The sequence below is a fragment of the Ureaplasma canigenitalium ATCC 51252 genome (assembly GCF_000712165.1).
In the GTDB taxonomy this organism is placed as follows: Bacteria; Bacillota_I; Bacilli_A; order Mycoplasmatales; family Mycoplasmoidaceae; genus Ureaplasma; species Ureaplasma canigenitalium.
This window is the reverse complement of the sequence record NZ_KL544010.1, coordinates 282787-384590: the sequence shown is the minus strand read 5'-3', so window position 1 is coordinate 384590 and position 101804 is coordinate 282787. Positions and strand designations below refer to the sequence as shown.

The following is a 101804-nucleotide window of genomic DNA, read 5'->3' as shown; positions in this document are numbered from 1 at the left end:
TCTTGTGATCCTGTTGTCGCGCCAGCGGCACTGCAGGGTAGCAACGTGTGGAATAGAGAAACGCTGAAAGCATCTAAGTGTGAAACTAACTTCAAGATTAATCTTCCCTGCCTTAAATGGCGTAAGAATCGTTATAGACCATAACGTTGATAGGTCGGATGTGTACGCACGGTGACGTGTTTAGCTAACCGATACTAATTATTCGAGGACTTATGTAAATCCTTGTTTAAATTTATAAGAATGATAATATTCAGTTTTCAGAGAATGATCATAGTGTGGTAATCATATCAGAGTGGAAATACCTGTTTACATCCCGAACACAGAAGTCAAGCACTCTAGAGCCGACGATAGTCAAAAACAAAATAGGTCATTGCCACGCACTTTGATGAAACTAGCCTAACGGCTAGTTTTTTTGTTACGGAGCTATGTTATGAACATCGTAGATTTAATTGTAATTGGTCTTGGTCCTTCAGCTGTTTATTTACTTCTTAATAAGAATAAGAAGCTAAAAACAATTGCTTTTGATAAAAACAAAGAAATTATGATGAAGTTTCTCCTTACCGGTGGTGGTGAACACGGGGGTGGATGCTGTAATGTAACAAACAATGTTGATGTTAAAACATTAAATGAAAATATGCTATATAGTAACAAATTTATGTATTCAGCATTTACTAAATACGGTCCATCCCAAATTCGTGAATTCCTTCTTCGATATAAGATTTTAACCGAAGTAAGTGAGGGTTCTACAAAGGTTCGATTAAAATGCAAGAATCCATCAATGCGAAAAAAGTTTTTCGACCAACTTGCTAATGATGATAGTATCGAGTTATGTCTTGGTTGCTCCATTAAAACTGTTAGGTATCTGGAAGACAAAAAAATTTATTTAGTGATTGACCAAGATAAAAAAGAATATTATTCAAAAAGAGTTGTTATTGCCACAGGTGGTTTATCATTTTCTAATCTTGGTTCGACAGGTGATGGTTATAAGTTTTGTCAGCAACTTGGGATTAAAACAACAAGAACCTTTCCGATGGGTACCGGAATCGTTATTGATGACTTTCTAGGTTTAACTCAACAACTTCAAGGTGTTTCATTGAAAAATGTTACTGGTACAATCATTTCTTCTAATAAGGTTTTAGTTCAGGAAAAGAATGATTTAATGATTACCCATTATGGTTTTGGTGGACCATTAATGCGCCGATTAAGCGGTTATGTTTCGTATCATAGCGATCTTAATCTCCAACTTAAATTATCGTTTTTAACTACGGAAGAAATCTTAAAAGAGTTAACCACAAAAGATCAACTGAACCAATGTTTTAAGATGCTTCCTGAAAAATTTGTACATTTTATGTTTGATAATTTAAAACTGAATGCTAAGCAAAAGTTAGCAGAACAAAGAAAGGAAGACCGTCTTAAAATTATTAACTACTTAACCAACTTAACTTTTAATATCAAAGCATTAAACAAACCGATGTATGCGATTTCAACCGGAGGAGGAGTTGACGTTACTTGTCTTAATTCTTCGACAATGGAAAGTAAGAAATATAAAGGTCTTTACTTCATCGGCGAAGTACTAGGTGTGTCACCGAAGACCGGTGGTTTTAATATGACCGTTTGCTTTGCATCTGCATTGCAAGCTATTAATCATATTAATAATGATTCATTATAAATGTTATAATTAAAGTTAATTACTAAGGAAAGAATATGAAACATACTATTTCACGACAAGCTTTAGCTGATCTTAAAAAGGAATTACGTGAAATTCTTGAAGTTAAATGACCTGAAATTACAAAACAACTTCAAGAAGCACGTGAACAAGGTGACCTTTCTGAAAATGCTGACTATGATGCAGCAAAAAACGAACAAGCTGCTCTTTCGAAGAGAAAAGAAGAAATTGATGCAATCCTTGAAAACTACGAGTTAATTGAAGATATCAAACGAGTAGATGGGGAAATTTCAATAGGTTCAACAGTTGAAATCCATAACCTAAGAAATAATAAAATAGAAACGGTTTCCATCGTTGGATCAATGGATATAAATCCTTTTGAAAATAAAATTTCTAATGAAACTCCATTTGCGAAAGCACTTCTTGGTCGTCGTGTTGGAGAAGAAGTTACTGTTCATGTTGATAATCCGTACAAGATCAAAATCCTTAAAATTATCGAAGAATAGAAAAAAATATTGATTTATTCGCCTGTTTATAGTAAACTATAATAGTGTTTTTAACACTCTTGGACAGATAGCGAAGTGGTCAAACGCATCCGGCTGTAACCCGGCTCCTTTACGGTTCGTAGGTTCGAATCCTACTCTGTCCACCATAGTTGGCCTGTAGCCAAGCGGTAAGGCAGAAGATTTTGATTCTTCCACGCGCAGGTTCGATCCCTGCCAGGCCAGCCATTAATAAAAAAACTTTAGGTCTACCTAAAGTTAGATGCCTCATTAGCTCAGTGGTAGAGCATTTCACTTTTAATGAAGGGGTCGTAGGTTCGAACCCTACATGGGGCACCATTAATACATATGTTTTATTTAGAACTAATTGTTAAAATTAGTTCTTTTGCTGGAGTGGCGGAATGGTAGACGCACTGGACTTAAGATCTAGTGATCTCACGATCGTGAGGGTTCAAGTCCCTCTTCCAGCACCAGTATTGCGGGTGTAGTTCAGTGGTAGAACTATAGCCTTCCAAGCTATTAACGTGGGTTCGATTCCCATCACCCGCTCCATTAATTGATATTTGCCTTGATTAATTAAATTATTCAAGGCTTTTTTATTACTCATTATGATTAAAAAGAATTATTTAGGTTTTAATAGCACCCTTTTTATCAAACAAGATAAAACGATGTTTAATTATACAATTGACACAGTTCTTCTTGCGAACTTCATAACCTTAAATTCACGTGTAAAAAGGGTAATCGAAGTCGGCACGAATAATGCGGCTCTCTCCATTCTTCTTGCTAAGCGAAAAAGCGAATTAAACATTCTCGCTCTTGAAATTCAGGAAAGAGCCTACGACCTTGCTATTGACAATGTCTCTAAGAATAACCTAAATAATATAATTACCTTACTTCTTATTGACTTTAATGACTATGTCGCGAAGAAGTTTAAAGAGGAAGACAAATTTGATGCTTTGGTTTGTAATCCACCATACTTTGAGACAAAAACGAAGATTATTGGTAATATTTCATATGAGAAGCAAGTAGCATTTTATGATATAAAATTAACATTAATGCAACTTGCTTCAGGTGCACGTAAAATACTGAAGCAGAAAGGTTACTTAACGGTAATATTACCCCCAGATCGTCTTTTTGATTGGTATCATGCCTTACATACGAATAATTTTCAACCGAAGCGTGTACAGTTTGTTTATCCACGAATTTACGATCAACCAATTCTTGTCCTGGTTGAAGCAACATATATGAGTAAACCAGGATGTATTTATCTCAATAATCAATATCTCCATAATGAAGATAAAGATGACCATTCATACAACGAAATAACACAAAATCTATATAAAGTGGGAAATTAAGATGAAATTAGTAATTAATAAAGGTGGTTCGTCACTGAAATTTGCTTTATTTAACACCCGGGGTCAAAAAATTTTTTACGGTAAGATTCGCTGTGAGCATAATATTTATACAATTACCTATATTTATCAAAACAAAGAAGAGTCAAAGAGTCAGAAGTTACCAATGAAGAACCAAATTGCTTTTTTACTTCGTCTTATGACTCGGACACGTGTTATCAGAAAAATCGATGAAATCGATTAATTTATTATTCGTGTTGTAATGGTTAGTGGAAATTATGGACCATATAGTTTAATAACAGACGAGATTATAGAAGACATTAAAAATAATGTTGAAATTTCATGTATCCACAACAAACAAACACTACACCTTATCAACGAACTCCTTATGATGAATGTTGATCGTAGCAAAATTATGCTTACCTTTGATGATTACTTTCATCGTGCTATTCCGAAACACTTTAAAGTTAATGGTCTTGCTAAATGATTTAATGATAAATACGACATTCGCAAGCACGGTTTCCATGGAATTGCTTGTGCAAATATTAAGAGTCAGTTAAGACACTATATTGATCGTGAATCATTTAATGCTATTTTTGTTCATCTTGGTTCTGGATGTACCATTAGTTTGATTAAGGATGGAGAGTCGGTTAATAACACTGCAACTTACACTCCTACTTCTGGAATTATGATGGGACATCGTTCTGGTAATCTTGATCCATCAATTTTTACTCATCTTATGACTGAGTTTAAAACAATCAAACGAATTAACCAATTTTTAAATAAGGAATGTGGTTTGTTTGGAATGACGAACCACACTTCAATCGAACACATTCTTGAAGATGATAGTGAGGAAGCTAAAACTAATTTAATTGCTTTTACGAACCAAATCATCAAGGAAATTATTTACTATTTCAATATTCTTCCTACTGTTGATAACATCATCTTCTCAGGGGGGATTAGTGAATATAACCCGAAACTAATTAAGATGATTATTGATGGAATTAAATTGGTAAAAGTTTATTTAAATAAAGATTTTGAACAAAAACAAGGGGTAAACCGTATTAGTGATGTTTCCTCTGAGATCGACGTTTATTTAATATATGTTGATGAAGAGAAAGAAATGTATGATATGGTCAATAACATTAACGAGAACGAACCTTACTAGTTAAGGTTTTTTTATTATCAATGATTATCAACGATTATCTTATAATTAGTAAAAAGGTAGGAACGAGAAATGAACAAAGACAGACTACTTATTGGTTCTCATGTAAGTGCTAATGCTCCAGATTATTTGCTTGATGCTGTTAAAACGTCAATAGGTTACGGTGCTTCAACTTTCATGTTTTATACAGGAGCACCACAAAACACAAAAAGAGTTCCTATTGACCTTTTTAAAATGAATGAAGCTAAGGAACTTATGGAAACCCACCAGATCAACTTAAATGATCTTGTCGTTCATGCTCCATACATCATTAATCCTTGTTCAAGTAAACCAAGTGTTCGTCAACTTGCTAATGAATTTCTCCTTTCTGAAATTAAACGAGTTCATTACCTTGGAATAAAATACATCGTGCTTCATCCAGGTAGTCGACTTAATCAGGAAGTCGATGTTGCGATTAATCAAATAGCAACAGCGATTAATGATATTTTTGATTCGTATCCTTGTGATGTTGTAGTTTGCCTTGAAACAATGTCAGGTAAAGGGACGGAAGTGGGTAGTCGTCTTGAAGAACTAGCGATGATTATTGATCAGGTTAAGCACAAAAATAATATCGGAGTTTGTCTTGATACATGTCATATCCATGATGCTGGTTACGACATATCGGTTGATAACTTTGATCAATTTTTAACTAATTTTGACCGTATTATTGGTCTTTCTTATCTGAAGGTTATTCACATCAATGATTCGAAAAATGTAATCAATGCTCATAAAGATCGCCACGAAAACATCGGTTATGGTCATATTGGTTTTGATGCTCTTAACTACATTGTTCACCATCCAAAACTAGTATCCATCCCAAAAATTCTTGAAACTCCTTGATATACAAACCAAAATAATAAAGAATTACCTCTTTACTTTGATGAAATTAATATGTTTAAAAACCAAGCTTGATTTGATTCAAAAAAGAAAAACGATCAATAACTAATTTGATTAGTAAGAAAAAAACACGGCGAACCGTGTTTTTTAAAACCTTTTAACATATAAGGGTTTGTAGCGCTAATTTAACACATTAAAGTCTTCCTTAATGTGACCTTTCGGTTTTAGTATGACTACCTAGCAAAACTAGAATTATTACTTAACGAATTAAATAATTGGAGCTACTATAATTAGTCTACAAAATTATTATAGCATAAAATTAAATTGGTAACACTTTTAATTTTAAAGACATTGAAACTGACTTGCTTATTATTCTTAATCATTTATTAATTTCATCTATCAATGCTTGGTTAGCTTTCCCCTTTTTATTAATCATTTGGTCAAGGTAAATATTTCCGATGGAATTAAGAGTATATCTAGATATAAAGATATTAACTTTATTTTGCTTATTTCGGACATCTAGTATACGTTTAAAAAATTCAGTCTGAATGTCAAAATTAAAACTTTCTTGTCCAACATTATCAAGAACAAGAATATCGACTTTTTTTAAAATGTCTTCATGCATTTTCTCAATTTCTTCATATACCATCCGTTCGTTATTAATTTTTAAATCAACCATCATTAACACAAAAGATTTCATATCGACAAAAGCAAAGGTATGATCGCCAAAATCTTCAAGACTCATTGTATTAACGATTGATTGAACAAAATAAGACTTACCTGAATCAACACTGCCACTCAAATAAAAAGAGGGTAGTTCATTGTTGTAAATTAGTGAATCAAGTTTATCAAAAATTGGTTTGAAATGTTCTACTAAATTGTTAAAACATTGACTTTTTAAATGGTAAAAAATATCAAAACGGTAGTCCTTTGAATAACTAAAAGGCATATGTTCTTTAACTCTTACAAAGTTCGATTCACTTCTTTTGCAGTCAACTATTTTAAAAACATTTCCTTCATCTCTTACAAGACGTTCGGAATAAGTGTCGCTTGCATCTGGGTGCTCTTTGAAGAATAGATAGTCATCATAGGCTCTTTTGATTAATCGATAAATGTTTTGATTATTGAACTCTTCTTCAGTAATCTTTAACATTCTAATGTAATCAACTTCGTTATTAACTTGTTCCAGTGTGAGTTTTGGAGTTTCATCACTATTTTTTGATTTTAAAATATGCATAAGTTTTACTCTTAGTTACTAATCTCAGTTAGTTCACGGACAGTGAAGAAGGATTCTTCATTTTTTTCGTGTTTAAATTCATTAATATCAAGAGAAATATCTTGTTTCACATTATTTTCTCTTCTTAAAAATTGTAACAATTTTATTGGAGAATCAAGGTTTTGCGCTTTAATTGTCGCAATCAATTTTTCAGTATACTTAATCGACGGAATACCCATTGATTTAAAGAACAGGTAATCAATAATGGTATTAATTAAAGCATAAGAGAAACCGTTATTGTCAATGATTACATCAATAATTTGCTTTAACTGGTGGTCAACTGGACCCTTTACGATACTACTAAGAAAGACATATGGGTCACAATTGTGATATTGTTCAATGATATCATTGAAGTTTTTAAGGTCATTTTGCTTATTAAAAATTGCACTATCCCTTCTTAGTTTAAGATAAAGGTGCTTTTCGTTAAAGAAATCATTAAGAATTGATGTTGCTAAATTGTAATCAAACTTAATTAATCCCTTTTTGAAATCAACACGGAAAGCATTTTTTACGACTGTAAAAAAAGTATTTAACGACAGATTATATTGCTCAGTCATTGCTTTTATTTTTTGTTCAAGAACGGATGTTTTTTCAATAGGAAGTCCAAATTCGTTAAGAAGAATCCCGTTTAGAATTTCAAGTTGATTATCAACTTTGCAGCGATTTAAAAACAAATGATTTGCATTGACAAAGTTTGATAAATCATCCGATTTTAATTCCAGCTTAATAAGATCAAATTGATCTTGACCGATCTTATTAACTAGACGTGATGCTAATTTATCATTATGAAAGAACAAAGCGGTGTCTTTAATATTATTTATATTAATAATATACTCGTCGTTTTCAAGGAAGAAAATGTCAATTAATTCGTTATCAATTAGTTCAGAAAGACAAACATTGAAATCACTCAAACTTTTTTTAAGGAAGTTGTTAATTAGTCTTTCGTTTAGTTTATTGTATTTTTTCATCTTATTAGTTCTAAAGTAGGTGTTTAAAAACTGGTAGACGATTAAAGCTTCATTAGATAATAAAGGAGAATACAAAAGCATTAAATTTGCAAGATTAAGTTCAAAATTTTCGTTTTTTTGACAATAAAAAACCATCGAAGCCTCCCCTATTTATCTTCTTTTTGTTTGATTTTAAAGACGCCCTATTAAATGCGTTAACAATATTTTAAGCACTTTTAAGATAGAAATAAAATAAAGATTTAATGAAATCTCAACAAAAAAAATTTGATTAAGTTTATCGACAATTTTAAGGTTTAAGAGCCTTAAAAAAAGTAGGAAAATACGATTATTTTGGGCTTATCTACAATTTTGTTAATAACTTATTAACATCAATAAAATTTTTAAATATATTTTTTTAAATTCTACTGATTTTTTCGAACATTCTATAAAAGAAAAAAACATTGAAAAAAAATAGTAAATCGTGTTAAAAGGAGCAATTTTTCCAAAGAAAACGGGAAATTTTTTAGAAACCTATGAAAACATTTTGTAGATAATGATTGACTTTATAAAATTTTTTGACCATACAAGATATGGCAATTTAAATAAGGATGTTTATGAATTTAAAAATTAATTATGACCAAAATAAAACATTAAGATTTTATGAAAAATACCAGGCGATCTTTTATAAGTATTTATACGATCTCCTTCAATTTAAATTTTTTGATCTGCAGAATGATGTAGATGATTATAAAGACCAAATTTATTTTATTTTAGACAAAATAATGAAAAGCAATGAAACTTTAAATATTGCACAAATTATTGGTTATACCAAGAGAAAAATCTATTTTTTATTAATTCAGGATTTCCGTCGAATGATCAATAATAAGAACATTATTATGTCGAAGTGTTTACCATATGAAGAAGCTCTTTTAAAAAAAAGTATGCATTTTGTTGAAGGTGAGGAAAGTAAAAAAGTACTTGTTTCTCAAATACTTGATTACCTAAAAGAAAATCATCTTAATCTTCATACATATGCAACTCTATTAATGGAAGGATATAACCACAAAGAAATCGCAGACCGAATGCAGATTGATGTTTCAAAAGCATATTATATGCAGAAAAAAATGCGCGAAATTATTCTAAAAGTCTTTGAAGAGTAAAAAAAAAGAAAAAAAGCCACAACTGGCTTTTTTCTTATAATGATGCGGCTGCTTTTTTGTTTAAAGCTCGTGCTGTTCTAGATTTTAATCGATTTGCTTTATTTTTGTGGATTACACCTTTTTGACAAGTTGTATCAATTGTCTTGTAAGCTAGACTTAACTGGCTTGCATCATCACCGTTACGAACTTTTTTTACTATAGTTCGAAGTTTAGACATTTCAGCATGATTTTGTTTACGAACTTTTTCTGAATGACGGTGATATTTTTCATTTGCGATGATATTAGCCATAATCCACCTCCTTTACATCGACTAACTATTTTATAATTATAGCAAAAAACATTAAAATGATTTTTTTATTTTAAAAAGTACTAGTAATGATAAAATAAGAAGTATGCAAATAGCTAATTGCTACATTTTGTAGAGGAAAGTCCGTGCTCACACAAGCTGCGATGCTTGTAGTGTTTGTGTGTAATTTTTACAGCATAAATCTTATTATGACGGCAGAAACAAATCCTAAGTTGAATAATATGGAAGCGATTCTATAACGTGCCACAGAGACGAGCATAGTGGAAACACTAGATATGAAACGACGGTAAACCCCACAAGTGAGAAACCTAAATTTTGGTAAGGGAACCATCTTCAGTAAGAATTGAATGAACAAGGTGGATAGTATATAAATACTATAGATAAATAATTAGCGGTAGCGATACCACAGAACACGGCTTATTTTTGCATTAAGAAACTAAAAAACCACTGTTTGGTGGTTTTTTTAGTTTCTACTATACCAACGATAGTTGATTGCATCTGACCCATCACTATAGTAATTCTTCCGTGTTCCGTTTTTAATAAAACCTAATTTTTGATAAAAATTATTAGCCTTCTCATTATTCACAGAAACTTCAAGTACGATGTCCATTCCTTCATTCATAAGGTGGTGAATCATTAATGAACCAAAACCAATTTTCTGAAATTGTGGAACTACATTAATTCTTAATACTTCATTAAACTCAGAAGTTTTTGTAACAATCATATATGAGACAAGAAAAATATCCTGGTAGATTCCGACAATGATGTTTGAGTGATCAGAAGTAAGAATTTCAATGAGAGTTTCTTTTGAATAAGCTTCAATACCGAAAGTTTCTTTTTCAAAAGTCGCTATTAATCCTAAATCGTTAAGTGTAGCATTCCTTAGATATTTTTCTTTAACACTAGAGTTCGTCTTTGATGTAGTTTCCATATAAATCATCAATTTCCTTTGCTTCCTTAAATGAACTAAAAGGTAGTTTAGTTAGGGATTTTCTTCGATCATACTGATCAAGATCTTGATATTGGTCGTTTGATTTTAGTTTGTCTAAATCTATCTTGGAGACAAGTTGATAACGATTATCGTTTTGAGTCATAACGAAGTAGCGCCCACCTCTTGCATCCATAAAAATTAAGACTGAGGGGTCTTCTCGGTAAATATTAAATGTATCAAGAAAATAAACTTTAATCCCTTTATTTGAAACAAGCAGAAGTTTTGCGATGGTAAGAACAATTCGAATTCCAGTAAAGGAACCAGGCCCGTGATTAATATATAGATATTGTAATTCTTTCAAGTGGATATTTTTGGTATCAAGTAGAGTTTTTAATTCGTATATAACTAAATCAGTCATATTTTTTTTAGTTGGAATGATTCTACTTTTTATTAGTTTTTCTTTTAAATAAAGAGCGATGATAATGTCGTTAGTTGTACAGTCGATAAAAACCCTAAACTGATCGTTCATTTTTTAGTTCCTTAATTTTGTCTGTAAATTCAACAGGAAGTTCGGTTTTGATTTCAATATATTCATTAGTAACTGGATGTTTAAAACCAAGAAGGTAAGCGTGGAGGTATTGACCGTATGGTGTTGTATGTTTTTTTGATCCATAAAGAGGATCATTAACAATCGGATGGTTAATATGTTTCATATGCACTCGAATCTGGTGGGTACGTCCAGTTAGGATTTGAACATCTACGAGAGCATGATGCGGATACATTTCAAGCACCTTGACAATAGAAATAGCATCTTTCTTGTTTTTAGCCGTCCCTGTTTTCATTAATAATTGTTCATTGTTCGCAAAACCAATTGGTTCGTTGATTTTAAAATGAAGTAAATCATCCCCGAACCGATTCTCAACAATAGCATAATAATGTTTTTTAATTTCTTGCTTAAAAAACTGATCTTGTAAAATGCTATGTGATTCATCGTTCTTGGCAATGAGAAGAATACCTGAAGTATCTTTGTCAATACGGTGAGTTAAGTAAAAGTGATTGTGGCCGAAGTAATGAAGAAGAGCGTTCGCAATGGTATTTTGCTCATTGAATGATGTTGGATGTACCAGCATTCCGCTTGGTTTATTTAGGAGCAGTATATATTCATCTTCATACAAAACTTCAAGCGGAAATTGGTAAGGAGTAATGTCTTTGTAGTTTTCAAGTACATTTAGATTTTCATCATTCACTTGAATTACATCTTTGTCAACAACAAGGTGATTTTGTTTATTAATAACAGCATCATTAACCGTTATCAAATCTCCTTTAATTAGCTTGTGGACATAAGTTCGCGATTTGTGAAGAATTTTAACAAGATAAATATCAAGTCGTAAAGGTTGTTCTAGCTGAACATTAATTTTTCTCATTTACAACTCTTTCTTTTCATCAGATGAATCGATATTAGGTTCATCTTTTTTCTTGTGTTGGTTTTTATCTATTTCATTTTTTTTATCAATTTCGGTGATGTATTTTTCTCAGTCAAATTGGTCATTATTAACTTCAATAATCTTTGTGTCAGTTTCTTCAGCTAACTGTTCTAGGTTATCATGACCATTTTTCATTTTTTCTTTTTTTGCTTCTTTTGTTCACTTAAGAATTAGAGAAAGCACCATATTAAAAATAATGAAACCGACACCTGAAACTATATAAACATCGAAGAGGTTAATAATGCTATTACCCATTTTTCAATAATCAACAACACCGTGGTGGATATTATTTGGAACTCGTTCAAACTGACTATCCATAATTCCTTCTACATCCTTAATGATATATTCAGGAATTGCACGATCTATGATATTTCCAAGACCACCAAAAAGAATAAATAGTAACGGAATATAAAGATAGGATCGATTAAGGAAAAAGAAGGAAACAATCCCAACTACAATTGGGATTGACTGGACGAAATATACAACACCAACAGGGGCATTACTCAAGTTACCAAGACCAATCCCATTGTTTAAGGTGAGAGTATAAATTCCACCAAAAGGATTTAAACTTCCTGTTTTTGCGACAAGGTTGAGTACATGGTCTCGAACTAGGAAACCTGAGACACAAACAAGAAGGGAAATCCACACCAGGTTAATTAATTTATAGAACACACTTTCCATTGATGTGATGCTTAAAAAATAGTCACGAGTTGACTTATTTTTAATTTTATTAATTACTTTTTTTAATGGATTAATCGCTCTTAATCGTTCATTAAACATTGTAATTGCCTGGTAAAATTTACTATTTTTAAAAGTAGAAAATGACACGTACTAACCTATATCGTATATTTAGAAGGATGTTCTTTTTTCATTAATGCAACAAATTCATCTTTGTCCATATTCCCATACTTCTGCATTAGAATCTTACACTCTTCAAGCTCGTTGATTGCTCATTCTTGATTTTTGAAATTTCGCACTTCAACTTTTTTCTTTTGTAGATTTTTGTAGTTTTCAAAGAAGTCCTTGATTTCAAGTAATAAATGTGGTGGCACATCTTCAAGATCCTTAATGAAATCAAATCGCGGATCTACATCAATAACGGCCAACAATTTTGTATCAGTTTCGTTGTTATCAATCATTTCAAGAGCTCCAACAAGTCGAGCCTTTACTCTGCTACCTGGGATTAAACTATGGTTTGAGATGACAAGAACATCAAGTTCATCTCCATCATAGTCAAGTGCATCTTTAATGAAACCATAGTTTTGGGGATAGACCATTGATCCATAAAGCACCCGGTCTACAATGATGTCACCAGTCTTCCGGTCGTATTCGTATTTAATAGCGGAATGTTTTGGTATTTCAATAGTTACATTAATTTTCATACAATCTCCTAAAAAACATTAATTTAAATTATAAATGATATAGATAAATGTTTTATGATAGTTTCAATTAAAATAATAATGATTAAAAATTATGAATGAAAAAGAAAATAAAATAAAAGACAAAACGAATAAACAAAATCCGGTTGACTTTAAAGTTGTATACGGAGTTATTGACCGATTAACACCTGAGTATGCCTATATTGATCTTGGTAACAAAATTAAGGGGGTTTGCCAAATTAATAATTTATCGGAATATTCTTATGAATATATTAAGAGTAAATTTCATATTGGTTCTGAATACTTGTTCGCAATTAAGGAATATGATGAACGATTAGGGATTTTTTTTCTTAATCACAAGGTAACAGACCCGATTGAAATTAAGCAGAAAAGAAGATCTTATCCGACACTGTCTCATGCTCGTAATTTAAAAAAGTTTGTTTATTCATTAATTAATACAGAAGAGAAGGTTTAACCTTCATATTAACTTAAATTTATATATAATCTACTATTATTTACCGAAAAGAGTATATGTTTAGAAAACTACTAAAAAGCATATACCGTTATCTAATGAAAAACAAAGGGAGCTTCATCGCTTTATCCATCCTTTTGTTTGTAAGTATATTTAGCTTTAGTGGTTTAACTAATTTATCACGAACACTAACAAGTAGTTTCGAAAAATTAGTGACAGAACAAAAGTTACATCACATTACGGTTAACGAGTCATATGCTGATGATAAAAGAGCAATTAATCAAAAGAAATTTTACAATTATCTTGATCAACTTAAGACTTTTTACTTAAAGCAAAACAAGATTCTTGATTATTCAAATGATACTTCTTTGCTTGTTAACTCCTCAACTAGTAACTTTACCTATAAGGTAATTGATTATGATGTTACGAGAAAAATTAATACGCTTGAAAGCACTCTTAATGGTAAGTTAAAAGATGTTGGTTGAGCTGATTATGATATTCCTTCTTTAATTAAGTTATCCAAAAACAATCTTGAATCTGATTTAGTTACTCATTTAAACGATCCTTTTAATAGTAATAAAGTTATTTATGACTTAATAGGTAATAATGAAAAAAAGGACAATGAGAGTGTAAATTCCGAACGGATTAATGCACGACGAGTGCTCCTAGAGCACATTTTCCTTGGTCGTTGGGATAATACCGAAGATCCTTATTATCTAAATTTTAAGACAGCATACGGTCATCTAAAAGCAAATCCCGACTATGATCCGTTATTCCCGAATATTCAAGGACTTGAAGCAAGAACCGCGACCGATTTAATTGATGTTAGTCGTCAAATGCTGCTGATACTCTACCCGAACAAGGATTTAATAAAAATTAATGGTGAGACAAGTCTTGTCATTAAGGATCATCGAATGACGATTAGTTTTAACCGATCAGGTGTTATTATTCCTGTTTACTTTGACATCTACTCAAGTTATACGGCGGTTGTTCCACCGGAATTTCTTCTTACGAACAATAAGAAGGTTTATGACATTAATGAATACCAAACATTTCTTTCAAGAAAAACTGATCAGAAACAATATGAGAACTGATTTAACGATATTGATGATCAATATAAGGTTTATATTGATAGCACTCCTTTTCTTATTTTAGGGTCAAGTATTACCCCTGATTATATGTATCCTATTATTAGTTTTGAATCGGTTATTCCAAATCCGAAGCGCGAAACTCTTGTTTATGTCAACCACAACGGTTTTTCAAGAATCTTCGATGGATTTAGATCAAATCCGATTGAAAAGAATTTGCAGCTCCGTTTATCTAATATTGATGGTTCAGGTGTTAGTGCTAAGGAGATTAAAGAATTAATTAATAATATTAATAATGAAGTTAAAAGCAAATCGCTAATGAATTGACCACTTAATTTTGATGTTGCTTTTGAGAAGGAAGATACTAATAACCGAATTACTCCGAGTCCACTACGGATTATTTTTGTTAAGAAAATTACAATTTCTATAAGTACCTTTACTTATATCATTATTACCTTTATTTCAATCCTTTCTGTTTTCGTTGTTTTTATTATTGTAAGACGATTCATTAATCAAAACAAAGCGAAGATTGGTACACTAATCGCAAATGGTGTTAATAAATACAAAATAATTTTAAGTTTCTCGCTAATTGGCCTTGTCCCAAGTGTCATCGGTGGTGTTTTAGGATCAATTGCTTCTTTTTATTCGCAAAGTGCATTGCTTGATTTAATCAAGGACTACTGACAAATTCCAACGAACTTTGCTCCATTTAATTTTGGTTATTTAATATCGAGCATCATTGTCCCGTTTAGTATTCTTTTCATCATAATTTTTGTGATGGGTTACTTCGCTCTCCGAAATTCTCCGCTTGCTCTTATGAGTGGATTTAAAGAACATAAACCATCAAAGGTCGCAATCTTCTTTAAGAAGTTTTTCCCATATGCTTCAGGGATTAATAAGTATATGATTACATCTGCATTTGGCAGTCTAACGAAGATAGCGATTCTTGGATCAATGACCGCTCTCTCACTTGGTTTAATTGTTTTTCTAACCACTACCCGAAATAAGATTGATGAGTCAACGAACCTTACTCTCCTTAGTAAAAAATATAAGTATGCGATTGAATTAACAACTCCAAGCAATGCTGGTGGACAATATTATGCAATCACTCCTGAAACAATAGGGCATACGATTAACTATAAGGATAAACAAGGTAAAGAATTTAATATTGATCAGGATTACCGAAATACTGATTATATGCATCTGGTAACTAAGTCGCTTTTTAGTCAGTATGCCAATGTTAAATTTACCGGTGCGAAGGACAACGACATTAAGAACAATAACCTAAGATACATAGCGAATGCATTTCAGGTAAAACAGTTTCTTGATTTTAGTTTCGGAATTAAAGATAGTCTTTCATCCTCAACTAATCCATGATCAATTACTAAAGCACTAATTCCTGAAAATACCCTTCAAAACATTAATACTTTCTATCGTAAATGAGCGACAAGAATCGTTAACGACCACACCATCTTTACCGACCGTCCAAAGGAGAATAATCCAAAAAAGGATATCGCTAGAAAAGCATATGAAATTTTAGCAATTAATAACATTCGTGATGATTCTCAATTTAAAACAAAAAATGAATTAGAACAGCTCCTAGAGCGAAGAATCAAAAATATAAACGATAAAGAACTTGATCGAAACAGAGCTTTTTATAAGCTTTATATACGTGTTTTTGATGAAGAATATAATGTCAATGAATTTACTGTCTTATATAGTTTTGATAAGCAAGAAAATCGCTGAAAAACTAGCGATATTCCTCTTGATTTTCTAAATACACTGGATGGCAATTCACACTATATGGGAAACATCTATATTGAAAAAAACGATCTTGAAATTCTTCAATATGGTCAAGATCGTCTTATTGACACCATCTTTAAAAAAGAAAATTCCAATGACCAAAACGTCATCACTTTCAGTAGTTATCTTCGTCATATGTTTTTAACTCCAAAGAAGGATGGAGACTTCGTTCTTAAAGAACCTAGCAATATCTTTAATGTTCGTTTATTTATTGCTCATCATGCTCTTAATAACGAACTAACATTTATCGACGATAATCAAATCAAGCACCAGTTACCATATGATGATTTAACTGACCTTTTTGTAACTAGTATTGCTAATAATATATTTACCGTTACCAACAAAAAGGAAAAGAAGACGATTACCTTTAGAAAAGACTTTGTTCAAGAGTCATATGCGATTGATTCGAATCGAGCGACAAATGCGAAGTCATCTGCCTTCGCTACCCGAATTAGTGATCAATTTATTAATCTACTTCTTCTAAGTTTTCCATCAAGTAGTCGTGACTACATTGATGTTTGGAGTGGAGTTCTCTTTAACGCAGTTCCGCTTGATTATGGAAACGAGAAAGATGCGAATAAAAATATTGGTTTCGATGAACCATATATTTGAATTGATTCTGATTTAATTAGTGTTAATAACACTCCGTTGGTTAATCCTACATCGCTTAAACTTACTGGAATCATTGAAAATAGTCGTCTTATTGACCTTTATAGTCATAGCAAAAAAATCAATAGTCTTTTATTTGATAATGAAAATGGTATTATTATCAACCAAAATGCAGCAAAGAAATATCATCTTGTTATTGGTGATCAAATTGAAATTATTGCGAAGAACACCAAAAATCGTTATGAAACCAAAAACAACCGAGTTACAAAGTTAAAAGTTATCGCAATTTCAGATACATATCAGACTCCTGAAATCTACATTAGCATCGAAGATGCACGAAAAATTCTTGATTTAAACGAAAATACAAGCACGACCAACACTAAATATCGTCAATTTAAGGGAGCTTTTAATGGTATTCTTACAAGTAAGAAGAACCCTGAAATTCTAACAAGATTAACAACTATTTATAGTCCATCCGGTCTCTATCCCGTATCTGAATCTTGAAAGAAGGATGAGGCGACACTTAATTTAATTTCGAATGTACTTATCTATGACGAACAAATTGATGGCAAAATTGATCCAAAAGATGTTCGATTTGGTCTTAAATCATCCCAAGATCATCTTGCTTTTGCCCTTGGTTTTACTTCGTTTAATGCCCTACGTGCCTCCTTGAAATATGATCGGTTAAATATTGAACAGGTAAAAAAAGCTGCAAGTCAAGTCATTGACAGACTTGTTATGAAATACGGCAAAGACACTTACCTTTCTGTATTAAAAAATGTTGAAGCTGTTGATATTCTATTTGCTATCCTTGATACTGCGAACCGTACCATTACGAAGGTTGAGACAACGGTTATCATCATCATTCTCGCAATTACTTTAATGGTAGTTATCCTTCTTACAACAAACTCACTATTTGACATTCTAAAAGTAATGGCTCTCCTTAAGAATTTAGGTTATAAGGATGGAAAAACTGCTTGACTCCTTATTACTCAGTTAATCCCTCCGTTCATCATCGGGTTCCTTCTTTCCATCCCGATTGTTTATGGAGTTTCAAATGCTTTTATTGAAGTTATTTTTAACTCCCTAGGTGTGCTTGTGACATCGGGAATTGCTTTCTGGCACTTCCTGATTATTATCGGTGCCATTTTCATTCTCCTTCTTATGATTTATTTATATTCATTATATTTAATGAAGAAAATGGATATCGCAAACGCTTCAAAGAGGTATTAATATGAGAACCTTGATTGGAAACATCCTTAAAGCTAATAAGCTTTTTCATCTAATTGAAAACAACGATAAAATTGCTGTCGGTGTTTCTGGTGGAAAAGATAGTATGTCGCTCCTTTTTTGTCTTTCAAAAGTCAGAGACATTGTTAAAAAATACTTAAATTGGGACATTGAAGTGATTGGGATTCACTTAAAGATGAATCTTTGTCACATTGATTACGACCCTATTATTAATTTTTTTAAGGAACACAATATTACCTTTATTCTAAGGGATACTGAGATGGGTGATATTCTCCGTAACCAAATGAAGAAGGGGAAAATCCAATGTTCCCTTTGTTCGAAAATGAAGAAAGCCATCTTAATTGAAGAGGCTAAAAAATATGGATGTAATAAAGTTGCGATGGGTCATCATGCAGATGATGCTATTGAGACTCTTTTTATGAACATGGTAAACGAAGGAAGAATCGCGACTTTTAAACCAAAAATGTACCTAGATCGTATGGGAATTACCTTTATTCGTCCGCTTATCCTGGTACGTGAAAAAGACATCATATCCGCTTCTAGACAACTTCCGGATATGCCAATTGTTCCATGCGGATGTCCTATGGAGGGATTTACAACACGAGATTACATGAAGGATTTTCTAGATAGTAATTTTTATCATAATCCAAAGTTTAAAAATAGTTATCATAATTTCCTTACTTCACTCTTAAATAGCAAGGAATTTGACCTTTGATTTAAGAGCGAAGATGATTCTATTCTTGATTTTAATATAAAGGAAATTAACAATACGAAAATTAAATATATGGAAAAAGAAAAGAAGAGTGATGAAGAAAAAATGATGCTCGATGACATTTCTGATTTTGAATAATCAACATGTTTAATAATGATATGTGATAAAATTTAAAGATAGTACTGCATATAAATACGAAAGGAACATAAATGTCCATATTTAATCCAGCTGATTTAGTTGAATTAATTAATACTGTTGCCGCTACGAACGACCTTCCGATTGAAAGTGTCAAGAGTATTATTAGTGAAGCTTTTACTAAAGCATATTTAAAACACCGTCCTGACACTAACTTTACAACTATTGTTGATGAGAAAAAAGGTACGATTAGTTGTTACCAAATTTACAAAGTGGTCGAAGATGAAAGAAAGAACGACGACTCACTTGAAACAGGATACGACGACTTCGTTGAAAAAACAATCTCTGAAGCAAAGATGATTAATAAGGATGTAAAAATAGGGGATGAGCTACTTGTCCCTTATGACATTAGCAACTTCGAACGCTCACAAGTTAATCAAATTATTCAGTATTTTAAGCAAAAAATTGCCGAATTAAAGAATAGTAAAATCCTTATTCAATGAGCTGATAAACTAAATACCATCGTGTATGGTAAAGTAATTGAAGTAATGGAACGAAACAACCATGTTTCTGGTGTTAAGGTTGAGTTTGATGATGATTTAAAATCAATTGGTTTTTTACCATCAAAGGAAATGATTGGTACTGAAAAATTAAAGGTTAACCAAACTTATCCTTTTTATCTTAAAGAATTAAAAGAAGGTAGTAAAAGCTTCCCCATTGTTCTTTCAAGAACCGATAAAGCAGTAGTTATTGAAATTATTAAAAAAGAAGTCATTGATGTACGTGATGGTATCGTACAGATTAAATTAATTGAGCGAATCCCGGGTGTAAGAACAAAAATCGCTGTCGATTCGATTAATCCAGCAATTGACCCTGTTTCTTCAATCATTGGATTCCATGGTGCTATCATTAATAATATTTCTAGTCAATTAAATAACGAACGAATTGATATTGTTAAATACTCAAGTGATGAAAAAGTCCTAATTGCGAACTGCATTGGGATTGATCGTATTAAGGGTTTTATTTTTAATAATAATGAGGAAAAGGGTTACAAGAATGTTACTGTCATTGTTGGTCAACACGATTTACCAGCAATCATTGGTCGCGGTGGTTCAGGGATTAAGTTAACGGCTAAAATGACCGGATATAACATTGATGTTAAAACGGAAAAAGAAGCTCGTATGGAAGGTCTTCAATACCGACCGTTTGATATGAAAGTGTTAAAAAATATGCAGATGGAATCGATTAACAAGAAAAACTTGACAAACGATGAAATGCTTGCTGTTATTTCGGAACTTAAGAATGAAGTTAAAGATCTTGAAGGTGAGATTGATAAGACTTTTAGTTTCTCAAAAAAAGAAAGTGATGATTCGAATAATAATACATCAACTTCTACTAATACTCTTGATGATACGAAAGAAGAATTTGAAGTGATCGAAGGATTTGAGCACTTCATTACGAAGAAGGAAGATTAATTTTGAATCAAAAACAACCTGTCTACCGGACTTGTTTTTTTAGTCGACAACGACACCAGAAGAACGAGTTGGTAAGGTTTATCATTGTAGATCACACTTTCATTCTTAATAATCAAAAAGGTCGTGGATACTACCTAAAAATTAATGATGAGATAAATATCATGAAAGTCTACCGGAAGATTTGTAGTATCTTTAAAATAGTGAACACTGATGAATGTCAACGAATCTTAACAGAATTAGTTAAAACAAAGGAGTAAGCATGGCAAAAAAAGTAAATAATAAGATTAAAAACGATAATCGTAAGGGAATTGATCTCAAGAAGCAACTAAAAAAAGTGGATGTCGGAGTATTTAATGATACCTTTATTTTCACAAGTCCACTAACCATCGCAGAACTTGCTCCTAAACTGAACAAGAATCCTAATGAAATCATTATGCGTTTCTTTAAAAAAGGGATTGCATATAACTTAAACACTATTTTAAACGAAGAACAAATTGGGGAACTTTGTCTTGAATACGATCTTGATTTTAAGATTGAAAAAAACATTACTCAAGAAAACCTTCTTGAAAATATCAGTTTTGATGATAAGGAAGAAGACCTTTCTCCGAGAGCACCTATCGTAACAATTATGGGACACGTTGATCATGGGAAGACTACCCTGCTAGATACCATTCGAAAAACAAGTGTAACGAGCGGCGAAGCTGGTGGTATTACTCAACATATCGGAGCTTACCAAGTTGTTAAAAATGATAAACCAATTACCTTTATTGACACACCAGGACACGAAGCATTCACAGAAATGCGAGCACGTGGTGCGAATTTAACTGACATTGTTGTCCTTGTTGTAGCAGCTGACGATGGTATTAAAATGCAGACCGAAGAAGCAATTGATCATGCGAAAGCAGCTGGAGTTCCCATCATTGTCTTTATTAATAAAATGGATAAATATGAAGCTGACCCAATGCGTGTGATGACTCAACTTTCTGGTAAAAATATTAATGCTGAAGAGCTTGGTGGGGACACGATGTTTATCAAAGGTAGTGCTTTAAAGAATGAAGGAATTGACGAACTACTTGATGGTATCCTTCTTGTCGCTGAATTAAATAACTACAAAGCGAACCCGAACCGTCTTGCTTTTGGAACAACAATTGAGGCTAATCTAGACAAAGGTCTTGGTCCTATTGCTACCTTACTTGTGCAAAATGGTACTCTAAAAAAAGGTGACTACCTAGTTGTTGGTAAAACATACGGAAAAATAAGAAATATGTTTGACGAGCAAAACAAGGAAGTCGATATCGCTCCACCTTCAAAACCAGTAAAAATTACTGGTCTTCTTGAAGTTGCGGCGGCCGGGGATAAGTTCCTTGCTCTTAGTGATGAAAAACAAGCTAAGATGATTGCGAACGAAGTGAAACAAAAACACCTTAGACTTGAACGTGCTGCAATCGTCTCTAACGACCTAAAACAAAAGATTTTAGACGGTGAACTAAAGAATATTAACATCATTATTAAAGCAGATGTTCAAGGTTCACTCGAAGCACTGAAAGCAATTGCTTCCCAAGTTGAAGTTGATGGTGCTAACTGTACTATCGTAAGATCTGCTGTCGGTGGTATATCTGAGAGTGATGTGCTTTTAGCTCAAACATCAAATGCCATCATCATTGGTTTTAATGTTCGACCAAGTCGAACAATCAAGGACTTTTCAGAAAGTTCTAATGTTGACATTATGACATATGATGTTATTTACCACTTTAAAGAAGATCTGCTTAAATGATTGAAAGGTAGTCTTGATCCAATCATTGTTGAAGAAGTAATTGGTGAGGCAACCGTTCTTAAAATTTGAAAACACTCACAAATAGGTACCATTTGTGGATGTAAGGTTAATAGCGGAAAAATTAAACGGAATGCCCTTGCTCGGATTATCCGTGATGGGGTTGTTATTTATTCAAGTAAAATAAATACACTACAACAACAAAAAAATCCAACAACCGAAGTGCAACACGGAAATGAATGCGGATTGACGATTTTTAACTTTAACGACATAAAAGAAAATGACGTTATTGAATGTTATGTTAAAAAAGAGCAAAAAATAGATGAGGTAAATTAAAGCTATGGCTTCTGATGTAAAAATAGGTAGGATGGAATCATTAATCATGGATGTGATTAATGAGACTTTGACTTTCCATGTCAATGACAAAATCGCAAAACAAGCTCGTATCACAACCGTTCGACTTTCAAACGATCTTTCTGTCGCTAAAGTTTTTTTCGATACAACAGACCGGAAAAAGACCAATCTTACTCTTGAAGCTCTAAATAAGATCCAAGGTCTTCTTAGATCTAATGTCGCAAGTAAATGAAAAGGATATAAAGTGCCTGAACTTCGATTCGTCATTGATGAAACGATTGACTATGCGATTAATATCGAAAATTTATTTAAAGAAATTAAAAAGAAAGAAAACCAAGACAAATAGCTATGGTTAGTGAAATGAAGAAGAAAGTGAAGCATAAAGACTATTATAGTCTTGAACGTCATTTAAGAAGTCGAAGAGGAGTTCTTGTCTCGTGGTTGATTATTGGTCATCTTATTTTCCTTTTCTCATTAGGACTTGGATTGTCTTTTCATTTTCTCCAATCAAAAAATCTCGACCAAATTGGAACTTATATCGTTAGTACAAAAAGCGATTTAGTAAAAGCAACACAGATTGTTATATATGTCGGACTAGGTGTATCCTTCTTTCCACTCGCTTTCCTAATTAGTTGTTGGATTACTGGAATTAACGGAGTTTATACCAGTACTTCGTTTCACATTATGACGTGGTTTCTCCTTTCTCTTTCTTTTATCTTAATGATGATTTCAATCTCCTTAGTAGTTAGTATCCATATCTTTATTTAGCAAAGTCATCTAGGAATGACTTTTTTCTTTATCTTGTAGAGAAGTTCTTAGGTCTACAAAGAAAAAAAAGTCCGTTTGGGACTTTTTTATTTTTAGATTCGTTGAAACAAGACATTAATTGCTTCTTCTAATTGATCCATTAACTCGATGACTCGCTCACAATGACTTCGGTCTTTTGCATGTAGAATTCCATTTCTAATTGTTTTAAAAGAAGGTTTATATTGTTTAATAATTTTTTCCTTCTCAGGTTCAGGAATTTTAGTTGAAGCTCGTATTCTTTTGTTTAAGCTTGATTCTAAATCATCTAGACGTTCTAAAGAATTTCTTGGAACACAAGAAACAGTGACAATTGCGATTGGTATGGAAACAAGAGCAATTGAAAGCATCGTAATTAATATCTTTTTGCTTTTCTTCATCATTTACTTCTATATTACTTAACTACGAAGTAAATTATATTAGAAATAAGATGAGAAACTAATTTGATATTTTAGATAATCACATTAATTATCTTTTTTCTCACTAGCTTTTGTTGAGTATTTACCGTCTTTAATCTTTTCAAGATCTAAATCGGTTCCATTAAGTTTAATGTACTCAATTTCGTATTCTGTACCTGGGTTAAGGTTGCTGAAGACGAAGTAACCACCTTTGACTAAAGCGTCTTCGCTCTTACCTTCTTGATTAAATTCAATAACTTCGTCATGGTTTTTCAATTTAACTGTCACTTTATCAGTGTGTTTTAAAATTTTGTCGAAGAGAATTGAAAGACCAAAAGATTTCGAATCAATATTAACTAGTTTTACATCGTTGGGAACAGGTGGAGTTTCAACTGGTTTTTCAAGAATAAACTTTCAATAACCATTAATGACACTTTCGTCATATTTATCAATGGTAAAAATTGAATCAGCTGCTGTTGCTACATCCTTCATTTTGTAAAGAAGGGTACCATCTAAATCAACCTTTTTGTCATTGATTGTTAAGTTAGATACGGTATATTCTTTTTTAGCTGTTAGAGAGCTATCATCTAGTTCAACTCATAGAATACGTCGATTATCAAACCCATCACCTTGGGTTTGAATGGTTTTAGTATATTCTTTATTGTTTACAGTAAATTTAACTTTACTACCGACACTTAATAGTGAATTAAAAGTAAAACCAACGAATTTACTTTTTTTACCATTGAATTCCTCGCTATATTTAACTTTTTCGACAAGTGTTGGAGTAATGGTTGCTGTTTCATCTTTCGCTGTGTGGAAACTTAGTAAGCTTTCATTTACTTTTAGGTTTAACTTTTTATCGTTTCAATAAATTTCCTTAATTTTATAATCGGTATTTTCTTTTAATCGATTAATAATAAAGGTATAACCACCAAAAGGTGATGGGAATGAAATTCCTTCTTTTTCTGTCTTATCTTCAAAGACAACTTTTATTGAAACACTGTAATTATTTGGATTGTTCTTGATTTGGTCTATGTCTTCATTTGTGTGATATTCCTTAGGAATAGCAATTAAACCTGAATATGTGGTACTTGAGACATTAGGATAAATAGTTGTAACAGGTGTTGTGATCTTCTTAATTCCAGGAGTTAATTTAAGTCCTGGAATAATTTCTTTTTTCTTTTCAGGACTATCTTTAGGACTGGTTTCAGGTTTCTTCTCTTTTCCAACTTCTGGATTCTTTTCATCTTTACCTTTTTCAGGTGTCTTAGCATCCCCTCCAGGTGTCTTATCCTTGTCTGGACTTTCAGGATTCTTTTTACCATCTTCCGGTTTTTTAGGAGTTTCGGGTACCTTTGGACTTTCAGGAGTCTTAGGTTTTTCTGGTGACTCTGGATTTTTAGGAACCTTAGGTTTTCCAAGATTATTACCAGTATCAGTTCCTCCGGTATTGCCCCCTTTGTTATCCGATTCAGGTCGGCAAGCGACCGCGACTGCAGCAATCGATGCTGAGACAGCAAGTGTTCCTAGAAAACTAAATAATATCTTTTGTTTTTTCTTTGTCGTCATAAAGATTTATCCTTATCTAAATATCGTTTATATACTTATTGTTTTTTTAAATTGAAGATGTTTCTATAATTAACTTTCTTTTTTGAACTAAAGTTCATATACAGAAACGGAATGTAGAGAGTTAGAACAAGAATTTTTATTTACTGATTAAACCATTTTCTATTGTCCTTTAACTAGTACTTTTAAGTACTTTTTGATTTCAAAATATAGTAGTATAGAACTTAAAAATTAGGAAGAGATTTGTTATGATACGACAGTTTTTCGTCTTTTTTTAGTTAATTTTTTCAATAAAAACTAATTGATTTGATAGATGAGTTAACTGAATTTGAAAATTTTTAAATTTTTTAACAAAATTTTCTTCAGGATTTTTGGTCATCTTTTAACTCTGATAAATGAAAGTATGAGAATTAAGGAGTGTATCTCCTTTTTTTCTTTCAATATGAAACAAGAGATTGAATACGGAATTCTTAAAAGGTGAAAAGAGTGTTAAATAGCATCCTTTTAAACACTAGATTCAATAATTTTTACCCTTTTTGTAATTTTGCGATCATTTTTTTTCTTTTTCTTTCAGTTAAAGACAAAAGAAGGGAGCATAGTAAATGAATAATCTATATATTAATAATATAAATAGTATGATAGGTACTGAAAATGCTTTTAGTATATAATTTTCAATATATTATTTTTACAACAAAGGAACCTTAATTATGCATAAAAATAGTAAAAAGAAATTATTAATTGGAATTGGTACATTTCTTGGTCTATCAATTCCCCTTGTTACTATTTTAAGCTGTTGTAAAAATAATGATCGAGATGAAAAAGGAACGCATACTAACTCTGAAACAAAAACGAATCCAACTGTTGGCGATGTAGAAACAAAGAACGATTCAAAAGGTCAAACCAAAGATGTTGCTCCTTCACCTGATTCAACAGGTCATACCAATGAAGTTACTCCTTCACCCGATTCAAAAGGTCAAACGAATGATGCTAAACCTTCACCTGATTCAAAAAAAGAGATGACACCAAAAGAACCGGAAGTTTTAATAAATAAGAGTGATGATAAGACGAAAGAGACTGAAGAAGAAAAAACTATACATCCAGTTACTCTAGTATCCATTGTTCCATCAAATAGAAAAACGAACGAAGTTCAATTCGATCTTCTTTTTAAGGAACAACTCTTACCAGGAACACAGATAAAGTTTACTGTTAATGAAAAAGAGGTAACGAAAGATATTGATGTTATGTCAAATAATGTTTCCATCACATTAGAAAATATCAATGGTCTATCTTCATTGAAGTTATCTGATTTAGCCGTTAACGGTATAACTATTAATCTCGATAGTACAAAAAATCAATTTCCACCAATTAAAACTGATGTCGTTTTAAACAGTACTTACCACGAGAACCTAAAGGTCGACTATAAGTTGACTCTTGATCCGTCTGTAATTAACTACACAAAAGACTCGAAGATTTATTTTGTTATTAAAGATTACCGGAATAATGAAGAAAAAAGCGAAGAACACCTTATAGCTGATGTTATGAAGGATGAACATCATTTAACTCTTCTTTACACTTCTAGTAAGGATTATTTTAATTATGGAAATGATGTTGATTTAGTTGCAAGAATAGTGGTTAAGGATGGGGATAAAGAAGTTGCTCTTGACCATTTTTCGTTGACCCCTTCTAAGAACCTTAGCAATTTTCCGGTCAAACACAAAGCAATCTTTAACATTTACAAAGATTTATCGTATTTTCGGGATGAAGATTTAACAAGTGCGAAGGATATCTACGATAAGATTATTAATTTTCTACGAACTAAAATTGAAAAAAGTTTTAATCGAGCTGAAGGTAAGGTTAAACGTACAAAGAGTGATAATCCTGCTTGGACTCTAATTAAAAAAAGTTTTGATGAAACAAGAAAAAAGATTAATCAATTAAAAGAGACTTTAAACAATTTTATCGATTTTTATCGACTTGTTAGTGACATCGAGGAAATGAAAAATAAACCGCAACTTTCTCCAGAAGAAAATATTGTATTAAAGAACTTTGAAGAAGAATTAAAAACAAAAGGAATTAAGAACCTTTATGTTTACTTTATGAATGTTTGACCTATCCTAGTTGAAATTAACGAAAACTCGAGCAAAAACATTGATGACTTCCGTCAACAAGAATTAATGGACAAGAAAAACGATAAAACCAAACCGAAGAAAAAGAAAACTAAGAAAAAGACGACAAGTGAGGGTAAAGCCTAAACAACAAGTCTCTAAATTACTAAGAGAACAAAAAAAGACTAATGAATGGTTAGTCTTTTTAGTTCCGCATAGTTTAATTTAACTTACACTTTTATTGAATTTAAAGCATCAGCTAATGTTGGTCTACAACTTGTAGCTACCACAGCGGTAACAGCACCAATTGCTACAACAGAACCAATACCAATAAGTAATTTCTTTACTTTTTTTGACATTTTATTTCTCCCTTATGTTTAAAGCACTAAGAAAAATAGAAAAGGAGCTATTTCTTAGTGCTTTATTTATAAACCAGGCTAACCGTTTTTTTTTTTTTTTTTTTTTTTTTGATTGAAAAAAAGTGAAATATTTAGAAAAAGTAGAATCTAAGGTACATTTATTAATAGAAATATTGAAGATTTTAATATTTACTTATTTTTTCTAATAATTGTCGTAAACTACTAAATTCATTTGATCGTATTTGGTCATGGAGAATTGAAACCTCATTTAATTTATTTTGCAGTAAATTATGTAAATTTTAATTGTTGAGCCGCCCGTGAAATAGATGTTCCTAGCTTTATTTGCATTACTGTCTTTAAGTTCAACAAGACAGATGCATAGGGTTAATTTAACATTAGGATCTTTGATATTTCTAATGTATTGAAGATAAGTTTCATAAAGTCTACTTGTCTTATTTTCATCAATATCATTATGATATTTTTTAATTTCAACATAGATAAGATGTTCTTTAATTCTGATAATAAAATCAGGGAATGAATTTGAAAGTACGTTATCATCGCTTAGAAATTGAATAAAGAGTGGTCAACAAAAGAAGAAGAAGAAGAAACATATCCGCTTATATATTCGCAAGAATTATGAAAAATTAGAAAATTATTTTTTATTTTAAAAAAAGACATAATGTGGATAACTAAAAAAATCCAGTTGCCTGGATTTAGTATCAGTGTTTTTTTTAATTTTAAGCTTGTTTAAAGAGTTTTTTACTAATCGTTTTCGAGATTACTGGAGATTCTCGTCCATCTTTCATTAGTATATAGTTAACAGTAATTTCACCTTTTTTTTCATTTCTAGTTGCATTAACAAACTTAACAGTAACCGCCATATCCTTAGTATCAATAGTAAAAGACTGTTCTTCTAAATTTGCTTCACTAAATAGAGTGGTAGATGCATCTTTATATGTGACAGTAACTTTACTGTCGATTGGTGTAAAATCAATAACATTAGGATCATCCTTAAACTCATCTGATCGAAGTGTAAATTTATGAATTTCTGTTTTCTTAAAAGAAGTTTCTGGGTTACCAATGATAAGACGGATTCGAACCTTAATACTTTTTCCGTCAAGTTCTTTTTTAGCCTCTACAAATTGTAATGTTAAATTTTTATCAGTTGTTGAGAATAAGAAGTTTTTTTCATCAAGTTTAGCATCGTTAATTGTTGTATCTTGTGAACCCGGATAACTAATTGTAATTGTCTTTCTTAACTTTTTGAAGTCAACCTTCTTTCATTTTTTGTTAGGGATTTGAATAGTTCTTATCTCTGATGAGTATTGGTCAAATTTAATAATATAAGATACTTCGATACGGTCAAATAGTTTTCCACCCTCGTTTACCTCAATATATTTCGCACTCTTGAATTCAATTGATGTTCTAACATCCTCGCCTGTAAAGAGGAAATTATCCTTATTGTTTAAATCAGCAACATAGAAGTATGTATCTTTACTATTTTTATAACTGACCTTTAGATTAGTTACAAACTGGTCTCAATTAATTGCTTTTTCATCCTTAAATTGGGTTTTCGGGATAGTAAAAGTATAAACTTTTGAGTAAACATCATTCTTTTTTAGACGGTATGAAACAACAATAGAGTCTTGATTTTCATTTAACACTGCATTTTCAAAGACAGCATCATATTGCTCCCCGTACTCTCCTTTTATATCAAAGAAGTACTTTAAATGTTCATTTGTTAATTCCGCTTCGGTAATTTTGATAGTATCTGATTTTTTGTAGAATACAGAAATAGATTGAGCGACTTGATCAAACTCTTTTTCTTGTTCGTTATTTATTTGCTGTTTAAATTGGCTAGAAGGAATATCGTAAGTAAATATTTTCGATTCTTTACCATATTTAGACATCTTATATGAAACGATAATTTTTAAATTAGTTTCATCTTTCTTTACATCCACAATCTTAAGAGTAAAAGTAAAGTCAGGAGATGATATCTTGTATTGATTTTTATCAGTTAAAGCTTCACTGAAAAGGGTTTGCTCACTATTAATATATATAACGGATACCGTTTTTGATGCAGCTTCAAAAGCTACATCGTCTTCGCTTTTGAAATCCTTCTCTGAAATAGTAAAACGATATTCTTTAGATCTGTATCCATCTGTTTCCATTGTGTAAATAACGGTTAATGACGACTTTGGTCCGATGGTAAGAATAGCTTCTATAAAGTTAAAGTGAATCTCCTTGTTAGGTGAATTAAAAAGATAAAAGTCTTTTTTTAATTTCGCATCGATTATTGGGATAGTATTTGAATTTTTGTATGTAACAACAACTTGCTTACTTAATTCATCTCAGTTTGGTTCAGGGTGGAGATGTTGCTTTTTTTCTTCCTTTAAGAAGAGATCCTGGTTAAGATAAAAAGTATAAATACCAGATTCTTGTTTTCTTTTACTTAACTTGTATTTTACAGCGATAGCAGTTCCGTTTTCATTTAATGATGCATTAATAAATTCTACCTTAACAGAAGGGTCATCGTTTTTTAAAGAATATGCATCTGGTTTAAATGACACATCCTTAAAACTGGTTTTATTCGCATTGTGGTATGTTACGGTTGTGTTTTTGTTTAATTCATCAAAATCAATTTTAGGTTCACTCTTAAACTGGTCGCGACTAATTAAAAATTGATAACTTTGATTTGAAAGAATATCGTCCTTCATTAGTTTATATTTAACAATAATTCCTTCGTCAGTTTTTGTTATATGTTCGAATATAATTGAGAGATTTTCATCATTTTTAATTTCTAAATCAGTGGATTTTAAACTTGATGGTACATCAAGATAAAAGACATTTTCCTTGTCGGGATAACTAATGATTAAAGCATTGTTCATAGTTGTAAAAGTTTCATTTACAAAAGTATTAAACTCGTAATTGAAGTCATCAACCATTTGCTTTATTTTTTTGTTTTGGTCATCTTTTTTAAGTTTTTTTACTTTTTCAAGTTCATTATCTTTTTGTTGCAGAAGACTATTTAATTTATCCCTAAAAACCCCTTTTTGATAGGTGTTCATAAGGATGTTTTTATTCTTTTCATAGTAACTTAGACTAACAGTTTCCGAATCAGTTTTCTTAGTACATGATGTTATGGTTCATGAAAAAATAATAATTGAACCAAGACCGAATAATGTACTTAGGATTAAATGCTTATTTTTTTTCATAACTTTTACCTCAAGTCTTTTTAGTTAGTTATTATACACTTAAAAGATGAAGAGAAACAAAAACGGTACAAAACAAAGATATTATTATCTTTTTTTATGTTATGTCATCATTAAATTCTTCTAAAAAGCAAAATTTTAAAAAAAATAATTTTTCCTAATTTACTTTTAAGGTTTGTTGTGGTAGTAATAAAAGGAAGAATTAATCTTCTATTAATTACAAGCTTTATATTAAGAAATATAAACAGAAAGGTTTTTATGAAAAAAACTACATTAAAGAAAGCTCTTATGCTTTCTTTTGGAGTATTCGCAATCGCTGGAACAATCGCAAGTATTGCAGTCGCTTGCCGTCCTGAATCAGGTAAAAAAGGTGGCAAAGAAAATGGTAGCGGTGGTACCGGTGGTAACCAAGGAGGGAATAATGAAAAAGTTCATGTCTCTCCTAAGTATGTTCAAGAATATCGACAACCAACTGTTAGTGAAATTAATGAACTTAGAAGTCAATGAAGAAAGGATGTAGAAGCTTTTCCTGAACGACTAAATAAATTTATTGGTGATAAATCGGTTTACACAACTCAACCGAAATTAGCTACCCTTCGTACAGGTGCTTCTTTAACAACTGAAGAGGCTTTATATGCTTTCGGTATTGCTCCTGACTATATTCACTATAAATGAAACGATGCTAGTCTGGAAGTTGCTGTTCCATCTTACCTTGAAGGTTATTATGACCCAAGTAAGAGTAAGTCTTGAAATGGTAAAGCTCCAAAAGAAGCTGATCTAAAGGCAAACCAAATTGGTGTTCTTGTTACGACAGCGGGAAACATTAGCGGAACGGAAAAATTTGTTACAAGTAAGGCCGTTGGAGCGGTAATTGCTCAATCACGAACCGCAAGTATTCCGAGCAAAGCTCCGTATTATTTCTCACCAAAGGAATTATTCGGTCCTGAAAACAAGAATCTTGAGCATAAGGTTGACGCACATGCTGGATCACCTATTTTCCTTGCTGACCCTTATGAAGGTATTATTTTCACAGCAAAGATGCTTGATAAAGTATACGATGCGAAGGAATTTAGTCCTGTCCACAATGCGAATGTTGATGGTCAAACAAACTTTAATACTTTCGAAGAATATGCTCGTGCATATGTAAAAAAAGTTCGTACAAATGTAGCTACATGAGCGAAGGAAAACACAGCTTGAAATAATAAGAAAGTACTAGTATTTAGTCCTAATGTACAACCAGGATCAGGTGCTTCACTTGATACAAACTTCGCTGAAAACGGTGATGGTTTTGTTAATACACGTCGTTCATTTATTATGCAACCGGTTTATTTCTCTGGACTATACGGATCAAAAGATGACCCGGAAACACCAGGACTTGGAGCTTTATTCCCTCAACCAATTTCCCACCTAAATGACATTCAAAAGTATGTTGATGACTATGGATGAATCGGTGGAAAATCACTTGTTAGTGATGGTCGTGAAATTGGTGATACAATCTCAAAGAACATTTCTGATGCTTTTAAAGGTACTTCTGACTATGTGATTTATTCTTACAACCAATACCTTCTTAAAGGATGAGGTAAGGATAAAGCAAATAATGATAAACTAGCGAAGGAATATGAAGATGCTCTAACGAAATTTATTAATGATGAAAATAATAAGAGCAAACTTCCATTTACAAATGCATTAAAGGGTAAACCAGTTGTTGGTAAGAATGTCTTTATTGTAAGAAAAGATCAATGACATGATGCTTCTTATGGTTTTATTGGTCAACAAACAGCAATTAATTATCTTGATATGTTCTATAAACAATCATTAGGACAAGAACACAAAGAAATTGAACTTGGTGTTCCTAAATTCACTCCAGAACAAACAATGAACATTAGAGCATTTAAGAAATAAAAATAATGTATCAAATCAAACATAACGACGAAAAGAAAGGTATCTATACTAGGTACCTTGCTTTTCATTCTAAAGTTAAAACATTTTTAACTAAACCACTTGGAATTTTTCTTGTTCTGTTTTTTGTTTTTGGTTTTTTTGTCTTAATGTTCTTTATGAACATTCTTTACAGTCCGAATCAATTTTTTAACCAAGAGACAAACCAGTATGAATGAGTTTATTGACGTAGTTTTCAGAGCATAATTCAAGATCGGTCAGAAATACTTCGAATCTTTTATCCGGTAGTGGCAAAAATTCTACTTTCCATTTCAATTCCATCTGTTGGTTATGCTGTCCAAATTACCACTCGGAATCGACTTTCAAGTCCTTCAACCTTAGGTTTCACTCCTGCTGCCATCCTTTCGTATATCACCTTTCTGATAGCTTTCCCGAATCGTTGGTGGATGACCTACATTATTGGTTTCGTCTTCACAGGTGTCATCATAGTAATTAACTATTTACTGCAACGACAGAACCAGCATGACACTAAAAATTTCAAACCAGTACTAATTGGTTTCGCAATTTCCGCTTCAATTTCCGCCATTGGGATTGTGCTTTCGGTGACCGATCCAAAAAATGTGAATGCCGCTGTTATCTGAACTGGAGAACTTGTTTATAACAATCAGTGAGTGAAAATTTATGCATCGGGAAGCATTGTCCTTGTTGCGATGATTACACTACTTTGTCTTATTCCGAGTTTAAAAATTATGCAGAAGGATTTTCTGCTTGCAAAAAGTCTTGGAATTAGAACAAATGTAATTTATTGGACAGTCGCCATCATAGCTGGTATCCTGGTCGTTAGTACCATCGTTATCACCACTCCGTTAATTCTTATCGGATTAGTAATGCCGAATGTCGTAAGAAACTTATTTCGACGACATACCCCACTCTTTGTTTTCCTAGTAGGTTCACTCTTTACTCTTTCCTTACTTCAATTTGCCCTTTTCCTTCAGATTCATTTTCAATTTGGTCAAAATTTCCTAATGGCTATTTTATCGGCCTTTGTCTTGCTCTTCGTAATGAATAAAAATAGGAATGTCTAGCAATATGAATTCATCATCCTTAATTAATAATGGCAAAAAGAAAAAAATGTTTTTTACTATAGTAAAAAACCGGAAAGTGATTATCTCTTGAGTAACAATTGCTCTCATTACCCTTCTTGCATCGTTTCTTACCCTTTTCGTTAGTGTAAGGAATCGTCAAGGAAACATCCTAGATACTATATCTCTTTTTTATACCAACTGAAAAATTGTTCTGCAACTTTTCATTACTGGTTTTAGTCTTGGGATATCAGCCTACTATGTTCAACAAATAACGAACAACCGCTTGATTGATACATCAACAATCGGGATTGGAAATGTTTGTCTTATTGGTCTTCTTCTCCTTGCTTTTAGTCTTAATTTTGAAGTACCAGAAAATGCGACCCTATTTAATAAATTATTACCATTCATATTTATCATTTCTTCGGCAGTTGCCGCCATCTTTCTTTACTATTTTGCTAAAACCAAAACCAATTTTAACCATACCAAGTTAATCGTTGCAGGTTTGTTTATTAACTTCATCGCAATTGCTCTCGCAATTTCGCTTCGAAACAAACTAAGTCTTACGACAGTAAATACTCTTGACCGACAACTTGTCGGGAGTTTTGATACGAAGAGTGATGTAGAATGAGCAGTAGGTGCATCCTTCTTTTCCGTCTCTATTCTTTGACTATTAATAAGAAGTCCGAAGATTAGAATTGTGATTACTGACAAATATGTCGCGGAACAACTTGGTCTTCCTGTACGAAGCATTAACTTTGAGTTGATTATGATCTCTGGTATTCTTACCGGTGTAGCATATATTCTTGCTGGAAACATCCTTTTTCTTGGAATAGCATCCGCAAATATTGCATATTCGCTTTTTGGAAAAAAGAACAACCAATCAATGATTTATAGCGGTCTTGTGAACACTGTGTTTCTCCTATTTGGTCAATTTATTCTTCAAAACATCGTTTTTAACCGGACAGATCTCTTGTTTGAAACACCAATGGTCACACCGCTTCTGGTTGCTCCGTTTTTCATTATTGTGATTACCTTAAAGAAAAAAATTTAGATTCATAAACATTTTTCATAAACGAAAAAATAAGAACAAAACCTTTTTTGGTAATTTGTTCTTATTTTTTTCTTGTTCTAATCATAAATTGAAGATTTATTTATCAAAAGGATACTAGTATTGCTCATAGAGCACAAAAAGCGGTAGATTTAACGGTATATATTTATCTATTTTGCTAAAATAAACTATTAACCTATATATATTAATATATATCAAATAATCAACTTACTAATTATTAACAAAGGTAGTAGTTATGTCAAACAAGAATAGCAAAATCTACTCAAAGAGCAACAAAAAGAAAATTACAGCAATCACATCTTCGATTGCACTCGTTTCATCCGCTGCCATCGCGGGAGGGGTTGTTGGTTCAAAGAGTTTGGAGCATAGTGAAAAAACAGGGAAAAATACCGTCGCAAGCCATTTGTATGCAACACCGAATTATCCAAGTATGTATAACGGCAAACAAGTTATTCAAATCAATTCAGGTGCTGCTAATTTTAAAAAGGGTGAGAATATTGCTGAACCGCAACCATATGTTTATTCTTTTGCTGAACTAGTTGAATCTAACTTCCAAGTTGATACCGCTTTGCAGAAAGCACTAAAAAGAGGTGTTAAGATGCAACTTAACGGTACATCTTACAATCTAAGCGAAGCGGATGGTTGAAGAGTTAAGACAGTTGTAACTAGTGGAAATGAAGCAGGAGTTTTTGTTCTTGAGAAAAATGGTACTTCAGAAGAGTATGCTTTCTATGACACAACTGGATACCACAACATTCCTATTGTTTGAAAAGATGAAAATCTAAGTTATACGAAAGGTGAGTTAATTCGGTTTTTTGGTCTCCTTCCTTCTACAAAAGCTAATGAAAAAAATCTTAACTCTAGTTTCCTTAGACTTGATTCAAGATCTGTGTTTGAAGAAAATGTAGTGAACTGAATTAAATCAGTCTTAAAACTTCCTTTAACTGATATTGGAGTTGCAAGAATTGGACATGAAGGAGATTTTCGACTTATTGTTTCTGGTAAGATTGAAGGCCAAACTCATGTTTATACCATCAATGGTCTTCCGAACATTCTTCGTTATGATGAAGAAATCAGTGTAAATGGTCAAACTAAACACAACTATGACTTTCTTCCTACTTTTGAAGATTTAAAACAACATAGTTTTGACTACAAAGAAGCAATTAAAGCGAAGTTTCATAATATCACTGAAAATAGTTTCTTTGGTGGTCTTCAAACAAACGGTGTTGATAAATTCCCGCTTGATAAAGTTATTCTTAACTCCGATGAGGGTTATCTAACTATTGAAGACCATGCTAGTAAAAAGGCCTACTTTGCAAATAACAATACCGGATATTCATATTTTGAACAAGAACGAGGAATTTCTACCTTACAAGCCGACAATGGTCTTGACCTAGAAGACTTAATCGATGAGATTAAAACCATTAGTAAATTTGGTACTGATGATTCAGAAAAGGCTGTTAGTCTTAATAATATAATTTCATCGAAAATCTTTACAGTGAATAATGAAAACATCCTTCTTAAAAAGAATTTCAATATTTATTTTAGTCGTGTTTTTTATTCAAGCAAAGCAAATAAAATCGTTGTGATTGATGAAACAATCAACAACAAGAAAGTGTTTGTTTTTAAGAATTTACCTAAAGTATCAAGATCAAATGGGGTTTTTAAAGATAATACCAATGGAGCAAATATTGATACGACAAACAACCTGTTTAGTCTTGCTCAACTTGCGAAGAACTTCGACTCTAATGCGACAAGTCCTGACCAGATTGAAAATCAAACTGTCAATATTATGAAGGAGAACCTTTTTAAGAATAAAGGGAAATATCTTGAAACTGTTTTTATACCAGATGTTGATACTAATGACCAAATTACTGTTTCTGATGTAACTAATACTAACACAAATGAATATAAACTAAAAACCGGTACTAAATATCCGAAAATTAAGAAGATACACTTCGCTAAAACAAACGAAGATATTTATATTCTTTATGGTCATAGTTTCAACAGTGAACGTGGACGAAAAATTTTTACTGATAATAAAGCATTTCAAAGAAATCAAAATAAGGTTGTTAAATTCTTTCTACCAGTTAAGGATGTCGACCTTGCTCAATTAAATGATTATGTAACAAACACTACTGGAATTAAAGATTCATTCAACAAGGACACTTCAAGAATCCTTCGATTTGAAGATAGTACGAATGGTGATAAATTCATCATTGTTAACACTGAAAACGAAACTGATGTATCGAAGATTCTTTTAATTTATGATTTACCAAAAGTAATTACAACTGATCTTGTCTTTAATGGTTATGACGATAAAGTTAACATTAATACTATTACTGACGAAGTAGTAAAGGAAATTAAGACTGAATTACCAAAACAAGCTGTTGATGCTACATTAAGTGTTACTTCTTCAACTGATATTATCCACAAATTTCTAAATGAGATTGCAAAACGTCATAACAACGATAACAGTAAACTTGAGATTGATGGAATTGTTTATGACTATGAAAATACAGTAAATAAGACTTATCCTGAAAATAGTAAGACATACTTTGATTTTGATCTAAAGAAAGATCGTAACCAAATAGCTTTGGTTAAGAATGTGAAAAACGGTTCATCTACTGTTGAAAAAAAAGAAGTTCAATTAATCGATGTAAAGAAACAACCTAAAAACCAACGTGGTCTTCTTCCTTCGAGTGTTGCTATCAAATGGAATGTCGATGACCTTCAAACTCTTGAGTTCATTAAAAAGATTTTAAAGGCCGACGATCATTCGACTACGACACCAAATAACGGTAAAATAGTGAAACAAATCAAGCAAGAACTACTTGATCCTACTTTCATCAGAAACTATGTTGGTTCGATTAATGAAGGAAGAATCATTTTTGAACCAAATGAGGGAATTCTTACTTATATTGATGAAAACCTGCAGGAATCTGTCGTTTTTTATGGTCTTCAAAAAGTAACAGATACTTCATTAATGTTTGAAGAAGAAGGTAAGAGACTTGGTTCAAATTACCTTGGATATGTTATTGACCAAGCGGTTAATAACTTTAATAGTGATTTTACAAATGATTACAATAAATATAAGAATTTAAATTTTGTTATTAATCAAAATAATGGAAGACGGACAGAGTTTGGTTTATATACAATTGATGCTTCGGCTACCGCTGAAACTTTACAAAAGTTTTCGAGTGATACTGGTCCAAATAACGGTGAACGTAGTTTTGAAACTGATATTTATCAATTAACTAAGGATCGAAATAAGATTAAAGTTTATGATGATATCCAATATCTACAACCAAAAACTGCAAATGCTTTATTCCGTGGTACTCCTCCACTTGAAGAATACCGTCAACTAATTTTAAAGGTTCGAGATAAACATACATATAAGGATGGTGTTTCACTAGATGAACTAAAAACAATCGCACCAACCATTGTAGATCGTCTTACAAAAAGTGCGAACGATGAAAGTTACTACTTTTATTACAACAATATGGGAAGTGTTCAAGGAGCTCATAACAAACCGGCTGGTGCTCTTCTTGATACAAAGGTCTTCTTTGTCACAAAGAAGAGTAAGGATGGTAAACATGATTACCAATACCTTGTTGTAGCTGGTTCGAGAGAATATGAAACCAAAACCCAATATGCCATTCTTCCGATTTACGACTTACCAAATATTTATGAAGAAGATGAAGTTGTCGATAAAAACAAACATCCAGGAGTAAGTTTTACTTTCCCAACTAATGATGAAATCATTAGTAAAAATGGTAATTATCTTGAAGCTCTAAAGGATAAACTAAATAGTGCTAATATCTTCAACCAAGGGACAAAGATTTACGACTTTGACTATCGCATTTCGCCGAACGAAAATAATCGTTTCACTGTTGCTGAAACTAATATTCAATATCTGGTTGGTGATAATAGTAAACGTAACTATGTACAACTTTACACTGGTGTGGCAGGAGCAAATTTCGGTACCATTATTTTTACTAAAAATGGTAGTCGTATCCCTGATTTTTCGAGTATTGAGTACTCAAAAACAACCGATCGGAGCAGCGATAAAGTAACCTATGGTTATTGAAAAGCATTCTCAGGGAATGATACAACTGAGAAGAAGAAGCAACTTGAAGCTCTATTTACACAAGAATTTAAAAATAATAATAAACCATTTAATATTACTGCTCAAACTACTGTTGATGTCGACTTTCCTAATGCTCGTTTTGTCATCTATGAAAAGGGTAAAAATAGTGCTGATGGAAAGATTCTTGTCGTTTATAACATCGCTCGTGTTGCTGATGAAAAAGAAATCTTTACAACTAAGGATAATGCAACGGGTGAATATGAACTTGAACTTCTAAAACCAGAAAACGACACTAATCTTAGAAGAACGGTAACTGACCGATTTACAAATAATAAAGCAGCTTTAGTGAAGAATAATTTGTTCCTTGGTATTGATGTCCGAGATAGCACTGGAACTGAACATTTTGAACTACAGTTCGTTGGTGATCGTCCAATTATTGTCGCAAACAACAAACCGGTTTACTTTGTGACATTCAATCACTTTAGTCAGGTACCTGATAATGTGTTTAATAATGAATCTGATAAGTTCCGTAAATTCATTACAGATAAATTAGTCAATAACGAATTTACTAATCAACTTGATATTAATGATACTGATGAAGGTGTTCAAGTTGTTAAGAAGTTTTTCGACGATAGAAAAACATCTGATTCTGGTAAATACAAAGATGTAAAGAAAATCTTTAAATTAGGTCTTAAGTTTGTAGCTGTTGGTGAAGACAATGGTGAAAAATATTATTATGTTTTCAATAACCTTCCTTTGTTTGTCTCTGACCAGTCTGAACAAGTTCGTTGAGGAACAATATATGAAGCGATGGAAGCGGTTGATAATAAAGGTAAGATTCGTCCTGAACCTAACCAGTTTATTGTTAAGAAATTTATTGCTGAATCAAAAGGGATTCAATTTCCACTTCAAGCTGGTCAAACTGGTAATATCCCGTTTGGTGAACATAGAGTAGATATTGCGAACACCACAATTACACTTGAATACAATGCGAACCATTCTGTGAGACTATTTAAACTAAGAAATAGTAATAACCAAGATGTCGATGTTTTTGTAGCAAGTAATAATGCAGTACCAACGGTCGATACTGCAGAATTTTCTACTCTTTATAACCTTAATACTAAAGCAGATATTGATACTTTATTTAACATCGTTGCTAAGATTAAAGAACAAGAAAAACTTTCAACTGAAGAGAAGAATGGTAATAAGATTTTTGATGCAAATACAGCTCTTAGCAGTTTTAATAAAATTAAGTTAACTGAAACTGAAAATGGTCGCACCTATACTTATGACAAAGCAATGGTTGACTACGATAGTCAAATACTTTGATTAATTGATACATCTAAGAACCATGCTAAAGCATATACCGGATTTGTTGCTACATCAGAAACCTATATCCATGATAAAGGTGAAAATAGTCTTCTTAAAATTGATGAAGTTGTTGAACGTAGTTTTAATGTAAGAACCATTATTCAAAACTACTTACTAACTCAAGGTGGAAAAAACATTGACACTTTTAATTTCCCTGATAATGATGTTGAAATCAGAAAGGTTGATGAATACTATGTATTAAAACGGAACGGTGATGATAAGACCCTTGTTTTGAAGGACATTACTGTTTACCATAAGGATAATCCAATTGAGGGTGATAAACTAATTCCGAACCATAAACGTCAGTTTAAGGTGATTTTTGATGCTCTTTTAAAACAGAAAACAATCATTAAATATAGTGATTTAGTTCGTAGCATTCCAGCGAATGATCAATCTGATATTAATGTCTTCATCGACGATTTAAAGGGTAAAATTGGTAACGAACAAGATCCTTATCTAAGGCTAGTTGCAAGTAATGTTAATGGTCGTCCTAACAATAAAATTGTTGTTTATATTGACAATAAACAAACAAATAAACATGAAATTTATCTAATCGACCGACTACCACGAGATATTCTTGAAAGTAATATCCAAAATCCAACCGTTTACGACTTTATTAAGTACACAGGTAACGATGATCTAAGAATGAAGAATGCTGTCAAGAATGTTCTTGACCCTACAAACAATAAAACTAATTTAAATATTGAAGTTCGTGGTGAAAACTTTGAATTCAATAAGATTATCGTTGGTATTGACCGTGTAACAAAGAAAATTACTCTAAGAACCGAAGATGGTCGTGATCTTGACTCAAAATTCCTTTCATATATTCCTAATTACAAGCATGCGGAAATTGTTTATGGTCGTGAATCAAGTGCTTGAACGGTTTACGATGCTCTTGATATTAAGAACGAACTAAAGAAGTTAAAAACAGATAGCACCCTTGATAAAACTACTGATAACTTAAGAACACCGAGAACTGAAAACCAAATTCCACAAAAAGAAGCGACTGTTGCTTTCCTTCAATTACCCAAAATCGCTATGATGTTTACCAAAACAGGGTTAAACATCAACGATTATATTAGCAACATAAATAAAGTAAGTATTGAATACTATATTACCGAACTTGAACATAGTGACAATGACCGCATTATTATCCGTCGTTTTGACAGTAATAACAATGTCATCGAAGCACTTGTCATCACTAACTTTATTCGAGTTGTAGATAATACTCACACTGAATTAAATTTAAACGATGAAAATTTCTATACTGAAATTGTCGGGGGAAAATCAGCATCAAAAGCTATTGAAACAAAATTAACAAGTAATTTTGGAAATTCAGCACAAATTGATAACAAACTTGACCTTTATAAATATCCCAGAACAATGAAGGTTTCTAAAGATGAAATCCCTACTAACTATGTTGTTGAAGACACGACAAATAAATCGAGAAAGATTTATATTTTAAATACTACTGAGTATGTTGATGATGCGGTTGATATTGAACGTGAAATCTCAAACATTAAGGAATTTTATCAAACCCTTAATCGGATTAAGGGTGCTGCCAATCGCAACAATGATAAAGGAATTCTTGTTTCAGATTTAAACAATACTGAATTAACGAACATTGTTAATGAATACGGAGAAGGTCTTGATCCTTCTTCAACCTATGTTCGTTTTGATAGCACCAAAGAACGTCTTATCTTTACTAGTGAGTATAGTGCTACAAGTACTCGTAAGGCATATACGAAAAAGATGGTCGGTATTAATTTACCAATCATTATTGAAAGTCAAAATCTACATAATGGTAACTTACCAACCCTTGATCATCTCTTTAAAAATGTCAATAATACAAAGAGTGTTGATCAAGTGTGAAGTGAATTCTTTAAGGATAACAGCAATTACACTCAAACAAACGGGGAAATTGAAGTTATTGATAAAGCAAAACAATCAACTCCATATAAATTGAAGGTTTCAGATCTTGTTGTTGAATTCAATCTTGATAATTCTCTTCTTCTAAAAAGTGCTTCAACAAAGAAGTTCGTAAATATTATTGTTCCTGATAATATTGTTCCTGAAAATATCATCGCTTTTAATGCTAATGAAAAGAATGCTCATGTTGTCTATGATCTTCTTAAAACTGTTCCACTAGCAGAAAAAGACAAGGAGCTTACTTTCGATACAACTAAGTATCAACATCTACTGTTCTTTAGTGACGAAGGGATTCCGTCAAACTTCTTTACTAACACTAATAATGTAACAGATGCGATTAAGTATACTTATTATCCTGACCTTGACCGTGTTATCTTTAAGAATACTTATACTAACCATACTCTTGTTTATTACAATGTTCCGCGTGTTATTGAAAAGAAGGATGCTTACACTATTAAAGACATTGTTGATAATGATAAGTCAGTGACAGATTTCCTTTCAAATAAGTTGAGTAATCCGATGATGGAGAACGGAAAACAAAAGGAAATTAAATGAGGTTTCTATACTCTGCAACAAGGGACATCTACAAATAAACTTCGTGTAACAAATGGTGATCGAAACAGCGATACGATTATTTATGACCCAAATAATAAGGTTCAATTATACATACTTGATGACGAAAACTATCACATTGCAAATGAAAAAGTTAATGTTCAGCAACTTGTCACTAAAGTGTTTTTCTTCGAAGAATGAGCGAAGAAAGTAGACAAGGAATTCAGTGTTGATCCAAACCAACCTGATGTCACTCTTGGTGACCCATCAGTCACTCCTCCTAACTTTTTAACTGATATTATTTCAAACTTCTCACTTGGTAATATCGATATTGCATCGGCAAAAGCATTTAAGATTAAGAAGGACACTCAAGCAAAAAATAACATTATTGTTATTTATGGTGAAAACAAAACAACCCATGCGAAACATGTTGTTGTTCTTTCAGGTTTCCCACATGTTGAAGACCTAAAGCAAGGTAATGCAAAAGTTCCTACAACTCTTCAACTTGCTCGTACTTTTGTTGAAAAGTCAAAATGACTTGATGGAGATGCTATTTTAAACGAAGCTATCTTAGGTCTTGTCCGTGTTGGCCAAAACGAACTACTTAGCGGTGGAACTGATTTCCCAGCTGAAGGCACAAATGTAAGTATAAGTCGAAGTGCTGATGCGAACGATAAAGGTGATGGATATATATATCGTTATAACGGTAAGCAAAAACATATTGCAACGGAAAAGAAAATTCCAAAAGTTTATGCCCTTGAGACAACGGGAATTGTTAATAACAATGCTCTTATTGTATATGAATTTGATCAACTTTATACAAAGGCAAACAAGACTGATGGTGCTGTTCTTTACAAGGATGTTAAGAATAGTGAACTGCTTAAACGTCTTATTCAGTCTGACCGTAACAATAGGGATATAAAAAACGATCTTCTTAATTTAGATGACAATACCAAGATTATTTTTGACAAGGCAACTCAAAGAATTTTTGTACTTCAAGATGACTACCTTGTGATTTATGGTAACATCATTAAAGTTACGAGTTATGATACGATTTACGGACAGGGAAGACTCCTTTATGACTGACGTGAAGTAGTTGGTCAAAATAGTGAAAAGTCACGTCTAATCCTTCAAAAATTAAATGCACTTGGTGGTGACTCTCATAACCTAAATGGTTATATCCTAAAACCTCCTTACCAATCTTCAAACATCCAGAATGTTGATGTTTATACCATTAATACCGGTGTAGGTACTGATCTTGATCAAATTTTCTTTGTTGATCAAACATTGTATCTTGAACACGATGCTCGTAATTTTTCGTACACTAACCTTGTTGGAATGGTTAATTTGCTTAAACAAAAAGCGAGTCCGCTTTTTGATAACCAAACTAAACAATATATTTATCAAGATGTTAAGGTTGATACGATTGGTAGTGCTGATTTAAATAGTATAGTAAGTACACTTGGATTTAAGGAAGATGCGAATAATCTTGATGTTGGTCTTGCAAATGGCAACATTCTTGCTATTCGTGGAACAGATAGTACAACCAATAAGATTAAGGTTGTTAAAATCCTTATTCCACAGATATTTGATCTTGATCAGACTCATAAATTAATTGCTGATGATATTTCAAAAGCAAATGGTAATACTATTGAAGAGAAGATAGCCAATGCGACAAAGACTAATTTAATTAAGCAAGCAAAAGCGATCGCAGCTGAAAATCTAGAACTAAACAAACAAATTCGTAATCGTAATAATAGCATTACCGAATCTCCTGAACGTGGGGTATATAAAGAACCACTATTGAATGAAGATGAAAATGTCATCGTCGTTAACGGGGTTGAAATTCAATTAAATGATCCAAGTCTTGTTTTTGAAACAGTAAAAGATCCGAACCAATCGAACAAAACTCAAGTTGTGATTAAACAAGGAGATAAGATTCTTACTGTTATTGACTTTAAACAAGATCTTCCGGTTGTCCGAGTTAAAGAATGAAGTAGCACTAATGCAACTCCATTAATGACTTACAACTACTTAAAGAATATTGAAGAGAATCCTCTTTTTGATGAAAACATTAAAAACAATCAAAAAACTCTACTCTTTAAAGATCTCGATGGTAAAGTCAATAAGAATCTTCTTAACATTGACTTTATTAAAAGTGTTGTTGATACTGAAAACATTGCATCGTTCCGTGATGGTCAAGCGATCTTCACCATTGAATACAATAAACATCGGAACGAAATCATTCTTCGAGCACGTAAGAACAACCGCGAGGACCAAATTGTTTTTGTAAATGTTACAAAAGTAATTGATGCCGAACATTTATATCGCCATCACGAAGGATTTGTACTAGATGGTGGTCAGTCGCTTGACTCAAATAGTCCGAAACAAACCATTGATAACAAGATTTTAAATACTTCTGATAAGAACCTAAATGATAAGTCAAGTAATATCAAGGATGATATTTCAAGTTACTATGTGCGTTTTGATGTACCAGGAGAGGATGTTTCAGCACAATTTAAAGATGCTCTTACTTATAAATATCTAGAAGGTGGAACTGATCAGCCTGTTTATGTTTTTGACCGTAGTCATTATGAAATTACCCCAATTGACGGAAAGAAAACATATAGCCAAGGGATTGTAGAGTTCCTTCGACTTTATGAAACCGTTTCCAGTGTTGACTACACTCCTATTAGTGAAGTCTCATCACCAATTCTTATAGGAATTGTAAATAACTATGGAATTTCTGATGTCAAATTACATAAGCATCGAAACGGTGACCACGATGTCCTTTACATCATCGGTAAAAAAGAAATAACAAGAGATAGTAAAAAAGTGCTTGTTGACTTTGTTATTCAAATGAATAACCTTCCTATCGCGATTTCAAATCCAAAGGGAATTCCAAGTGAAAGTGCTATTCTAAATAACTTTGGTGATTTTAACGAAACGTTTAAACAGTCGCTTGAAGATGCTTCATTCTATCCACAGATTGAAAGAACTGATCCAAAAGATCCGAATAAGAAGCATAAAGAAATTGTTTATAGTGGAGCTACCCTTGTTGTACCACTTAAGAGTGTTGTACAACAGGATGACGGTTCTATCCTTATTACCGACGGTGCAGGTAACGAAGTACTTATTCCTGATAAGAACAGCACAAAGATTTACTATAGTTACGATGTTAATGAGAAGAATATTCTTCCAGGCGGAGCAATTGAAAATGGCCCACAAGACTACCGATTTAGTGATATAAGAAAAGCGAAGGAACTTTATGATCTAATTGACAATACAGGTCCGGTTAACAACACTCTTGAACACCCGCTTACTCCTGCTATTAAAAACCATCCGCTTCTAAAGAAGATTCTTGATGACTATATTAGTAATCATGTTAATAATTGAGATCTTTCGCTTGCAACGATTATTTATGATCGAAGTAAGAACTTAATCGTTATCCGTGATAACCAATCGATTAAACCACGTGTTCTTACAATTAAGAATACTCCTAAGATTATTGCTCTTAATGATCTATATGAAGATGAGAATGAGTTTGCTCTTAAATTAAACGAGAACAATTACGATGTTAAAAAAGTGCTTGAGCAATACTTAAATAGTCTTGGTCAGCAAAAAGAAAAGAACATAGGACGAAAAAAACCAAATAGTCAAAGTGTCTTTAGTACATACAACAATCTTCTAAATGTTAATGTAAAAAACGATCCTGTTGATGTCTCAAAAAACATTTATGGTTTCAGTTATGATGATAGTGTTACTTTTATTAAAGACAATAATGGTATCCCCCATCCTGAAACAAATGAAACGCTATATGTTATTGTTGATACAACTCATTTGACAAATAATGCTACTAACAAATATAACAATTTTGTTAATTTATATAATCAAACAAAACTATTTAAGGAAAATGAGATTCAAGTAGTAAATGATGTTATTGACAATCCTGAACTAAGAAATAAGATTATTGCTGTTTTTACAAATAATACAAGTCTTAATGGTACTAAGTTTATTTATCACAATAACACCCTAATTGTTTATGATCTCGATGCTTCTAATGTCATTAGTAACATTACAACCTTTACTTTACCAAGTATGGTTAATAATAGTGATGCATCATTTATTTCTAAGGATGACATTTATAATAGCAATGATAGTCTTCCGGACTTAATCCTTAAGCATTATCAAAACGACAATCTTTTTAAACGTGATGCAAACGGTAAGGTTCATCTTTCACCAACAGTCACTTTTAATCCCGATGAAGTTCGTTTTGTAGTTTCACCCGACGGTAAGACTGTTGAAATAAGACCGAAAGATCCATCACAAGATGATTCTAATATACAGTATCCATTAATCGTAATGGATACCTTTGTAGTGCCAAAACGTGCTGTTATTGATGCTATCGATAGTAAACACCGTATTCAAAACGACCTTGATTTAATTTACGATCTAACACATAATATTTTCCTAATTACCTTAGGTCAAGACCGATTTATTCCTTTAAAGGATAACTTAAAGGATAATCCTTATTTAAGGGATAAACTAATTGAAGTCTTCCAGGATGATGTCCCTAGTTGATTTACTGATGTCAATACGATGATTAAGTACGATCCAAATACTCGTGTCCTTATTATCGATGATAACAATACTGTTAATAACCATATTTTAAAGATTAATAATGTCCTTGCTGTTTTTGATAATGAAAATGAATATACCATTTTTGACGATGATCAAATTTTCCGTGAATTTACCCTTGAAAAAGCGAAGGAATATCGTGATCTAGAAGTCAAGGATAAAGAAGGGAAGACAGAGACTCAAATAAAAGCAGAGTTAAAAGAACTTCGTCGTAAGTGACAAAAGGATTTAATTCGAACAGCTTACCTTAAAGCGATTGGTCTTATTAATCAAAATGAATCCCTAAATGGATATAGCATTAATGTTAGTAAAGACATCGGGGTTCCTAATAATATTAGTTATGTACCACATACCGATTCAATCGTTAAGTATGTACCGAATGAAGTCGAATGGCGTGAACACTTTAAATTGATTGATACAACTAATAAGGAGTATTATTTCTTCCAAAGTCAATACTTCGCTTTCAGTCGACTTGATGTTAAGGAATTATTTATTAAAGATAATATCCGTTATAAAAATTTTGTTAGTGAACTAACGAAGAGCGGTGGTTTAACATTTAACCAAATCCTTGTTGATAAATATCCTGAACTAGCTCCAATTTATAATGAAATTAAAGAAGATGCTAACTTTGATGGAGTTGATTTAAAACTTGAAATAGGATCTTATAAAAATCTATCAATCACCGGTCGAAAAGGTAAGTATCACTACACCTATATTATTAACGATGCACCACCTGCTCTTTCTGAAAAGGATATTGGTTATCACATTTCAACCATTGATGAAGTCATTGATAATGCTGGAAACCTAAATGATACCTTAACTAAGGAACTCCTGAAACAAGATCGTTATCCAAGAAATAATGCTGGTGAAATTAATCTTGATGGTACTCTAATCAAACCAGAAGATGTTCTTGTCGAAGCACGGGATGACGGTACTGTTGAATTTAAAGATAAGCGAACCGATAAGGCTATTTTGGTGATTGAACCAACTAAGCGTATACCGAAGTTTAATGTCATAAAAGATTCAATTAAACTAGATGATGCGGTCAAGGCAAAACAAATTTACACCCTGATTAAACGAGCAAATCCCCTTATTCTTAGTCGTCCTGATGAAAAGAATCTTTCGAAAGATATTATTGAAAATGATTTCATAAATCAAAATGTTATTCTCCCGTACCAGGAGAAAACCCTTGATGATGGTCTTGTAAAGAGCTATAAGAATTGGACAGTCGAGTACAAACCAAATACTGACCAAATTATCTTTAAAGGACTTAATGAAGAAAGTGTAAATAGTTTCACCCGGGTAGTTGTAATTAATAATGCAATCAAGGTTATTAATGCTAGTGAACTTTATAACATTTTTGATGCGATTGATTACAATGAGAATGAACTTACTTTTAGTCCTTATATCAAAGTTCCACATAATGAAATCAACAAGCAATTAATAAATAAAACAAATATTGGCAATTACCTTGTTTCAAACCCAACCCTTGATACAACCAATACATATCATAATGCCCATGGTGACAAGGATAAATATGTTAATAATCAATATAACATAATTAAGGACGATGCTGGTCGATCGATTGTTATTATTGATGACCACCATTACCTTCCCTTCCTAAATGGAAAGGCAAGCGATGTTTTCCTTAACTATAATGGTTTTTACTTTATGAATAAAGTCTTAAGTAATAACCACGGGGAAATTGTTGACCTTGTTAATAAACCACTTCGTTTTGGTCTTGACCTTGTTAAGTATCTAAAGAGCATTGGTATTACTAAGACGAATAACCTAAAAGAAACGAAGATTAAAAAGATTAAGGACTATTTCGTCATCATCGGAGTCGATGATGACGGAAAGCAATTCATCTTGAAAGTCTTTAATCTTCCAAGCATAATGTCTAAGAATGAAACTCCGTTCTTTGGGATTGAAGATGTAATTAAAGCACGTGGTGATCAAGCGAAGGCTTATCTAAGCATTCTACAAGATGAAACTAAACATAAACGTGATAAAGATGGATTCATTACCGTCGGTAAGGAACGATTTAAACCAGATAATGTCGTTGTTGAAATTGATGGAAATAACAATGTTGTTGTTTACCCTAAGGACAAGAATGGTAAGAAAGGGGAAAAACCACTCTTTGTTGTATTAAATAACAAAGATCTCGACTCAATCATTGTTGACTTTAAGACAATTGATGGTTCAATCTATCATCCATCTTATCTTCAAGATTGAATTGTTTCACTGCAAAATGTGCAGTTAACAATTATTGATCCAAACAATAAACCTGAATTACTGCTTAAGGATACTAAATTAATTCAGGATTTAAACTTTATTAAGAATCTGCAAGAGGACTTTGATTTAAAGAGTGAACTTGCAACTATACGATACGATAGTGAAAGTAAACAAATTATTATCAAAGATAATCAACCAATCAATCCAAAAGTAATTATTATCCGTACCGATAGTTTATTGAACCAAGAGACTGGTCTTGAACATGTTGAATATCGACTTAACATCGATTACAACTTAATTTGAATCGTTCTCCTTTCAAACTTCGCTGGATTAATCATCCTTGCGGTGATTATTTCGATCATTATAAAAAAGAAAAAACAAAGAAAGTTAAATAAGAAATAGAGGTATCACATATGAAGAATAAAAAACAATTAAAAAAAGTTGTCACATACACATCACTTTCATCTGTTTTATCTCTCGCTGTCCTTTTAAGTCCTCTTTTAAAAGCGAAGGATGTTAATTTCAAAAGTAATTTGCACTATATTGTAGATGATAGTTCTCCAAATCTTGATGAATATGAATTTGGGAAAGAACGACCAAAGGCTTCCTTTTTTAATGGTGATGTTTTATATCTTCCTTTTACACACGAAATTATTAAAGCATTATTGAGAGAAGACAATCAGAAAGCAACTATTCAACGAGAAAAAGCTTTTCAATATGGACACGATACAAGAATTAGAAAGACAATTAATCTAACCGATGATGAAGCACAAAAAATCTATCGAAAGGCAATTGCCTCACTATTTAACAAAGAAAACTATGGAGATAGATATCGTGAATCTGATGGTAAAATACGCTTTGGTACTGAATGAATAGATGAGAATAGTATTACCTTTGCGAGTAAAGACCCTCATCTTAACCAGGGAAATAGTGAAGTTTATATTTATGTTAACAATGACCAAAGCACTTCCAGAGTTATTCCTGTTATAAATTACAAAGTAGCTAGTGCAGAGCATATGGAATTTGTATATAAAGCTATCTTTATGACTAAGATACGTGCTCTTAATAAACAAGCTAAAATAGATATTCCACGCCTTGATTTTAAAGATGAACTAATTAAGAAGGTTAATGGACAAACTATTCACTATCGAGATTGATCAAATACAAAAGATGAACGTACAGTGAAACCTAATGAGACAATTTTCTATGGGAATACTGAATATGTAAATGAAGTTGGTAATATCATTGGTCATAATAAAGATAATTTTTCGGCTCATTTTGATCCATCACGAGCCAAGTTTTTTTACGATAGTGATGCACAGACTTTAGTCGCATATGACACCGAAAATCACTCTACATTCTTATTTCCTGATTATGATACTTTTATTGAAGTAGATGAGTTACTTGATACTTTTGATTTGTACCGAAACAAACATTATGATGTCACCAAGTTTAGTCCCTATGCCAATCCTAACTTGAAATATGATAAAAACGGACAGAGAGCCGAGGATAGGATTGATGTAGAAGGTTTAATTAAGAAAAAGTATACTCCCAAAAACGGAAATATAACACTTGGTGAATTTAATATATCTGATTTTGATAAGTTTGCCACTTTCAGAAGTATAAATGTTCGTCAAATAAACAAAAATGTTTGAATCAATAGTCGTGATCATCTAAAGCATAAAAAGATGATTAATAGGAATCCTAATATTTCTTGAAGATTTATTGATATAAATAGAAAAGTTAATGATGGTAAGAAGTACCACATTTTTGAATCAAAAGCCTATATTTTTACAATTGGTAGTTTTGCAGATGTTTCTTATGGACAAGAGTATTACCAAGGAGTACTTGCTGTTTATGAAGCTTTTAAGAATAAAAAAAGAATATCGGCCTTGGATTTAAAAAAAGCAACAACCAACCACCCTTACTTTTTTAATCATTTTTTCAAGTATGGTAACGGTTTACCGCTTGATCGTCAAAACGGTGGAGAGGTGAATGGTGTCGCCATTGAAAATAGATCAATAACACGTGAAAATGTTTTTCGTGATGAACGTTCACTTGATATGGATTTCAAGGATGAATTCGAATATTTATATGATGATATTAAACTTGAAATTGTCGACTTTGGTGACCGTCTTGGATTGCTAATTACGAATGCGGTTTCATATAACTGAGGTCACCAACCAGGTGAATTAAATGCGGCCGATGAGAGCCGTGACCATTTTGCGACAAAACCTGTAACTTACCTAATTGATGAATTCCCTCGTATTGTTGATGAAACAAAGTTTGAAGCACCAAAATTAAGTGACTTTGTTAAATATAGTCGAATTCGAGAAAGTAAAACAGGCCCTGTTCAAGAAACTAAAAATTTACCTGCTATTAGAAACAAGGGGCTTGATGAAAATATTTGAAACCTCTTTTATGGTAAAGGACAAACTGGTTGGGTTATTTACCAAAAACTAAAAAACGAAAGTTCTTTTGAAAGAGGAGGGAAAAGATATCTTGATTTTTATGGAAAAGAGCTTGATCTCGAAAAAATCGCTCCTTTAAGTTTTTATAATGGTAAAAGTAACGATAAATATGGACTTAAATCAATTGACGAATCTCTTTTACGTGACCACTATGCTTTGGTAGAAATAGACCAAAAACCGTCAGGTTATTATGAAAATACTGAAATTAATAAAGGAATGATGCGTCTTCGAGGAATTGTTAAATATTTAGACACTACAGTTCAACCTTGATTTCCTATGATTTCAAGCACACCTGTTAATAACTATAATTCGCAGGATATACTTGACATTAAATTCCCGTGAGGTCAACGTCTTGATACTACTTCGATTAGTAACAATAAGTTTTTAATTCATAATAGTGCAGCATTTGATGATGGTGCTTTTACCATTTATTATTTTTTAAAATTAGTTGAAACAGCAAAAGAAGTCAATTATTCCAATCCAATTCCTTCATTACCTGCTGACACATCTTTACCAAAAGGTTTTCAAAACCACCAAATTATTCATAATCCGAGTGAACCACCAAAAAAATTTTTATATGATGAACAGGCAAAACTAGACTTACGTGATGGTTATGCTAATTATGGTTGAGTTTCTGAAGCTGATGTATGAGCGGCCGACCATAGTAAACCATCGATGAAAATTGGTGGATATTTTATTGACTATTTTAAAGAAAGAAACCCTAATTATCCTGATTTAAATAAACTTTATACAAACAATAGTTATCGTTATTCCAATGATTATACAACAGGAGTTCTTACTGGTCTTGAAACGATACAATATTGGCCTGATAATGGTATTGTTACTATTAGTGACAACGGATATTATAAAGATTGGGATGATAGCCAAAAAAAATTAGTTTTAAAACTTAGAACAAAAAAAGTTAAAAACGGTTCGGAGACTATCGAAATTCCTGATCCGATTAATTTTATTATTGATAAATTTGGCTCTGTGGAAATTACCCATAACATTATTTCACCAGTTGATTTAGCGAAAGCGGGTTGAAATCGTGAACTTGCTTTAAAAAATAAAATAAATAATCTACCAAATTCTAATCGTATCGAAGGAGCAAAGGTACTTACAGAAAACCTACATGTTTACAGTCCTAAATTCGAGGGTTTATATGGTTTAACTAACCCAACAGCTGGTAAGAATCTGTTTAATCCCGAATCAGATGGATTTGCTAATTATCCAATACGTGACGAAAATAGATTTAGATTATCCTTTATTACAGCTGGTGGTGAGAAGAAAAATATTTTTCTTCTCGATTATGATATTAATGAAGTTAATACCATAGACGGTTCTGTTCTGTTTAGTAGTAAGGAACTTGAATTTAAAAACTTTTTTGAAGGGGTTTTGAAACCAGATGAGGGAAAAAAATTAAACTCAATCCAAAATAATTCGGAAATTGTTAAATTAATCAATGATAAAGTTACTGAAGAAGCAAATAAACAAACATTTTTAGCTGGTTTTCCAAATCACGAAAGAAATCAGAGAAGAACTATTTCCGACATTGAAGTTTACCGTGTTGGAGATGAATTAGTGGTTAGTGCTAAGGTTGATCGTACAGTGCCTTATGTTATCCGCGATGTTCTTAAACCGTTTGTTAATCCTGATCACCAACGTTACAATATCCGGATTACAAACCTTCCACTAATTTATTATGCTAATACGATTAATGTCAATATCCCTGAAGTCAATAATCTTATAGAAATGAATATGACTACTCAGGATTATCTTCTTGATCAAATTAATAACTCGAATGTTCTAAAGAAAAATGGTCAAATTATTTTTGGTGCAGAAAATAATCCAGACATTAGAGTTGACAACATTAAACAGCTTGAAATTAGTCATATTGACTATAATAAGCGAATTTTTACCGTAAAAAACATAAAAACTGGTGCAACAGTTGAAGTTAAAGCGGATAAACCAATTCCTGAAGTTAAGTTCTTATCTGCTCACCTTACAAATGATAATGATAAGAGTAAACACAACTATGGTGATGATTTAGCATTTACTAATTATGATTTGTATCATAATTTATTAACATTGAAGGTAAATGGAAAGAATTTTGAACCAGATACACTTTATAGTGTCTCAGATGTTGAAAATAGTAATCAAAATACTAAGTTTGCCCATAAACTATTTACAACCTACAATGAACTTGTTGATAACTACGGATTAAATTTAAGAAAAAACTCAACTTCTGCAAAAATCAAATATGATTCAGCTCATCAACGATTAATTATCCTTGACGATTATTCAGATGTAACTGAAAACTTAAATGGTAATAATCCTGTTTCAAAAAAACCTAGTGCATTAGTTCTTTACTCGCTTCCACCAACAGTTTGAAGCTATGAAATTTTCAAAAATGCTAATTCTGCATTAAATGAAACCGGCGATGCAGCTAAAAACCACTTTATTAATGAAATCTTAAAGAAAAACGGAGAAATCATTGAAACTCTTAAGAGTGAAGTTGATAAGATTCCTGATTCACAAGATAATAATCATCAAGACTCTAAATTAATTGCTGGTAACTATATTAAAAATCCAAAGGTTCTTCCTTATTTAAAACAAAGAAACTTAATTACAATTCAATCAGATGAACCAATTGATAATAACAACCCAACAGTTAAGAGAGAAATTGGGGTTTTTGATGAATATAGTTATTTCCTTTCTAATGTAGATGGAGAACATTCTTTTACTGATTACAATAAACTTCTTGAAACTATTACAAATGCGACAAACACCGAAACTGATGTGACAAAAGCATTTAAGTATGATTTAAATAACAACAGCGACCTTGTTAAGATTAATAATGAAAACTTACAGAATAATCGTGTTTTTGTCTATGATGTTTCAAAGAAACTAGCAAATGAAACTGCCCCAAATGCTGATGATCAAAAGGTTAAAGTTAAGTTTGTTAGTTTTAAAGATAGTAAGGGTAACCTTGTAAGAAGATTCATTGTTAAAGGATATGTTAGTGAAAACTTTAATCCGAATAAGAAAGCAATCTATTTAATTGATAATGTACCTAATGTAATAAAAGCAACTAGTGACTTCCTAGTTCAACCAACAGAAGCTGACATCATTAATGCAAATGGTAATGAATATCAAGCTACATTGAAGAAGTGAAAGGATACTTATTTAACTAATCCTTCATCTCGACCACAAACTCAGGTTAACAACGGTAAATTAATCATTAATGATCAAGAAATTGACATTGATAAGGTCGAACTTAGTCTTGATGACACTAGAAAAATTTTAACAATCGCTGATAAGACTAACCACAAACGACTTGCAATTGTTTTATATGACTCCCCTTATCCGAAATTAATTGGACGAGAACAACTATATACTTGAAGAGACTATGTTGATGCATCTTCAAATCTTTCAAACACCATAAATGATAAAATCGCGAGACTATTTGGCGCTAAGGTTAATAATCAATATGTCCTTGATGGATATACATATGATTCGTCAAGTAACTTCCAATATGGTTATCAAATTAAAAAAGGCAACGATGTCATTAAAATAATTGATGATTATATCTTTGATCCGAAAACAAATGCTGGATCAAACGATAAGACTCATAATGGAGAACAAGTATTTAAGGATAATGAGAAGTTCCTACAACTTTACGAATCTCTTTCTGATAAGGATGAAAAGAAACTAAGTGACTTAAATGATAAAGTGTCTGACCTTAAAGCTTATCTAAAAGCAGACACTTCACTAGATACTTTGTTCAAGGATAATGATGAAGTTGCTCTTATCCGGTATAAGGACACAATTGTTGTTTTTAGTAAAAAAGCACAAGACTCTAACGGAATTAAAGGGCGTCGTCACCTAATTGTTATCTCACATCTTCCAGGTATCTTCCTTGATACAAAAGTAGGGGTTAAAGTTCCTTCAATTAATGATTTAATTGAAAAGCGCAAGGAACTTAAAGATCTTCTTAAAGAAAATATCTTTGGTAATAGTACATCGAAAACAATCGGCGGTAATGAATACCATAAGGATCAAGTTCAATTTAGTTTCGACTACATTAATAACATTATTACTCTTAAAGAAGTTAATAATGGTAAGACACTTTCAACTTTAATTAAAACCGAAACACCACTTTCAAATGTTGTATTTGTTGATGCTAAAAACACTATTGTTTCATCTAGTTCACATAAAGATAAAATGAAGGATTTATCTTCTTTAGCTAATGCTAAATTCCTTGTTGATTTATATAACAATATTGAAAAAGGTAGTGGATATGTAGCGTCTCCGAGAGATAAACTATTTAATACTTTTGACCAATCGTTCCTTCAAGAGCGTGATGCTTCTGGTAAAGTTACTTTTGACTTCAAAGAACAACTATCTGAACTTTCAAAACTACCAAATTACGATAGTCTTTCCGAAGAAAATAAAAAAGCGACTCTTCTTCAAACAAGCAGTCAATCACTTACTGTAAACTATGTAAGAAATGATGTTATCAATAATAATAACGAAGTTCTTTACCAAAAAGACACCTTAATTATTAAAGATGGAGGAAAAACTCCAGTTGCCGTAGTTATTTCAAATCTTCCACGATACACAACAAACAAAGAACTAGCATTACCTAATTTCGTTGGCGCTTCAAACCGTGTTAATCTTGATATTAAAACGAAGGTTGATACTTATATTAATGCTCTTCCGAAGGAAAGTGATGGATCAGTTATCCTTGACGGATATAAGATGTTTAGTCCAGAGTTCCATTTCTTTGATAATAACGAAAACTTCTCTTATATTTCTTATAAAGAAAGTAATGGTGCATCAACTACTAAGAAGATGTATCTTGTAAACTCGAACAAGTATCATGATCAAATCACTTGACAGGCACCTGCGGACTTTAATCCTTATAGTCTCTATATTTTAAAAACTGTAAGTAGTGGAAATTATGTAAATAAGGATGCTTTAAAAGCAGATCATGTTAAAGCACTTTTTGATTACCTTCTTGATCAAACCTTAAAGAATAAAGGTGCTGACTTCACTGATATCAAGTATAAATTTACTAACACTAATAAAGCGAATAGCATCATTATTCAAGCGACAAAGAAGAATGATGGATCTGGTTTTCCTGAACGAACTTATCTATATAAGATAAGCAAAATTCCTAACATCACAAACGACCGTGGTGAACTTCGTACACCGACGGTATTTGATGTTATTAATACTAACTTTGATTACGACCGTGCTTTTAAGGTTAGTTGAATTAAAGGTAATAATGATCAATATGAAATTGATAACTTAAGAGCAACGGAGAATGAAATCTTTGTCGATTATGACCGTGTTTCAAGACGACATACAATTATTTATAAGAACGATGGAACACTTCAAAAGGATACAAATGAACAAGGTAAAGTAACGAGTGGTACCATCCTTGGTTATGTTGTCCTTCGTCAACCACTTGAAAAGATTGCTTTTGCTGACTATAAAGATGCTCCTGCTGAAGAAGTACATAAGTTATTTACTATTGCTGACGAACTTAAAAACGAAGTTAACAAGGAAGAGAATAGAAAATCTCTTAAAGAACTAAATCATGTCATTAAAGAAAAGATTAAAGACTTTGATAAGATGACGGATGAAAAGAAAATGGTTCATGAAGCTAATACCCTTAGTCTTCTTGTCAGAAGTGATAACTCCGTTCTAATCTACGACACCGTTCAACCAACAAGTAACTATCTTCTTCTAAAGAATGTTCCTTATGTGTTTAATAGTCGAATCTTCTATAATCAACTTTCACTTGTTGATCATGTATCAACAAGAACCCAACTTGACCTTCCTACTATTGCGAAGGATACGATGAATGAGTTAGGAAGAATTAATGGTGTTCAATTAAGTCAAGTAGAAGTTAATCCTTCAAGTAAGGCGGATAACAATAAAGGTTACTACCAATTTAAGTTCAAGATTCCAAAGGGAGATGGTAGTCAAGGGACTATGGATAGTCCTGTACCAATTTTCATTTATGATGTTGATCTATATGAAAAAGAAATCTATGATGGATCAAAACTAAAGTTAAATGAGGATGCTAACTTCAAAGGTTATGCTGAACTTGTAAGAAGTTCACACGGTGAAGCGGTTAAATATAGTGATTTTGAATCTAATTATGCTTCGAAAGTAGCGACTCTAAAAGCTTTCCTTGAAGAAAAGAAAACCGCACTTAGTCTAACGAGCATTGATGAACTACGTGTAAAAGGTAGTGTTCTTATTGCTACTGGAAAAACAAACGATGGTAAGGTGAAACATTTCTTCATTAATAAGTTACCGATTGTTGTTGACCCATCAGGAATTTACTTCCCTACACGCGATACGATTATTTATGACCACTTTGGTAATGTTAACGAAGCACTTGATGCAGAATTGAAGAATAAGAACACAAACATTCCAACAAAAGATGGTAAGTTGAAAGTTTTTGATGAAGCAATTGATGCTGATAAAATTGTTCTTCGCTTCCAAAACAAAGATAATGAAATTATCTATTATTTAAAACAAGACGACGGTCGTGGTGGTTTAACACAAATTAGAAAGAAGGAATTCAGTCCGCTTTCAAATCTTGGAGAATTCCATGTCACAGACGCTCTTGGAATTAAGACAACACTTCAACCACGTGATGCATATCTTCTTTCAACATTAATCGACAAAGCTCCAGCAAGCTCTCTTAGTCCAAATTTAAAAACAGTAACATCTGAACTTAAGAGTGTAAGTTATATTTCGACTCACAAACCACTTTCATTAAATCTTGATTATGGATCTGTTGAGTTTGTTCGTGACAAACGAATGATTGTTTTCCGTGGAGTTAATACTGCTGGCAAAGCTGTTCACTGGATTATTAACAATGTTCCTCGAAGTCTACCGAGATACGATGATCTTTATACTATCGACGATGTTGTTAACAATGAATTTAAGGTTAAAGAAACTGTTGAAAAAAACTTGAATAAACTTCCGAAGAATACCCTAAAAGGTAAGGAAATTAAACATATCGGTTCGACCGTTGATGGTTTTGATATTGAACTTCCACTTATAACTCAAGATTTTAATGCGAAGTCAAATAGTATTGAGTTAAGACCTGAAAATAAGACAGATAAGAATTTCAATTCTTACCCTATCTTTATCCTTGATGAAATCAAATACCTTCCTATTTATGATGCGAATGCAGTAGGAAAGTTCCGGGTAAGAAATGATGTTGAAATTATAAGAAACAATACTGGTCGCGATTTTGTTGAGATTGAAAAGAATGAAGAACTTAAGAAACTTAATTCGCTAAATGAAATTCTTGATGCACGAGATATAGGAAAAGAAGCGAAAATCAAGGTTGTTAATTACAAGAATCAACTTGCTTATTTAATTGTTGGTAAGGATGATAGCAATCAAAAGAAAGCACTTCTGATTACTAATCTACCTACTATTATTAATGACCTTGAAATTAATAACCAGGTTGTTTATCCAGTTGTTGATGGTGAAGAATTGATTGACTTTGGTGAAGATGTTTATAACCATAAACAAAGAATTGAACTTGCTATTAAGAACAAAATTATGAGTCGTCTTAATGGTAGTACGACAATGAAAGTTAATGGACTTGATGTTAATGTTAAGCAGATTTTTGTACAACTTAATAATAATGTTGAACCAAACGAAATTGCTATCTTTAATGGAGATAGTTTTGAAACGGCTAGTTTACTTGGAACATACATTGTTCCAAGTAACCAGAAACTACCAAATCTACATCCGGTATCAGTTCCTGACTCATGGAAGTTTGATCCATTAAATACTTATCTTTTCCTTGAAAAGTTATGAAATTTAAGTAGCAATGGTCAGTATACTGATAAGGAAGATGCAAGTGAATTCTTGAAGGACCCTGAATTTAAGAAGATACTACCGGCTGATTTCGATAAGAAATTGAACTTGAAAATTTTCTACAATCCGACATATCATACCATTAACATCTTTAACAACGAAGAATCACTGATTGCAAGAAATGTTTATAATGTGATCGATGCGAACAAGGTATATAACTTAAACGATGTTGTTTTTAACAATAACCAAACAGGAGATATTGTTGAGAAGAATATTAAAGCATTAAATGATAAACATACTGAATATCGGCTTGGTGCTTATACTTTTAGACCGCAAAGTCAACCAATTTATCAAGGTCCTACTAAAGGTCATGAGTCACTTCTTGTTGGCGATGAAGAATACTTCATCATTGATCTAAGAAAGTACATTCAACCAATAGAAAGTCGAATTGTCTTTAGTGATAATAAAAAACTAAACAATACTGTAGCAATTCTGAAGAAGATTTCTCCTGTCTTTGATAAAGAAGACACCAGTCACGATAAACCAATCAGGGAAATGCGTCTCCTTGATCTAAATGATGATCAAATCAATGAATACTTTAAGAAAATTGGTGTTAACGCACGCGATGCTGTCGTTGGGATTATTGAACAAGATGGGCTTAATGTGCTTTACATTAAGGAAAATAATCGTGTTGACTCAAAGATTTTTGTAATCAACAACCTACCTACTTTCATTAATTTAAGTAACCTTCCAAGTATTGATGATTTAATTAGTTTTGATGGTGATTTACAAAAAGCATTTATTAGTAAGAACACTAACAGCAATGGTAAAGTAGTTGTTAATGGTAAAGAATATGATCCTAATGACATTACAGTTACTAATAATAAGGATGGATCAATTACCATTGGTATTTCAGGTGATAAACCAATTACGATTGTTCCAGTCAAACCATATCCGGTTTCCCGAAGTGTCGAGGCGGATGTAACTAACTATCGTCGTTATCGAGACATTACCGAAGAAATTTCGTATGAAAAGGATAACTTAGTTGGCAACCAGAAACTAATTGATATGAAGGATAAGGTTGAAAAACCTTATGCTGGTCGGATTTTAAATCATCCTTATCTAAGTAGTGTTATCGACCGTAACTTTAGTTTTGCTAATCTATCCGGTGCTACTATTAAGTATGATAAGAGCAACAATAAGATTTCTATTTATAAAGCACCAGATAGCAATGATAATGGATACCTATTTGTTATTAAGAATGTTCCACGAGTGATAAGAATCACTGACTTTGTTGGACACGATGATGCGATTAGTCATATTACTGAAATTGATAACTATGTTCTAGAAAAACTAAAATCTGCTGTTAACGGAAGTACTAGTCAATTGAACCATTTCGATTTTAGTGTTAATGTTCAATTGAATAAAGTTGATTTAACCGACTACATTATTACCGATGGTAACACGACAAATAAGAAGTTACCGATTTATGTAATATCTGACTTTAACTTTATTGATAAGAAGGTTAATGCATCAACTATTTTCAAAAACTTCAAAGCATTTAACAGCCTTCGTAAGGAAGTTGAAAACCGGAAACTTGAAAATGTTGAATCGATTTTCTTATCTAATGAAAATAAGAATGGGTTATCTGTTAAAGAAGCGGCTAATACTGAGTTGAATCAATTTATTAAAGAAAGCGATGTATTAACTAATTTTGACAAGTCAAAACTAGTAATCGCAAGTATTGAGGGTAAGGACTATTGAGTGCTTCACGATGGTAAGTCTGTTGTTGTACTTGAAGATATTCCTAAGGTATCTGATGAAGATGATGCCTTCCAGGAAAATAAACATTTACCTGATATTAATGCCATTTTAAATCACAATGGAAACTTCGAAGAGGCAATCAAAAATTCTCTAAAAGGTGATGATGGTAAGATTCATATTAACGGTGTTGTCTTTGACCCAAATAACATGACAATCCAAGACAACCGGGACGGTACACTTTCGTTTATTGATAATAATACGAAAGTTAAGGTGTCTGTCATCTTAAATAACCCTTGACCTGACTTTACCCGAATTGATGCTCTTCGCCAGGAAGAATTTACTAACATTCAATCAGTTTATGACCTACGCTATGAACTTGAAAATGCAAAGCACCCTAGTGGAACTGTAACTAAGGGTGGAGTTACTTTCGGATACTTAAAGGACATTACTCATCTCTTTACGACTACTGATGAAGAACAAAATGCTCTTATTAAGAAAGTGAAGATTCTTGATAAGGACTCGATCCTTCCATCTAAGTATCGAAGTGAAGATGGTTTAAAGACTGCACTTTATTACTATGATGCCGCTCATGACCGACTAACTATTAATACTAATGTGAGTGGTCAAGAGGAATATATTGTTATTTATAATATCCAAAAAGTTAAGTTAGCAAGTAGTGTTTATAAGACACACGAAATTGTGAAGAAGAATCTTTCGGTTGAAGAGTTCTTGAAGGACAAAATTAAGAATAGTCAATTAACTATTGATAACCATCAATTTACATCTTCAACAACAATCACCAAGACTCTTGACCAACACTATAAACTAGTTGATGGTCAAACGACAATCTACCTTGTAGATGGTATTGTGTATGATCAAAATGGATTGAAATCTTCAATTGAATTTGATAGTCAAAAACAATTGTTTGAATTCATCTTCAAACTAGATCGTGATATGACTACAAATGATGAGTTTGTCAAACTAAATACCCTTCGAGGACCAGATGGTGATCTTGTTTCAACGAAGATGATTCAAACATTAACAAGTCAAAAACAATTCAACTGACGAGAAGCTGAAATTCAAAAAGTTGACGACAACATTTATGTCATTCGTGGTGTTAACACGGTGCAACGTCAAGTTTATGTCTTTACTTTTACAAACGATATTAACCTTCAATCGTTTGGTGAAAATGAAATTGATTTATTAATTGCAACTGATGAAGAAGTAAGAATTGCGAAGAGTGTTGAAGAGGCTTATCGCAAGAAACTTAATGAACTTGCGACGGATGAAGGTGGCAAGAAAGTAATAACAATTGATAATGTTAAATACGATGTTTCTAACCTTGATATCATTAACAACCCTGATAAGTCGATTGATATTGTTCAAAAGAATCCGAGAAAGAAACTTCTTTCGCTAGTCGATGAAACACAACTTAGTGATTATGATATTGTTGATCTTAATAAGGTCGGTGACTTTGGTCTAAATACTCCTAAGAAGATTAATGATGTCTTTAAGCTACTTGATGATTATCGTAAAATAGATGCCACTCCAGGAGCAAATAAAAAAGAAGTTCCATTGAAAAAGATTATTCAAGGTCATCCAGAACTAATTAGTTATTTAACAAAGAATCATGACTTTGATGTGAACGATGAGAATGCTACATTCTTCTACGATGATGCTCGTGACCAAATCGTCATTAAGGATAACAAAGCAACTAGTGGTAAGGTTTTTGTTCTAAATGATATTCCGCGTGTTTATAGTGCACGAGAACTCTATCTTCCTGAAAATGTTCTTTTAAACAACAATAGTTTTGTGAAGACGATTAATCAAGGTTTCACAAATAAACCACTTGAAGGAGATAAACGAGTCTTTAATCAAGGAAATAAACTTGTTCCTCCGTTCTATATCACTCTAAATAGTGTTCATCATTACACAATCAATGATAGTAATAAGGACACAAGTCCACTGGTACTTGTTGATGATTACACTTATAATATCGAACGATTTATTGGTAATACAATCTTTAGTGAAGTTAAGAATCTTGAACGTTTAGTAACACAATTACGGAATAAAAACCTTAATGAAAATGAGGAAGATCGATATCTATCCCTTGCCGAAGTTGATAACACCGAACTAACTTCGTTCCTAACCAACACAACTAATGACTTTGATCTTACAAATGCGAAGATAAAACTAATTGCTCCAGAGAAGATTATGTTGATTCTTGATAAGAACCAACCGAAGAATAAAGGTAAACCAGATGTACATCTCATCGATCAAGTTCCATACGTTCTTGATACTAAGGAAAAAGATGATTTCTATCCTTCTGTTGAAGAAATCATCCAATCAAATGGTTTTATTGAAGATGCTGTTCTAAAGAAAATTAATAATCTCCAAACAAACGAAGGGGGTAATGTCACTCTTGGTAAGAAAACGTTTAATCCAAAGTTTGCTGAAGTCATTGCGGTTGAAGGTGGATACTATAAAGTATTCCTAAAGAGTCGTCGTGATCCTTCGAAAAAGACATTCATTGCAGCAATTGGTCCTGAAACTAACTTCGATAATCGTGTCTTCTTTAATGTTGATGCATCGACTGTTGATCATCGTAAAACTTACCTTATTAACGAAATCTTTAAGAATAATATAACAAAAGAGGAAAATAAGGATCAACCTTTACAATATAAGATACATACAAGATATAGCAACTTGATTGTAAACAGTGACTTTAAGTCTTTAGTAAGTAAAAATAAAGATGTTAATGCTGGTTTAATTAGTGTTAAAGATGATGCAGAAGTTCAATACCGTCCAAACCAAGACAGATACATTGTTCAAGGAGGAGATCCGGTTAGTAATTCACCAGTTTACATCATTATTTACAATGTAAAACGTGTTATTGATCACACTGAACTTTACAATAATAATGATGTTAACGAAAACACACCTATTTCTCATATTAATAGTATTTTATTAAACAGACAAAACGAAATTGATGAACTGCAAAGCAAGCTTGAAAGTAGTGAACCTAACTTTAATAAAGATACTGACCAGCGAACATTCATAAAATTAGGTAATTTAAATTACCTAATGAAGAAACCAAGTGTTGATGTCTTAAAGGATAAAGAGAAAATTGATAATGACTCGATTGTTATTGATAGTTTTAATCACACTCTTTATATTATCGACCGGACAAACTACATGACAGCCATTGATTCAACCATCGAACAATTTAATAACGAAATTGCTTATAACAATTTAGTTGCTAAACTGAATGAACAACCTAATCAGTTTATTAAAGCAGATGCTATTAATAGTCCGGAAGTTAATGAGTACATTACTAAACTTGGTCTAGATCCAAAGGACACTTCATTGAAGTACGATGCGATGAAAAACATCATTAAAGTAGTTTCAACGAAACATGGTAATGACTTTATTGGAACTATCCCCGGTATTGTTAATACTCTTAGCACAAACTACATTGAAATCGGAAACGACCTTGATGCGATCAAGTTTAATGGAAATCAACTTGAAGCAATCAAGGAAAAGATCAATGAAAAAGCAGTCTTACGAAACGGTAAGAAGTATGTTAAGCTTGGAAACCGCGAATTTGATTTAAATGAATATAACATTAAGAAGGATGATAACATTATCACCTTCTATCGTGTGGATGAAGGTTCTGGTTCAACTACACCGATTGTTAAAATCATCGTTGAAACAAAAGATCGTCCATATGTCCTAGATAACTATACAGGATACCGAGCAGCTGAACTAAACGAGGATGCACTATCGATTTTAATCCGTGATATGAAGAAAAAAGGTGCTCCGGATGGTAAACAAATGAGTGCGTCCGAGTTCGCTAAACACAGTATTGTTCGTCAACTTTATGGAAAGGAAAAGGTTGATTTGAACAAGGTCACTTTTGAGTTCCGTGAAGATGGTAAGAAACTAATTATCCGTGATCACAATAAACAACCAACTCTTGTTAGTGTTATTTACAGTTTACCAGCTCCTGCACCGGATGTTGAAGAGGGAGAACGTGAAATTTTTGATATTAAAAAAACCAAAATTCATATTTGACTTCCAATAGTTCTTTCTGTTTTTGTGCTAGCTCTTGCTATTCCGCTTGCGATATGGTTTACTAAGAAACGGCAAAAGTTATTAAAAAATAAAAATAAATTAGCGAAGAAATAAAAAGTTAAAAAAAGTTGATCATTTTGGTCAACTTTTTTCATTTTTTACGAATATATAAACAAGAGAATGATTAAAAAAAGAAGGAGGATGAGAAGGAGAAACCGAATTTCTGCTTAAACAAGGAGAAATAAGCATTTGTCAAAATAATTTGAATACGAAAAGGGCATTTCCGCTTTTTTTGTTTCCAGAAACCCGGAAATAAAGAGAGTGAAAATAGAGTTGATTCATCATTTTGTGAAGTTTTTTTCGAATAATCGACCTTTTTTTTTTTTTTTTTTTTTTTTTGACCTAATAAAAAAATTTTTTCTTTATAATTTCATCTACTTTTTTACTTTGAATACCAAAGGAGTATGTATGAATAGTACTGATCAAAAACGAAGAAAAGGAAAAATTGCGGCCATTTCGGTTGTCACCTTACTTGTTGTTGGATCAATTATAGCGGGAGTTGCGATTCCGCTTTCGCAACAAAAAGCTAGTCTTGGAAAGGAAAAACATAAACCAGGGATTGATCATCAAAAGAAGGAAGACACGAAACCTGAGACTCCTAAGCAACCAGAAGATCCAAAGAAACCTGAAGATCCGAAACAAGGTGGGAGTGACACGAAAAAACCAAATCCACCTTTAAACTTCAAACCAAATGCTGTCCTTCACAGTGCACGTTTTAACTCATTAATTTTCGATGTTTCAAATTTAAATGAGAAGGAACACCACGGGAAAAAGGTTGAAGTTAAACTAGTTGATAAAAAGACTAACCAAGTAAAAGAAACTAAGTCAATTACGATTAGTAAGGATACTGAACAAGTAACATTTAGCGGGTTAAATGAAAATAGTGAGTATACTCTTGAGTTTGAGTACGAAGGTCAAAAAGTTTCATCATTTGATCAAAAAACAGAAAAGATGCCACGATTATTTGCTAGTGTACTGAGTGCGACAAATGCGAACATCCGTCTTTCTTCGTTAAAGCAATTTGAAGGTGAACTTGATCATGTTGAAGTTGTGATTAAGAATACATCAAAACCGAACGAAGCTCCGATTACCATTAATGGTAAAGATTTTCCTGTTATATCAGGTAATGGTCAAATTAACCTACAGGACAAGAACCTTCCGCTTGTTCCAGGAACGAAGTATGTTGCTGAATTCTACCTTAATGAAAATGGTAAAAAAACAGAGATTGCAACCCCACTTAATTTTGAAACTCCACAAGTAAATAATGTTGTTTATTCATATCTTGCTGGTAAAGGATCTGATAAGATTATCCTTTACGGTTTAAAAAATGAAGGTAAAAAAGTTGAAATTGAATATAAACCACTTGGTTCAAATTTAGACTATACGAAAGTTACTTCAGCGGATGTTGTTAATGATGGAAAAGTTGAAGTTACTTTCACGAACGACCTAGGTTTTGATAATACATACGAATTCAAAGTGAAGTACGAGGGTGAACCAGAATACGAAACCTTTGAACAAGGAAAAAAAGATACAGCATCTTTTAAAACACTGAAAGCTCCTACAATCAAAGTTGAAACAAAAGATGGACTTAATATTAAACTTGATAACCTTGGTAAAAACATTAATCAAGAAGAATTATATATAAGATATAGAGATAAAGAACAAGCGGGTGCTTGAACTGAGAAGAAAGTGAAAGACATCCCTGGGTTTGACAAGGGTCAACTTGATCTTTCTGATTTAGGTCAAAATAAGGATTATGAAGCTCAATTGATTTATAAGAAAGCTGGATCAAATGGTACTTCAAGCAGTACTATTTTAGACCAAGTTAACTTTAGAACAAAGCAAAGCTTTACTTTTGACCTTCCTAAATCAACAGTTACATCAACTAAAGCAATTCTTTCTTTAAAAGATGGTGGTTTATCAAAGAAGAAGGATGGGGAGGCATACCCTAATGTCACTCTTAAATACAATAAAGCTGGAGAGACACTACAAAAAAGTGTTAACCTAACCCACGTGAGCATTAATAATGAATCGTATGCAGTAAGTACCATCGATAACCTAGATCAAAATACAGTATACAACTTTATCCTTGAAACAAGTCAAGGTGAAGTGCTTTCACATGGTACTTTTAAAACAGGGACTGCTTCAACGTCAAACAAAGCGAACGATGACCAAAATACTTTTGAAGATAAGGAAAGTAACCTTATCGGTATTGAAAACAGACTCTTTAATGGTGTTTTCGTTACAGTTAAGAATACTTTCGGGTACCTTGATGTAGATGGTACATTGAAGTATGAACCAAGAGCAATTAACATTAAGTACTATCCTAAAGATAGTCCAAAGGACTATTTAACCGAAACCATTTTTGTTACCCTTAATGACTTAAGAAATAAGAAAATATTTACGAAACAAATTGAAAACCTTGATAATTCACCATATGTTTTTGAAGTTTCATATGTTAATGGTTTAAATAGTGAATATCACGTTAATGTTGTAACAAAAACTTTTGAAATTAACTTCAACCTACCTACAGTTGAATTTAAGAATACTGAAAAGCAATTGATTGTTAAGAATCTTAATTCACTTGAAGGTAAGAAACTTACTCTTAAGTATACTGATGGTTCAGATGAAATGATGAGTGTTGAAAAAACAGTCTCAAACAATCAAATTGAAGTTAACCTTGACAATTTAAGACCAAATACACATTATGATGTTAAAATTGATGTTCAATCTGACGATGTCGAATTTAAGAGTAGCATCGCTGGTGAGACTCGTAAAACTTTCTATGGTAATGAAAATGACGATGCAAAGGTAACGATTGAATCTTCGTTTACAACAGAAGATCAAAAGAAAACAATTTGAGTGAAACACGAAGCGAAGAGTACTTTAACTGGTACTTTCGATGTTTATCCTGTCCTTCAAGGGTTTGATGAATATAAAGGTAAAACCGTTCATGTGAAGATTGGAACAGAAGATGCTTTAAATCAAGTTACTGATGCGAATTACACGAATGATGCTGTTAAGAGCTTTAATGGTGTAGTCGCTGAAGATGGTCACCTTGATAGTGGTAACCAATGACTTCGAGGACTTTCTAAGAACACAGCATACAAAATTAGAGTTTATGAGAAAGCAGAAAGCGCAGATACTCTAACTAAAATCGCAGAACGTGATTTTACGACTCCTGAAATAAAAACACCACATGTTCAAAAGTTGAAAATTGTCGGCAGCAATACCAATAACCCTGGATTTATGGTTGAAAATATCGAAGAGATTAGAGACCTATTAACGAACAATCCTAACATCAACTTTAGAGCTCAAATGATTACCGATGATCGTCCATATGAAGAATTTACCACTGTTAACACAAAGACATTTACCAAAGGTGTTAAAGATTTAAGTTTTAACCACTTAAAATGAACTAAAAAAATTGGAAACTATGGTAGTCAAGGAAATACGGTAAGAATTCGACCATTGATAAATGCTAATGATCAACAATTCCGTGACTTTTTCAAGCACAATGGAAAATATCAAATTATTATGACTCTTGAAAAAGACAACCAAGAGTATGTTATTGCAACTAACTCATTGGATGACATTCTTGTTCCTAATCAAAATCCACCACGATTAGTCGATTCTGATACTGTTAATGTTCTGAAAAACACAAAAGATTCAAAAGGTAACTACACAAGTGCAGTTGAATATAACCTTCAAAACCTTGAAGCATATAAAGGTGCTGATGGTAGCTCATCAACATTAAAAGCGTACTACATTGAGTCTAATGACATTCTTTCACAAGGTGATCCAACAAAATGACACCTTGTTGGCGATGTAGCTATTGATGGTAGCAATGCTGCTAAAGTTTCATTTGAAAACTTAAAACCTGGTACAAAATACAACTTCGCTGTTGTTGACAGTAATGGAACTAAGATTATCTCTCGAGATAATGTTAAAACAAGTAGTGTTCCGAAACTAAGAAGCAAGACTCTAGGGGATACCATTATGAAGTATAACCTAGCTGACCTAAAGGGTAGTCAAGCAGTTCTTCCTGAAGGTAAATATAAAATTAAATATAGTACAGATGATTCATACAGTAATGAATCAAATGAAATTACTATTAATGATCAAATTGACCTAGCAACTTTTGAAGGAAACCTTGAATTTGTTCTTACAAAGGGTTTAACACCGAATACTACTTATAAATTTAAATTAGTAAATGAGAATAATGAAGTCGTTCTTGGATATGAGGACTTCTTCAAAACAAATAAATCACAAAGTGAAGAGACAATCGTTGGAAACGATTATGCGGTTGTAAAACTAATTAATCCAACATATTCCCTACGTGAAGGTTCGTATAGTATTGCGAAACGTGGAAAAGAAGCTGATAATGAAAAAACAGTTCTTGATGTATTAAGAATGCAGTACTCAGAAGATGCTAGCTTCAGTACATACAAGGAATATGGTGTTGCGTTATCTGAAAACGAATCACAACTAATCAACCTTAAGTTCAGTCATCTAACACCAGGAAAAACTTACCACTATCGTCTGGTTAAAGGAACAATTAAAGCAGGGATTATTAAACAAAACGCGACAGACAACGGTACTCCTGAACTTACTCTTGACACAGCAACACCTATCATACAAGGTCAATTTACAACATATAACATCAACACTAACATTGAAGCTAAAAAAGAGAAAGCAACAATTACTTTTGATAACATCCCTAATGTTAGTGCACCAAATAAAGTTTATTTAAGCTACAAGAAGGTAGACCAAACGAATGTTTTTGATGTTAACTACGATTATCAGATTGTCGATGGAAAGATTATCTTTGAAATTGATCATCTAAAGGAAAATACTGATTACGAGTATACCGTTACGAAAGTTGATGATAACACTAAACTAATTAGTGGTAACTTTAAGACCGATAAGGATAAGAAAGAAGTTAAATATCGTACCTTTAGTATTGATGACACATACCGTCGTGTTCAATTAACAAACATTGATGATTATGTAGGGCGAAACATTAGAATTACCTTAAGTGATGGTAAAGATAAGAAGAGTATTAACAATCAAGTTTCAACATATGATACTGTTCTTACAAATGATAATGATGAATTCATTTGAGACTTCAGTGACCTTCCTATTCTTAAGTCATATCAATATAAAATTGACTTACTTGATAAGGACAATAATGTTGAAAAGACTCTTGCTTCTGATACTTTTGATGTCGTGGCTAATTATACATCTGGGGGAGACCAAAAGGTAACGACAAATGTTAAAGCACTTGGTAACTTCGAGTTAAATAACTGATATACCGTAACTACACTACAAGAAGTGTATGCGGACAAGGATAACTGACAGGATAGAGTTGCAAAATCCCTTGAACAAATCGGGATTTATGGTACACAAGTGTCAGCTAACAACGCATATGGATGACACCGTCTTCTTGTTACAGGTAGTAAACAAGTATACTTTAAGAAGGAAGCTGACAAACTAGTCTACGAGTATATCTTTATTGACACTGCTAACCAAACTGGTCAAAATGCTAAACTTAAGGGAATTAAGTTTGAATTTAGACTAGTTGGAAATACCATCCAAGTCAATATTCTTGAAGCGAAGGAAAAAGAAGAATTGATTGACCGACGTCGTAGTATTTCTGAGTTTAGTTACACTGAACTTACGAAGAATCTTCTTTATAAATCGTCAGGTGGTCTTCTAAACCAAGGAAACGGAGACATCCCAGGGGAAAGATACATTAATGTATCTGGCTTTAAATTTAAAGCAACCACAGAAAAACGGGGTGTGAGAGACTTCGGGGTACCATCAATTGTTCGTTACTTAAACGAAGAGGGTACTCCCGCTCTTAATGAGAAGATTGTCTCAAGGGGTTCAAATACCGCAATTGCTTTCATTCACCTAAATAACCCACAACAAGAAGTTGAATACGGGGACTTCGATGATAGTTCTGTCTTCAATTACGATGTTTCATATAACAAGTATCTTGTTACGAATAACAAAGTATTACCATTTAATGCTAACTTCTTAATTAGTCCTTCAATATATCCAAACATAGGTCATAGTCGATATAATACCACTGAAACCGGATTTAAGTATGATAGTCATCTAAGATCTAACTTCTTTAATACTTTAAAACAATACGGACGAATCCGATTTACAGGACAAGATGTCTCAAACCGTAACTGAATTTCATTTAATAGCGATGATATTATTCTTTTCGAAGATGAACAAAATGCATACAGTACGAAGTACTTTAAGGAATTTGATCTAGCAAAACGTCTTATTTGACGTGATGGGAATACCCTTAAGGGAATGCGTCTTACATTAAATGATGCATCTGGTGGTCAAGGGGCTGCACTTGGGATGCTTGATGATGTTGTTTATTATCTTGATGATAATGAAAATATTGACCTTAAAACCCTTACTTGGGATGAGTTTGTAAAGAATGCGAAGAAGCACACGACATTTAAGTTTATGAATCCTGATAGTCCAGGAACGGCAATTGCTGGAATTTCCTTTGTTTCAAAAGAAAAAGATTTAATTACAACTGACGAAACAACATTTACAAACCCACAAAAACAAGAAGCTAGTGTTCTTCTTGAATCTGAAAGTCAAGATGGAAAGCAAACACGGAAACTGAAATTCTTTAATGTTCCTGTTGGAAAATATACTGTGAAGGTTGAATATCCAATTTTCTTCCCAACGAAGGATAAACAATCGTTTGAACCAGTGACTAAAGAATTTGTCCTTGGAAATGGTACTAAATACTACGAAATTGATTTAACAGATGACTTAAAGTATAGTACTCAATACAAAATTACTGTAAATAAGGATAATCAAGAATATAAGGTGTTCACAGGAGTTAATCCTAATATTAAAGGTGGATTTACTATCTTTGCAAGCCGTGAAGTCACTAACAATACAGTCGGGTTCCTTTCAGCACCAAATCAAGGAATATTAGATTATCCTGAAGTACCTGAACGACGACCGAGTGTTCCACATAGATTATTCGATCTTCCGAAAGGTAAATCAGCAGCTCAACAAGAAGTTGTTAATAGAATTGGTTCTGTCTTGATAGGTTCATCATTGTTAAACAATGGTCATATGCGCTATAAATGGTCTTTCAAGATTGAACAACCTAAAGGTCAACATAATAGAGGAAGAGAAGAAAGCCATACAAGTCGAGTAGAAAGTATTTTAGCCGCAGCTGTAAGTGACGATAATACTAAGATTGTTGTAATGTGGATTCAAATAAGATTGCTTTATGGTGGGCATGATAATGTTTCATTCTCTGTTCTTGATGCTTATGAACATACTTTAACTAGCGAAGAGCAGGCAAATCTTCAAAGTGTTAACTTGAATAAAATCTGGAGTGATGTGGAAAATAAAAAAGGTAAACCTGGTTCGTTAAAAAAACAAAACCGTATTGTTAGTTCTACAAATGCTACCGAAGCTGACTTCACTGGTAATAATGCAGGTAAAGTTGCAGCATTTGGTTTCTTTATTAAAGATAAAGAACCAGCTCCAGCTCCAGCACCTACTGTTCCACCAACACCGAGTGCTCCAGACACAGGTTCATCTGTGCCAAACAATGGAAACAGTAATAATTCACAAGTTGGAAACAATCAACCCTCAACAACAGGTAACACTAGCGCAACAGCGGGTTCAAATCCACCGGTACCCGCTCAACCAAACACGACTCCTTCAACAAAGTAAATTTATTTTAATAAAAGAAAAAACTTTTGTTAATAAGAAGGAAAAACACAAACTCAAAAAGTTGATCAATTTGGTCAACTTTTTTCTTTTTTCTACGAATATATAAAAAGAAGGAGATTACTTCCACCGGGGAGTTGATTTAAAGAATGATTAAATAAAACAACAAACTTGACACTCTTTGTATTTAAACTAAAAAAATTAACTTAGTTTTAAATTTTCTTACTTTTAATAGAAAAAGGAAGTAATGCGCTTTTTTTCTAAAATGAGACAATTTTTCACTTTTTTAGAAAAAAAGTACACACCAACATGTGATGAATGGTACAAAAACCAGGTTAACTGTTTTTTTTTTTTTTTTTGAATTGATGATAAATTTTTTTCTATATAATAAAAAACACTTTTTTAACTTTGATTTCTGAATTTTAGGAGTTTTTATGACCAATAATGATCAAAAAAAGAAAAAAGGGAAAATTGCGGCCATCAGTGTCGTATCAATTCTTGTCGCTTCAGCTATTGTAACAGGAATTGTAGTTCCTCTTGCTCAAGGACAAAAACGAGACCAAAAAGGAGGGATTAAGAACCAAGGTGATGCTAAGAAGCCTAACGAAGATCAAAAACCACAGGTTGAAGATCCTAATAAAGGTAAAAAAGAACCACATCAAAAAGATGTTCCTAACGGAATTACATTTAAACCAAGTGTTATTCTTCATAGTGCTAGATACAATAAATTAACTTTTGATATTGCTAATTTAAATGCAGATAAACTAAAAGATCAAGATGTGACTGTTAACCTACTTGATGCAGCGACGAATAAAATTAAAGAAACAAAGACCTTTACGATTAAGAAAAATAATCAACAAATTATCTTTACTAATTTAGATGAAAATAAAAACTACACCATCGACATTATTTTTAATGGTAATTCAGTGATGAAACAAGATTTTGTTACTGAGAAAAAACCAAAAGACTTCGCAAGTGTTTTGAGTGCTACAAATGCAAGTATTGGCTTAACTTCACTAAGTCAATTTAATGATGATTTAAATAATGTTGAAATTTTAATAAAGAATTTATCAGATTCGAAAAGTGCTCCTATTTCGTTAAAAGCAAGTGAATTACCGCTTAATAAGGGTAATATTAGAATAACTTTACAAGATTTAAACTTTACTCTTGAACCAGGAACAAAGTATAGTGCTGATATTTTTCTTACTGAAGACAATCAAAAAACTGAAGTAGCCTCTACCATTAATTTTGAAACTCCTGATGTAAAAAATGTTGTTTATTCTTATCTTTCAGATGAAGGAGTTAATAAAATCATTCTTTATGGTTTGAAGGAAAACGGAAAGCATATTGAACTTGAATATAAACATCTTGGTACCTCGTTGAATTATCAAAAAATAACTTCTACAAATTTAATAACTAATGGAAAAGTCGAAATTACTTTTAATAGTGATTTAGGGTTTGACAATGCTTATGAATTTAAAGTGAAGTATGCTAATGAGACTAATTATCTTCGTTTTGATGGCTCAAATAGTGATGTTGGAACTTTTAAAACACTAGCTGCTCCCAGAATTACAGTTGACACAAATAATGGATCAAGTATTAAACTTAGTCAAATTGGAAAAAATGTCAACAAGGATAACCTATATTTAAGATATCGGGATAAAGCATCAGGTGGTGCTTGAACTGAGAAGAAATTAAAGGAGATTGAAGGATTTGAAAACGGTTCCTTAAATCTTAATCAATATCTTTCTCTTAACAAAGATTATGAAGCTCAATTGCTTTATAAAAAGCAAAATAAGAACGAAACTGAAAGTACCATTCTAAGTCAAGTTGAATTTAGAATAAAACAAACCTTATCATTTGATATTTTGAAGTCAACAACAACATCAACCAAAGCTATTCTTACTTTTAAGGATGAAGATGAAAAGGAAGAAACTCCTAATCATAAATATCAAAATGTTGTTTTAAAATATGCTAAATTAGGTAATCTTAATTTGATTACTGCAAATCTTAATAATAAGGTGATTGGTAGTTTATCATATGCTCAAAGTATTATTGAGAACCTTGAACAAAACACAATTTATAATTGAGTTCTTGAAAGTATAAATGGAGAAAAAATTGACGGGGGAACTTTCAAGACTGGTAAGGCTTCAAGCAACCTCAAACCAGAAACTGATAAAAATCAATTCGAAACCAATTTAAGCAATCTAGTTGCTGTTGAAAATCGTTTACTTGATGGTGTTCAAGTTGTGGTTAAAAACACTTTTGGTTACCTTGAAGGTAATGGTAATTTCCAGTACCAACCTCGCCAAATTAAGATTAAGTATTATCCTGAAAACAGTGAAAAGGATTACTTAACTGAAACAATCAATGTTACAAAAGAGGATATAATAAATAAAAAACTCTTCACAAAGCAAATTGAGAATCTTGAAAATGCTAATTATATTTTTGAAGTTTCTTATGTTAATGGACTTGACGAAAATTACAATGATGCTGTTTTTGTTAGCAAATTTAAGATTAACTACAACCTTCCAGAGGTTGAATTTAAGAATGATGAAGGAACATTAATTGTTAAGCATTTAAGTTCACTAAATGGTAAAAAAATTACTGTTAAGTATAGTGATGGTCAAGGTGAAGTAAAGAGTGTTTCAAATGAAGTTAAGAACGGTCAATTTGATGGAAAATTAGAAAATCTAAGACCAGAAACACACTTTCAATTAAAGATTGAAATCGATTCCGATGATATTGAATTTATGAGCACCATAATTGGTGAATCTCGTAAATCTTTCTTTGGTGATGCAGGAAATAACGAAAATCTCGTTATTGAATCATCGATTATGACACATGCTCAAAAGAACATTATTTGAATTGTTCACGAGCAAAAAGATGTGATTTCAGGTACTGTAAATATTTTTCCCATTCTTGAAGGTTTTACTTCTTTTGCTAGTAAAAAAGTTCAAATTAGAATAGGAACTAATGAAGAATTGGATAAGGTAACAAATGAAGACTACAATAGCGATCAAGTTCACACAGTTCAAACAGATACTTTTGATAACACAGGAAAACCATCGAATGGTGGTAAATGAGTGAATGGATTAAAACCAAACACTGATTACAAAATTAGAGTTTATGAAGTCGGGGCCGACAAATCTTTAAAGAAGATTGCTGAACGTCCTTATCACACCCCAAATATTACCCCACCGCGTGTGCAACGACTTGAGGTGATCGATTCAAATACCGATCATTTCGGATTTAAGGTAGAGAACTTACAAGAAATAAGAGATATTCTTGGAAACGATGCTAATATAATTTTTCGAGCACAAAAAATTACTGATACGAACTCATATCAAAACTTTGATACCTTTGCAGAACATAGTTTTAATACTGGTGATGCACAAAGTTTTAAAACATTAAAATGAACTAAAAGTAAAGGATTGCTTGGTAATCAAGGTCATATAGTAAGAGTTCGACCATTCACTGGTGCAAGCACTGAAAACTATAAGAAATGATTTGAAGATAAACAAAAATATCAAATTATTTTAACAGTTGTTAAGAATAATAAAGAATATGTCATAGCGACAAACCTTGCTAATGATTTACTAGTTCCTAATCAAACACCACCAAGACTTATTGATGCTGATACTGTTAATGTCTTGAAAGATAAGTCTACAACTAATGATTCTTACACAAGTAGTGTTGGATTTAAATTGCAAAACCTTGAAGCTTATAAAGCAAAAGATGGGGAAGAATCGAAATTAAAAGCATACTATATCGAATCTGATAACTTCCTTTCAAAAGGTGACCCAAAACAATGAAAAGTGCTTGGTGACGTTAAGGTTAAAGATGACAATACAGCTGATGTTACCTTCGATAACCTAACACCAGGAACAAAGTATGATTTCGTGATTGTCGATAATAATGGTACGAAAATCATTTCAAGAGTTAATGTCCAAACAAGTAGTATTCCTAAGCTAAGAACAAAGACTCGCGGGGATACCATTATGCGTTTTAACTTAGCTGAACTCGCTGGTAGTCAAGGTGTTCTTAAACAAGGTACTTATAAGATTAAATATAGTAAGGATAATTCTTATAATCAAGAATCAGAACCGGTCGTTATTGATCAAAATATTAATCTTTCTAACTTTCAAGGAACCCTATTGTTTACTTTAAAAAATGGCCTTGAACCAAATACTACATATAAGTTTAAATTAGTAGACGAAAACGATAAAGTAATTCTGGGATACGAAGACTTCTTTAAAACGAATAAATCACAAAGTGAAGAAACTATTATTGGTAATGATTTTGCTATTGTTAAACTAATTAACCCATCATATCAATTACGAGAAGGTTCATATAGTATTGCGAAACGTGGAAAAGACACAGAGACAGATAAAACTGTCCTTGATATTCTTAGAATGCAGTATTCAACTAAAGCTGACTTTAGCGACTATAAGGAATATAGTGTTGCATTATCCGAAAACGAAACACAACTAATTAATCTACGATTTGATCATCTTACTCCTAATACAACTTACTATTACCGTCTTGTTAAAGGGACTGTCAAGGCCAAAATTATTCAAAAAAATGGTACTGATAATTCAGCACCGGTTGTTGAGCTTAACACAGATGCTCCCCTTCTTAAGGGACAGTTTACAACCTTTAATGTTAAGCAATACATTCAAGCTGATAAAAACAAAGCGACAATTACTTTCTCAAATATTAGTGGTATAACGGATAAAGATCAGGTTTATCTTAATTACAAGAAGCAAGATCAAACGAACATCTATGATGTAGCTTTTGACTATCAAATTATTGATGGTAAAATTGTTTTCACTCTTGATCGTTTAAACGAAAATACGATTTATGAGTATCAACTGATTTCTAATATAGGTGATCGACATTTAATCAATGGTAGCTTTAGTACTAGTCATACAACAACTGAAGTTCAAGCTCGTGAATTTAGTATTGATGAAGCATATCGTCGGATTCGCCTTACTAATTTTGATGATTATATAGGTCGAAATATTAAAATTACTTTATTTAGTTCTGACGAAAAGAAGAACAATCGTAAGCAAGTTTCAAGTATCGTGACAACTCTTACAAGCGATAATGGTGAATTCTTGTGAGACTTTGATGAACTTGATGATATTACGAACTATGAGTATATGTTTGAACTGCTTGATAGCGAAAACAAGGTTGAAAAAACTCTTGCTCATGGTGAATTCTTTGTATCAGCTAAGTTTACTGGTGGTGGGGATAAAACTGTTACAACAAATGTTAAAGCACTTGGTAACTATGAAATTAACACTTGATACCCAGTTACTACACTACAAGAAATTTATGCTAACCAAAAAAACTGAGCAGAACAAGTTGAAAAGTCGTTAGAAGAAATTGGGATTTATGGTTCATCTGTTGCTGTTGGTAATGTAGCTTATGGATGACATAAATTAATTGTCCAAGGTAGTCAACATAAATACAGCAAGAAAGAAGAAAATAAACTTGTTTACTACTATCTTTTTGCTGATAAAGAAAACCTTGATGATGACCCAAATCATCCAAATAATCAAGGTGTTGAAAAAGGTATTAAATTTGAATTTAAACTCGTTGGTAACACTATTCAAGTTCGGATTTTAGAAGTGAAAAGAAAATCAGCAGTCATTGACCGTCGAGCTGACATAAGTAGTTTTAAATGAGAAGATTTAGATACTGACCTAGTTTATAAATCTTCCCTTGGTCTTATTAATCAATATACAAGGGAAACTGTCACCGACTTTATTAATGTTTCAGGGTTTAAGTTTAAAGCAACTACTCTTAAGCGTGGGGCAAGAGATTTTAGTGTTCCACATATTTTAAGATACTCTGTAAATGAAGGTGCACCTGCCCTTAACGATAAGACTGTTTCAAATAATACCGACCATAAGAAACACACTAATGTAGCCTTTATTCATCTTAACAATCCAAAACAAGAAGATGCTTATGGTGATTTTAACGATTCGAATGAATTTAACTATGATGTCCTTTATAACCAATATGTAGCAAAAGATAATAAACTACTTCCATTTAATGGTAACTTTACCATTAGTCCATCATTCTTTCCTACCCTTCCGATTAGTGGAAAAAATATTGCTGAAACAGGATTTAAGTTTGATGGTTCAATTAGAAGAAAGTTCTTTGATACCCTAAGTGCTTCGGGTCGAATTCGCTTTACTGGGCAAGATGTGGTTAATAAAAACTGAATTGCTCTAAATAGTCATGATGTCATTATGTTTGAAGATGAAATTGATGCTTATAGTGACAAATACTTTAAAGAATTTGATCTTGCAAAACGTCTTATTTGACGTGATGGTAATACTCTGAAAGGAATGCGTCTTACCCTTAATGATTCACAATATGGTTGGGGTGCATCATTAGGGATGCTTGATGACACGGTTTATTACCTTGATCTCGACGGTAGTCTTGATTTAAGCAACCTTTCTTGAGATGAATTTACCAGACTAGCGAAGAAACACACTACATTTAAATATATGAATCCAGATAGTCCAGGAACGGCAATTGGTGGAATTTCGTTTATTTCAAGAAGCAAGGAATTCATAGCAAACCCAACAGATCCGTACATTAATCATCAAAATCTTTCAAGTGTTGTTGAACTCGATGCAAATAGTATTGAAGGTCAGGAAAGTAGAAAACTGAAACTATTTAATGCAGAACTTGGTGAGTACACTATTAAAATTGAGTATCCAATATTCTTTCCGACTTTAGAAAAGACTACATATTCTCCCGTTACAAAAACTATTAATATTACCGAAGCGAATAAGAAGTTCTTTGAAGTTGACTTAACTGAAGACCTTAAGTATAGTACAGAATATAAGGTGACATTGATTAAACCAAACAAAGAAGAACAGGTGATTAGCGGGTATAACACGAATATACCTGGAGGAATTACTAGATTCGTTAAACGAGACATTAAGAAGGGAACAATTGGGGTTAATAATAAAGGACTATATGACTATGCCCCGAATCCTGAACGTCGATTCCGTATTCCATATAGTGATGTTGATTTTAAATTTACAGATGAGGATCAAATTAGTCTTACTAATCGAATCGGTGCTTTCCTAATCGGTTCTCCAAAATTAGGAAATGGTCAAATGAAATATAAGTGATCATTTAAGACTCAAGTACCATCAAATAATTCAGGTAATAACAATCGATGAGATAAAAATCCACTTTCAAGAATCGAAAGTATTCTTACCGCAGCTGTTAGTGATGATAATAGTAAGATTGTAATTTTCTGAATCCAAATTAGAGCAATTAATAACATTATTGCTTTTGTCGTCCAAGGTGCGAAGGAATATACTTTAAACGAACAAGATAAAAACGACATTCAAAAAATTGATTTACAAAAAGTTTTTGCTAGCAATAAATTGAGCAAGAGTATAAAAAATGATGTTTTCAGTTCGGATAATGTAACTGAAGATGATTTTAAAGGGGATGCGAACAAGAACCGTGTCAGTGTCTTTGGAGTTTATATTAAGGACAAAGAAAAAATGGAAGAAGTTAATCCATCAAATAAGTAACTAAACCTATCTCATAAGAAAGCTTACGATGTGTGAGCTTTTTTATTTTATATTCCTAGAGTAAATAAGCGATGATGAATATAACATTCGAGCAAGGCATAACAAATAAGAAAATCCTAATTATTATCTTTATTTAATGTCCAATATTTTCTTTATTTCTGTTTCAAAATCAACGAAATTATTCATCAACTTTAATGGTAACGTTAGTTTGTGATTCACTTTATTATCAGGATTCATCTCAACTATTTTCTTTAAACTATTCATTATATTAACTCAATATCCACGCTTTTTCTTTTCGTGGATGTATTGAAAATCTATCTTTTTAGAAACAATTCTGTAATATACATCGGTTTTAGTTATCCCGACACAAATCAGGTAGTCATAATTATAGTTTGGATTAATTCCATTAAATTGAAAATTATTGTGTTTTTTACCAAGACGCGCTGTTTTGATTTCAAACAAAATTTTCTTTGGTGACTTAATTGCTATATCATACTCATTGTGTATAACATCGTTTTCATTCTCATGTTGAAAAATAACACCTAACTTACTTAAGATACATTTGATAAATCGTTCAACGATTGAACCAATTGATTAGCTTCAAATTCTACTATTTTTCAAAAAATATTGTTAGTGTCTTTTTGGTCAAGCTTTTCTTCTTGATATTTTTCTTCAATAATATTTAATAAAAGCGCTTTGAAATCCAGTGATTATTAGCCTTTAAAACCGTTGTGGAAAAGCAAATCATAAATGTGACTCTTCCCGATATGACGACATGAGTTAGTGGCTAGTGAACTGTAATTAACTCAATCCTGGTTTATTAAAAGTTCTTGAATTTTTTTAATTTCATTTTCATCTTTTGTGTTAATTTTGATAGCAATACCACTACCATACTTAACATCTTTAAAGTCATAAACCACTTTGTTCTTGTCATAGAAAGTGGAAGATAAATAAAAATCAGCTTTTTCTTCAAAAATTCATTTTTTACCACATTCTCTGTTTTTAGCTGTTGATACAGTAAAAACATCTAGATACTTTTGGAATGGATTAGCTTTTCTGTTCGTATACCAATTAAAATTGTTTTGCAGTTCATTACTGTATTTCTTAGAACAAATTTGAAAAACACATTTAACATCAACATCTTTTCCATTGGGTAAATAAAAAGAATTTTTAGGTAGTACTTCATTATGAATTAAGTTAAATCCTTTAACTCGATATCTAATGCTTCCCTTACCTTTGCTTTCAAAAAACATAGGAAGGATGAAACAAACAAAATCAGCATTTCTTGAATGGTTAATGAATTCAAGTGCGAGTACACCACGGTGACCAAAAGGGGGATTTCCAATAACGATTGTTTTTGAACTAGGTAACTGGTATTTTAGATAATTAATTGCTAATACACCATCACGTTTGGGATCGATGTCGATACCGATTTTCTTATTTTCTGGGAGAAGGTCAAAAAAGCAACCTTCTCCTACACTCGGTTCTATCCAAGTATATTCAGATATATCCTCGTAGACATTAATTATTGAACGTGCTTTATTGTAAAGTGCTTTCGCAACATCGTTTTTTGTATAATACTGATCAAGGGTGTTTTTTTGAATTAACCAACATAGATTTTCCGTTGACATATTTTAAATCCATCCTAACCAGCACCTTTCTAATTTATAAATTATAGCTAAAATAATGTTCGGTTTTACCCCATCATCCGTTTGTAAAAAAAGTTTAAATTCACTTTTTTAGTTATTTGCTTTTCTTTTTTTAGTTAAAAGTAGAAAAAAAGATGCTTTCAAAAAAATGTAATTTCTTGTATCCTATTCAAATAAATATAATTAATTCTAGCCTAGTTGTATTTTAAAATAAGAGTAGAGATAAAGTTAGTGGGGTATAGAAATGAGTATCGTAAAAGTTGATATTAATTGGGATTTAAAATTAAGTGAAATAATAAAGCAATACGACACCGAAAAAAATCTTCACAACTACTTTGAAGATAACCATATTTTTTCATTAAATGAAATAAAAAAAATCCTGAATGATAAGTTAAAGATGGATGATGACAGTGAAAATGTCAATAGTTGGAATGTCAAAAAAATGATTGCTATTAATGAGGCATTTTCACATCGGTTCCAACTTGGATATTATGATGAAGAACTTTTGAAATATGTACCAGCAGATCCAATTGAAGTCCTTAATGTATTAAAGCAGAATAGTCAACTAAGAGAAGTTATTTTCGCTTCCTTTAATCAGCATCCGGAAGGGATTGTTGATCAATATTTAGATCTTGAATACCTTGATGACTTATATATGATTGATAAGTTAAAAGATTTTCATTGAGAAAATTTTTATTGTAATCTTTCTACCCTTGTCAATATTCCATTAGAACATAAGAAGCATCAAGAGAAATATCCTATTTTCTTTAATTCAGAAAGTAATTTGAGATTATTTAGTAGTTATTTTAATCTACATTTAGATCAAAAAAATGAAGTACCATTTCTCTATTTAAAGAATAGTATTATTAGTCTTATGTCAAAGAGAGAGATAAGAACTTACCTTGAAGATTTTTTTAAAACAAGTGATGGTAAAACTTTTCTTGAAAAAATAAAAGAAGATGAAAATGCTTTCCACTTCTTACGAAACACTATCGGAATTTGCAATATTTAGTTTATTTAGGATTTGACAATGAAAACGATTTTAATTGTAGGAGCTACTGGTGGAGTTGGAGAGAGACTTGTTCAAACTTTAGCTGGTGATTCATTATTACATCTTATCCTTGTAGCACGTAATCAAGATAAGGTAGAAAAACTTAAACAGAAAATATCCGGTACTAATGTTAAAGTAACCATTCATATTGCGGATTTAAGTAAAAAAGATGACGTCGAAAAACTGATTATTGACCTACAACAATATCAGATTGATGTTTACATTAATAATGCTGGAATAGGTAGTTTCGATTACGTTGGAAACATTAAGGATGAAGATCTTGAGCGATTGTTCCGGATCAACGTGCTTGCTCCGATTCAAATTACCAACGGAATCGTAAATCAAATGTATTCTCGGGGACACGGACATATTATTTATGTTTGTTCGATGTTATCAAAATTTGCTTTTGCTAACACTTCACTTTATTCATCAACAAAACATGCTCTTCGTGGTTTTGCGAATGCTCTTAGATTAGAGGCTAAGGAAAAAGGGATAAAGGTTTCTGTTGTTAATCCGAATGCGATTGAAAATGATTTCTTTAAGAATGCTAAAGCTGATGGTTCTTTTATAAGAAAATATACTAAGCAATTTTTATCTGTTTCTTATGTTGCGAATAAAATTATTAAATTAATAGAAAAACCAAGAGAAGAAATTGATTTACCTAGTTCGCTTGGATGTCTATATAAGCTTTATATCCAAGCTCCTTCGTTTTTCAATAAATTTATTTATATGAAACAAAAGAAGAAGCAATAAGGTTGAAAATTAATGACGAAGGGTAATGAGTCCAAGACCATCATCGATATCAATCAAAGTGAAGTCAAATTGGTCGTTATTCTTCAATCAAATTAATAATTGATTTAGGTCGTTTAACACTTTTTCCATATAAGGGGTTTTATGTTCTTGATTTCGAAACTTTTTTAAGTATAGATTATCAATAAACATGATTCCATTTTGATTTAAATATGGGAGATATTTAGTAATTAATTGTTGCTGTTTTTGCTTTGGACCATCAATCAGGATGACATCGAAGGTTGATGATGGAGTGTACTCAAATGCATCTTCATTAACAATGACGAACGATGGATCATTAATCTGGTCAATATAAGACTTTGCGGTTAAATAATGGACATTATTTTTCTCAATAGTATTAATTTTATTAATAGAAGAACAAAAAGTATAAATCCCGATTGAACTATATCCAAAAGCCGTTCCGATTTCAAGGTATGATTGATATTGATTATTATTAATTTTTTCCACAATATATTGAAAAGTCTGTCATCGAAGGATCGGAATATTTTTTTCAATACATAATTTATGATTATCTTCAAATAATCTTAAAAGAAATTCTTGTTGCTTCATTTACGATTTCTTATAAACACCTTTGGGTTGATGACCATTAAGTTTTTTGGTAGCTTCTTTTTTTAGTCTTACTGCTGGTTTTGTACGAACTACTTTCTTGTTACTTTTGATTAAGTTAAGAAGAGTTGCATAAGCTTTTCTTGCTTCAATCATTGAAAAAATTAAGGTAAACATATCAGCACGGTCGCTAAATTCGTAAGTTGCTGTCGCTGGTATGAACTCATAATTGCTAATTAAGTTATTTCTTAAATAAAGATAATTTCTGACATCAATAACCTTTTGATCTTGATCGTATGTTCCAACATGGTATAAATCATCAAACGAATGAAGGAGAGTAAGACCTTCTTCCTTCAGTGATGTTTCAAGAATTTCATTGCACATTTCTTCCACGTTCGAAAGATCAATTGAGTCATCAGAACCAAGTTCTTCAGTTAGGTATAAGTAATAATTCTTAATTTGATGACGTGTTTCTGTGGTGAGAGATTCGTTTTCACACATATCCTTAATGAACGAAAGTAAACTAAAACTATCCTCAAAATTTAAAACAATGCTTTTATTTTTCTTATCGAGTTGAATATAGTTTAAAGCACTTTTGTTATAGTCGTACATTAGGTAGAATCTCCTTTGGTAAAAGTTTATTTAATTATAGAGTAAAAAACTTTAATTATTAAAGTTACTTAATGAAATAAAAGAGAGGATTTATTTAAGTTTTATTTAAGACTAAAAGGGTAATTTTGAGTGTTTGTATGACGAGATGTTTTAAAATATAAAAATAAAGAAGGAAGAAAAATGCAACCAGTAACTTTAACTCTAGAACAAGATCAAATCAATACTTTAATGCGAATTTTAAGTAGTTACAAAGCACCAAATAACAATATTTATTTACTCTATTTTTTTAAGATTAAAGATATTGGTTCAATAAGTGTTTATCAATCAAGAAAGGTTGTTTTTAGCCTGAAAGATGCTTCTTCTTTTCTGTTCATCATTAAAAAAGCAAACCAGGATTTATACCTTTATTTAAAACAACATATCATTGCTAAAAAAGAGACTACGATCAATAAAAAAATTAATGAAGAAATGTTGTTTGATCAATATGATTTTGTAATTGGAAATGACGAGACTGGAGTTGGTGATGTCTTTCTTGGGATAGTTGTCTGCTCTGTTATGGTTGATTACCAAAAATACCAATTGATTAAGGATGACCCCTTAATAAGAGATTCAAAAACCTTGACGGATGATGAAATTAATAAAACCTTTCTTAAATATCAGAATACCATTCCCTATAACATCGGGGTGTCTGATGCACCGAGTTACAATGCTTTTATTAAAAAGATCCCAAATAGTCATATTTTGAAGACCAAAATGCACTATCTTGCATTTAAAACAAATATTAATAAAATCAATGGTAATAAGAATTATTGTCTTATCCTTGATCGGTATGTTTCTGATAAAAAAATGAGCGAATATTTCGATGTTTTAGGGTATCAACCAATCAAAATTAACATTAATGTTCCGGGAGCTGAAAGTCAGTACAAAGTGGTTGCTTTAGCTAGCATTTTTGCGAGAGCAATGCAGAATCAAATTAGGTCAAAGTTAGCTAAAGAAATCGGTTTTTTTCTTCCTTATGGAGCGAATAATCAAGTTATTTATCCTGCTGTCGATCAACTTTATCACAAGTATGGTAATTTTGAAACAATTGATAGTTTAGTGAAACAACATTTTAAAAATTATCAAACAATTAAGGAAGAGTATTTAGCAATGATGAAAAAGAATAAATAATTTTCTAATTTTTTCACTTTTTTGCGAATAAATAAGCAAGGAGGTGAAAAATGAAAGAACTAAATTTAACAACAAAGCAAGAATTGGTCGGTGGTTTTGCAGCGGCTAGTGGTTCTTTTAATAGTTATATGTGAAATAAAGCGATGGTAGGTTCTGTTCTGGGATCAACCATTTCAGGATTTTTCTCTACTATCGCTCAAATGGTATATGCTTTTAACGAAGAACCAGCAGTTCCGCACTATCGTCTCATCGATAACACTGCTGCTCGTATTTATGCACGAGTCGCGCCCCATCCATCGCGTTCAACATTGAGTTTTGGTAGTCCTTTCTTCTAATCAATGAAAGAATTAACAATTAACGAAAAAGAAGCGACAATCGGAGGGTTCGCTGCCGCGGCTCTTGGGATATGAAATATTATTTTAATTACATCAATAGCGGTCAATACCGCTTTTAGTGTTGCTGGTGGTGTTGCGAACATTGTTCTTAGTTCAAAGAAGAAACCAATCAATAATTCTTCCTTGAAAGTTGATAAAATAGATAATGTTGAATATCAAGGTTATGAGTCTGTGTCCGTCCATCCTAGCGCTCATTTTGTAAGGTATTTATAAATTTTATGATTAAAGATATTAATGTTCTAAAAAATAAGAAACTTCCTAAAAATGTCGTCGGATACGACTATGAAGCAACTGACAACTTGATTGATGAAATCGTTAATGAATATAACCTTCTAAAAGAAGAAAATGAATTAAATAAGAAAATGGTCAGTGAACTCCAGTCCTTTAAAAAAAAGTATCTTGACCTAGAAGAATATGTCAGTAAAGTTGAAGCTTGAATTAGCGACATCCGAGCTGTTGTTGACAAGAAAGATACCTTTAACTTATTTGATGATTTACCAAAACGAAATAAATAATGAAATTAATTCACGGTATTGATTTAGTAAAATACACACGGTTTCTGTCTTTAAGCTTACCTGAGCTTAAAAAATATGCATCGAAAATTATGCATCTAAAGGAAATTATCCACTTTGATAGTTTAGAAGGTCTTGAAAAAGTGAAATATCTTGCTTCGATTCTTGCTTGCAAAGAATGTATTTTTAAAGCACTTGGGACTTCTTATTCATATAAAGATATTTATATCTTGAAGACTGAAAATGGTCGTAAAATTTACATTAACAACACTGAAAAAAATAATCTCATTCTTTCCCTTTCCTATGAACAAGATTATTTAATTGCCAGTTTAGTCGGTTTTGTTAATGAGTAAAGTTCACTATCTGTTTTGGAAGAAAACCGCTTGTTTTTTTCAAAATCGTTAGTGTTTTTTACTTTTTAAAATGTTATTTATATGTTTATTAGTAAAACGGTAAATATAAATTAGTCTTAAAGCAAAGTAATTACTTTAAGAAAAGCATTTTAAGTCTTTTTCGATTTTAAGATTGATGAACTTCCGGTTCATTTTTAATAATTTCCTTTAAATAAGGTTCTAACCTTTCAATTATTCCAGTGACAAGAGCGTTTCCCATCATAAAGTATCTTTTGCGATCATTCATTGTGTCGGTTCAATCAAGTGGAAACATTTGGATTAACTCACATTCATTAGGAGTTAGCAATCTATATTGCTTTAGATTCATATCAAAAATAATATGCGATGAACGATTGACAGATCCTTCACTAGTTAAAAGTGTTCTAGCTGGAGAATCTAAATCATCAGGAAAATTCATACTTCCTTCGCTATAAAAATATTTGTGTCCGCTTTTTGAAAAACGTTCAATTTTTTTTGCCCCCTTTAGATATATTCATTTATCAAGATTATTTAAATCTACGATATATTTTTCATAGTTATTTTTTTTGTTAAATGCTTTATTAATAATTTTTTTCAGTGGGAATATGTTTTCACGAATAGGATTAACATCGAACATTTTAACGACACCATTTAACATAATGCCCGAATCTAGAAACTTACCATCATGGTAATTTTTAGTAATATCCATAGCATCTTTGTAGTGATTTAAATCTAATTCTTTAATTTCACTTTTTATTTCTATAGGGAAAACTGTGTTGAATAGATTAGAAGGTAATGGTTGCTTTGAAAGGTCGGAATCTTTAAAAAATAATGTATTTTCCTTGAAAGCAAAAATGAAAATACGCTTTCTTTTTTGCGGCATTCCATAATAAGAAGCGTTAATTACCCTTCATTGAACACCGTATCCTAGATTATGAAATGTCTTGAGCATAATTGCAAAATCTCTACCCTTCATACCGGATGGAGATTTAAGAAGACGATCAACATTTTCTAATAATAAAAAAGGAGTTTGTTTGGCTTCAATAATTCTTTTTATTTCCCAAAAAAGAACCCCTTTTTTTCCTTCTATACCCTTTTCGTTGGTTAATGATTTTGCCACTGAATAATCCTGACAAGGAAATCCAGCAACCAATAGCGAGTGATTAGGAATATCAGCAGCATTAACATCTTTAATGTCAATGTTTGAACAAAAACTATCTACAAATCTTTTTTTGTAACAGTCATAAGCATGTTGAGCAACAGTTAATGGTTCATATTGATTAGCATAAAGAAATTCCCACGAACCTTTTTCGATTGCTCGACCTTTTGAATCGATATTATTAATTTTATTTAAACCGACCCTGAAACCACCTACACCTGCAAAAAGTTCAATAACAGTTAATTTCATATTTTCCTACTTCAAAACATCTTCAATAATTTTAGCTATATATTTATTGTTTAATCCAAAACATTGGTGGTCATCATATCACCATTAGGTAGCATGTCCATATCTTTTTCAGTTCCGTTACCAAATTTTTCACCCTTAATAATATAGGCACTTTTAGACGAATGAGGCCTTAAATGAAAAATTTAGAACACTTTCGAAATTATGATTAATTAACTTTTTACTTTATTTCAAAATATCGTTTAAATAGCGAGGATTATAATTCGATGGATCTTCATTTTTAACAACTTTGACATTTTCTGCTTTCAAATGACAATAATGTATTTACTTTTGTTTTTATGTATTGTTTCAAGAAAAGTTTGATTGAAATTTTTTTACTTTTTGAAGTGCTTTTTATACATTTCATATCATTCTTCCATTTTCCCCATTGTTATACAACCAACAGGACAAACGAGACAACAAGCTCCGCATGAAATGCATTTTTCATCAGCTCATGCCTTACCGTCTTCATCAATGTGAATAGCATCGACTGGGCAAACACTTTCACATGCTCCACATGAAATACATAAACTACGATCAACAATTGCAATTTGTTTACTTGAAGCCATTTTCTCTTTCCTTAAATACCTTATTAACTAATGAATTTGTTTCTTTAATGATACCACCACCAAGACAGATTTCGTTTTGATAAAGAACAGCAAACTGACCAGGTGCGATGCTAACTGTTCGAATGTGTTCGATTTCTATTTCTCCATTGTCTTTTAATATTAAATTCTTAACATTAATAAGTTCACCGCGATGTCGAAAACGAACTTGGAGATGGTTGAAATTAGATGGTTGGTAGATAAAATTAAAACTCTCAAGAGTTGTTATTGTTGAACTTAGATACTCATTTTTCTTATCTTCTTCAATGACATACAATTGCTTGTTTCTAATATCTTTATAACAAACAAAATACTTACTTTTCATTCCAGAAAGATGTAGATCCTTATTTTGACCGATAGTATAATACATTGTTCCAATGTGTTCACCAATAACTTCATCGGTTAAAAAATCAATAATTTTTCCTTTTTGATTAGGAATATAGTTCGAAAGGAATTGACGAAAATTACGTTCACCGATAAAGCAAATACCGGTTGAATCTTTTTTATCAGCCGTATTTAGATGGTGTAATTTTGCTAATTCACGGACTTCTTTTTTTGACAGATGACCTATTGGAAAAAGTGTTTTTCTAATTTGATCTTGGTTAAGTTCACAAAGAAAATAGGTTTGGTCTTTATTTGTATCCTTAGCTTTTGTAAGTAGAGAATAATTCTCATAATGAACAACATTTGCATAATGTCCCATCGCAATATAATCAACCTTTAATTCATTTAAACAGTAGTTAAGAAAATGTTTAAATTTGATGTTTTTGTTACACAAAACATCAGGATTTGGTGTTCGGTTATTTTCATATTCCTTTATAAAATAAGAAAACACTTCGTTTCAGTATTCTCTAACAAAAAAAACTCTCTTAATTGGAATATTAAGGATTTCACACACCTTCTTTGCATCTTGATATTCCTTTTCTTTAGAACAATTTGCATCGTCATAGTTTTCATCGCCACTTAAAACTTCCATATTACTGATTGGGTCCCAATTTGACATGTGAACTCCAATCACATCATATCCTTGTTCTTTTAAAAGAAGAGCGACAACTGAACTATCAACACCCCCAGAAACTCCAACAGCGACTTTAATTTTCTTGTTTTTAACTTTATCTAAATCCATATTAATAATTTTAAAGTAAATATCCTTAATTCTCTTTTTAATCTTAAAAGAGTTGAGATAAAAAAAGTAAATTGAAATATTATTTAGATTAACATTTAATATCCTTAACTTCTGAAGGCAAAAAGATTAGTAAAAACAATAATTTTCTTACTTTTTATCATTTTTTCCTTTTTAATAAAAGGTATTATTAAATTCAATACTTAAATTATTATTTTAATAATAATATCCGAAAGGAGTATCCTTATGAAATTAAAAATTAAAAAAACCTTATTTGGTATTCTTGGAGTATCGCTTGTACTTGGAACATTAGCTTCCATCGCAGTTGCTTGTCGTAATAATGGTTCAAAAGCACAAAACCCAAAACCGACTCCAAAACCTAAACCTTCACCAGGAACGACCGAAGTTGATTTTAATCAGTTAAATACTAAGGTTACCGTTCAATATAAGGATGCTAATAATACACTCTTTAAAGATGCATTATTTGATGCAGATAAATATCTTTTTAATACTAACGATGACACTGTAAGTGTTCTTTTTATTAGTGCTTCGAAGGATTCTACCAATACTAAAATTGTGGTTACTTATCAACTAATGAAAGGGGATAAGAAGTCGAATAACTTTACGAAGGAAATTTTAGCATCAAGTTTTAAGCAAGAAGAAGTTAAAAAATATCCGACAAAAGCAAACATAATTACCGTTCATGATAAAACAAAAAACGGAGCTTCTATTTCGGTTACCCTAGATTACCAAGTTGAAAAAAATGCGACAGTTAAGGTTAAAATAACTAATTTAAATCAAGTTATTGAACAAAAAATTACAAACAGTTCAAATATTGTTACTTTCAAACTTGAAGGTCTTCAACAGAATGTTGAATACAAAGTAGAATCGTTGACTGTGATTGATGCTGAAACGAGAGACATTGATGTTTCTGCTATCAAAAATAGTGTTATTAGTGTTGAAGATTCAAAAGAGAAAAAAGATGCTAAAAACGAGATTCAAGACATAATGCTTCTTTCAAGAACCGAGACCTCACTTGAACTTAAATTCATATTTAAAGATGAGATAGATAATGATGCTACGATTAGTTTTAAAATTAATGAATTTAAAACACCTTACACTTTTAAGACCACAAAAAAAGGTAATGAATTTACCTACAACATTAATGGATTAAGCGAAAATACAAATTATCGAATATCTTCGTTGACCGTTAACGGTAAAGAAGTTGACTTAGCTAGAGTTAAGGATAAGGAATTTCAAACAGTTGATCCAAGTCAAGCAATCAAAGATCCGAAACCAACTAAAGTAGTTGTTTCATCTAAAACTGCAACGACTTTACAATTAACAATTTCTTTTGATAAAGAGATTGAAAAAGGAAAAAAAGTTATAGTTAAGTTGGTTGGTGTTAATCCTGAAGTTTCAGAAACATTAACTGCTAATACAAACACAGTAACTCTTGATTTTACTAATCTAACTAAAGGTACGAAATATAAAATTGAATCAATCAAGATTGGAGATACAATTCTTGATTTAGATGCAGTTAAGGATACTGAATTGATGACCGACGAATCGAAAAAAGTTGATCCGCCTAAAGTCGATGAAGAACCTAAAATAACAAAACTTGAGTTAGACGAATCTTCAAAAACTGCAAATTCCTTTACTCTAAAACTTACTTTTGATAAGGAAGTGAAAAAAGGAACAAAGATTAAAATTGAGTTAGATAAAGAAGATAAATCTGTTGAAAAAACACTAGACATAGATAGTAAAGAAATTTCCTTCGACTTCAAAGGTCTAACTGCTAAGACTACTTACAAGGTTAAAAATATCACTCTTGGTGATAAAACATTAGATATTAATGCAATTAAAAATCAAGAATTAATTACCAAAGAAGACAAAAAGGTAAATCCACCAAATCCGGGTGCTGAACCGATGGTTACTGGTATTACAATTGCTGAATCATCGAGAACAACCGAATCGTTTACATTGAAAGTTGCTTTTAATAAAAAACTTAAAATAGGTACTAGAATCAAGGTTGAACTTGATAAGGATAATAAGTTGGTTGAAGTTACCATTGACAAAGAAACCAATGAAGTTGCAGTGATGTTCTCTGGTTTAATGAAAAACACAATGTATCGAGTTATTAAGGTTTCGCTTGATGGCAAACAACTAAATTTAAGTACTCTAACTAATAGTAATTTTGAAACAGCAGACGATGAAGGTATTACGAAGCTAAAAGCAAAAGTAACAAAAGCCGAACTTACAAGTTCTACCTACAATTCATTCACCCTTAAAGTAACTTTTGATAAGGAATTACCGGATAATACCCATTTAACTTTTAAGTTAATAAATAATGAAGAATTGAAAATTGTACAGGTAACAAAAGCATCAAATGAGGTAAATGTTACCTTCCAACGGTTGGAACCAAAGACAAAATATAAAATTGAATTTATTTCTAATAATAACAACAATCTTGACATTTCTGCTATTAAAGATCAGGAGTTTGAAACACCTGATGTTACTGAAGCATCAAGAGTTGAAAAATTAGAAGTAAAAGATAGTTCACCAATTGGTATTGTTCTTGGAATTACTTTTGATCACGAAATCAAGGCAGGTCTAAAGATTTATTTTAAATTAAAAGATAAAGAAGATCTTATTGAATCACCAGTTGATACTAGTGGTAAAGAAATTGAAGTTGTACTATCACATTTAGAACCGAATAAGAAGTACATAATTGAAAAAATACTTGTTGAATCTAAAGAAATTAATTTTGACAATTTTAAAACTTCACCTGAATTAATGACGAAACCACAACTAAATCAACGGAGCTAATTTAATCGCTCTATTTAACTAATAAAACATTTTCCATTTTGGGGAATGTTTTTTTTAGATTATCTAAGATTAAACATAGATAGCAACTAATGAAATTAAACAATGTTATTAATGCTATCGTAACACTGGGAAGAGTATACTATCAAAACTAAGCGAAGATTAATTTTTTGTATCCACCTATTGAATAAGAACAGGAAAACCTTTTCATTTTTTTGAATGGTTCCGGGAGAAGCACCTAAATAACAAAAAAATCCATTTTAAAGACTTTAAGACGGATTTTTTATTCGTTATTAGTTAATGATTATTTAATTTTTTCTTCATTTAGTTCAGCTAGACGTTTATTTAAATATCATTGACTAAAGTAGTTTGTACCTAAATCGAAAGTATAAATGTCAAGGGCTTCAGTGATGTTTTTTTCTCTTGTACCAAGGTAAATCTTATTTTCTTTTTCATTGAATTCAACCTTATAACGTTTAAGACCGACACGTTTTTTAATTCCATTCTTTTCGAAGAAGAATCGAGGGTCATCGGAGTCTGTGACATAGATTGCTTTTACTATTCCATCTTTGTCAAAATCTGCCCCCCAAACATTAATAATGTGGTTATAGGACACACTACCATAAGTATGTGAAATACCAAGGGCACGATTATTTAAGATTTCATTTTTTAATCGGTTACTAAGGACTTGTTTTTTACTTCCTTCGTTGAAAGTTCAACGATTAGTTAATAAATGTTGCTTAAAGATATTCTTAAATCATCCGTGCACAGATGATTTATGTCGTTCATATTTAAATTCATTGTTTCGTGTAGAATCAAGTGGATCATAGGCATAACCATTTATTAAGGTATCAAAAAGTTTATGCGGATAAACAAATTTACCTGAGAAGACATTTTTAATCATTTCAAACAATTTACTGTTTTCTGTAAAAGTTTTAACACCATCATTATTATTTTCAAAGAATTTATTGACTTCTCTAAAATCGCCAAATTTTACAATACCATTATTTGGGTCTTTTAAGTATTCTTCGATATAAAAACTATTTACTGAACTTCAATAATGGATAGCATTGATAGCAACAACTGCTGCACAAAGGAAGTTGTCACCACGAGCAAATTCTTTGTTGATATCAAACCACCCTTCGTTATTGTTTTCTTTGTGTTCTAGAAATCATGTATCAACATCTTCATCCTTGTTAACATAATGATAAAAATCTCTAAAAGAAGGATGAACATCAGCTAGAAATAAAGTATCTGTTACCCCCTCTTTTTTTAAGAACTCACCAAACTCTGTACCATCTAAATCGCTATTTCGGTTATTTTTTCTTATATCAATCTTAGGCTCATATTCTTCATATTCTTTGTAAATGCTGACTTCTTTATAGATTTTTAGGATTTCATGTTCATTCTTAAGACTATCTACCCTTGATCTTAAGGTTGCTTTTCGACTACTATCTGTCAAAGTGTCAATGTGTTTTTTAATTTCTTCTCTTGTCTTTTCGACAATTTGATTGAACTTATTTTCATAAGTAATTAAATTATCAAAAGTTAAAGCACTCTCGACATTTTTTAATAACTCTTTCTTCTCAGGATTCATATCACTAAGATTTTCATCGATTTCTTTTATAAGAGTTGTCTTTTTCTTTTCAAATTTGTCTTCATCACTCTTTTGTTTTAAAAGAGATTGGTCGACTCTTATCTTTATCTCGTTTATCTCATCGGTTGTTTTAGCCTTGTCAAGGAGCGAATTAAAAGATTCTTGTTCAGTTTTATCCTTAATCTTTTTAACTAGTTCTTTTACTTGGTTTTTAAGGTTATTTAATGCTTCGTTTTGCTTTTCTATTTTCTCTTGTTCGTCTTTATCGGGAGAATTTTTTTCAGGAACTAATGGGTTTTGATGCTCTTCAGGTTGTTTTGGTATAGGTTGCTTTTGATGGTCATTTGGTGTTTCTTTACTTACATCAGGTTTATTTAACTTTCCGTCTCTCTTTGGTAATTCTTCAGGTGCTCGATGATGATTATCTTTTTTTGATTCTTCAACACTATCCTTCTCATTAATGTGCGGTGGATTAGACATTTCTTTTGAAGAGTTATCCTCATGTTTACCATCTATCTTTGAGTTTTGCTGGTCGTTTTTCAAATTACCATTTTTATCGTTTTTTTCAGGAACTTTCTTACCGTTTTCTTCTTCCTTTATTCCCATGTGTTCGAGTTCTTTGATTTGCGAATCATTAATACTCTTTTTTTGACTAACACAACTTGCAAGTATTGTTGTTGTAAGAAGAGAACCAATGATGGAAGTTGAAATAAGTACCTTTTTACTTTTTTTCATCTTTTAACCTTTCATTACCAAAACTAATTTAGTAAACTAAATTATAAATATTTATTAGGTGTGAATCAAAAAAATATAGCATAATAGACAAGAATAGAAAGAAAGGTAAAAAAGTTATTAACTTTTTCGTTCTAATCATATTGTTGCCATCATAAATTACTTTTATGATGATATCATCAAACATTATGAGTATTTACATTATAAGAACTGATGCTTTAACTTATATTGAGTATCTTAAAAAGCAATATGGACAAGAACTTTTTGATGCGATTATTACCGATCCACCTTACAACATTTCAAGACCTAATAATTTTAAGAGTATCGGTCGATCTGGAATTGATTTCGGTCGATGAGATTACCAGTTTAATCAGGTTGAATGAATAAGGAAAATAACTCCTTTGCTAAAGAAAGGAGGTTCTTTAATCATCTTTAATGATTACAAGAATCTTGGTGAAATTGCTAAGGTGATTACCGAATGTGGATTGGAAGTCAAAGATTTGATTCGGTGGGTTAAAAATAATCCAATGCCTCGCAATGTTGAACGCAGGTATGTAACTGATTTTGAGTTCGCACTTTGAGCAACTAAAGGTGAGAAATGAACCTTTAATAAACCAAAAAACTCTAAGTACCTACGACCATTTTATAAATTTCCTGTAGTTGGGAAAAGTAAGGATAAAATTCACCCAACTCAAAAGTCAGTTGATATGCTAAAAAACATTATTAATGTTCATACAAACGAAGGGGATTTGATTTTTGATCCCTTCTCTGGGAGCGGTTCATCTTTAATTTCATCAATGTTAACTAACCGGGTAGCTATTGGTTGTGAACTTGATGAAAAGTACTTTTTTGATATGAAAAAAAGAGTTGCGGAGCAAAAGCAAAACCATCTTAAAAAAAGCATAATGAATGTCGTTCGAAGTCCGCTTTATTATCTTGGTGATAAATATAAAGTATTAACTCAAATTTTTCATCTTCTTCCAACAAACATTAACTCATTCTATGATGTTTTTGGTGGCGGAGGAACAATGATTGCGAATGTCGTTGCGAACCAATATCTTTATAATGATATAAATACTGATGTAACCAAACTTGTAGCATTTCTAGCCGAAACAAAAATTGAAAAAATTATGTCATATATATATATATATATCTAGATATAACTTACAAAAGGGTAATACTGGTGACCGGGAATTAAATAAAAGAAATTACAATATCCTTAAAGATGACTACAATGCTCTTTCGAATAAGGATAGTTTTGAAGGAAAAATAATGCTTCTCCTTCTGGTCATCTATGGGTTTAATAGTCAAATACGATTTAATAGTAAAAACGAATTTAATATACCAATTGGTAAGCAAGATTTAAATCCGTGTCGGTTACTGCATCTAAAGAAGTTTGTTAATACCTTAAAAGGGAGAAACATATCGTTTACTTCTAATGATTTTCGGTATTTATACTCCTTAGTCGAATCAGGAACAATAAAGCAAGATGACTTCCTTTATTTTGATCCACCTTATTTAATTACTAATGCTTCATATAATGCTAATTGATCAACAAATGACGAAAAAGATCTTTATTTATTACTTGATTTTCTAAACGAAAAAGGGTTCCGTTGAGCCTTATCAAATGTTTTTCAATCTAAGGGTTTGAAAAACGAATTATTAATATCATTCAGCGAAAAATATAAAGTCCACCACTTAAATATTTCCTATAAAAACTCAAACTACCAACGAAAGAGTAAAGAAACCGATGATGAGGTTTTTATTACTAACTATGAAAACTAGTTCTTTTAATAAACTTGGTGGAACTGAATTTCGTGTTGAAAAACAGGTTAATACATACTTAGCACTTCTAGATTGACTAAGTCGACAAAAGGGTGTGACAAGTTATAAGGAACAGCATCAAAATTTTATTGATTGATGTAATGAAGAAAGGATTTATTGTTACCAGAAGAACGATAAAATAGAACGTCTTTCAATGATTTTTAACAGACTAGAAAGTTATGGATTGGTCAAAAAAAATGAGTTGGGTGTTTATCAAACCATAGATGATATTGATTACAATTTTTCTTCATTTTTCAAGTCATTGTATGACAATTATTTCCCCTTCCGAAAGATGGTTGATTTTCTTTATCAAGCAAAGGAAAAAAGCAGCCGAGTTGAGTATGAAAAACTTATGTTAACTTTTTTCTGCATTGAGGAAGATGAAGACTTTGCTGAACTCTATCATCGTATTTCTTTTCAAGTGATTGTTGAAGCAGAAATTAAGAATCTGCAAGAAGACCAACAATTCGATTTTATCAAAAATTCAACCTTTAAAAAACCGCCAAAAAATATTCATTATTACCGTATGATTTACGAACGAATAATTAATGGGACGATATCTAGCATTAGTTTAAATGATTTATCTGATTATTCATTTGATGCTTCTAAGAACCATCTTCTTGATACAATTAGTAACAACAAAAAGAAGGAAAAGAAGGATGAATTCATTAAACGGATAAGACAATTTGACCTTTCTACTTTCTTTCAAACAATCATTCATAACAAGCTTCATAAACTAATCTATAAGGAATATTTTGATCTGCTTGGTCGCTGATTGAACGAGTTTTGTTTATGAAAAAATAAGGACAAAAAGTTTGTTAATCAATATGAGAATCCATGCTTAATGAAAGATGAAAATGGTGCGATTTATTTTCAAATGAATGTTGAAGAAATTAAGGAATATCCTTTTACTTTCGAACAAGTAAAAAAGACTCTACAATCTGTTAACGTCAAAAAATATGAGTTTAAGGATGGACGTGATTTTACAGCGATTAAAGATATTCCTAATGCAACTATCGCTGAATATTTCGTTAACCTTTACTTTGGTTATAATTTAACGATTCCACCAAATGAATTTAGTAAGTACTGTAAAACCAAAATGAGCCCTGATCTTTATCCTACATCGCCAGCTCCAGGAGGAACTTCAGATTTTATTTACCAGAGTGAAAAAAATGTGATTAGTGTTGAAACTACTATCCATCAAACACCCAAGGAATTTTTTAAAAATGAAGCCTGGAGTTGCGTTAATCATATTTTTGGTTACATAAAAGACAACCGAATCAATACCGAGAAAACTTCCCCGCACTTGATTATTGTTTCTTTTTTTGACAAAAAATCAAGAAATCCTAATAACTTAAATCCTTATAAAATGATTAATTCAATAATGAAGACTTGTTATAAAGACCATTTTATGAAGGATAAAAAAATAAGTAATGCAGAGAAAAAGGTAGATATTCCTGATAATCTCTTTAACCTATGTACCTTTAAGGATTTATCCGATGAATCTGATATGTTCATTCAGGAAATATTGACCCAAAATTAATAATGGAGAACAACAAAATAAGCAATTTTAGGATTTAATCGGTTAAATTGCTTATTTTTCTCTTACAATAATTCACTAAATTGCTAATATTTTAATCCTTAAAAAAATGAGCAGTGATTTATAAATTTATTTAAAATAAATATTATAAATAAAGGTGGTTTTATGGCAAAGAAAAGCAAAGCTATTTTCCTAAGTACCCTAGGATTATTGACGACCGGAGTTGTTGCTCTAGGAGTAAGTGGTTGCTTCTTTCTTAGACCATTTCAAGAACAACCAGCTCCAATTGCTCCGGTACCAAATCCCGGTTCTGGTAATACAAATTCGATTCTTAAATTACCAAATGCTGGATTGCTTCACTCACACAGTCAAGTTGATAAAAACACAAGTAGTCTTAATAAGAAAGCGATTTCATTGAAGTTTACTATTCCGTTAAATAACACGAACGGTATTAGTATTTTTGGTACGGGATGAATTTTTGATTTTAGTCTCAATAATCCGAATATGGATTATGACCAAGCAACCATTGACGATGTAAAGACTTTTTATATTGCGACTAACATCCATGTCATAAACGCAGTTAGTTCAGCACGGCAAAATGTTGAACTAAGTTTGGGGTCTATTAATATTAATGATAAGAACCACGATCCGCGACTTACCGCTAGCTATGGTAATAATAGAATTAATCGCTTCACAAGAACTCAAGCTAATGCTTCAAATAGGGAAACTTCAATTCTTGATGAGTGATTTTTAGCTGACAAAACCCCAGGTACTTTTGCTATAGCTCCTGTTGGAATTAAAGATTATGCTTCCAAATTTTATAGTGATAACTTAGCTAAAATTAGAGCACAACGTGGCCTTACTAATTTAACTAATGCATCAGATCTTGCTATTATCAAAATTCGACCGACTGATGCTCAGAAAAAAGCAATTCGTGCTTTCCGCGAATTTGACCCACAAAAAGGGGTTAGTTTTGGTGATGCTTATAATAACGAGTTAGTTGAAGAACGAACCATTTTCCTTTCAGGTGGTTATCCTAGTCTAGGAAGGGGAAATCCACAAGATTCAATACCACGTTATCGTCAATATAAATCTTATTATTCAAACTATACTAGTTCGTTTGGTGCACAGGAAAACTACCGTGCTGATAATCCTATAGTTTTTAATTATCGTTCGAAATTATTGAATCAAAATAATATTAAGGATGTGGGAAAAGGTGACAATGGTCGTGACCGTTTTACGACCGGTGTTTTCCCTTATCATTCGTATGATGTACCAATTGAAGGTTTCGACCTTGGTCCTGGTGCTTCAGGTAGTCCGGTAATTGATAAGAATAACAATATTATTGGTATTTATTGGGGAGGATTTAACCTAATTAATAAGCGCAGTATTTTCTATGGTAATTTCACACCAATTTTCTGGAGTTCGTCAAATA

55 protein-coding genes, 5 tRNA genes, 2 rRNA genes and 1 other RNA gene (1 of these 63 running past the window's edge) are annotated in these 101804 nt (G+C 31.9%); 43 read left to right on the top strand and 20 right to left on the bottom strand.

Features of this window, described 5'->3' with window-relative positions; all coding sequences use genetic code 4:
* The 13 genes from T416_RS0103470 to T416_RS0103410 all read left to right on the top strand — a co-directional run.
* Window positions 1-218 (top strand): 23S ribosomal RNA (locus T416_RS0103470); the annotation flags it as partial.
* Window positions 219-274: 56 nt separating this feature from the next.
* Window positions 275-379: ribosomal RNA gene (gene rrf / locus T416_RS0103465) — 5S ribosomal RNA — on the top strand.
* A 51-nt stretch (window positions 380-430) separates the two neighbouring features.
* Window positions 431-1669: an aminoacetone oxidase family FAD-binding enzyme gene (locus T416_RS0103460; RefSeq protein WP_031489414.1), complete on the top strand. Its 1239-nt coding sequence runs from the start codon at window positions 431-433 to the stop codon at window positions 1667-1669.
* 35 nt (window positions 1670-1704) lie between these two features.
* Complete coding sequence (gene greA, locus T416_RS0103455) at window positions 1705-2172, top strand: transcription elongation factor GreA (RefSeq protein WP_031489413.1); 468 nt, start codon at window positions 1705-1707, stop codon at window positions 2170-2172.
* 61 nt (window positions 2173-2233) lie between these two features.
* Window positions 2234-2318 (top strand) — tRNA-Tyr (locus T416_RS0103450).
* Between the two features lie 4 nt (window positions 2319-2322).
* Window positions 2323-2397: transfer RNA gene (locus T416_RS0103445), tRNA-Gln, on the top strand.
* 36 nt (window positions 2398-2433) lie between these two features.
* A tRNA-Lys gene (locus tag T416_RS0103440) sits at window positions 2434-2508 on the top strand.
* Window positions 2509-2556: 48 nt separating this feature from the next.
* Window positions 2557-2642, top strand: a tRNA-Leu gene (locus T416_RS0103435).
* A 5-nt stretch (window positions 2643-2647) separates the two neighbouring features.
* Window positions 2648-2721 (top strand) — tRNA-Gly (locus T416_RS0103430).
* A gap of 56 nt (window positions 2722-2777) precedes the next feature.
* A complete protein-coding gene (locus T416_RS03805) occupies window positions 2778-3524 on the top strand; it encodes a tRNA1(Val) (adenine(37)-N6)-methyltransferase (protein WP_031489412.1) in 747 nt (248 codons plus the stop codon).
* A 1-nt stretch (window position 3525) separates the two neighbouring features.
* A complete protein-coding gene (locus T416_RS0103420; RefSeq protein WP_031489411.1) occupies window positions 3526-3765 on the top strand; it encodes a hypothetical protein in 240 nt (79 codons plus the stop codon).
* 18 nt (window positions 3766-3783) lie between these two features.
* Window positions 3784-4689, top strand: a complete 906-nt coding sequence (locus tag T416_RS0103415; RefSeq protein WP_031489410.1) for an acetate/propionate family kinase — start codon at window positions 3784-3786, stop codon at window positions 4687-4689.
* A 69-nt stretch (window positions 4690-4758) separates the two neighbouring features.
* Window positions 4759-5667: a deoxyribonuclease IV gene (locus T416_RS0103410; protein ID WP_031489409.1), complete on the top strand. Its 909-nt coding sequence runs from the start codon at window positions 4759-4761 to the stop codon at window positions 5665-5667.
* Window positions 5668-5881: 214 nt separating this feature from the next.
* Here T416_RS0103410 and T416_RS0103405 read toward each other — a convergent pair whose 3' ends face one another.
* Together T416_RS0103405 and T416_RS0103400 are read right to left on the bottom strand one after the other, a co-directional pair.
* Window positions 5882-6799 carry a hypothetical protein gene (locus tag T416_RS0103405; protein ID WP_031489408.1) on the bottom strand — a complete coding sequence of 306 codons (918 nt, stop codon included), beginning with the start codon at window positions 6797-6799 and terminating at the stop codon, window positions 5882-5884.
* An 11-nt stretch (window positions 6800-6810) separates the two neighbouring features.
* Entirely contained in the window at window positions 6811-7941 is a 1131-nt protein-coding gene (locus T416_RS0103400) for a DnaD domain protein (protein ID WP_031489407.1), read from the bottom strand.
* Between the two features lie 458 nt (window positions 7942-8399).
* Here T416_RS0103400 and T416_RS0103395 point away from each other — a divergent pair, with 458 nt between their 5' ends.
* Window positions 8400-8945: a protein kinase family protein gene (locus tag T416_RS0103395; RefSeq protein WP_031489406.1), complete on the top strand. Its 546-nt coding sequence runs from the start codon at window positions 8400-8402 to the stop codon at window positions 8943-8945.
* Between the two features lie 34 nt (window positions 8946-8979).
* Here the strand turns inward: T416_RS0103395 and rpsT are convergent, their stop codons facing one another.
* Complete coding sequence (gene rpsT, locus T416_RS0103390) at window positions 8980-9234, bottom strand: 30S ribosomal protein S20 (protein ID WP_031489405.1); 255 nt, start codon at window positions 9232-9234, stop codon at window positions 8980-8982.
* A gap of 105 nt (window positions 9235-9339) precedes the next feature.
* Here rpsT and rnpB point away from each other — a divergent pair.
* An RNA gene (gene rnpB, locus T416_RS03800) (RNase P RNA component class B) lies at window positions 9340-9677 on the top strand.
* 38 nt (window positions 9678-9715) lie between these two features.
* Here rnpB and T416_RS0103385 read toward each other — a convergent pair.
* The 5 genes from T416_RS0103385 to T416_RS0103365 are packed head-to-tail and all read right to left on the bottom strand — an operon-like array spanning window position 9716 to window position 13049.
* On the bottom strand, window positions 9716-10183 hold the full coding sequence (locus T416_RS0103385) for a GNAT family N-acetyltransferase (protein WP_031489404.1): 468 nt from the start codon (window positions 10181-10183) through the stop codon (window positions 9716-9718).
* Window positions 10155-10712 (bottom strand): tRNA (adenosine(37)-N6)-threonylcarbamoyltransferase complex dimerization subunit type 1 TsaB, encoded by a 558-nt coding sequence (tsaB, locus tag T416_RS0103380; protein ID WP_031489403.1) that lies wholly within the window; start codon window positions 10710-10712, stop codon window positions 10155-10157. The genes T416_RS0103385 and tsaB overlap by 29 nt, the downstream gene beginning before the upstream one ends.
* Window positions 10696-11607: an RluA family pseudouridine synthase gene (locus T416_RS0103375; protein WP_031489402.1), complete on the bottom strand. Its 912-nt coding sequence runs from the start codon at window positions 11605-11607 to the stop codon at window positions 10696-10698. Before T416_RS0103375 ends, tsaB begins: the two co-directional genes overlap by 17 nt.
* Window positions 11608-12495, bottom strand: a complete 888-nt coding sequence (locus tag T416_RS0103370; RefSeq protein WP_051676031.1) for a lipoprotein signal peptidase — start codon at window positions 12493-12495, stop codon at window positions 11608-11610.
* A gap of 8 nt (window positions 12496-12503) precedes the next feature.
* A complete protein-coding gene (locus T416_RS0103365) occupies window positions 12504-13049 on the bottom strand; it encodes an inorganic diphosphatase (RefSeq protein WP_031489400.1) in 546 nt (181 codons plus the stop codon).
* A gap of 91 nt (window positions 13050-13140) precedes the next feature.
* On the opposite strand from T416_RS0103365, the gene T416_RS0103360 reads away from it, so the two are divergent.
* The 8 genes from T416_RS0103360 (at window position 13141) to T416_RS0103325 (ending at window position 23484) form a co-directional block, all read left to right on the top strand.
* Window positions 13141-13521, top strand: coding sequence for a S1 RNA-binding domain-containing protein (locus T416_RS0103360; RefSeq protein WP_031489399.1), 381 nt, complete (start codon window positions 13141-13143; stop codon window positions 13519-13521).
* A 56-nt stretch (window positions 13522-13577) separates the two neighbouring features.
* Window positions 13578-18251 carry an ABC transporter permease gene (locus T416_RS0103355; protein WP_031489398.1) on the top strand — a complete coding sequence of 1558 codons (4674 nt, stop codon included), beginning with the start codon at window positions 13578-13580 and terminating at the stop codon, window positions 18249-18251.
* 1 nt (window position 18252) lies between these two features.
* Window positions 18253-19119: a tRNA 2-thiocytidine biosynthesis TtcA family protein gene (locus tag T416_RS0103350; RefSeq protein WP_084277183.1), complete on the top strand. Its 867-nt coding sequence runs from the start codon at window positions 18253-18255 to the stop codon at window positions 19117-19119.
* A gap of 71 nt (window positions 19120-19190) precedes the next feature.
* The gene (nusA, locus tag T416_RS0103345) at window positions 19191-20591 is read left to right on the top strand and encodes a transcription termination factor NusA (protein ID WP_031489396.1); all 1401 of its coding nucleotides are present in this window, start codon (window positions 19191-19193) and stop codon (window positions 20589-20591) included.
* A gap of 2 nt (window positions 20592-20593) precedes the next feature.
* The gene (locus T416_RS0103340; RefSeq protein WP_031489395.1) at window positions 20594-20848 is read left to right on the top strand and encodes a DUF448 domain-containing protein; all 255 of its coding nucleotides are present in this window, start codon (window positions 20594-20596) and stop codon (window positions 20846-20848) included.
* Between the two features lie 2 nt (window positions 20849-20850).
* The gene (gene infB / locus T416_RS0103335; RefSeq protein WP_031489394.1) at window positions 20851-22698 is read left to right on the top strand and encodes a translation initiation factor IF-2; all 1848 of its coding nucleotides are present in this window, start codon (window positions 20851-20853) and stop codon (window positions 22696-22698) included.
* Between the two features lie 4 nt (window positions 22699-22702).
* Window positions 22703-23062, top strand: a complete 360-nt coding sequence (gene rbfA / locus T416_RS0103330; RefSeq protein ID WP_031489393.1) for a 30S ribosome-binding factor RbfA — start codon at window positions 22703-22705, stop codon at window positions 23060-23062.
* A gap of 14 nt (window positions 23063-23076) precedes the next feature.
* Window positions 23077-23484: a hypothetical protein gene (locus T416_RS0103325; protein WP_031489392.1), complete on the top strand. Its 408-nt coding sequence runs from the start codon at window positions 23077-23079 to the stop codon at window positions 23482-23484.
* Window positions 23485-23576: 92 nt separating this feature from the next.
* Here the strand turns inward: T416_RS0103325 and T416_RS0103320 are convergent, their stop codons facing one another.
* Both T416_RS0103320 and T416_RS03725 read right to left on the bottom strand, forming a co-directional pair.
* Window positions 23577-23900, bottom strand: coding sequence for a Vmc-like lipoprotein signal peptide domain-containing protein (locus tag T416_RS0103320; RefSeq protein WP_031489391.1), 324 nt, complete (start codon window positions 23898-23900; stop codon window positions 23577-23579).
* Between the two features lie 84 nt (window positions 23901-23984).
* Window positions 23985-25487, bottom strand: a complete 1503-nt coding sequence (locus tag T416_RS03725) for a Vmc-like lipoprotein signal peptide domain-containing protein (protein WP_051676028.1) — start codon at window positions 25485-25487, stop codon at window positions 23985-23987.
* Between the two features lie 704 nt (window positions 25488-26191).
* On the opposite strand from T416_RS03725, the gene T416_RS0103305 reads away from it, so the two are divergent.
* Window positions 26192-27736: a hypothetical protein gene (locus tag T416_RS0103305; RefSeq protein ID WP_031489388.1), complete on the top strand. Its 1545-nt coding sequence runs from the start codon at window positions 26192-26194 to the stop codon at window positions 27734-27736.
* Window positions 27737-27819: 83 nt separating this feature from the next.
* On the opposite strand, the gene T416_RS04060 is transcribed toward T416_RS0103305, so the two are convergent.
* On the bottom strand, window positions 27820-27948 hold the full coding sequence (locus tag T416_RS04060) for a Vmc-like lipoprotein signal peptide domain-containing protein (protein WP_281169483.1): 129 nt from the start codon (window positions 27946-27948) through the stop codon (window positions 27820-27822).
* A 737-nt stretch (window positions 27949-28685) separates the two neighbouring features.
* Window positions 28686-31163, bottom strand: coding sequence for a hypothetical protein (locus T416_RS0103285; protein WP_031489385.1), 2478 nt, complete (start codon window positions 31161-31163; stop codon window positions 28686-28688).
* Between the two features lie 255 nt (window positions 31164-31418).
* Between T416_RS0103285 and T416_RS0103280 the strand changes: the two genes are divergently transcribed.
* From T416_RS0103280 to T416_RS0103250, 7 genes are all read left to right on the top strand, one after another.
* Window positions 31419-33062 carry a Vmc-like lipoprotein signal peptide domain-containing protein gene (locus T416_RS0103280; protein ID WP_051676026.1) on the top strand — a complete coding sequence of 548 codons (1644 nt, stop codon included), beginning with the start codon at window positions 31419-31421 and terminating at the stop codon, window positions 33060-33062.
* A gap of 5 nt (window positions 33063-33067) precedes the next feature.
* Window positions 33068-34144: an iron chelate uptake ABC transporter family permease subunit gene (locus T416_RS0103275; RefSeq protein ID WP_051676024.1), complete on the top strand. Its 1077-nt coding sequence runs from the start codon at window positions 33068-33070 to the stop codon at window positions 34142-34144.
* A gap of 4 nt (window positions 34145-34148) precedes the next feature.
* A complete protein-coding gene (locus T416_RS0103270) occupies window positions 34149-35195 on the top strand; it encodes an iron ABC transporter permease (RefSeq protein ID WP_169737249.1) in 1047 nt (348 codons plus the stop codon).
* 253 nt (window positions 35196-35448) lie between these two features.
* Complete coding sequence (locus T416_RS0103265; RefSeq protein WP_031489381.1) at window positions 35449-50430, top strand: GUMAP protein; 14982 nt, start codon at window positions 35449-35451, stop codon at window positions 50428-50430.
* Between the two features lie 11 nt (window positions 50431-50441).
* The gene (locus tag T416_RS0103260) at window positions 50442-66311 is read left to right on the top strand and encodes a GUMAP protein (RefSeq protein WP_031489380.1); all 15870 of its coding nucleotides are present in this window, start codon (window positions 50442-50444) and stop codon (window positions 66309-66311) included.
* 354 nt (window positions 66312-66665) lie between these two features.
* Window positions 66666-73991 (top strand): hypothetical protein, encoded by a 7326-nt coding sequence (locus T416_RS0103255; protein ID WP_031489379.1) that lies wholly within the window; start codon window positions 66666-66668, stop codon window positions 73989-73991.
* Window positions 73992-74422: 431 nt separating this feature from the next.
* Entirely contained in the window at window positions 74423-81562 is a 7140-nt protein-coding gene (locus T416_RS0103250) for a hypothetical protein (RefSeq protein WP_031489378.1), read from the top strand.
* 129 nt (window positions 81563-81691) lie between these two features.
* Here the strand turns inward: T416_RS0103250 and T416_RS03995 are convergent, their stop codons facing one another.
* Together T416_RS03995 and T416_RS03615 are read right to left on the bottom strand one after the other, a co-directional pair.
* A complete protein-coding gene (locus T416_RS03995) occupies window positions 81692-82024 on the bottom strand; it encodes a hypothetical protein (protein WP_051676020.1) in 333 nt (110 codons plus the stop codon).
* 251 nt (window positions 82025-82275) lie between these two features.
* The gene (locus T416_RS03615; protein ID WP_038079792.1) at window positions 82276-83193 is read right to left on the bottom strand and encodes a restriction endonuclease; all 918 of its coding nucleotides are present in this window, start codon (window positions 83191-83193) and stop codon (window positions 82276-82278) included.
* Window positions 83194-83455: 262 nt separating this feature from the next.
* On the opposite strand from T416_RS03615, the gene T416_RS0103235 reads away from it, so the two are divergent.
* Entirely contained in the window at window positions 83456-84223 is a 768-nt protein-coding gene (locus T416_RS0103235; RefSeq protein WP_031489376.1) for a hypothetical protein, read from the top strand.
* A gap of 18 nt (window positions 84224-84241) precedes the next feature.
* Complete coding sequence (locus tag T416_RS0103230) at window positions 84242-85015, top strand: SDR family NAD(P)-dependent oxidoreductase (RefSeq protein WP_051676018.1); 774 nt, start codon at window positions 84242-84244, stop codon at window positions 85013-85015.
* Window positions 85016-85024: 9 nt separating this feature from the next.
* On the opposite strand, the gene T416_RS0103225 is transcribed toward T416_RS0103230, so the two are convergent.
* Window positions 85025-85621 carry an O-methyltransferase gene (locus T416_RS0103225; RefSeq protein ID WP_031489374.1) on the bottom strand — a complete coding sequence of 199 codons (597 nt, stop codon included), beginning with the start codon at window positions 85619-85621 and terminating at the stop codon, window positions 85025-85027.
* On the bottom strand, window positions 85622-86230 hold the full coding sequence (locus T416_RS0103220; protein WP_031489373.1) for a hypothetical protein: 609 nt from the start codon (window positions 86228-86230) through the stop codon (window positions 85622-85624).
* 180 nt (window positions 86231-86410) lie between these two features.
* On the opposite strand from T416_RS0103220, the gene T416_RS0103215 reads away from it, so the two are divergent.
* From T416_RS0103215 to T416_RS0103195, 5 genes are read left to right on the top strand one after another with little or no spacing between them, the layout of a single operon-like run.
* Window positions 86411-87400 carry a DUF3378 domain-containing protein gene (locus T416_RS0103215; protein ID WP_031489372.1) on the top strand — a complete coding sequence of 330 codons (990 nt, stop codon included), beginning with the start codon at window positions 86411-86413 and terminating at the stop codon, window positions 87398-87400.
* 50 nt (window positions 87401-87450) lie between these two features.
* On the top strand, window positions 87451-87735 hold the full coding sequence (locus T416_RS0103210; protein ID WP_031489371.1) for a hypothetical protein: 285 nt from the start codon (window positions 87451-87453) through the stop codon (window positions 87733-87735).
* Window positions 87736-87738: 3 nt separating this feature from the next.
* Complete coding sequence (locus T416_RS0103205; RefSeq protein ID WP_031489370.1) at window positions 87739-88008, top strand: hypothetical protein; 270 nt, start codon at window positions 87739-87741, stop codon at window positions 88006-88008.
* Between the two features lie 5 nt (window positions 88009-88013).
* Complete coding sequence (locus T416_RS0103200) at window positions 88014-88310, top strand: DivIVA domain-containing protein (protein WP_031489369.1); 297 nt, start codon at window positions 88014-88016, stop codon at window positions 88308-88310.
* A complete protein-coding gene (locus T416_RS0103195; protein WP_031489368.1) occupies window positions 88310-88660 on the top strand; it encodes a 4'-phosphopantetheinyl transferase superfamily protein in 351 nt (116 codons plus the stop codon). Before T416_RS0103200 ends, T416_RS0103195 begins: the two co-directional genes overlap by 1 nt.
* Before the next feature lie 166 nt (window positions 88661-88826).
* Here the strand turns inward: T416_RS0103195 and dcm are convergent, their stop codons facing one another.
* The 3 genes from dcm to mnmA form a co-directional block, all read right to left on the bottom strand.
* Entirely contained in the window at window positions 88827-90086 is a 1260-nt protein-coding gene (gene dcm, locus T416_RS0103190) for a DNA (cytosine-5-)-methyltransferase (RefSeq protein WP_031489367.1), read from the bottom strand.
* A 371-nt stretch (window positions 90087-90457) separates the two neighbouring features.
* Window positions 90458-90691 carry a 4Fe-4S binding protein gene (locus T416_RS0103185; protein WP_051676015.1) on the bottom strand — a complete coding sequence of 78 codons (234 nt, stop codon included), beginning with the start codon at window positions 90689-90691 and terminating at the stop codon, window positions 90458-90460.
* Window positions 90678-91853 (bottom strand): tRNA 2-thiouridine(34) synthase MnmA, encoded by a 1176-nt coding sequence (gene mnmA / locus T416_RS0103180; RefSeq protein ID WP_031489365.1) that lies wholly within the window; start codon window positions 91851-91853, stop codon window positions 90678-90680. The genes T416_RS0103185 and mnmA overlap by 14 nt, the downstream gene beginning before the upstream one ends.
* 243 nt (window positions 91854-92096) lie before the next feature.
* On the opposite strand from mnmA, the gene T416_RS0103175 reads away from it, so the two are divergent.
* The gene (locus T416_RS0103175; protein WP_031489364.1) at window positions 92097-94679 is read left to right on the top strand and encodes a DUF1410 domain-containing protein; all 2583 of its coding nucleotides are present in this window, start codon (window positions 92097-92099) and stop codon (window positions 94677-94679) included.
* A gap of 301 nt (window positions 94680-94980) precedes the next feature.
* On the opposite strand, the gene T416_RS0103170 is transcribed toward T416_RS0103175, so the two are convergent.
* On the bottom strand, window positions 94981-97008 hold the full coding sequence (locus T416_RS0103170) for an IdeS/Mac family cysteine endopeptidase (RefSeq protein WP_031489363.1): 2028 nt from the start codon (window positions 97006-97008) through the stop codon (window positions 94981-94983).
* A gap of 185 nt (window positions 97009-97193) precedes the next feature.
* On the opposite strand from T416_RS0103170, the gene T416_RS04055 reads away from it, so the two are divergent.
* The 4 genes from T416_RS04055 to T416_RS0103150 all read left to right on the top strand — a co-directional run.
* Complete coding sequence (locus T416_RS04055) at window positions 97194-98162, top strand: DNA methyltransferase (RefSeq protein ID WP_084277179.1); 969 nt, start codon at window positions 97194-97196, stop codon at window positions 98160-98162.
* On the top strand, window positions 98125-98790 hold the full coding sequence (locus T416_RS04050; RefSeq protein WP_051676013.1) for a DNA adenine methylase: 666 nt from the start codon (window positions 98125-98127) through the stop codon (window positions 98788-98790). The genes T416_RS04055 and T416_RS04050 overlap by 38 nt, the downstream gene beginning before the upstream one ends.
* Window positions 98780-100372: a hypothetical protein gene (locus T416_RS0103155; protein WP_031489362.1), complete on the top strand. Its 1593-nt coding sequence runs from the start codon at window positions 98780-98782 to the stop codon at window positions 100370-100372. Before T416_RS04050 ends, T416_RS0103155 begins: the two co-directional genes overlap by 11 nt.
* Window positions 100373-100534: 162 nt before the next feature.
* Window positions 100535-101804, top strand: the 5' portion of a protein-coding gene (locus T416_RS0103150) for a DUF31 family putative serine protease (protein WP_031489361.1). The gene runs 473 nt beyond the window's last position; the window shows 1270 of its 1743 coding nt (coding positions 1-1270); the start codon lies at window positions 100535-100537; the stop codon falls past the right edge of the window.